This is a genomic window from Caenispirillum bisanense (assembly GCF_900230255.1).
GTDB classification, from domain to species: Bacteria; Pseudomonadota; Alphaproteobacteria; order Rhodospirillales; family Rhodospirillaceae; genus Caenispirillum; species Caenispirillum bisanense_A.
In genome coordinates this window covers 56,905-143,577 of sequence record NZ_OCNJ01000011.1, presented here as the reverse complement: position 1 = coordinate 143,577, position 86,673 = coordinate 56,905, and the positions used below count along the sequence as shown (strand labels likewise).

Annotated in this window: 85 protein-coding genes (1 of these 85 only partly in view); 41 read left to right on the top strand and 44 right to left on the bottom strand. The window is 70.8% G+C overall.

The genetic code is table 11. The annotated features are described in order from the left end of the window. From CRP50_RS26210 to CRP50_RS20765, 6 genes are all read left to right on the top strand, one after another. The coding region (locus CRP50_RS26210) for a flagellin (RefSeq protein ID WP_281257958.1) at nt 1–668 on the top strand (668 nt) is incomplete at its 5' end. Nucleotides 669–900: 232 nt separating this feature from the next. Next, nucleotides 901–2,700 (top strand): flagellar hook-length control protein FliK, encoded by a 1,800-nt coding sequence (locus CRP50_RS26390; protein WP_141415214.1) that lies wholly within the window; start codon nt 901–903, stop codon nt 2,698–2,700. 10 nt (nt 2,701–2,710) lie between these two features. Further along, nucleotides 2,711–3,439 carry a flagellar hook assembly protein FlgD gene (locus tag CRP50_RS20780; protein WP_097281113.1) on the top strand — a complete coding sequence of 243 codons (729 nt, stop codon included), beginning with the start codon at nt 2,711–2,713 and terminating at the stop codon, nt 3,437–3,439. 281 nt (nt 3,440–3,720) lie between these two features. Then, nucleotides 3,721–5,664 carry a flagellar hook protein FlgE gene (locus CRP50_RS20775; protein WP_176525286.1) on the top strand — a complete coding sequence of 648 codons (1,944 nt, stop codon included), beginning with the start codon at nt 3,721–3,723 and terminating at the stop codon, nt 5,662–5,664. 49 nt (nt 5,665–5,713) lie between these two features. Continuing rightward, the gene (flgK, locus tag CRP50_RS20770; protein ID WP_097281111.1) at nt 5,714–7,642 is read left to right on the top strand and encodes a flagellar hook-associated protein FlgK; all 1,929 of its coding nucleotides are present in this window, start codon (nt 5,714–5,716) and stop codon (nt 7,640–7,642) included. Nucleotides 7,643–7,662: 20 nt separating this feature from the next. Further along, nucleotides 7,663–9,795, top strand: a complete 2,133-nt coding sequence (locus CRP50_RS20765) for a flagellin (protein WP_097281110.1) — start codon at nt 7,663–7,665, stop codon at nt 9,793–9,795. A gap of 121 nt (nt 9,796–9,916) precedes the next feature. Here the strand turns inward: CRP50_RS20765 and CRP50_RS20760 are convergent, their stop codons facing one another. Then, on the bottom strand, nt 9,917–12,049 hold the full coding sequence (locus tag CRP50_RS20760) for a tetratricopeptide repeat protein (RefSeq protein WP_176525285.1): 2,133 nt from the start codon (nt 12,047–12,049) through the stop codon (nt 9,917–9,919). Between the two features lie 111 nt (nt 12,050–12,160). Here CRP50_RS20760 and CRP50_RS20755 point away from each other — a divergent pair, with 111 nt between their 5' ends. Then, a complete protein-coding gene (locus tag CRP50_RS20755; protein ID WP_097281108.1) occupies nt 12,161–14,710 on the top strand; it encodes a tetratricopeptide repeat protein in 2,550 nt (849 codons plus the stop codon). A 43-nt stretch (nt 14,711–14,753) separates the two neighbouring features. Here the strand turns inward: CRP50_RS20755 and CRP50_RS20750 are convergent, their stop codons facing one another. From CRP50_RS20750 to CRP50_RS20695, 12 genes are all read right to left on the bottom strand, one after another. Then, entirely contained in the window at nt 14,754–15,506 is a 753-nt protein-coding gene (locus CRP50_RS20750; protein WP_097281107.1) for a cephalosporin hydroxylase family protein, read from the bottom strand. A 5-nt stretch (nt 15,507–15,511) separates the two neighbouring features. Continuing rightward, nucleotides 15,512–16,228 (bottom strand): NeuD/PglB/VioB family sugar acetyltransferase, encoded by a 717-nt coding sequence (locus tag CRP50_RS20745; protein ID WP_097281106.1) that lies wholly within the window; start codon nt 16,226–16,228, stop codon nt 15,512–15,514. Further along, complete coding sequence (rfbC, locus tag CRP50_RS20740; RefSeq protein WP_097281105.1) at nt 16,225–16,776, bottom strand: dTDP-4-dehydrorhamnose 3,5-epimerase; 552 nt, start codon at nt 16,774–16,776, stop codon at nt 16,225–16,227. The genes CRP50_RS20745 and rfbC overlap by 4 nt, the downstream gene beginning before the upstream one ends. After that, the gene (gene rfbG, locus CRP50_RS20735) at nt 16,773–17,858 is read right to left on the bottom strand and encodes a CDP-glucose 4,6-dehydratase (protein ID WP_097281104.1); all 1,086 of its coding nucleotides are present in this window, start codon (nt 17,856–17,858) and stop codon (nt 16,773–16,775) included. Before rfbG ends, rfbC begins: the two co-directional genes overlap by 4 nt. Before the next feature lie 37 nt (nt 17,859–17,895). Then, nucleotides 17,896–18,669 carry a glucose-1-phosphate cytidylyltransferase gene (gene rfbF, locus CRP50_RS20730; RefSeq protein ID WP_097281103.1) on the bottom strand — a complete coding sequence of 258 codons (774 nt, stop codon included), beginning with the start codon at nt 18,667–18,669 and terminating at the stop codon, nt 17,896–17,898. Between the two features lie 26 nt (nt 18,670–18,695). Then, on the bottom strand, nt 18,696–19,859 hold the full coding sequence (locus CRP50_RS20725; RefSeq protein WP_097281102.1) for a DegT/DnrJ/EryC1/StrS family aminotransferase: 1,164 nt from the start codon (nt 19,857–19,859) through the stop codon (nt 18,696–18,698). A gap of 98 nt (nt 19,860–19,957) precedes the next feature. After that, nucleotides 19,958–20,764 (bottom strand): DUF1217 domain-containing protein, encoded by an 807-nt coding sequence (locus tag CRP50_RS20720; RefSeq protein ID WP_097281101.1) that lies wholly within the window; start codon nt 20,762–20,764, stop codon nt 19,958–19,960. Nucleotides 20,765–20,794: 30 nt separating this feature from the next. Further along, nucleotides 20,795–21,250 carry a flagellar biosynthesis repressor FlbT gene (gene flbT, locus CRP50_RS20715; RefSeq protein WP_176525284.1) on the bottom strand — a complete coding sequence of 152 codons (456 nt, stop codon included), beginning with the start codon at nt 21,248–21,250 and terminating at the stop codon, nt 20,795–20,797. Further along, a complete protein-coding gene (gene flaF / locus CRP50_RS20710) occupies nt 21,234–21,659 on the bottom strand; it encodes a flagellar biosynthesis regulator FlaF (protein WP_097281100.1) in 426 nt (141 codons plus the stop codon). Before flaF ends, flbT begins: the two co-directional genes overlap by 17 nt. A gap of 351 nt (nt 21,660–22,010) precedes the next feature. Further along, nucleotides 22,011–22,787 (bottom strand): hypothetical protein, encoded by a 777-nt coding sequence (locus CRP50_RS20705; protein WP_097281099.1) that lies wholly within the window; start codon nt 22,785–22,787, stop codon nt 22,011–22,013. A 392-nt stretch (nt 22,788–23,179) separates the two neighbouring features. Then, on the bottom strand, nt 23,180–23,506 hold the full coding sequence (locus tag CRP50_RS20700) for a rod-binding protein (RefSeq protein WP_097281098.1): 327 nt from the start codon (nt 23,504–23,506) through the stop codon (nt 23,180–23,182). Further along, complete coding sequence (locus tag CRP50_RS20695; protein WP_416045217.1) at nt 23,506–24,639, bottom strand: flagellar basal body P-ring protein FlgI; 1,134 nt, start codon at nt 24,637–24,639, stop codon at nt 23,506–23,508. The genes CRP50_RS20700 and CRP50_RS20695 overlap by 1 nt, the downstream gene beginning before the upstream one ends. A 245-nt stretch (nt 24,640–24,884) precedes the next feature. On the opposite strand from CRP50_RS20695, the gene CRP50_RS20690 reads away from it, so the two are divergent. After that, nucleotides 24,885–25,334, top strand: a complete 450-nt coding sequence (locus CRP50_RS20690) for a flagellar assembly protein FliX (RefSeq protein WP_097281096.1) — start codon at nt 24,885–24,887, stop codon at nt 25,332–25,334. 137 nt (nt 25,335–25,471) lie between these two features. After that, a complete protein-coding gene (gene dksA, locus CRP50_RS20685; RefSeq protein WP_097281095.1) occupies nt 25,472–25,888 on the top strand; it encodes an RNA polymerase-binding protein DksA in 417 nt (138 codons plus the stop codon). 90 nt (nt 25,889–25,978) lie between these two features. On the opposite strand, the gene CRP50_RS20680 is transcribed toward dksA, so the two are convergent. After that, nucleotides 25,979–26,863 (bottom strand): LysR family transcriptional regulator ArgP, encoded by an 885-nt coding sequence (locus CRP50_RS20680; RefSeq protein WP_097281094.1) that lies wholly within the window; start codon nt 26,861–26,863, stop codon nt 25,979–25,981. Nucleotides 26,864–26,966: 103 nt separating this feature from the next. Between CRP50_RS20680 and CRP50_RS20675 the strand changes: the two genes are divergently transcribed. After that, nucleotides 26,967–27,572 carry a LysE/ArgO family amino acid transporter gene (locus CRP50_RS20675; protein ID WP_097281093.1) on the top strand — a complete coding sequence of 202 codons (606 nt, stop codon included), beginning with the start codon at nt 26,967–26,969 and terminating at the stop codon, nt 27,570–27,572. Between the two features lie 61 nt (nt 27,573–27,633). On the opposite strand, the gene flgH is transcribed toward CRP50_RS20675, so the two are convergent. From flgH to flgF, 4 genes are all read right to left on the bottom strand, one after another. Continuing rightward, nucleotides 27,634–28,434, bottom strand: coding sequence for a flagellar basal body L-ring protein FlgH (flgH, locus tag CRP50_RS20670; RefSeq protein ID WP_097281092.1), 801 nt, complete (start codon nt 28,432–28,434; stop codon nt 27,634–27,636). Between the two features lie 37 nt (nt 28,435–28,471). Further along, complete coding sequence (gene flgA, locus CRP50_RS20665; protein WP_097281091.1) at nt 28,472–29,542, bottom strand: flagellar basal body P-ring formation chaperone FlgA; 1,071 nt, start codon at nt 29,540–29,542, stop codon at nt 28,472–28,474. Nucleotides 29,543–29,634: 92 nt separating this feature from the next. Further along, entirely contained in the window at nt 29,635–30,420 is a 786-nt protein-coding gene (gene flgG / locus CRP50_RS20660; RefSeq protein WP_097281090.1) for a flagellar basal-body rod protein FlgG, read from the bottom strand. A gap of 45 nt (nt 30,421–30,465) precedes the next feature. Then, on the bottom strand, nt 30,466–31,200 hold the full coding sequence (gene flgF / locus CRP50_RS20655; protein WP_097281089.1) for a flagellar basal-body rod protein FlgF: 735 nt from the start codon (nt 31,198–31,200) through the stop codon (nt 30,466–30,468). Between the two features lie 363 nt (nt 31,201–31,563). On the opposite strand from flgF, the gene CRP50_RS20650 reads away from it, so the two are divergent. The 9 genes from CRP50_RS20650 (at nt 31,564) to CRP50_RS20610 (ending at nt 41,170) form a co-directional block, all read left to right on the top strand. Continuing rightward, the gene (locus CRP50_RS20650; protein ID WP_097281088.1) at nt 31,564–32,124 is read left to right on the top strand and encodes a flagellar basal body-associated FliL family protein; all 561 of its coding nucleotides are present in this window, start codon (nt 31,564–31,566) and stop codon (nt 32,122–32,124) included. A gap of 49 nt (nt 32,125–32,173) precedes the next feature. Then, nucleotides 32,174–33,385, top strand: a complete 1,212-nt coding sequence (gene fliM / locus CRP50_RS20645) for a flagellar motor switch protein FliM (RefSeq protein ID WP_097281087.1) — start codon at nt 32,174–32,176, stop codon at nt 33,383–33,385. 15 nt (nt 33,386–33,400) lie between these two features. After that, entirely contained in the window at nt 33,401–34,177 is a 777-nt protein-coding gene (locus tag CRP50_RS25670) for a DUF6468 domain-containing protein (protein WP_097281086.1), read from the top strand. Nucleotides 34,178–34,238: 61 nt separating this feature from the next. Then, nucleotides 34,239–34,976: a MotE family protein gene (locus CRP50_RS20635; protein ID WP_097281085.1), complete on the top strand. Its 738-nt coding sequence runs from the start codon at nt 34,239–34,241 to the stop codon at nt 34,974–34,976. A 105-nt stretch (nt 34,977–35,081) separates the two neighbouring features. Next, on the top strand, nt 35,082–35,471 hold the full coding sequence (locus CRP50_RS20630) for a response regulator (protein ID WP_097281084.1): 390 nt from the start codon (nt 35,082–35,084) through the stop codon (nt 35,469–35,471). A 71-nt stretch (nt 35,472–35,542) separates the two neighbouring features. Beyond that, on the top strand, nt 35,543–36,235 hold the full coding sequence (locus CRP50_RS20625; protein WP_097281083.1) for a protein phosphatase CheZ: 693 nt from the start codon (nt 35,543–35,545) through the stop codon (nt 36,233–36,235). An 18-nt stretch (nt 36,236–36,253) separates the two neighbouring features. Next, nucleotides 36,254–36,985: a hypothetical protein gene (locus CRP50_RS20620; RefSeq protein ID WP_097281082.1), complete on the top strand. Its 732-nt coding sequence runs from the start codon at nt 36,254–36,256 to the stop codon at nt 36,983–36,985. Nucleotides 36,986–36,995: 10 nt separating this feature from the next. Next, a complete protein-coding gene (locus CRP50_RS20615; protein ID WP_097281081.1) occupies nt 36,996–37,703 on the top strand; it encodes a flagellar motor protein MotB in 708 nt (235 codons plus the stop codon). Beyond that, entirely contained in the window at nt 37,700–41,170 is a 3,471-nt protein-coding gene (locus tag CRP50_RS20610; RefSeq protein WP_245913584.1) for a tetratricopeptide repeat protein, read from the top strand. The genes CRP50_RS20615 and CRP50_RS20610 overlap by 4 nt, the downstream gene beginning before the upstream one ends. 228 nt (nt 41,171–41,398) lie before the next feature. Here the strand turns inward: CRP50_RS20610 and CRP50_RS20605 are convergent, their stop codons facing one another. After that, nucleotides 41,399–41,944: a cytochrome b gene (locus CRP50_RS20605; RefSeq protein ID WP_176525283.1), complete on the bottom strand. Its 546-nt coding sequence runs from the start codon at nt 41,942–41,944 to the stop codon at nt 41,399–41,401. 308 nt (nt 41,945–42,252) lie between these two features. Here CRP50_RS20605 and CRP50_RS20600 point away from each other — a divergent pair, with 308 nt between their 5' ends. The 3 genes from CRP50_RS20600 (at nt 42,253) to CRP50_RS20590 (ending at nt 45,850) form a co-directional block, all read left to right on the top strand. Beyond that, complete coding sequence (locus tag CRP50_RS20600; RefSeq protein WP_245913582.1) at nt 42,253–43,740, top strand: DegQ family serine endoprotease; 1,488 nt, start codon at nt 42,253–42,255, stop codon at nt 43,738–43,740. 90 nt (nt 43,741–43,830) lie between these two features. After that, entirely contained in the window at nt 43,831–44,508 is a 678-nt protein-coding gene (locus CRP50_RS20595) for a winged helix-turn-helix domain-containing protein (protein WP_097281078.1), read from the top strand. Next, on the top strand, nt 44,495–45,850 hold the full coding sequence (locus tag CRP50_RS20590) for a sensor histidine kinase (RefSeq protein ID WP_097281077.1): 1,356 nt from the start codon (nt 44,495–44,497) through the stop codon (nt 45,848–45,850). The genes CRP50_RS20595 and CRP50_RS20590 overlap by 14 nt, the downstream gene beginning before the upstream one ends. A gap of 3 nt (nt 45,851–45,853) precedes the next feature. On the opposite strand, the gene CRP50_RS20585 is transcribed toward CRP50_RS20590, so the two are convergent. The 3 genes from CRP50_RS20585 to CRP50_RS25665 form a co-directional block, all read right to left on the bottom strand. Next, complete coding sequence (locus CRP50_RS20585; RefSeq protein WP_097281119.1) at nt 45,854–46,495, bottom strand: NYN domain-containing protein; 642 nt, start codon at nt 46,493–46,495, stop codon at nt 45,854–45,856. A 266-nt stretch (nt 46,496–46,761) separates the two neighbouring features. Further along, nucleotides 46,762–47,010: a hypothetical protein gene (locus tag CRP50_RS20580; protein ID WP_097281076.1), complete on the bottom strand. Its 249-nt coding sequence runs from the start codon at nt 47,008–47,010 to the stop codon at nt 46,762–46,764. Then, nucleotides 47,007–47,147: a hypothetical protein gene (locus CRP50_RS25665; RefSeq protein WP_176525282.1), complete on the bottom strand. Its 141-nt coding sequence runs from the start codon at nt 47,145–47,147 to the stop codon at nt 47,007–47,009. The genes CRP50_RS20580 and CRP50_RS25665 overlap by 4 nt, the downstream gene beginning before the upstream one ends. Before the next feature lie 188 nt (nt 47,148–47,335). Between CRP50_RS25665 and CRP50_RS20575 the strand changes: the two genes are divergently transcribed. From CRP50_RS20575 to CRP50_RS20555, 5 genes are all read left to right on the top strand, one after another. Continuing rightward, a complete protein-coding gene (locus CRP50_RS20575) occupies nt 47,336–48,358 on the top strand; it encodes a DctP family TRAP transporter solute-binding subunit (protein WP_097281075.1) in 1,023 nt (340 codons plus the stop codon). A gap of 81 nt (nt 48,359–48,439) precedes the next feature. Then, entirely contained in the window at nt 48,440–48,802 is a 363-nt protein-coding gene (locus tag CRP50_RS20570) for a tautomerase family protein (RefSeq protein ID WP_097281074.1), read from the top strand. Beyond that, complete coding sequence (locus tag CRP50_RS20565) at nt 48,799–49,338, top strand: TRAP transporter small permease (protein WP_245913580.1); 540 nt, start codon at nt 48,799–48,801, stop codon at nt 49,336–49,338. The genes CRP50_RS20570 and CRP50_RS20565 overlap by 4 nt, the downstream gene beginning before the upstream one ends. Continuing rightward, nucleotides 49,335–50,630, top strand: coding sequence for a TRAP transporter large permease (locus tag CRP50_RS20560; RefSeq protein WP_097281073.1), 1,296 nt, complete (start codon nt 49,335–49,337; stop codon nt 50,628–50,630). Before CRP50_RS20565 ends, CRP50_RS20560 begins: the two co-directional genes overlap by 4 nt. Before the next feature lie 116 nt (nt 50,631–50,746). Then, nucleotides 50,747–51,031, top strand: coding sequence for a hypothetical protein (locus tag CRP50_RS20555; protein ID WP_097281072.1), 285 nt, complete (start codon nt 50,747–50,749; stop codon nt 51,029–51,031). 14 nt (nt 51,032–51,045) lie between these two features. Here CRP50_RS20555 and rbsK read toward each other — a convergent pair whose 3' ends face one another. From rbsK to CRP50_RS20510, 9 genes are all read right to left on the bottom strand, one after another. Then, complete coding sequence (rbsK, locus tag CRP50_RS20550; protein ID WP_097281071.1) at nt 51,046–51,966, bottom strand: ribokinase; 921 nt, start codon at nt 51,964–51,966, stop codon at nt 51,046–51,048. After that, nucleotides 51,963–52,982, bottom strand: coding sequence for a LacI family DNA-binding transcriptional regulator (locus CRP50_RS20545; protein WP_097281070.1), 1,020 nt, complete (start codon nt 52,980–52,982; stop codon nt 51,963–51,965). The genes rbsK and CRP50_RS20545 overlap by 4 nt, the downstream gene beginning before the upstream one ends. A gap of 79 nt (nt 52,983–53,061) precedes the next feature. Continuing rightward, the gene (gene rbsB / locus CRP50_RS20540; protein ID WP_097281069.1) at nt 53,062–53,943 is read right to left on the bottom strand and encodes a ribose ABC transporter substrate-binding protein RbsB; all 882 of its coding nucleotides are present in this window, start codon (nt 53,941–53,943) and stop codon (nt 53,062–53,064) included. 153 nt (nt 53,944–54,096) lie between these two features. Next, on the bottom strand, nt 54,097–55,104 hold the full coding sequence (gene rbsC, locus CRP50_RS20535) for a ribose ABC transporter permease (protein WP_097281068.1): 1,008 nt from the start codon (nt 55,102–55,104) through the stop codon (nt 54,097–54,099). A gap of 14 nt (nt 55,105–55,118) precedes the next feature. Continuing rightward, nucleotides 55,119–56,615 carry a sugar ABC transporter ATP-binding protein gene (locus CRP50_RS20530; protein WP_097281067.1) on the bottom strand — a complete coding sequence of 499 codons (1,497 nt, stop codon included), beginning with the start codon at nt 56,613–56,615 and terminating at the stop codon, nt 55,119–55,121. A gap of 33 nt (nt 56,616–56,648) precedes the next feature. Beyond that, entirely contained in the window at nt 56,649–57,068 is a 420-nt protein-coding gene (gene rbsD, locus CRP50_RS20525; protein WP_097281066.1) for a D-ribose pyranase, read from the bottom strand. Nucleotides 57,069–57,203: 135 nt separating this feature from the next. Then, nucleotides 57,204–60,368, bottom strand: coding sequence for an efflux RND transporter permease subunit (locus CRP50_RS20520; RefSeq protein WP_097281065.1), 3,165 nt, complete (start codon nt 60,366–60,368; stop codon nt 57,204–57,206). Next, a complete protein-coding gene (locus CRP50_RS20515; RefSeq protein WP_097281064.1) occupies nt 60,365–61,693 on the bottom strand; it encodes an efflux RND transporter periplasmic adaptor subunit in 1,329 nt (442 codons plus the stop codon). The genes CRP50_RS20520 and CRP50_RS20515 overlap by 4 nt, the downstream gene beginning before the upstream one ends. After that, nucleotides 61,686–62,393 carry a CerR family C-terminal domain-containing protein gene (locus tag CRP50_RS20510; protein WP_176525281.1) on the bottom strand — a complete coding sequence of 236 codons (708 nt, stop codon included), beginning with the start codon at nt 62,391–62,393 and terminating at the stop codon, nt 61,686–61,688. The genes CRP50_RS20515 and CRP50_RS20510 overlap by 8 nt, the downstream gene beginning before the upstream one ends. Before the next feature lie 419 nt (nt 62,394–62,812). Here CRP50_RS20510 and CRP50_RS20505 point away from each other — a divergent pair, with 419 nt between their 5' ends. After that, nucleotides 62,813–63,361, top strand: a complete 549-nt coding sequence (locus tag CRP50_RS20505; protein ID WP_097281062.1) for a hypothetical protein — start codon at nt 62,813–62,815, stop codon at nt 63,359–63,361. A gap of 6 nt (nt 63,362–63,367) precedes the next feature. Here the strand turns inward: CRP50_RS20505 and ppc are convergent, their stop codons facing one another. Continuing rightward, a complete protein-coding gene (gene ppc / locus CRP50_RS20500) occupies nt 63,368–66,157 on the bottom strand; it encodes a phosphoenolpyruvate carboxylase (protein WP_097281061.1) in 2,790 nt (929 codons plus the stop codon). A 181-nt stretch (nt 66,158–66,338) separates the two neighbouring features. Here ppc and CRP50_RS20495 point away from each other — a divergent pair, with 181 nt between their 5' ends. Further along, nucleotides 66,339–66,710: a DUF6152 family protein gene (locus tag CRP50_RS20495; protein ID WP_097281060.1), complete on the top strand. Its 372-nt coding sequence runs from the start codon at nt 66,339–66,341 to the stop codon at nt 66,708–66,710. A 4-nt stretch (nt 66,711–66,714) separates the two neighbouring features. Continuing rightward, the gene (locus tag CRP50_RS20490; RefSeq protein WP_097281059.1) at nt 66,715–67,182 is read left to right on the top strand and encodes a hypothetical protein; all 468 of its coding nucleotides are present in this window, start codon (nt 66,715–66,717) and stop codon (nt 67,180–67,182) included. A gap of 3 nt (nt 67,183–67,185) precedes the next feature. Here the strand turns inward: CRP50_RS20490 and pspF are convergent, their stop codons facing one another. Beyond that, nucleotides 67,186–68,196: a phage shock protein operon transcriptional activator gene (pspF, locus tag CRP50_RS20485; protein ID WP_097281058.1), complete on the bottom strand. Its 1,011-nt coding sequence runs from the start codon at nt 68,194–68,196 to the stop codon at nt 67,186–67,188. Nucleotides 68,197–68,325: 129 nt separating this feature from the next. Here pspF and pspA point away from each other — a divergent pair, with 129 nt between their 5' ends. The 3 genes from pspA to CRP50_RS20470 are packed head-to-tail and all read left to right on the top strand — an operon-like array spanning nt 68,326 to nt 69,618. Next, complete coding sequence (pspA, locus tag CRP50_RS20480) at nt 68,326–69,009, top strand: phage shock protein PspA (RefSeq protein ID WP_097281057.1); 684 nt, start codon at nt 68,326–68,328, stop codon at nt 69,007–69,009. Nucleotide 69,010: 1 nt separating this feature from the next. Continuing rightward, on the top strand, nt 69,011–69,238 hold the full coding sequence (gene pspB, locus CRP50_RS20475) for an envelope stress response membrane protein PspB (protein ID WP_097281056.1): 228 nt from the start codon (nt 69,011–69,013) through the stop codon (nt 69,236–69,238). After that, the gene (locus CRP50_RS20470; RefSeq protein WP_097281055.1) at nt 69,235–69,618 is read left to right on the top strand and encodes a PspC domain-containing protein; all 384 of its coding nucleotides are present in this window, start codon (nt 69,235–69,237) and stop codon (nt 69,616–69,618) included. The genes pspB and CRP50_RS20470 overlap by 4 nt, the downstream gene beginning before the upstream one ends. Before the next feature lie 122 nt (nt 69,619–69,740). Here CRP50_RS20470 and CRP50_RS20465 read toward each other — a convergent pair whose 3' ends face one another. The 3 genes from CRP50_RS20465 to CRP50_RS20455 are packed head-to-tail and all read right to left on the bottom strand — an operon-like array spanning nt 69,741 to nt 71,316. Continuing rightward, nucleotides 69,741–70,025: a hypothetical protein gene (locus CRP50_RS20465; protein WP_141415212.1), complete on the bottom strand. Its 285-nt coding sequence runs from the start codon at nt 70,023–70,025 to the stop codon at nt 69,741–69,743. Between the two features lie 44 nt (nt 70,026–70,069). Further along, nucleotides 70,070–70,639 (bottom strand): DUF2064 domain-containing protein, encoded by a 570-nt coding sequence (locus tag CRP50_RS20460; RefSeq protein ID WP_097281053.1) that lies wholly within the window; start codon nt 70,637–70,639, stop codon nt 70,070–70,072. Continuing rightward, on the bottom strand, nt 70,636–71,316 hold the full coding sequence (locus tag CRP50_RS20455) for a TIGR04283 family arsenosugar biosynthesis glycosyltransferase (RefSeq protein WP_097281052.1): 681 nt from the start codon (nt 71,314–71,316) through the stop codon (nt 70,636–70,638). Before CRP50_RS20455 ends, CRP50_RS20460 begins: the two co-directional genes overlap by 4 nt. Nucleotides 71,317–71,463: 147 nt before the next feature. Here CRP50_RS20455 and CRP50_RS20450 point away from each other — a divergent pair, with 147 nt between their 5' ends. Continuing rightward, the gene (locus tag CRP50_RS20450) at nt 71,464–72,078 is read left to right on the top strand and encodes an FMN-binding negative transcriptional regulator (protein ID WP_097281051.1); all 615 of its coding nucleotides are present in this window, start codon (nt 71,464–71,466) and stop codon (nt 72,076–72,078) included. On the opposite strand, the gene CRP50_RS20445 is transcribed toward CRP50_RS20450, so the two are convergent. Beyond that, complete coding sequence (locus tag CRP50_RS20445; RefSeq protein WP_097281050.1) at nt 72,065–72,826, bottom strand: hypothetical protein; 762 nt, start codon at nt 72,824–72,826, stop codon at nt 72,065–72,067. The two genes, CRP50_RS20450 and CRP50_RS20445, sit on opposite strands and share 14 nt — an antisense overlap. A 155-nt stretch (nt 72,827–72,981) precedes the next feature. Here CRP50_RS20445 and CRP50_RS20440 point away from each other — a divergent pair, with 155 nt between their 5' ends. Next, nucleotides 72,982–74,085, top strand: a complete 1,104-nt coding sequence (locus CRP50_RS20440; protein WP_097281049.1) for a PA0069 family radical SAM protein — start codon at nt 72,982–72,984, stop codon at nt 74,083–74,085. A gap of 7 nt (nt 74,086–74,092) precedes the next feature. Here the strand turns inward: CRP50_RS20440 and CRP50_RS26385 are convergent, their stop codons facing one another. Then, nucleotides 74,093–74,704: a hypothetical protein gene (locus CRP50_RS26385; RefSeq protein ID WP_097281048.1), complete on the bottom strand. Its 612-nt coding sequence runs from the start codon at nt 74,702–74,704 to the stop codon at nt 74,093–74,095. A gap of 120 nt (nt 74,705–74,824) precedes the next feature. Between CRP50_RS26385 and CRP50_RS20430 the strand changes: the two genes are divergently transcribed. The 3 genes from CRP50_RS20430 (at nt 74,825) to CRP50_RS20420 (ending at nt 78,220) form a co-directional block, all read left to right on the top strand. After that, the gene (locus tag CRP50_RS20430) at nt 74,825–76,303 is read left to right on the top strand and encodes a cation:proton antiporter (RefSeq protein ID WP_097281047.1); all 1,479 of its coding nucleotides are present in this window, start codon (nt 74,825–74,827) and stop codon (nt 76,301–76,303) included. Further along, nucleotides 76,296–76,940 (top strand): ribonuclease HII, encoded by a 645-nt coding sequence (locus CRP50_RS20425; RefSeq protein WP_097281046.1) that lies wholly within the window; start codon nt 76,296–76,298, stop codon nt 76,938–76,940. The genes CRP50_RS20430 and CRP50_RS20425 overlap by 8 nt, the downstream gene beginning before the upstream one ends. Nucleotides 76,941–77,125: 185 nt before the next feature. Continuing rightward, on the top strand, nt 77,126–78,220 hold the full coding sequence (locus tag CRP50_RS20420) for a site-specific DNA-methyltransferase (RefSeq protein ID WP_097281045.1): 1,095 nt from the start codon (nt 77,126–77,128) through the stop codon (nt 78,218–78,220). Nucleotides 78,221–78,254: 34 nt separating this feature from the next. Here CRP50_RS20420 and CRP50_RS20415 read toward each other — a convergent pair whose 3' ends face one another. Together CRP50_RS20415 and CRP50_RS20410 are read right to left on the bottom strand one after the other, a co-directional pair. Beyond that, nucleotides 78,255–79,274, bottom strand: coding sequence for a lysylphosphatidylglycerol synthase domain-containing protein (locus CRP50_RS20415; protein ID WP_097281044.1), 1,020 nt, complete (start codon nt 79,272–79,274; stop codon nt 78,255–78,257). Nucleotides 79,275–79,385: 111 nt separating this feature from the next. After that, the gene (locus CRP50_RS20410) at nt 79,386–79,856 is read right to left on the bottom strand and encodes a hypothetical protein (protein ID WP_097281043.1); all 471 of its coding nucleotides are present in this window, start codon (nt 79,854–79,856) and stop codon (nt 79,386–79,388) included. A 262-nt stretch (nt 79,857–80,118) separates the two neighbouring features. Here CRP50_RS20410 and CRP50_RS20405 point away from each other — a divergent pair, with 262 nt between their 5' ends. The 3 genes from CRP50_RS20405 (at nt 80,119) to CRP50_RS20395 (ending at nt 82,284) form a co-directional block, all read left to right on the top strand. Further along, on the top strand, nt 80,119–80,724 hold the full coding sequence (locus CRP50_RS20405) for an SAM-dependent methyltransferase (protein WP_097281042.1): 606 nt from the start codon (nt 80,119–80,121) through the stop codon (nt 80,722–80,724). Nucleotides 80,725–80,741: 17 nt separating this feature from the next. Then, nucleotides 80,742–81,149, top strand: coding sequence for an HIT family protein (locus CRP50_RS20400; RefSeq protein ID WP_097281041.1), 408 nt, complete (start codon nt 80,742–80,744; stop codon nt 81,147–81,149). Nucleotides 81,150–81,273: 124 nt separating this feature from the next. Continuing rightward, nucleotides 81,274–82,284, top strand: a complete 1,011-nt coding sequence (locus CRP50_RS20395; protein WP_097281040.1) for an NAD(P)/FAD-dependent oxidoreductase — start codon at nt 81,274–81,276, stop codon at nt 82,282–82,284. 171 nt (nt 82,285–82,455) lie between these two features. Here the strand turns inward: CRP50_RS20395 and CRP50_RS20390 are convergent, their stop codons facing one another. The 4 genes from CRP50_RS20390 to CRP50_RS20375 form a co-directional block, all read right to left on the bottom strand. Next, nucleotides 82,456–83,271 carry an amino acid ABC transporter ATP-binding protein gene (locus tag CRP50_RS20390; RefSeq protein WP_097281039.1) on the bottom strand — a complete coding sequence of 272 codons (816 nt, stop codon included), beginning with the start codon at nt 83,269–83,271 and terminating at the stop codon, nt 82,456–82,458. After that, nucleotides 83,268–84,410, bottom strand: coding sequence for an amino acid ABC transporter permease (locus tag CRP50_RS20385; RefSeq protein WP_097281038.1), 1,143 nt, complete (start codon nt 84,408–84,410; stop codon nt 83,268–83,270). The genes CRP50_RS20390 and CRP50_RS20385 overlap by 4 nt, the downstream gene beginning before the upstream one ends. After that, the gene (locus tag CRP50_RS20380; RefSeq protein WP_097281037.1) at nt 84,410–85,618 is read right to left on the bottom strand and encodes an amino acid ABC transporter permease; all 1,209 of its coding nucleotides are present in this window, start codon (nt 85,616–85,618) and stop codon (nt 84,410–84,412) included. Before CRP50_RS20380 ends, CRP50_RS20385 begins: the two co-directional genes overlap by 1 nt. An 81-nt stretch (nt 85,619–85,699) precedes the next feature. Continuing rightward, nucleotides 85,700–86,673: the 3' portion of an amino acid ABC transporter substrate-binding protein gene (locus tag CRP50_RS20375; protein WP_097281036.1), read on the bottom strand. The gene runs 52 nt beyond the window's last position; the window shows 974 of its 1,026 coding nt (coding positions 53–1,026); its start codon lies off the right edge, out of view — the gene reads right to left on this strand; it ends in the stop codon at nt 85,700–85,702.

The window sequence follows — 86,673 nt, the reverse complement described above, 5'->3', positions numbered from 1 at the left end:
TCCTGGACTTCCAGGATGCGCCGCTGCGCCTCGGCGAGGAGATCGGCTTCAACTACACGCTCAACGGCGTGCAGAAGGAAGTCGTGTTCCGCGTCACCGCCAACGACACCGCCACCGGTACTCGCCTCGACGACCAGTCCAACCCGAACCGCATCGTGCTGGCGCTCGATGCGCGTGAGCTGACCCACAGCAGCACCACCGGCGAAAAGATCGCCTCGGAGATCGAAACCGCGCTCGGCGATCTGCCGGCTGGCGGCGGCTTCGGTCTGTCCAGCAGCGCCGCTGCCATGGGCACCAACATCAACTTCGACGTCGACGGCAGCAAGATCACGCTGACCGCCTACGCCGGCGGGTTCGACAAGTTCGGGACGGCCACCACCCCGGCCACCGACTACGACGCTCTGCTCGACACCATCGAGTCGGCGCTGCAGTCGGCGACCAGCGCGGCGTCCCAGCTCGGTTCGGCCCAGGGTCGTATCGACATTCAGAAGGACTTCATCAGCGCCCTGACCGACTCCCTCGATGTCGGCATCGGCACCCTGGTGGACGCCAACATGAACGAAGAGTCGGCCCGTCTGCAGGCCCTGCAGGTCCAGCAGCAGCTGGGCATCCAGGCTCTGTCGATCGCCAACCAGGCTCCGCAGACCCTGCTGTCGCTGTTCCGCTAAGGATCACGCAGCGGACTCGGACCGGGTCCCTTCGGAGGCCGCACCGCAAGGTGCGGCCTCTTTCTTTTTGCGCCGGCCGCGCCCGGCCCGCCTTTGCCGGGCAAAACCTGCCGCGTCGGGCAAAAGCTGCCGGTTCGCGGTGGGGCGCCGGCGCGTCGGGCAGCCCGCGCTGCGGCTCCGGTTCTGGCACCGTCCTTGCATTGGTTCCGGCAGTTTCACCAGGGGGCCGACCATGGACGTGGCACGGGTGGGCTGGCAGCAGAACCAGCCGACGACGACGGATCAGAAGAAGGACGCTCAGTCGACCGACTGGGGTGCCCTGTTCGCCGCGGCCGTCGCCAATGCCGCGGCCGCCGCCCAGCCCAACCTGACGGTGGAGGCTGCGCCGCCGCCGCCGCCGCGCCAGCCGCTCACCGCCGACCGGCCGGAGCCGGTGGATGCGCCGGCGGAGGCCGATCGTGCCGCCGCCGCCGCCGACACGTCCGACGACGCGCCCGCCGCGGCGCGGACGCCCCGCGAGCCGGCCACCGGCCGGGCCGAGACCGCGCCGCAGGACCCCCGCCAGCCGGCCGCCGCCGACCCCGCTGCCGACGCTTCCGTCGAACGGGCCGCCGCCCCGGCCGCCGACCAGTCCGCCACGCGCACCGCCGCCACCGCTCCCGACGCCGAACGCCCGGCCCAGCCGGCCCAGCCGGCCCAGCAGCAGGCGGCCGCGTCGCAGCCGCGCGCCGAGGGTGCCGACCGCGCCGCCACCCAGACCGCGGCCGCCCCCACCGGCAAGGCCGCCGAGCAGGTGCAGGAATTGACCCAGCTGGTGAAGGATGCCGGCGGGGACGGGGCTCGCGTCACCATCACCCAGGATAAGCAGGCTGCCGCCGCGCCGCGCCCGACCGTGGCGCTGCAGACGCAAGCTGCCGCAGCGACCCAGCCCCAGGGCCAAGCCGCCCCGGCCCCCGCGACGGCGCCCGTCGTCGCCGAAGGCGCCGCCGCACCGCAGCCGGGCGCGCAGGCGCAGACCGGCGCCCAGGCTGCGAGCCAGCCGCAGGCGACCACGCCCACTGCCGCCGCCCAGCCGCAGCCGGCGACGCAGCCGACCCCCGGCGCCACCGTCGCCGCGCAGGCAGGCTCCGCCGCCGATGCCCAGGCGCAGGCCCGTCAGGCCCAGGTCGCCGCCGACGCCGAGGCGACCCAGCAGTCCACCGTCGCCAACGGCGGCAAGGGTGCGTCCGGCCTGGTCGCAGGGGCGGCCGCCGGTGCGGCGACCGCCGCCGCCGGCGGCGCCACGACCAATACCGCCGCCGGCAAGGGGGATCCCCGCGCCGCCGGTCAGAATGCCGCCGGCACCGGGCAGAACGCCGTGGCCGCCGCCCGTGCCGCCGGTCCTGCCGGCGCGTCTGGCGGGGCCGCCGGCAACTTCGGGGGCACCGCCTTCGGCGATGCCGGCACCGGCCAGAACGGCCAGTCCGCCTCTGCCGAAGGCGGCGCCACCGGGTCCACGTTCACCGGCGCGCTCGGCCGGGCCGAGGGTGGCGCCGGCCGTACCGGCTTCGCCCAGGCGCTCGCCCGTCCGCAGGCCGATGCCCATGCCCGCCTGCGCGACCTGCCGGACCAGCTGCGCCAGCAGCTGCACACCGCGGCGGCGCTGCGCAAGGGCACCATCACCCTGCAGGTGCGGCCCGAGAAGCTCGGCCAGGTCGACGTCAAGCTCGACTTCGGCAACGACAGCGCGGTCCGGGTCAGCGTCACCGCCGACAGCCCCGAGGCGCTCGAAGTCCTGAAAGCCGAGGCGCGCGGGTTGGAACGCGCCTTGCAAGAGGCAGGGCTGCGCACCGACGACTCCTCCCTCAGCTTCCATCTGCGGGGCGAGGGGCAGCAGGCGCAGCAGCAGGCGGCCCAGGACGGCCGTGGTCGCAACGGACAGGGCGGTTCCGCCGCCGGGTCCGGCGAGGCCGAAGCATCGCAATCCCCCGACGCCGAAGCGCTGGCAGCCGCCCGCGCAGCCGCCCGCGGCGGCGTCGACGTGAAGGTCTGAGGAGCCGACCATGGCCACCACCACCGGCGTTACGCAGCAGCAGACGAACCCTTACGCGCAGCTGGCCGCCAACAGCGCCAAGAAGACGACCGAAGCGGCGTCCGGCGCCATCGATACCGGCGCCGCCAAGAGCAAGATCGCCGGCGACCTCGATGCGTTCCTGATGATGCTGACCACCCAGCTGCAGAACCAGGATCCGCTGTCGCCCATGGAATCCAACGAGTTCACGCAGCAGCTCGTCGGCTTCGCCCAGGTCGAGCAGCAGATCGGCATGAACGAGAACCTGCAGAGCCAGATGGCCCTGCAGCGCAGCAGCATCAACTCGCTGGCGCTCGGCTACATCGGCAAGTACGCCGAGGTGAACGACAACGTCGTCCACTTCGAGGGCGACAAGGTGAAGTTCGCCTACGGCCTGGCGTCCAATGCCAACGGCGCCACCATCAAGGTCTACGACAAGAACAACGTGCTCGTCCGCAGCCTCACCGGTCCGGCCACCCAGGGCACCCACGTGCTCACCTGGGACGGCAAGAACGACAGCCTGCAGACCGTGCCGGAAGGCGACTACAAGCTGAAGGTCGAGGCCAAGGACCAGGAAGGCGCCACCGTCGAGACCTGGACCACCATTCAGGCCCGCATCACCGGCGCCTCCACCGACGGCACCGAGCCCTACCTCACCATCAACGGCGCGGCGTTCCCGCTCAGCCAGATCCGCGCCGTGGTGGAGCAGCCGACCACCTGAGGACGCGGCCGCCACCGCTTCGTCCCTCCGTCAGACCGCCGCGCGCCGCCCCCGGCCGGGGCGGTCTTCTTTTGCCGGGGCGGCAAAACCTGCCGAGCGGTCGGTGGTGCCGCGGCAGAAACTGCCCCGGCCGCCGCCAGGCCTCTCCAACCCCGGCCGCGAGCGGCGGAAGCCGCGGGGTTCCGCGCCTTCCGGGTGATGGCATGGAGGTTGCATCCACGGGTGCAGGAGAGTCCGCCCCGGCGGCAAGCGCTCCGCCGATTTGTGAAGCGAGGTCAGACATGAGCGTCTATGGTGCGATGAATGCGGCGGTCTCGGGCATGCGTGCCCAGTCCAAGTCGCTGGGCAACATTTCCGACAACATCGCCAACAGCCAGACGACCGGCTACAAGCGCGTCGACACGAGCTTCGCCGAACTGGTGACCCTGTCGAACCGCTCGGCCCATGCTCCCGGCGGCGTCATCGCCACGCCGCGCTACCGCCACAGCACCCAGGGCGACGTCAGCCAGACCCAGATCACCACCAACATGGCGATCTCGGGCAACGGCTTCTTCGTCGTGTCCAAGGCGAACAGCATCACCCCGGCCAGCGTGTCCTTCGACAACGAGGACATCTACAGCCGCCGCGGCGACTTCCAGCTCGACAAGTTCGGCTACCTGCGCAACGGCGCCGGCTACTTCCTCAACGGCCGCCGCGTGCTGAGCGAGGAAACGCTGGCCACCAGCGACATCAATGCCCCCATCCGCATCGAAACCGACGTGATGGAGGCCAACCAGACCAGCCGCATCAACTACAACGCCAACCTGCCGGCCAATGCGGGCGCCTTCCCGTCGTCGGCCGTCGCCTCCACCGGCACGCTCGACCCGCAGGACCTGACCGTCGACTTCACCACCGCCGCCGGCGCCGCGTGGCTCGCCGCGTCGACCGCCAGCATCACCATCAACGGCACCGCCTACACCTCGGTCGCCCCGGCGACCAGCCTGAACGCGGCGCTCGACAACCTGGCGCAGCAGATCCGCTCCGACTATCCGAACCTGGTGGTGCGCACGCCCAACAACGGCGGCCCGGCCAACTCCTTCGTCATCGAAGGCACTCAGGCGAGCCCGTCGTTCACCTACACCGCCGCCAGCGCCACCACCACCGTCGGCGCCGCGGACGGCGAGACGAACAACGCCGCGACCCAGACCGTCACCTTCGCCGGCACCGTCAACCAGGGCGACGTCCTCAGCATGACGATCGGCGGCGTCACCCAGACGCTGACCTACGACGTGGCCACGCACACCAACCTCGACGGCTTCATCGACGCCTTCGCCGACCTGTTCGATCCGGCCGGCACCACCACGCTCGGCCCGACGGACGTCGGCGGCGCGGCCGGCCAGCTGATCCTGATCGGCGGCCAGAGCATCAACCGTCCGGCCGTGGTGGCCGGCGGCCGCCAGTACGCGCTGAACCTCGCCAACAGCGACGAGACCTCGCTGTACTCGGCCAACGGCAGCTACTCGGGCGGTGCCGTCACCGTCTACAACGACCTCGGCGTGCCCACCGACATCCAGATGCGCTGGGTGAACACCGGCGCCCAGAACTCGTGGACGCTGCTGGCCCGCGACCCCAACGGCGGTGACACCCCCTGGGTCGACCTCGGCGAGTTCGCCTTCCAGGACGGCCGTCCCATCTCGGTGGACGGCAACGCCTTCATCGGCACGCTGGACATCACCGCCGGCACCATCGCGGGCATCGACGACGTGGTGACGCTGGACTTCACCGGCATCGACAACGACCCGAACGACGGCCAGCCCAACATCCTGCTGACCCAGTTCTATGCCGACGACATCGCCGTCTACCGCCTCGACCAGGACGGCTACCAGCCGGGCATCCTGACCGACGTGTTCATCAACGACTTCGGCTACGTGGTCGCCAACTACGACAACGGCCGCTCGCGCACCCTGTTCCAGGTGCCGATCGCGACCTTCGCGTCGCCGAACGACCTCGCCCGCATGGACGGCGGCGCCTTCAAGCGTACGCCGGAATCCGGTGACCCGCTGGTCGCCGAGGCCGGCCAGGCCGGTGCCGGCGACATCGTGGCCTCGGCCATCGAGCAGTCGAACGTCGACATCGCCGACGAGTTCACCAAGATGATCGTGACCCAGCGGGCCTACTCGGCCAACTCCAAGACGGTCCGCACCGCCGATGAGATGCTCGAAGAAGTCGTCAACCTGAAGCGCTGACGATGACGCCGGTGTCCCGCATCCAGTCCGAGGGTAAGAGGGTAGAAAAATGAGCTTGTTCGGAGCGCTCAACACGTCACTGTCCGGACTGCGCGCGAACCAGGTCGCCCTCGACGTCGTGTCGCGCAACGTCGCGAACGCCGGTACCCCGGGCTATACCAAGAAGATTTCCCCGCGCGAGAACGCGCTTGTGGCCGGTCAGGGCCAAGGTGTCCGCATCCTGGCCGTGACCCGGCAGGTCGACGCGCGCCTGCAGGAGAACCTGCGTGGCGAAGAAAGCCGGTCCGCGCGTCTCTCGACCGTCGCCGATTTCCTGAAGCGCATCGACGAGATGTTCGGTCGCCCGGACATGCAGACGTCGCTGTCCTACACCATGAACGAGTTCGCCAACAGCATGAGCGAACTGGCCGACAACCCCGAGAATTCGGGCGTGCGCAAGGCCGTGGTGGCGCAGGCGGACATGCTGGCGCGCCAGCTCAACCAGCTGTCGGCCTCCATCCAGGACATGCGCAGCGAAGCCGAGAACGGCCTCGCGCTGGGCGTCGAAGAGGTGAACAACGCCCTGAAGGGCATCGAGTCGCTCAACCGCGAGATCGCCAACCGCCAGGCCGCCGGCCTGACCACGGCCGACCTTGAGGACCGCCGCGACATGCACCTCGCGACCGTGTCGGCCAACATGGACATCCGCACCATCGAACGCGGCGACGGCATCGTCACCGTGTTCACCTCGTCGGGCCACGTGCTGGTCAACGAGCGGGCGGCGCAGATCTCGTTCGACAGCCGCCAGGTGCTGACGCCCGAGAACGCTTACAGCGACGACGACTACGAGCGCAATGTCGGCACCCTGACGCTGACCAGCCCGGGCGGCAACCAGGTCGACCTGCTGAAGGACGGCCCGCCGCGCCAGGGCAAGCTGGCCGCCTACCTCGAGCTGCGCGACGAGCGCCTGCCCGAGGCCCAGGCCCAGCTCGACGAGATCGCCCATACGCTGGCCATGGCGCTGTCGACCCGCGAGACCGCGGCGACCCCCAACGCCACCGGCTCGACGCTGAGCTTCGACTTCGCCGCTGCGCCGCTGCAGCAGACGGCGGCGGGCGATACCCTGGCCGACGGCCAGAGCATGAATATCAGCTACCGCGTCAGCGGCCAGGAACGGAACCTGACGGTCTACTTCGTCGAGGACCCGTACAACACCTCGCTGCTCGAGCGCGTGCCCGACCCCGACAACAGCGTCTTCGTGGCCGTGCCGACCGCCTTCCCGGCGACGCCCAGCATGGCACAGCGCATCTACGACGCGGTGTCGGGGCTCGTGAACGTGCCGTCGACCCTGTTCACCGACCCGGCCGGCGGCGAAGTGCTGACCGCCAACAGCAGCGGCAGCGTCGTGGTGAACAGCTTCACCATGAACCAGGCCTGGACCGACACGGCCGACGGCCCGCAGCTCAACCTGTTCCGCGACGGCAACAGCGACCGCATCGTGCAGCAGGACTACACGGGCCGCCTGAGCGACGACAAGTGGGCGAAGGTCGGCCTCGCCGGCCGCATCGGCGTCAACACCGCCCTGCTGGAAGACGACAGCCTGCTGGTGCGCTACACCCGCGCCGACGGCGTCGAGGTGCCGGACGGCGACAACTCCCGCCCCGCGATGCTGCTCGACCGGCTGACCGAGTACCGCTACCAGTACAGCGCCGACACCGGTCTCGGCGACGCCTCGCGCCCCTACCGCGGTACGGTGCTCGATCTCGGTCGCGCCACCGTGACCTACCAGGGCATGGAGGCGACGACCACCATCAGCCTGGCGGAAGACCAGGCCGCCCGCACCGACCTGCTGAACGAGCGCCATGCCTCGCTCAGCGGCGTGAACATCGACGACGAGATGGCCCAGCTCATCCTGCTGCAATCCGCGTACTCGGCTTCGGCGAAGGTCATGCAGACCGTCGACGCCCTGTTCGACGACCTGCTCAGCCTGCGCCGCTGAAGACCTGAAGGACGACTGCCATGAGCTCGATCATGCACACCCCCTCCGTCCTGATGCGGAGCACCACGCTGGGTCAGAACCTGAAGCTGCGCGAGAGCGTCGGCGACCTGCAGGCGCGCATCGCCAAGCTGACCGAACAGCAGACCTCCGGCTTCTGGGCCTCGTCGCACGGCGAACTGCGGTCGCAGTCGACGCTGGTGCAGGGCCTGCGCCAGAAGATGTCGACGCTGGACAGCTACCTGCGCACCATCGGTCAGGTGCAGACCCGCATCGAGGCCCAGCAGGGTGCCGCCGACGTTCTCCAGAAGGCGGCCGACGGCCTCGGCATCTACGCCATGTCGGCGCTGAACAGCGACGCCGAGGTGCAGCTGCGCCAGGTGCCGCGCGAGGCCTTCGGCGCGCTGGAGCGCATCATCACCTCGCTCAACACCAACATCGAGGGCCGCTACCTGTTCTCGGGCGCCGACACGCAGACCCGACCGGTGCAGGACCTCTACACCATCCTGAACGGCAAGTCGGGCAAGATGGGCCTGAAGGACGCGGCGGCCAACCGTCTGCTCGCCGACCTCGGCGGTCCCATCGACGATGCGACCAACCCGCCGGACGGCCGCGTCACGGTGTCGCGCACCGGCACCCGCGTCAGCGTGGTGCACGACGGCGGCGCCTTCGGCCTGAAGCTGAAGTCGGCGTCGTTCAGCAGCGGCAGCATCCAGCCGACCGCGCCGTCGACCGGCGTCGAGCGCACCTCCACCGGCAGTCGCCTCGACGTCGACTTCGGCACCGTCGTCAACGGCGACCAGATGATGCTGACGTTCCAGCTGCCGACGGGCGAGACCATGGACGTCACCATGCGCGCCGTCACGTCGCGCAGCGCCGTTCCGCCCGAGGGCGTGGTGGAGTTCGAGGTCGACGACGACATGTCGATCACCAGCGCCAACTTCGTCAACGCCCTGCGCGACCGCGTCACGGAAATCGCCCGCAGCGACCTCGCCGGCGCCTCCGGCGTCGCCGCCGCCAACGATTTCTTCGACTTCTATCCGCCGCGGATCGTCGCCGGCACCGACCCCGCCAATGCCACGTCGCACGAGATTTCCGGCGCCAAGGCCATCGAGTGGTACGACGGCCCGCGTGGTCCGCGCCCCACCGGCAGCCTGGTGATGGGCGACTTCGGCGGCATGGCCCAGGGCGACGGCGTCACGCTGCCGACGCCGCCGGCCATCGGCCAGCGCTACTTCGTCGACCCGGCCACCGAAGCCTCGGCCGGCGCCGGCGCCTGGGCGGGCCACCCCAACGAATACGCCGTGTGGGACGGGGCGGCCTGGAGCTTCTCCGCCCCCGCCATCGGCGAGCGCATGGTCTCCGGCGACAACTTCGGTACCCCGGGTCAGCTGGTCCAGTGGGACGGTGCCACCTGGAACACCGTCGTCGGTCCGGCCGTGCAGGACGGTGATCGCGTCGTGGTGGGCGCCGGTGCGCGCGCCGCCGACGAGGGCAAGGTGCTGGAGTTCGACGCCGGCACCAACACCTGGGGCATCGCCACCGACCAGCCGACCACCGTTCTCGACACCACCGGCAACCGCGTCGGCCACTTCAACGGCATCGACTGGGACTGGACGGCGGCCGAAGACGGTTACGAGATGGTCGTCGGCAGCGGCACCAGTGCGGTGCTCTACAAGGTGGACAGCGGCTTCTGGACGCCGCGCGGCACGCCGATCGAAGATCCGGCCGATCCGCGCGACACCATGAAGGCCAAGATCGACGACTCCACCTGGGTCTCCTACGGCGCCCGCGCCAACGAGGACGCCCTGCGGGAAGCCCTGAAGAACACCGCCATCCTGGCTGCCGTAGACTTCGACCCCGACATGGTCGAGCACTACCACGCCCTGACCTCGCGCGCCGCGCCGGACCTGAAGGGTTCCGCCGCCAGCGTGGTGGACGTGCGCACCGCCATCGGCGTGTCGCAGAACCGCCTGCAGGTCACCCTCGACCGCCACGAGGACGTCCGCTCGCTGACCGAGCAGCAGACCCTGCGCATCGAGAAGATCGACGAGTACAAGGTGGCCGTGGAGCTCAACCAGCTGATGACCCAGCTGCAGGGCACCTACTCGATCACCGCCAAGGTCCAGCAGCTGTCGCTGGTCAACTTCCTCTGACCGAACGCCCGCAGGCGGGGGCCGAGAACGGCCCGCGCCGTGGGCGCGTCAGACGCAAAGACGAACGGCCCCGCCAGAAGGCGGGGCCGGCGTCGTTTCTGCGGGAGGGCAGGCGGCCGGGTCAGCGCGGCTCGGCGACGGAGAAGGAGGCGGGCGGCAGGCCGTTCTGCCAGCGGTCGAACATGGTGCCGTAGGCGGCCTCCAGGGTCCGCACGAAGCGCCGGGCGTCCATGATCGGCGAGGCGGCGATGGCCGGGCGCAGGGACTGGCGCAGCGCGTCGAGCGCCGCGACGTCGCCGGCGAGGCGGGCGGCCACCTCGACGTACTCCCGCTCGCTGTAGGCGATCAGCTCGGGGTGGCCGACGGTATTGGCGACGGCGGCGCCGAGGCGGCCGGCCGGCGGGCGGTCGGTCACGGTCACCACCGGCACGCCCATCCAGAAGGCCTCGAAGGTCGTGGTGCCCGAGTTGTGGGGGAAGCAGTCGAGCAGGATGTCGATGCGGTTGTAGAGGTCCCACGCCCCGCGCGTGAAGCCGATGTCCAGACGCTCGGGCGCGATGCCGAGGCTGCCGAACTTCGCGACCGTCAGGCGGGCGAGGAACGGGTCGCCGAAGTGGCGGCTGTTGAGGACCAGGCGGCTGTCGGGCACGCGGTGGAGGATCTGCGCCCAGGCCCCCAGGACGCGGTCGTTCACCCGGATGGCGCGGGACAGGCAGCCGAAGGTGACGTGCCCGGCGGCCAGGGCCGGCGTCGGCACGGGCTCCGGCGTGCCCGGCGGCGGCGTGTAGCAGCCGAGCACGAAGGGCAGGCGGACCACTTTCTCGGCGAACAGATGGTCGCTGCCGGCCGGTGCCGAGACGGCGTCGCCGATGTAGTAGTCGATGGCTTCGAGGCCGGTGGTGAAGCAGTAGCCGATCCAGGTGGCCTGCACCGGGGCCGGCCGGCGGCGCATGGCCTGCAGCCGGTTGCGGGTGGTGTGGCCGGCGAGGTCGACCAGGATGTCGATGCCGTCGTCGCGGACCTGGCGGCAGAAGGCCTCGTCCGACACGCCGACGGTCGGCCGCCAGGCGGCGAAGTGCGGCCGGATGCGCTCGGTCACCTCGTCGGGCTGGCTCAATTCGGCATAGGCGACCACTTCCACCGCCGCCGGATCGTGGGCGGCGACCACCGGCTCGATGAACTGGGCACAGGAATGCCCGCGGAAGTCCGGCGAGACATAGCCGACCCGCAGCGGCCGGCCGTCGGCGCGGCGACGGTCGGCGGGGTCGATGGCGGGCAGGGCCGGCACCCGCGTGCGGTCCTCGTACCGGCGGTAGATCTCGCGGATCTCGTCGGCCGTGAGGTCGGGGTGGTAGTTGGCGCAGAACAGCAGGCTGTCGCTGCGCCGCTCCTGGCGGGTGGCGGGCAGGGCGGCGGCGCGCTCCATCAGGGTCATGGCGTCGTCGAAGGCGCGGAAGACGGCCAGCACCGACCCCAGTTCGCCGAAGGCCGGCGCGTGGACCTGGGCGTCGGGCAGTCCGGCGACGGCGGCGCGGCAGGCCGGCGTCAGGCGGCCGTCGGCGCCGAGTCCGTCGCGGACGGCAGCGGCCGCGTCGGCGGCCTCCACCCGGCTGGCCATGGCGCGCAGGTAGCAGCGCACGCTCTCCTCCAGGCGGCCGCGGTGGCGATAGACGACGCCGGCCACGTAGGCGACGTCGGCGTCTTCCAGCACGGCCGGCGGCAGGGCGTCGAGGATTTCGAGCGCCCGCCCGAAGCCGCGCAGCTCGACCAGGCTGTTGAGCAGGTTGACCACCATGCCGGCGTCGCCGGGGGCGGCCTGCCAGGCCCGTTCGAAGGCGGCGGCGGCGTCGGTGATGCGTCCGCTGCCGATCGCCAGCAGACCCGTCTGGCGCCAGCCTTCGGCGGCGGCGCCGGCGGCGATGGCGCGTTGCGCCGCCGCTTCGGCCTTCTCCGCCAGGCCGCGCTGGCGCCATTCGCCGGCCAGCGCCGCCCAGGCGTCGCCGTCGGTCGGCGCCAGGGCGCAGACGTTCTCCAGCGCCGTCACCAGATCCTGGCCGCGGCCCAGCTGCCGGAGCGGGGCGACCAGGGCGCGCCAGGCGTCGACGATGCGGTTGTCGCGCTGCAGGACGCCGACGGCGACCGAGGCGGCGTCCTCCGCCCGGCCGGCGGCCAGCAGGGCGGCCGACTGCCGCAGGGCGGCGGTGGCGGCGGCGTCGGGCGCGACGGCGGCGGCGGTCGTCTGGGTGCGGCTCATGGTGTGTCCGATGGATGGCGCGAAACGGAAGCCGGGCATGGTATCCCGGCAAGTGTTAACCGCGAATTTACGGGGGGCGCCTACCATCCCCGCGAGCAACCGGAGACAGCCATGACCCCGCCCCCCCGTGCCGCCGCGGCGCCCGATCCCCAGGCCATGCAGCGCGTCAACGACGCCATGCGGGCCGGCCGCCTGCCCGAGGCCCGCACCCTGCTGGAAGCCCTGGCGACGGCGGGCGCCCATCCCGGGGTGTTCCATCTGCTCGGCGAGGTGCTGTTCGTCCTCGGCGACCATGCGGAGGCGGAGCGCCGCCTGATGCAGGCGGTGGCGGCGGCGCCCGGCTTCGTCGCGGCCCAGTTCGCGCTGGGCCTGCTGCGGGTGAAGCAGGACCGGTTCGCGGAAGCGCGCGAGCCCCTGACCGCCTGCCTGGAAGCCGACCCGCGCCACGAGGGAGCGGCCTTCAACCTCGGCCGCTGCCTCGAACACATCGGCCTCGGGCCGGAGGCGCTGCAGTGCTACCGCCTGACCATCGAGCTCAACCCCGGCAACGGCCGCGCCTACAACAACATCGGCACCATCCTGGAAGCCAACGGCCGCGGCGAGGATGCCTTCGAGTACTTCGTCAAGGCGACCCAGGTGGAGCCCACCCTGCACGCCGCCTGGAACAACGCCGGCCGCACCGCCGAAAAGGCCGAGCGGCTCGACGTTGCCGACGTTTTCTTCCGCAAGGCGGCGGAACTGGACGCCGACCCGGTCGGCGGCATCGTCCGCTACGCCGACTTCCTCATCCGCCACACCCGCGCCGGCGAGGCGGAGCGCGTGCTGCGCGCCATGATCGAGCAGCACCCCGACGAAGCCCGCCTCTGCGCCGCCGTCTCGCTGTCGCTGACCGAGCGCGGCCAGTACACCCAGGCGGCGGAGGAGGCGGAAAAGGCCATCGCCCTGGCGCCGGAATTGGACGAGGGCTACCGCATGCTCGGCCGCGCTCTCAACCAGAGCGGCCAGTTCACGAAGGCGGCGGAGGTCTTCCTCACCGGCCTCGACTACGCCGGGAACCGCCGCAGCTTCGCCTACGAAGCCGGCGCCAACCTGCGCGGTGCCAAGCAGGTCGGCCGGGCGCTGGAAATGTTCCTGCTGGCGGTGTTCGGCGACGAGGGGTTGAAGCAGTCGGCCGAGGAGGTCGCCGCCCACGTGCTGGCCACCGGCACGGTGCCCGACTGGGTCATCGACGACCTCGCCGACGTGGACCAGAAGGGCGTGATGGTGCCCATGGTCAGCCTCGCCGCCCTGTTCGGCGGCATCGGCGACCATCGCACCATGCGCCGCATCTACGACCAGTTCATCGACGTCTGCCGCGGCCACCTCAACCCGTGGTCCACCTACGCCTTCACCGCCAACTACGACCCGGACATCACGGCGCTGGACCTGTTCCGCCACTACCAGGGCTACAAGACGGTCAGTGACCTCAGCGCCCTGCAGGCGCCCCTGCGGCCGAGCCGCGGCGGCAAGCGGGACCGGCTGCGCATCGGCTACCTGTCGCCCGACTTCCGCAGCCACGCCATGATCAACTTCATCAAGCCGATCCTGGAGAACCACGACCGTGACGCCGTGGAGATCTACGCCTACGGCGAGCTGAAGGTGGGCGACGGCGAGACCCGCTGGGTCCAGGACCGGGTGGACGGCTGGCGCCTGACCACCAAGGTGCGCGACGAGGACGTGGTCCGCATGATCCGCGAGGACGAGGTCGACATCCTGGTCGACCTCGCCGGCCATACGGGCGGTCATCGCCTCGGCATCTTTCCCCATCGCCCGGCGCCGGTGACGGCGACGTGGCTCGGCTACCTCTACACCACCGCCGTGCCGGGCGTGGACTACTTCATCGGCGACGCCGTCTCGACGCCGCCCGGCTGCGACCACCTGTTCACCGAGAAGATCGTGCGCCTGCCGCACTACCTCGCGTGCTACACGCCGTCGGCCAAGGCACCGGAAGAGATCGCGCCGCTGCCCGCCGACGCCGCCGGCCACATCACCTTCGGCAACTGCTCGCGCCTCGTGCGGGTGAACCCGCAGGTGCTGCGGGCCTGGGCGGAGATCCTCAACCGGGTGCCGACGGCGCGCCTCGTGCTCGATCACCACGACTACGGCGATGCCTGGTGCAACGCCTACATGACCAACCGCCTGCGCGAGGCGGGGGCGCCCATGGACCGGGTGACCCTGTACCACAGCGGCGACTACTGGGGGTTCTACGCCCGCACCGACGTGGTGCTGGACACCTTCCCGCACAATTCCGGCACCACCACCTGCGAGGCGCTGTGGATGGGCGTGCCGGTGCTGACCATCGCCGACCGTCCGCCGGTGGGGCGCCTCGGCCCCTCCATGCTCGACACCGTCGGCCATCCCGAGCTGACCGGCTGGAGCGTCGCCGAATACGTCCGCAAGGCGATGCTGCTGGCCGCCGACGTCGATCGGCTGCGGGTCCTGCGCGGCAGCCTGCGCGACGACCTGCGCCGCTCGCCCATCATGGACGGCCGCCGCTTCATGCGGAACATGGAGACCGCCTACCGGGCCATGTGGCAGAACGCCGTCGACGGCGTGGTGGCGGCCATCGACGTGTTCGAGGACGCCGCGGTCATCGTGGAAAAGCAGACGGCGGCGGAGTGATCTCCGCCGCCGTGCAGCCCCTGGGTCCGTCGCGGCCGGTGCCTCAGCGCACGCGCTTCAGCCAGCCGTCCGGGGCGACGGTGATCTGGATCTTGTCCTCGATGGCGCGGTCGATCTCGAAGCGGTCGTCTTCCTTCAGGTAGGCGTGGACGGCCGTCTTCGGGTTGTCGCCGGGGCCCCAGGGGCGGGAGGCGGAGAACTCGGCCGGCAGGTCCTCGACGATGGTGTCGTAGACGACGCAGTAGCAGCCCGGCGTCACCAGCGGCGCATAGAGGCGCAGCTCTTCCAGCACGTGGTCGTGGGTGTGGTTGCTGTCGAGCAGCACCATGACGCGGCTGCCCTCGGGGATGCGGCTCTTCACGTCGGCGAGGGTGCTCTGCTCGATGGAACTGGCTTCGATCATGTCGATCATGCCGGCCAGCGGGTGCGCTTCCATGGCGGCCCGGTTGTGCGGCCGGATGTCGATGTCGATGCCGATGACGCGGCGGTGCTCGCCGCCCAGCATGCGCAGCAGCGACGCGCTGTAGACCAGCGATCCGCCGTGCGCGATGCCCGTCTCGACGACGATGTCGGGGCGGGTGTCCCACACGATCTCCTGCAGGGCGACCATGTCCTGCGGGTACTGGATGATCGGGCGGCCCATCCAGCGGAAGTTGTAGCTGTAGCGATGGTCGGTGGAGCGGCGGAACCACTGGCCCGTCAGGTCCTTCATGACGGCGTCGCGGCCGAGGCCGGCGACGTTCTCCTCGACCTCGCGGGCGAAGGCCTGTTCGGCTTCGGTGGGCGGCTTCGACATCTCGATCAGGCTCCTTGGGCAGAGGGCGGCGCGGCGGCGGCGGACGGGGCCGGCAGCGGGCGGGCCGGCACGCCGACGGCGGTGGTGCCGGGCGGCAGGTCGTGGGTGACGACGGCTCCGGCGCCGACCATGCAGCCGGCGCCGATGGTCACGCGCGGCAGGATGGTGGCGTTGGAGCCGATGGTGGCATGGTCGCCGACGGTGACACAACCGGCCAGCGTCGCGCCCGGCATGACGTGGACACCCTCGCCGAGGCGGCATTCGTGGTCGACCGAGGCATTGGTGTTGACGATGCACTGGCGGCCGAGCACGGCTTCCTCGCCGACGGCGGCCATGGGCAGGATCTGGCAGCCCGGCGCGAGCGCGGCGGTGTCGGCCACCCAGGCGCGGTCGTGCACCAGAGTGAGCGGCTGCAGGCCCAGCCCGACGAGCAGATCCTCCAGCCGGCAGCGCTCGGCGCCGTTGTGGCCGCCGATGGCCAGGGTGAAGGCGACGCCGGCGGCAGCGGCCCCGGTGTCCGCCACCCAGGCCCGCACGGCGGCCTCGTCGGCCAGCCAGCGCGCACCGGGGAAGGGCAGGGCGGCGGCGCGGGAGGCGTCGCGTTCCACCACCGCCGCCACCGGACGGCCGAGGCGGGCGAGCGTCGGGCGCAGCATCTTGGCGTGGCCGGCGCCTCCCCACACGAGCACGGCGCCGGCGGGCAGCGGCGGCGCGGCGGTCATGACGGCAGGTGCCAGGCCGGGTCGAAGTCCCGCTGCCCGGCGTCCTTGTCGGAGAGGACGGTCGGCGCCTCCGGCCAGCCGATGGCGAAGCGCGGATCGTTCCAGCGGACGCCGCGCTCGCGCTCCGGATCGTAGAAGGCGGTGACGAAGTAGAGCATCTCCGTCTCGTCGGCCAGCGTCAGGAAGCCGTGGGCGAAGCCCTGCGGGATGACGAGCATGCGGCGGTTCTCCGCCGTCAGCTCGACGCCGTGCCAGCGGCCGAAGGTGGCGCTGTCGGGCCGCAGGTCGAGCGCCACGTCCCAGATGGCGCCGCGGATGCAGCGCACGATCTTGGTCTCGGCGCTCGGCGGCAGCTGGTAGTGCATGCCGCGCAGCGTGCCGCGGCGGGCCGAGTAGCTGTCGTTCACCTGCACGACGCGGGTGTCGGCGACGCCGGCCGCGGACAGTTCCCGCTCGCACAGGGCGCGGCCGAAGAAGCCGCGGTCGTCCCGGCGGGGCTCCAGCTCGGCGACGAGCAGTCCGGCGAGGGGCGTGGTCTCGAACTTCATGCCGATACCGGGTCGTTGACGCCGAAGTGGGCGGCGATCTGGTCGCGGGTGAAGGCGGCCATGTCCGCCCCGGCGTAGAACGCGCCGTACCAGTCCACCGTCGCGGCGACGGCGGCGTCGAGGCCGAAGCGCGGGCGCCAGCCGAGGTCGGTGCGGGCACGGGTGTTGTCGAGCCGCAGCAGGCCGGCCTCGTGCTTGCCGGCGGTGGGCTCCACGTCGATCCGGCCGCGTCCGGCGCGGGCGAGGCAGCGGTCGAGCAGGGCACCGACGGGCACGCAGTCTTCGGCGGCGGGGCCGAAGTTCCAGGCGCGGGCGGCGCCGCCGCGGTCGCCGGCGAGGAGTCGGGCACCCACCATGAGGTAGCCGACCAGCGGGTCGAGCACGTGCTGCCAGGGCCGCACGGCATGCGGATTGCGCACCTTCAGCGCCTCGCCGCGGCCGAACACGGCGCGGGCGAAGTCGGGCACGATGCGGTCGGCGGCCCAGTCGCCGCCGCCGATGATGTTGCCGGCCCGCACGCTGGCGACGGCGGGGGCGTCCGGCGTGTGGAAGAAGGCGTCGCGGTAGCTGGCGATCACCAGTTCGGCGCAGGCCTTGCTGGCGCTGTAGGGATCATGGCCGCCGAGCACGTCGTCCTCGGTGAAGGCCGCGCCCGTCTCGGGGTTGCGGTAGACCTTGTCGGTGGTGATGAGGACGCCGGCGGCGGTGCCGGTGCGGCGCATGGCCTCCAGCACGTGGACCGTGCCCATGACGTTGGCGGCATAGGTGCCGACCGGGTCGTCGTAGGACGCCCGCACGATGGGCTGTGCCGCCAGGTGGAACACCGCGTCGGGCCGCGCCTGCGCGAAGGCCTCGCGCACCACCGCCTCGTCGCGGATGTCGCCGATGACGGCCGGCATGCGGTCGGCCAGGCCCAGCACGTCGTGCAGGGCGGGCTCGGTCGGCGGCGGCAGGGAGAGACCGAAGGGCTCGGCGCCGAGGCCGAGGAGCACCTCCGCCAGCCAGGCACCCTTGAAGCCGGTGTGGCCGGTCACGAGGACGCGGCGGCCGGCGTAGGAGTCGCGAAGGGTCTCGGTAATCATGACTATCGTCCTTGCGCCGGGGCGCCCGCCGGGCCGGTCAGCGCCACACCATCCACGGTGCGTCGCCGCGGTCGTAGAGCGACTGCAGGTAATCCTTCTCGCGCAGCGTATCCATGGGCTGCCAGAAGCCCTCGTGTTGGAAGGCGGCGAGCTGGTCGTCGGCGGCGATGCGCGGCAGGCTGCCGAATTCCCACGAGGTGCGGTCGTCGTCGACGTAGTCGAGCGCCTCGGGCGCGACCACGAAGAAGCCTCCGTTGATGAGGCCTTCCTCGGCCTGCGGCTTCTCAATGAAGCGCATGACGCGGCCGCCTTCCACCGCCGCCGAGCCGAAGCGGGCGGGCGGGCGCACGACGGTCATGGTGGCCAAGAGGCCCATGCGGCGGTGATGGGCGATGGAGGCCGCGACGTCCACGTCGGCGAGGCCGTCGCCGTAGGTCATCAGGAAGGCCTCGTCACCCTCCACATAGGGGCGGATGCGCTTCAGGCGCCCGCCGGTGGCGGTGTCGAGCCCGGTGTCGACCAGGGTCACCTTCCACGGCTCGGCGCGGCGGCTGTGGAAGTTCACGGCGTTCTCGCCCAGGTCGACGGTCAGGTCCGACGTCTGGTAGGCATAGTCCAGGAAGAACTGCTTGATCATCTGGCCCTTGTAGCCGAGGCAGATGACGAAGTCGTTGATGCCGTGATGCGAGTAGATCTTCAGGATGTGCCACAGGATCGGCATGTCGCCGATTTCCACCAGCGGCTTCGGCCGCGCCACGGTTTCTTCCGAGATGCGCGTGCCGCGGCCACCGGCCAGGATGACAGCCTTCATGATCGTATCCCCCTCCTGCCGGTCGCTCAGGACACCTGGGGCGCGACCGCCGCCTCGGCCCGACGCAGCGCGTCGACCACATAGTCCACCTGCTCGTCCGTCATGTCGGGGAACAGGGGCAGGGTGATCATCTCCTCCCACACGCTCTCGGCGACCGGCGTGGCGCCGGCGTGGGCCTTGAACAGCGGGTGCAGGGTGAGCGGCAGGTAATGGACGCTGGTCGCCACGTCGCTGCGCTTCAGCATGCGGATCACGTCGTCGCGCACCGCCGCCGGCACGCGCACGCCGAAGATCCAGTAGGCGTGCTCGCCGTCGGTCCGGTAGGGCATCAGCGGCCGCACCAGGCCCGAGTCGCGCAGGCCGTCCAGGTAGCGGGCGATGATCGCGGTGCGGCGGGCGTTCATGGCGTCGAGCTTCTTCAGCTGCACCAGACCGATGGCCGCCGCCAGATCGTTCATGTTGTACTTGTAGCCGACTTCCGCCACCTCGTAGTGCCAGTGGCGGGCATCGTCGGGGCCTTCGGCGGTGTAGCCGGCCTGGCGCTTCCAGGTGTCCTTGTCGATGCCGAGCCAGCGGTTGGCGCGCACGCGCTCCACCAGGTCGGGGTCGTTGGCGACCAGCATGCCGCCGTCGCCGGTGGTCATGCACTTCTTCTCCTCGAAGGAGAAGCAGCCGAGGTCGCCCCAGGTGCCCAGCTTGCGGCCGCCGATGGAGCCGCCGGCGCAGTGGGCGCAATCCTCGATCACCTTCAGGTCATGGCGGCGGGCGATCTCCAGCAGGCGCGGCATGTCGACGGGGTAGCCGCCGAAGTGCACCGCGACCACGGCGCGGGTTTCCGGCGTGATGCGGCGTTCCAGGTCGTCGAGGTCCATCTGCAGGGTGTCGCGATCGCAGTCCACGAACACCACGTCGAGGCCGTTGTAGAGGGCGCAGAGCGCGCTCGCTACGAAGGTCATGGACGGCACCAGGACCTTGCTGCCGGGCGGCAGGCGGAGCGCCGTCACCGCCATGTGCAGGGCCGCCGTCGCCGAGTTGAGGCCGAGCGCCGCCGGGCTGTCGACATAGCGCGCCCAGGCCTCCTCGAACTCCCGCACCTTGGGACCGAGGCCGAGCCAGGCGCGATCGAACACCTCGGCGATGGCCTCGAGTTCCTCGCGGCCGACGCTGGGCTTGAACAGGCGAACATGCATGACGGGGAGGCTCCGGCCGCTGTGCTGCGGTCTGCGCGTGACGGACCGGCGGTGCCGGGCCTGCGCCCGCACCGACCGGCCGCCGCCGCGCAGGCGGCTCACATCTTGAGGAAGAGGGTGGGGTCGATGGTGACGATGGGCCCGAAGCCGGTGTTCACCGCCGGCTGCATCAACTGCACCACCGGGCTGCTGGCGGCCGTGCTGTTCTCGGCATCGGCGCGCGCCAAGAAGGACTGCAGCAGCTTGTCCAGCTTCTCCGGATTCTTCAGGTCCTTCAGCGGCAGCTTCTGCTTGAAGTAATCCGCCTGCTTGTCGATGTCGACCTGGGCGTATTCCTTGGGCAGGCCGGCCATCTTCAAGGCCACCTGATACATCGCCTTGTCGCCGAGCACTTCGTACATGCTCGTGACCGACTTGATCTTGCGTTCGAAGTACATGGCGAGGCGCAGGTTCTCGTTGCTCTCGCCGATCGCCTTCTCGAACATCTGGGTCTCGTAGCGGTCCACGAGATCGGCGATCTTCTTCTCGCTCTGCAGGCCCACCATGCCGAGGACGTCGTAGTTGAAGAACTTCGCCATGTCCTTGTAGCGGGTGTCGACCATGCGGTTGGCCATGGCACCTTTGTCGGTGACGCCTTCCTTGACGACCTTCTTCAGCAGCGCCTTGGCGTAGGCCTGGTCGTCCAGCCCGAAGGCCGAGGTGACGGCCTGCCACGCCCGGTAGTCGTCGGCGAGAGCGTCGAGCGACTCGAACTGCGGCAGCTTTTCCTTCAGGTAGTCGGTCTCACGCTTGATCGCCGGATCTTCGCGGAAGATCTTCTTGTAGCGGTCGAGGTCGCGGTTCAGAACCGTGTGCGCGACGAGAGAGGAGCTACCCAGCCCCCCGACGATGCTGCTGATGATCATCTCGCGATCCTCCAGCCCTTCTGGGCTTCCCTACCGGTCTTCCTTGGTACGCGGGTTCTCTTCCACTTCCATCAGCGGCGGCAACGGGCGTGCCTCGATGGCCTGGAGGAGGACCTCCTCGTACTTTATCACCTTTCGGAGCACGGCGAGAATTTTGTAATGGTCGCCGTCGGCATGATGTTGCAGTGCCTGCTCCAGAAGGCCGAGGATTTCCACGTTGGTGAAGGCGCCGAGCAGGTCCTTCATCCGGCGGCGGAACGGCTCTTCGTAGTCGGTCCGGTGCTCCGGGTCGAGCAGCATGAGCTGCGCGGCGAAGTAAGCCCGCTTCGTCGGCGTGTCGGCGTCCTCTTCCTGCATGACGTCGGTTTCACGCAGGATGTTGGCGAAGTTCTTCACCGCGAGGGAGGCCTTGCGGTCGCCGTTGACGATGACCGCGCCGTTGATGACGATCTTCTCGCCCGGCTTCAGGTTAAGCTTTAATGCCACCGACGGCCTCCAGCACCTCGGATTGCGCCTCCTGCTGCAGGGCCAGGCCACCGATGATCATGCGGTTCACGTCGATGAGCGGCTGCACATGGGCTTCGCCGCGCAGAACCTCGGAGCTGTGGCGATTCACCCAGATGCCGAGGGAGATGAGCTGCGCCTTCAACGCCTTGGGAAGCTGGTTGCCGTCGCCGCTCAGGTCTTCCATGAGGGCGTTCCACAGGCGGCGGTTGTCGTGCAGGGCCAGGCCGACCGTGCCGTTCACTTCGTCTTCCTCGGCGGCGCGCTCGAGCTGAGCGGTCACCTGGATGAACAGACGGTACTCGCGGGACCGCGGGTCTTCGGCCGCAGTCTGCATCGACTGGTAGGCACCCTGAGCAGCGTAGGCTGATTTATACGCACCAGCAGTCATCGTCGTCACTCCTTGTCCCGTGGTGGACGTTTCCACGGATACCAGCAAAGAGCCTAGTCCTTCCGGCTTAACATTCGATTACCGCGTGTAAGCCTCGGCTCCGCACCGGATGGAGCAAACACCATGCCAGGAAACGACGGCCGCCCGCACCATGAAAGTGGCCGTAATGGTGCCGCTTCGGGGCGGTGGTGGTGCCGGGGCGGGAGGCCGCTGCCGATTCCGCCGGGCAGGTTTGACCACCCGGCAGAAATTACCGTGCCACCGCCCCGCGCCGATCGGCAAACGAAAAGGGCGCGGCGGGCCTGTCGGCCGCCGCGCCCTTCCGTCCCCCTGACGCGCCCCTCGGCGGCGTCAGATCTCGCTGTTCATGGAGATGGCCTTGCGGCTGCGCTCCACGGTGTTGTCGCGCATGACGCCGGTGTCGCCGTAGGTGGACAGAAGGTCCGAGTTCATCTGTTTGGCCACCTCGACCACCGTGTCGATCACCGCCGACACGGCGCTGATGTTGGCCTGCAGGACCTTCATGTTCTCCTCGGCCGCCTCGCGCAGCATCTTGCCGCCGGCCAGCACCGCCTCGCGCTCCTCGGGCGTCAGCTTCTTCTTCAGGTCCTCGCGCTTGTTCAGGTTGGCGAGGCTGTCCTCGTAGAGTCGCGTCAGGCCGGCCTTGCGCAGGGCGTACTTGCTGACGGCGTCGAAGTCGCGCGCCTGGATGCTCGCCGTCTCCCGCTTCAGCAGGTCGTAGAGCTCGTGCATCAGGTCGAACAGCTCGGCGAAGATCGGATAGGTGGCGTTGGGCGAGGTCGCCGGCAGCGGCAGGGTCGGCCAGTCGGGGATAATGACCGGCCGCTCCTTCTTCTTGGCGGCGGGCGCCTCGGCGGCGGGCGCGGCCGGCTCGGCCTTGGCCGCGACCGGAGTCGCCTGGGCCGCCGGTTGTGCGGCGGCGCCCGGCTTGGCGGCGGCGGGGCCGGCGGCACCGGGAGCGGCGGGCCGGGCCGGACCACCGGCGACCGGCGCCGCACCGGGCGCGGCCGGGCGGGCGGGGCCGGCAGGGCCGGCGGCGGGGGCCGGCGCAGGCGCGGCGGTCGCCGGAGTCGCGGCGGCCGGAGCCGGCGCGGCGTTCGGGGTCACGGACGCAGGGGCCGCGCCGGGCGTGGCGGGGCGCGCCGGACCGCCGGGCGCCGCAGGGCCGGGACGGCCGGGGGCAGCGGGTCCGCCGGGGCCGGGGCGGCCCGGGCCGGCAGGGCCGGCAGGGCCGGCGGCGGGAGCCGGAGTCGCGGCCGCGGCGGGAGTCGCAGCGGTGGTGGCGGCCGGCGTCGCCGGGCCGCCGGGACGCGGCGGGCTCGCCGGAGCACCGGGACCGGCCGGACCGGCGGCCGGTCCGGGACGGCCGGGACCACCGGGCGCCGCAGGGGCGCCGGGACCGCCCGGGGCGGCGGGACGGCCGGGAGCAGCAGGGCCGCCGGGCGCGGCGGGGCCGGCGCCGGGCGGGCGCGGCGGGCCGGGCGGACGCGCGGGACCGCTCATTTCTCGACCTCCTGGTTCTGCAGCAGCTGCCGCATGACGGCCTCGGCGATGCCGACACCGCCGTTCTTGGCGAGTTCCTTGCCGTACTGCTCGACCATCATGGACCGCCACATGTCCTCGCCGGCGCCGCCGCCGAACTCGGGGTCGGTCTCGATGCCGGCGAACATGTGCTGCAGCATCTGGCCGAGGAACATGGCCTCGAATTCCTCGCCCGTCTTGCGGGCCTGCTCGACCGTCTTGGCGGAGCCGGGGCGCGCCTTGGAAAGCGTGCTCTGGCTGAGCAGGTCGTAGGGGTTCTGTCCGAGCGGTCCGGTCGTGGTCATCACATCACCTCGATTTCGGCCTGCAGGGCGCCGGCGGCCTTGACGGCCTGGAGAATGCTTATCATGTCGCGCGGCCCGATGCCGAGGGCGTTCAGCCCGTTGACCAGTTCCTGCAGGCTGACGCCGCCTTCCAGCACGCTCAGCTTGGCCTCGGTATCCTCGTCGACCTGGATGTCGGTGCGCGGCACCACCACCGTCTGGCCGCCTTCCGAGAAGGGGGCCGGCTGGCTGACCTGCGGCGTCTCGGTGACGCGGATGGTCAGGCTGCCCTGGGCGATGGCGACGCGGGAGACGCGCACGTTGTCGCCGATGACGATGGTGCCGGTGGTTTCGTCGATCACCACGCGGGCCAGCTGGTCGGGCTCGACGCGCAGCTGTTCCACGTCGGTCAGCAGGCTCACCACGTCCATGCCCGGCGGCACCACCACCTGCACGGTGGCGGGGTCCGTCGGCTGCGCCGCCGGCGTGCCGAGGAAGGCGTTGATGGCCTGGGCGATGCGCCGCGCCGTGGTGAAGTCCGGGTTGCGCAGGGCGATCTTGACCTGGTTCAGCTCGCGCATGTCGAAGGGGATCTCGCGTTCCACCAGCGCGCCGCTGGGGATGCGGGCGGAGGTGGGCACACCCTTGGTCACCGTCGCCGCCTGGCCCTGCGCCTTGAAGCCGCCCACCTGCACCTGGCCCTGGCCGACCGCGTAGACCTCGCCGTCGGCGCCCAGCAGCGGGGTGACGAGCAGGGTGCCGCCGAGCAGGCTGTCGGCGTCGCCGAGGGCACTGACGGTCACGTCGATGCGGCTGCCCTGGCGGGAGAACGGCGGCAGCTCGCCGGTCACCATGACGGCGGCCACGTTCTTGGGCTCGAGCAGGGCGTCGCGGGTGTTGACGCCGAGCCGCTCCAGCATGCTGATGAGGGACTCGCGGGTGAACGGCATCTTCTTGATGTCGTCGCCGGTGCCGTCCAGGCCGACCACCAGGCCGTAGCCGACCAGGAGGTTGTTGCGCACCCCCTCGAAGTCGGCGATGTCCTTGATGCGCGAGGCGGCGGCGGCGGCCGGTTCGGCCAGCCACAGGCAGGCCAGCGCCACGGCGGCGAGGCGGGCCACGGTGCGGCGCAGGCGGGGCAGGGCGCAGCGGATGCGGGTCACTCTTCGATCCTCTCGTCGTCGCGGCACCGTCCGGACAGGTGCCGCAGCGTTCGGCTCATGCGAAAGCCATGCCAGCTTCCGCGGTGGAAAGCCGGGCCTCCGCCGTCGATCCGGGTCGTGCCGCGCCGCCCGCACTGGGCAAACATTGCCGACCGGATGCACCGGATTCCCTCTTTCGTCCCGCGATGGGCCGCCCTAGAATCTAAGCGTGTGACATTAACGTACGGTTGACGCGGATGAAGATTTCCGGCGTGGGTCCCGGCGGCTCGCCCCAGGGCCGCCGCACCGAAAAGACCGGCAAGGAAAAGAGCGCCGAGTTCGCCCGCGCGCTGCGCCGCTTCACGGACGAAGCGCGGGCAGACGATCCGCGTCCGGTCGAGAGCGCGCCGAGCCTCGGCGGCCTCGACAGCCTGCTCGCCCTGCAGATGGTCGACGCCGCGCCCGACGCCACCGACCGGCCGGCCAAGCGGCGCGCCATGGTCCAGCGCGGCGAGGACATCCTCGATCGGCTGGAGGAACTGCGCGTCGGCCTGCTCATGGGCTCGGTCCCCAAGGAGCGCCTGTCAGCCCTCGCCCAGATGGTGCGCGACCGGCGGGAGGAGGCGGAGGATCCGCAGCTCGGCGCCCTGCTCGACGAGATCGAGCTGCGCGCCGAAGTGGAACTCGCCAAGCTGTCCCGCCCGTAGCAGCCGCCGGCCCGCGGCGCGCCGTACCGGCGCGACCGGCGGTGGCAATACCGCCCCGTCAAATGGGTGCTTGCTCCCTGCATCGCGTGTCGATATACATCCCCCACTTCCTATATAACGAACAGGGTAGAACAGGCATGACCGTCACGCTTCCGCCCGACTACCGACCGTCGGACGACGAGCCGTTCATGAATGAGCGCCAGCGGGAGTACTTCCGGCAGAAGCTGCTCAAGTGGCGGCAGGAACTGCTTCGCGAAGCGGAAGAAACCCTGGAGCACCTGCAGGAAGGCGGCCTCCAGGAACCGGATCTGGCCGACCGCGCCTCGGCCGAGATGGACCGCGCGCTGGAGTTGCGCACCCGCGACCGCGCCCGCAAGCTGATCGCCAAGATCGACGCCGCCCTCGGCCGCATCGAGGACGGCAGCTACGGCTACTGCGAGGAAACGCACGAGCCGATCAGCCTGAAGCGCCTGGAAGCCCGCCCCATCGCCACCCTGTCCATCGAGGCGCAAGAGCGTCACGAGCGCATGGAACGCACCCACCGCACCGACTGACGTCGGCCGCCGGGTCACCGGGCGCGACCGATACACGAAAAACGCCGGCCCCTCCGCAGGGAGGGGCCGGCGTTTTTCGTGCCGAGTCCCTCAGTCCTGCCGCAGGGTCGCACGGGCCCGGGCGACGACGGCGCGGGTGACGGCGGCCAGCGTGCTGCTGGCCATGCGGCTGCGCTGCCAGTGGAGCGGCACGTCGAGCGGCAGGTCGGGCGCGAGGGCCACCAGCCGGCCGCTGCGCAGGTGGTCGGCCACCAGCATCTCCGGGTTCATTCCCCAGCCGAGCCCGGCCAGGGCGGCATCGACGAAGGCCTGCGACGACGGCAGCCAGTGGGTCGGGGCCGTCACGTCGCTGCCGATCGCCTGCCGGGTCCACAACGCCTGCAGGCGGTCCTTGCTGTTGAAGGTGAGGCGCGGCGCGCGGGCGAGGGCGGCTTCGTCGAGGCCCGCCGGGAACCAGCGCGCGACGAAGGCCGGGCTGGCGGTGGCGACGTAGCGCAGCGCCCCGAGCGGCACGCTGTCGCAGCCCTGCACCGCCTTGGCGCTGCCGGTTACCGCCGCCAGCACGTCGCCGCGGCGCAGCCAGTCGGCGCTGTGGTCCTGGTCGTCGAGAACGAGGTCGAACAGGCAGTCGCCCGCCTCGGCCATGGCGCCGATCAACCAGGTCGCGAGGCTGTCGGCATTGGCGGCGATGCGCAGCGTCACCGGCGGCGCGCTCTCGGGCGTGCCCGGCAGGTCGGCTTGCAACTCGCGTTCGAGCAGCGCCACGCGCTCCACGTGCTGGCACAGGCGACGCCCCGCCGCCGTGCCGGTGCAGGGCGCGCCGCGCACCACCAGGATGGTCCCCAGGCGCTCCTCCAGCAGCTTCACCCGCTGCGACACCGCGGACGGCGTCACGTGCAGCTGCTGCGCCGCCCGCTCGAAGCTGCCGGTGCGCACGACGGCCGCCAGCGCGGCGAGCAGGGCGTAGTCGAGCACGGTTCAGTTTTCCTTAATCGACTGAAGATCGTTTAAGGATGCTAATGCAGCGGGCCGTGCTAGGGAAGGCGCCTCCGTCCCCCGCACGAGGAGACCCGCCATCATGGCCTCCGCCTTCCTGCCTGGCTTCCTGCTGGGCCTCAGCCTGATCGTCGCCATCGGCGCGCAGAACGCCTTCGTGCTGCGGCAGGGCCTGCGGCGCGAACACGTGCTCGCCGTCTGCCTGACCTGCGCGGTGTCCGACGCCGTGCTCATCACCGCCGGCGTGGCCGGCTTCGGCCAAGCCGCGCAATGGCTGCCGTGGCTGGAGCCGGTGATGCGCCATGCCGGTGCGGCCTTTCTGGTGGTCTACGGCCTGCGCAGCCTGCGGGCGGCCGTCCGCTCCGGCGGCGGTGCGCTGACGCCGACGGCGGATGCGGCGTCGGTCGGGCTCGGCGCGACGGTGGGGACGTGTCTGGCGCTGACGTGGCTCAACCCGCACGTCTACCTGGACACGGTGGTGCTGCTGGGCTCCATCGCCGCGCCCTTCGGGGCGGAGAAGGGGGCTTTCGGGCTGGGCGCCGCGACCGCGTCCTTCGTGTTCTTCTTCGCCCTCGGCTTCGGGGCCCGCCTGCTGCGGCCGGTGTTCGCCCGGCCCGCCGCCTGGCGCGTGCTCGACGCCGGCATCGGCGTCGTCATGTGCGGCATCGCCGCGACGCTGGTCGCCTGAACGCAAAAAGGGCCGGAGGCGGCGTGCGCCTCCGGCCCTGTCGGCCCGCCGCGGGGGCGGCTCAGAACGGGAAGATGATGTCGAAGATCTGCTGGCCGTAGCGCGGCTGCTGCACGTCGGAGATGGTGCCGCGGCCGCCGTAGGAGATGCGGGCCTCGGCGATCTTGTCGACGGTGATGGTATTGGCCGAGCTGATGTCCTGCGGGCGCACGACGCCGGTGACGGCCAGTTCGCGCAGTTCGTTGTTGACCCGCACCTCCTGCCGGCCGGCCACCACCAGGTTGCCGTTGGGCAGTTTCTGCAGCACGACGGCGGCCAGCTTCACGTCCACCGTCTCGCTGCGGCGGATGGTGCCGGTGCCGGTGGAGCCGGACTCGCTCTCGGCGCCGATCAGGTTGGCCGGGTCCACTTCGTCGGGCAGGATGGCGCCGAGCCGGCTCTCGAAGCCGAGCAGGCCGGGCAGGCCGGCGCTCTCGTTGGCGTCGCGCGAGCGCGAGGTGGCGTTGGACAGGTTCGCCCGCTCGTTCTGGATGTTCACCACCACGGTCAGGATGTCGCCCACCTCGTCGGCCCGCTGGTCCTCGAAGAAGGCGCGGGCGCCGGGGCGCCACAGGCTGTTGACGCTGGGCTCGGCGCGCTGCGGCGTCGGCATGGGCATGCTGACGGGGCGGTAGCTGGCGCTTTCCACCGGGTTTTCGATGGTCGACATCTTGGGCGGCTCGCCCACCTCCGACAGCCGCTGCATGGCGTTGCAGCCGGTGAGGGTGGCCGCGACGACGCCGAGCGCCACCAGGCGCAGGGCGGGGCGGGCGAGAGCCGGGCGGCGGCGGGAGGCGAGCGGGGCGGCGGAACGCTGGGTCATGGGGTCTGCTCTCCGATGGTCCTTCGGGGCCGCGGGGTCACCGCAGCGGCCCGGAGGGGCCGATCTGCACCGTCACCAGGTTCTGGTCGGCGACGATGCCCGTGACGGTCTGGTTGCTCTGCAGGTTCTGGATGCGCACCTGATCCCCCTTGGAGCCGTGTTCGAGGGCTCGGCCCTGGGCGGTGAGCTGCATGTAGGGCGTGTAGTAGATCATGGTCACCATGGCCCCCTTGCTGACGAGGCGCGGACGGTCGACTTCGAAGCTCTGCACCGGCGCCCCGGCCTGCACCAGACGGCGCGGCGTGCGGCCGATGAGCTGCTCGGGGTCGGTGATGGTGTCGCGCTTCAACTGGTCGACGCGCACCGTCACCCAGTCGATGTCGCGGGGGCCGATGGTCTCGCCCTGGCGCATGCTGGTGACCAGCACCGGCACGGCGGTGGTCAGGTGAACCCGCCCCGACAGGCTCAGGCGCATGGCGTTGGGCGTGCCGGCGGGGATCTCGATCACCGCGTTGAAGCGCTGCGTGACGGCGTCGTAGGTGGTGTCCAGCACGCCGACCGCATTGACCGCGCCGGCCGGGATGGAGACCGAATTGTCCCGCGCCGTCAGCACGATGTCGGCCTGCGGCGGCATGCCCTGGTCGGCCAGATGCGGGCGCAGGGCGGCGATGATCTCGCTGCGGCCGACCACCTGGCTGTCGCGCACGACGGTCGCCTGCTCGAACCGGCTGGCCGGCTTCCACTCCAGGCCGTGGCGGCGGGCGGTGGCCTCCAGCCAGTCGACCGTATAGACGGACTGTTCGCCGGCCCGCGGGGCGGGGGCGACCACGGTGTCGATCTTCGCGGGCACGCCGTCGAACAGGTCGGACAGCCGCACGTAGGGGCCGTCGACCACGGCGGTCGACCGCAGGGTCGGCACGCGCGGGGTGGAGGCGGCAAGTTTTGCCGCCTCGGCGGCGGCCTGGGCGTCGAAGGCGGCAGCCGCCGCTGCATCGGGATCGAGCGCCACCGGAGACGTCAGGGCCGGCTCGTCGGCAGCCTGCACCGCCGCCGGCGCCGCGAGGGCGACGGCGAGCGCGAGGCTCGACAGTAGGGCGAGGCGCGGCATGACCCGGTCTCCGTGTGACCACGTTTCCGGGGCGTTATAACCCGGCAAATCTTACCGAACGCTTTATCGCGGCGCGGCCGCCGCGGCGCCCGTCACTTCAGCTGGTTGACCGTGCCCATCATCTCGTCGGAGGTCTTGATGACCTTGGAGTTCATCTCGTAGGCGCGCTGCGCCGAGATCAGGTCGGTGATTTCCGACACGACGTTGACGTTCGAGTTCTCGACGAAGCCCTGCATGATCGAACCGTAGCCCGGCGAGCCGGCGACGGCCACGTTGGGCGCGCCCGAACCCGGGGTCTCGATGAACAGGTTCTTGCCGATGGCTTCGAGGCCGGCTTCGTTGGCGAAGGTCGCCAGCGTGATCTGGCCGACGTTCTGCGGGTCGGGCTGGCCGTCCAGCTTCACCAGCACCTCGCCCGAGGCGTTGATGGTGACGCCGATGGCCTCCACCGGGATGTTGATGCCGGGAACGACCGTGTAGCCCTCGTGGGTGACCAGGGTGCCGTTGGGATCGAGCTGGAACGAGCCGTCGCGGGTGTAGGAGGTCTCGCCGTTGGGCAGCTGGACCTGGAAGTAGCCCTTGCCGTTGATGGCGACGTCGAAGGTGTTCTCGGTGTGGTTCAGGCTGCCTTGCTCGCTGATGCGGTAGACGGCGGCGGTGCGCACACCGAGGCCGAGCTGCACGCCGGCCGGGATGATGGTGCCCTGGTCCGACGAGGCCGAGCCGGCGCGGATCATGTTCTGGTACAGCAGATCGTTGAACTCCGCCCGCCGACGCGCGAAGGCGGTGGTGTTCATGTTGGCGATGTTGTTGGAGATGACCTCGACGTTGGTCTGCTGGGCCAGCATGCCGGTGGCGGCGATGTTCAGCGAGCGCATGATCCTGGTCCTCTTCTCGTGTTCTCGTTATTGGCGGGAGGCCGGTCAGACCTGACCGCGGAAGGCTTCCATGGCGCGGCGCTGCCGCTCGTTCTCGTTCTCGATCATCTTCTGGGCATTGGTGTAGGAGCGGTTGATCTCGATCATCTGCGTCATCTCGACCACCGCATTGACGTTGGAGCCCTCGAGCACGCCCTGGTGCAGCTTGGGCGTCTCCACCGGCTGCGGGTCCTGGTCGGTGTAGAACAGGCTGCCGGCTTCCTTGCGGAGGTTCTGCTCGTCCTCGAAGGACACCACCTGCAGGCGGCCGAGCACGGCGTTCTCGGTGGAGACGGTGCCGTCTTCGCTGATGTTGATCTGGCTCTCGTTGGGCGCGACGAAGAACGGCTGGTTGGTGGTCGACAGCACCGGGTTGCCGTTGGCGCCGACGATCTGGCCGTCCTGGTTCAGCTTGAAGTGGCCGTTGCGCGTGTACATGCGGCCGGCGGCGGTCTCGACCACGAAGAAGCCCTCGCCGCCGATGGCGACGTCGAGCGGGTTGTCGGTGCTCTGCCAGGCGCCTTCGCTCATGTCGCGGGCGATGCCGATGTCACGCGGGAAGACGATGCGGTCCTTGAAGGCGCTGTCGGTGTTCAGGCTGCGGGTCAGGTACTCGGTGAACATCAGCTCTTCGCCCTTGTAGCCGGGCGTGTTCATGTTGGCGATGTTGTTCGCCACCACGTCCATGCGGCGCCACAGGGCGTTCTGATGTGCGAGAGCGATATATGCCGAATTTTCCATGACGCTTACTCTTGTACCTGATCGGGACGAACCGTCGCCGCCGAGGAATGCATCTGCCGTGCCAGACGGTCGCAGTCCCGGAAACCCTGCCTTCTCCGCCGCCGAGGCCGGGTCCGCCCCGCCGGGTGGCAACCCTTGCCGGGCAACTTCTGCCGCCCGCCGCCCGAAGGGGGTGGAGGGTCAACCTATTGTTAACTTCGCGGCGCTAGGGTATGCCGCAGTCAAACGGCCGTTCGGCCGCCGGTCGGGGTGCCCTTGCGAGGGGATCGGGCCGCGGTCGGCGGCCCTGTCTTGTCGCATTCGCGTGTCGCGGGGGCCAGAAGGGGCTTCGCCCTGGTGGCGGTCCGGCCCGAAGGGAGAGCCATGGCCGAGGATCTCGAGGAAGATTTCGAGGAAGACGCCGACGAAGGTGGTGGCGGAGGCGGCCGCAAGAAGGGGAAGAAGAAGCTCCTTCTGATGATCGTGCTGCCGCTGCTGCTGGTGGTGGGCGCGCTGGCCGGGGCGTATTTCGCCGGTCTGGCCGATCCGCTGCTCGGCATGATGGCGTCGGATCCGGCCGCCGAGGCGCCGGTGGCGCAGGAAGGCGAAGCCGGGGCGGCGGGCGTGCCCGTCAGTGCCGCGGTGTTCTACGACCTGCCGGAAATGCTGGTGGACATCAACTCCACCGACAGCCGGCGGCGCACCTTCCTGAAGCTGCGCGTGGCGCTGGAGCTGGGAAGCTCGGGCGACACGCCGCAGGTCGATGCCCTGCTGCCGCGCGTCGTCGACCAGTTCCAGGTCTATCTGCGCGAACTGCGCGTCGAGGACCTGCAGGGTGCCGAGGGCATGTACCGCCTGCGCGAGGAACTGCTGGCGCGCGTCAATGCCGCCGTGCGCCCCGCCAAGGTCAACGACGTGCTGTTCAAGGAAATGCTGATCCAGTAAGGCGCGCCCCGGCGCGCCGCCCTGGCTGTCCGGCGAAAGGCTTCGGTTCATGGTTCCTGCCGACAACGATCCCCAGCGCGAGGTCTCGCAAGACGACGAAGAAGCCCTCATGCGGGAATGGGAAGCCATGGCCGGCATGGGCGGTGGCGACAATGCCGGTGGGGGCGGCGGTGGCGGCGGTGAGGGCGACGGCGACGGTGACGATGCCGACGCCATGGCCGCCGAATGGGAAGCCATGCTCGGCGCCTCCGACGGCGGCGGCGGGGCCGACATCGGCGGCGGCGGCGGCCGCGAGAGCACCCGCGTCCTCAACCAGGACGAAATCGACAGCCTGCTCGGCTTCGACGAGACCGACGACGAGCGGCAGGAAAAGTCGGGCATCCAGGCCATCCTCAACTCGGCGCTGGTGTCCTACGAACGTCTGCCCATGCTCGAGGTCGTGTTCGACCGCCTCGTGCGCATGATGTCGACGTCCCTGCGCAACTTCACGTCCGACAACGTCGAAGTCTCGCTCGACAACATCCTGAGCTTGCGCTTCGGCGACTATCTTAACTCCATCCCGCTGCCGGCCATGCTGACCGTGTTCAAGGCCGAGGAATGGGACAACTACGGCCTGATGACCGTCGACAGCGCCATGATCTACTCGATCGTGGACGTGCTGCTGGGCGGCCGGCGCGGCACCGCGGCCATGCGCGTCGAGGGCCGCCCCTACACGACCATCGAGCGCAATCTGGTCGAGCGCATGATCCATGTGGTGCTGGCCGACCTGTCGGCGGCCTTCGACCCGCTGTCGCCGGTGACCTTCCGGTTCGACCGCCTGGAGACCAACCCGCGCTTCGCCACCATCTCGCGCCCGTCCAACGCCGCCATCGTCGCCAAGCTGCGCATCGACATGGAAGACCGCGGCGGCCGCCTGGAACTGCTGCTGCCCTACGCCACCCTCGAGCCCGTGCGCGAGCTGCTGCTGCAGATGTTCATGGGCGAGAAGTTCGGCCGCGACTCCATCTGGGAAACCCACCTCGCCGAAGAGATGTGGTTCACCGAGGTGGACCTCGAGGCGGTGCTCGACGAACAGTGGATGAGCCTGCGCGACATACTGAATCTTAAGGTCGGCAGCCGTATCATGCTGAACGCGACGCCGGACAGCCCGATCATGATGCGGTGCGGCGACGTGCCAATGTTTTCCGGCCGCATGGGCCGCAAAGGCGGCAACATCGCCATCCGTCTCGACAAGAAGGTCAAGCGGCAGACGATGGGCTGAGGGAGAGTTTCCGAGATGGACCTCAAGCTGATCCTCGACATCGTCGTCGTGCTGCTGTTGATCCCGACGATCGTGTTCGCGGTGATCCTCAACAACCGGCTCGGTGTCCTTCGCAAGAACCGCGACGAACTCGCGCGTCTGATCGCCCACTTCAACGAGGCGACGGTGCGTGCCGAAAGCGGCATCCCGCGCCTGCGCAAGGCGGCGGAAGACGCCGGCAAGGGCCTGCAGGACCGCGTCGAGCGCGCCAACGCCCTGCGCGACGACTTGGCCTTCCTGTGCGAGCGCGCCGACGAGACGGCGCTGAAGCTGGAACAGACCCTGCGCGCCGCGCGCAACGAGATCAAGGCGGTGCCGGGCGCCGCCGCGGTGCAGGCGCCGGCCGCGCCCGCCGGTCCGCCGCCGGGCCCGGTGCCGGCCGCCCAGGCCGTGGGCGCCGCCCGTCCGGCCGCCGCCCCGCCGCCGCCGGCGGCTGCCGCGGCGCCGGTCGCCAGTGCCGCACCGGCGCCGCGCCCGCAGCCGCAGCCGCAGCCGCAGCCGGTGGCGCCGACGCTCGCCGTGTCGGCCGCCGATCGTCCCGGGCTTGCGCCGAAGCGGGCGCCGGGCCGGCCGCTGGCGCCGCCCGCCTCCAACCTGCGCGGTGGCACCGACGACCTGACGGCGGCCCTGCGCGGCCTCGCCGAGGCGGCGGCGCGGTCGGAAGCCGACGAAGACGAAACGCTGTTCTCGCCCGAGCCGGAACGCTCGGAAGCGGAACGGGAACTGTTGCGCGCCCTGCGGTCCGTGCGCTGATGCGCCGGCGTGAGGGTGGGCCGAGGGGTATCGAGGGGTTCGAGGGGAAGAGCTGGGTGCCATGAAGAAGTTCGCGATCCCGCGGCCACGGCTTCTGCCGGTGACCATCTTCGTCGCCGTGCTGATGCTGACGGTGCGCCTCGGCGGCCTCTACGAGGACTTCAACCGCCTGAACCTCGCCGACGTGTCGGTCGGCCAGTCGACGGCCCTGGCGCAGGACGCCGGCGCGCCGCCGGTGGCGCCCGCTCCGGCGCCCGCACCGGCGGCGGCCGAGGGCCTGCCGCCCGTGTCGGCGTCGCAGGTCGGCGGCCAGGCGCCCAAGCCCGACAAGGCCTTCGACCCGGCGCAGGACCCGGCGACCTTCACCCAGTCGGAAATCGACCTGCTGCAGAAGCTGGCCGAGCGCCGCGAACAGATCGAGGCGCGCGAGAAGGAACTCGCCATGCGCGAGGGCCTGCTGCAGGCCGCCGAGACGCGAATCGACCGCAAGGTCGCCGAATTGAAGACGCTGCAGGAGACGATCACCGGTCTTCTGGCGCAGTACGACCAGAAAGAGGCGGAAAAGGTCGCCCAATTGGTCAAGATCTATGCCACCATGAAGCCCAAGGATGCCGCGCGCATCTTCAACGACCTGGACATGCCCATCCTGATCCAGGTCATGGTGAACATGAAGGAAAGCAAATCCGCCCCGATCCTGGCATCCATGGATCCGGTGAAGGCGCGGGCGCTGACGGAGGAGATGTCGCGCATGCGGCGTCTGCCCAACCCGGACGAAACGACCGGCGACGGCACCGGTTGATCAACCAAAAGGGTTGCCTCGCACGGTCGGGTATTTTATGAGAAGCGGTAGTGTTTTTCGGGTCGTAGCCTGGTTGCCGGCCGGCTGTCGCAAACGGAGTCCAGAATGGCTGTCGATTTGAATATGCGTGTCCTGATTGTCGATGATTACAAGACGATGCTGCGCATCATCCGTAATCTCCTCAGGCAGTTGGGCTTTACGAACATCGACGAGGCGACGGACGGCAGTGCCGCGCTGCAGCTGCTGCGCGCCAACGGCAACTACGGCCTGGTCATTTCCGACTGGAACATGGAGCCGATGACCGGCCTTCAGCTGCTGCGCGAAGTGCGCGCCGACGCCAAGCTGAAGATGCTGCCCTTCATCATGGTGACCGCCGAATCCAAGTCGGAAAACGTCATCGCGGCCAAGGAAGCCGGCGTTTCGAACTACATCGTGAAGCCGTTCAACGCCGAGACCCTGAAGAGCAAGCTGGTCAGCGTGCTCGGCGACTTCTGAGTCGACGGGCGCAACCTGGGTCGTTTCGGTTCTGACTGGCGTCGGTACATGGCCGGCGGGAGGGGTTTGCCATGGCTGGTGCGGTTGTGGACGAGGCCCTGCAGGCCCGTCTGGCGGAGATCCGGCAGGAACGCGGCGATACCGTCGCCGTCGCCGACGTGGCGACGGTGGTGGAGGCTCTGCTCGCCACCATGACCGGCGACGTGACCGCCGAGGACGTCCAGCTCTACAAGGAGCTGGAAGGCTTGGCGCGTTACATCCACGCCGCCCGGTCGGAAATCGCCGCCATCAATCCCGGCGAGATCCAGTCGCAGTTCCTGCCGAGCGCCTCCGACGAACTGGATGCCATCGTCGAGGCGACGGAAAAGGCGACCAACCAGATCATGGACGCCGCCGAGGTGCTGGAGGACCTGCAAGGGGACTTGCCGGCCGAGGCGGCGGAGCGGCTGGCGGCGGCCACCACGGCCATCTACGAGGCCTGCACCTTCCAGGACATCACCGGCCAGCGCATCACCAAGGTCGTGCGCACCCTCAAGATCATCGAGGACCGGGTGGACGGGCTGGTGCGCGCCTTCGACCCGTCCTTCGACAAGACCCGCGCCGCGCCCGACGCGACGGCGGCGGACAAGCCGGCCGACCCGGCCGCCGCGGCGCCCGAGGGCCCGCGCAAGCCCACCGACGAGGAGCTGCTCAACGGCCCTCAGGCGGTGGAAAGCGCCATGCGGCAGGACGACATCGACGCCCTGCTGGCGAGCTTCGATTGACGAAAGACCCGGTTCCGCATGGAACACATCGAGGATCTGGCGCGTGGCGACGACAAGCGGCAGCACGCGTCGCTGTCGCTGTTCCTCGCCCTCTACCTGATGCTGCTGGCCTTCTTCATCACCCTGCTGTCGCTGTCGACCTTCGAGGAGGAGCGGGCGGCGCGGGCGGTGGACAGCGTCAACGCCACCTTCAGCCGCTCGGAAACCACGGCGCTCGGCGGCTTCACCGGCGATGCCGGCGTCGCGGTGCAGGAGGCGCGCGCCTGGCAGGATGCGCTGCAAGGCGCGTTCGAGGCAGCCATCCCGGCGGTCACGGTCACGCGCCGGTCGCGCGGCCGGATCATGGAGCTGGAGTTCCCCGTCGAGGCCCTGTTCGTGCCCGGCGAGGCGCGCCTGCGCGAGGTGCACCTGCCGCTGCTCGACCGCATCGTGGCGGGGCTGTCGTCTGCGCCACCGGGATACCGCTACGTAATGGAATTCGTAACCGGTTCGGATTACCCTACGGGCGACATGATGCCGCTCGGGGTGACACCGGCGGTGGAACGTGCTGCCGTGCTGGCACGCACTATGGTGGAGAGGGGGGCGGCGCCGGGGGGCGTGGTGACGGGAGTGTCGGCGACCGAGGCCGGACGGGCCCGCATGACCTTCACGGTGGTCGAGGAGGTCGGCGACGCCGACTGGCTCGGCCGCCCGCTGGCGGGTGCGCCGCCGCGCGAGGATACGACCACGACCGCCCCGGCGGTGGAGTGACGGAACGGTGATGGACGAACGGACGGATCTGCATGAAAGCGGCACGGCGGCGTGGATGATCACGTTCGCCGACCTCGTCGTTCTGATGCTGACCTTCTTCGTCCTGCTGTTCTCCATGACCACCATGAAGACCGACACCTGGCAGGCGGTCAGCCGCGCCTTGTCGCGCACGGTGCAGACCGACGCGACGCAGCCGGTCAACGACCGCTCGATGGAGCATTCCATCGTCGCGCGGGACGTTCCCTTCGCCATGAACCTGACCTATCTGGCGGCCGTGCTGGAAGAGACGCTGGCCGCCGACCCGGTGCTCGGGCGCGCCCGCATCGCCGTGGACGGCGACCGCCTGCTGCTGGCCCTGCCGGGCGACGCCCTGTTCGGCCAGGGCGCCGCCTTCAGCCCGGCCGGCCAGGCGTCGCTGGCGTCGCTGGCCGGCAAGTTGACCACCCTCACCAACGCCGTCGCCGTCGCCGGCCATGCCGCGCCGGGCGAGGCCAAGGGCGGCGCCGGCGGGTTCGCCTCGCCGTGGGAGTTGTCGCTGGCGCGCGCCGCCGCCGTCGCCAACGGGCTCGTCCAGGGCGGCTACGGCGGCCCCATCACCGTCCTCGGACACGGCGACAGCCGGTCCGCCGATCTTCCCGCCACCCTGTCGCCGGCGGAGCGCGCGTCGCTCGCCCGGCGGGTCGACGTGGTGATTTACGAAGGGGCCCGCAGCCGATGACCGGCCTGCACGCCGAGACGCCGATCCGCTCCCTCGCCCGCCGTTTCGGCGGGCGGTTGCGTGCCGCCGCCGTGGCCGCCGCCCTGGCCGTCGCCGCCCTGGCCGTCGCCGCCCTGGCGCCGCTGCCGGCCGACGCCGCCACGGCCGTGCGCGCCGCCGCCCACGAAGGCTACGGCCGCATCGTGTTCGACTGGGACAGCCCGGTGCGCTACGACGTCGAGCAGGCGGCAGGCCAGATCATCATCCGCTTCGACCAACCCGTCGGCCCCGGCGCCGAGCGCGTGCCGGCGGCCCTGCGCGATTACGTCGCCGCCGCCCGCGTGTCGCCCGACGGCCGCACCGTCACCCTGCCGCTGAAGGGCGGGTTCGAGCCGCGCACCTTCACCATCGGCACGTCGGTGGTGCTCGACCTCATGGGCGGGCCGCAGAAGCCGGCTCCCGCCGCCGCGCCGACGCCGGCCCCGGCGCCCGCCGCCGCTCCCGCGCAGCCGGCCGCCGCGGCGAGCGCCGGCAAGCTGCCGGTCCGCACCGGCGAGCATCCCGGCTTCTTCCGCGTGGTGTTCGACTGGAACCGCCCCGTCGGCTATCGCGTGCTGAGCAACGGCGACCGCGCCGTGGTCGAGTTCCAGCGCAACGCCACCGTCGACCTGCCGGCCTTCCGCGCCGCCATGCCGCAGGACCTGCGCCAGGTGGCGGCGGAGCCGCGCGGCGAAGGCCTCGCCGTCACCGTACCCCTGCCGCCGGGCGGCCGGGTGCGCCACTTCACCAGCGGCAGCAAGGTGGTGCTCGACCTGCTGCCGGCCGCCGGCCAGCAGCCGCCCGCCCGCACGCCCGAGGAACAGCAACAGGCGCCGGGCGAGACCACGGCCGCCGCCGCCGTCCCCGTTCCCGTGCCGCCGCCTGCCAAGCCCGACGGCACCGCGCCTGCGGCGCCGGCCGTGACGCCGCCGCAGGCCGCCGGCAGCGGCCCGTCGCCGGGAACGGCGCTCGCCCAGGCCATCCGCAAGGCGCAGGGGAAAGAGGACGAGAAGGCGACCCAGGCCGCCGACCTCGCCAAGGCTGCCCAGGAACTCACCCCGCCCGGCGAGGGCGAGGAAGACCTGCCGCCGCTGCAGCCGGGCCAGAAGGCGCGCGTCGCCAGCCTCAGCTTCTCGTGGAACGAGCCGACGGCCGCCGCCGTGTTCCGTCGCGGCGGCTACCTGTGGGTGGTGTTCGACCGCCACCAGGACGTCGACATCAACCTGCTGCGCCGCCTCGGCGCCGGCATCGTCACCCACATCGACCAGCAGCAGAGCCGCGCCTCCACCATCGTGCGCATGATCGTCGAGCCGGGCTACAACCCGAGCGTCCGGCGCGAAGGCCTGCTGTGGATCGTCGACCTCATGCGCCAGCCGCTCAAGCCGGCGACGGCCATCGAGGTGCAGCCGCAACCGCAGAGCCCGGTCGGGCCGCGTCTCTACCTGCCGGTGGCCGAAGGCGGCCGCACCATCACCGTGCGCGACCCGGAAATCGGCGACAGCATCATCGTGGTGCCGGTCATCCCGCTCGGTCATGGCGTCTATCCGTCGCGCAGCCTGCCCGACCTCGACATGCCGGTGACGGCCCAGGGCGTGGTGGCGATCCCGAAGACCGAGCGGGTCTCGGCCACCTCCACCCGCAACGGCGTCGACATCACCGCCATCGGCGGCCTGCGCCTGTCGGGCGATACGGCGCGCCTGGAAGCCATGAACCGGGTCGGCGACGAGTCCGTGCTCAGCCACGTCTACGACATCCGCGGCTGGATGCGCGGCCCGGCCGAGGACTACATCAAGAACCGCCAGGACCTGCTCATGGCGGTGGCCGATGCCACCGGCGAGCGCAAGCAGCGCGCCCGCCTGGAAATGGCCCGCTTCTACTTCGCCCACGGCTTCGCCGCCGAGGCCATGGGCGTGCTGCGCACGCTGGAGGACGAGGCGCCGGAGATGATCAACTCCGCGCCCTTCCGCGCCCTGCGCGGCGGTGCCGAGTACCTCATGGGCCGCTATGCCGAGGCGGTGGACGACCTCAGCCACCCGAGCCTCGCCGGCGTCGACGAGGCCGACTTCTGGCGCGCCGCCGCCCAGGCCGCCCTCGGCGATCCGGCCCTGCAGGCCCGCACCCTGCGCCAGACCGGCGGCGTGCTCGGCGCCTATCCCGACCGCGTCAAGATCCCGCTCGCCCTGCAGGCGGCGGAGGCCTCGGTGGACGCGGCCGACGATCTGGCCGCCCACAACTTCCTCGAAGCCGCCCGCACCGACGTCAACACGCCGGGCGAACTGGCCGCCATCACCTACCTGGAAGGCCGCCTGGACGAAGCCACCGGCGCCTACGAGTCGGCGGCGGAGAAGTGGGAGGAGGTCGAGGCCGGCCCGAGCCGCTACTACCGCGCCAAGGCCGCCCGCGACCGCCTGGAACTGCTGGCGAAGATGGAGCGCCTGGACCGGCCGGAACTCATCAAGGGCCTGGAAGACCTGCGCTTCGCGTGGCGCGGCGGCCCGTTCGAGTTCTCGCTGCTCATGCGCCTCGGCGGCCTCTACGTCGAGGAGCAGAAGTGGCCGGAAGCGCTGCGCACCTACAAGATCGCCGCCAGCTACTTCCCGCAGCTGCCGGGGTCGGAGCGCGCGGCGGAAGCCATGCGCCAGATCTTCGACAAGCTCTACCTGGAAGGCGCGGCCGACGGCATGTCGCCGATCACCGCCATCGCCCTGTTCGACGACTTCCGCGAACTGACGCCGACCGGCGCCAAGGGCGACGAGATGATCCGCCGCCTCGCCGACCGGCTGGTGAGCATGGATCTGCTCGATCAGGCGGCGGCGCTGCTCGACCGTCAGGTCAAGTTCCGCCTCCAAGGCGTGGAGCGCGCCCGCATCGGCGGCCGCCTCGGCCTCGTGCACCTGCTCAACCACGATCCGGAATCGGCGCTCAAGGCGCTGCTCATGACCCGCGCGCCGGAGACGCCGGCGCCGCTGGAGCGCCAGCGCAACCAGCTCATGGCCCGCGCGCTCGCCGACCTCGACCAGATCGACGAGGCCATCGAGCTGCTGTCCGGCGACGACAGCGAGAACGCCAAGCTGCTGCGGGCGGAAATCCTGTGGCGCAAGCAGGATTGGAAGGGGGCCGCCAAGGCGCTCGCCGATCTGGTGCCGGCGCCGGCGCGCGACGCCACCCTCGACACCACCCAGGCCCGCCGCGTGCTCGACTGGGCGACGGCCCTGACGCTCGCCAACGACGATGCCGGCGTCGCCACCCTGCGCTCGCGCTACCTCGGCGCCATGCAGAAGACGTCCTACCGCGACGCCTTCGACCTCATCACGGCGGCCCCGGCCGACGGCGTCATCGATTACCGCACGGTCGCCGACCGCATCAAGCAGGCGGAGAACTTCCAGAGCTTCCTGTCCGCCTACCGCGACCGCCTGCGCGAGGGCGGCGCCCTCTCCGCCATCAACTGATGTTTGGTTGCAGTGATCGGGCACGATCACTGCAACGCCCTCAGGCGCCGGGCGCGTGCGGTGCGCGCTTGGCTTCCGCGGCAGGAGCCGCGCGGCGCGGTCGCGCCGTCCGGTCGTCGACGTGCGGCGCTCGCCGACGACCGGCATGAGGCGCCTGCCGCCGCAAACGCACGAAAGGCCGGGTCGCAGGACCCGGCCTTCTTCTTTGGCGGAGATGAGCCGGCGGGATCAGCCGCGACGCATCTGCGGCAGCATGCGGGTGAGGGTGGCGTCCTTGAGGACCCGGTGGTGCCAGATGGCGGCGGCGGCGTGCAGGCCGACGACGATCATCAGCACGTTGGACAGGATCTCGTGGACCTCCTTCAGGTCGCGCGCCCAATCGTTCTTGGCCATCAGCGTCGGCAGCTCGACCAGCCCGAAGACGGACACCGGGCGGCCCGCCGACCACGACATGACGATGCCGCTGACGGGAATGGCGACGATCAGGGCATAGAGCAGCCAATGGGCGGCCGTCGCCGCATGGTGCTGCCACGCCGGACCGTCCAGGGCCGTCGGCTGCGGCGTGGCGAGGCGCCAGACGAGGCGCAGGACGGTCAGGCCGAGCAGCAGCACCCCGAAGGACTTGTGCAGCGGGATGGCGGCGCGCTCGAAGTCCTCGCCGAAGGACTCCAGGGACAGGCCGAGGCCGTACAGGCCGATGACCAGGGCGGCGACGGCCCAGTGGAAGGCGATGGAGACGCTGCTGTAGCGATCGGAGGCGGGCAGGGCGGACATGGGAAAGACCCCTCTTCGTTCAAGGCTGTTCGCCATGGTGGTCCCGTCCGCCTGAACCCTGCCTGAACGAGGGCTCGCGGCGGGGTTACCAACGTTTAATCCGCCGGAAATGCCGTCGTCAGGGGACATGCCCCATGTTGGGGATCAGCCGTGGGCGGGAGCGGCGCGAGCCCTGACGGCAGGTGCCCCCTCCCTCCCTCCCGACGGTCCGGTGCCGGCGTCACCCCCCGCCGCGGCCCTGGATGTGCCGGCCCTCCCGCCCACGGCAAAGACTTCCCCCTCTCGTGTTACGTGGAGACTTCCTCCCCATGCTCGCTCTGCGGAAGACCGCGCCCATCGGGCGCACCACGGGCCGCTCCGTCGCCCGTTTCGCCGCCGCCGCCGGTGTCGGGCTCATCGCCTGGACCCAGGTGGCCGTCGCCGCCCCCATGCCGGAAAGCCTGTCCGGGCTGGTCGACGAGGTCTCGCCCGCGGTGGTGACCATCACCGCCGAGAAGACCGTCACCCTTGCCGAGGCCGGCGCCGGCGAAGGCCCCGGCATGCCGTTCCCGCCGGGCAGCCCGCTCGAGAAGTTCTTCCGCCAGTTCGGCGGCCCCGGCATGGGTCCCGGCGTGCCGGAAGGCCGCGGCGGCCATGCGGTCGGCCTCGGGTCGGGCTTCCTTATCGGCGCCGACGGCTACGTGGTGACCAACAACCACGTGATCGACGGGGCGGAAGACGTTCACATCGCGCTCACCGACGGCACCACGCTGGATGCCGAGATCGTCGGCACCGACCCGAAGACCGACCTCGCCCTGCTGAAGGTCACGAGCGACAAGGACCTGCCGTACGTCGAGTTCGGCGACAGCGACACCCTGAAGGTGGGCGACTGGGTCATGGCCGTCGGCAACCCCTTCGGCCTCGGCGGCACGGTGACGGCGGGCATCGTCTCGGCGCGCGGTCGTGCCATCGGCAACAGCCCGCTCGACGACTTCATCCAGACCGACGCCTCCATCAACAAGGGCAACTCCGGCGGCCCCATGTTCGACATGAGCGGCAAGGTGGTCGGCGTCAACAGCGCCATCTACTCGCCCAACGGCGGTTCGGTCGGCATCGGCTTCGCGGTGCCGGCGGCGGTCGCCAAGCCGGTCATCGCCCAGCTGAAGGAAAACGGCCACGTCACCCGCGGCTGGCTCGGCGTGCAGATCCAGCCGGTGACGCCGGAGATCGCCGAGGCCATGGGCATCGACGCCACCAAGGGCGCGCTGGTCTCCAGCGTCGGCGGCGACACCCCGGCCGGCAAGGCGGGCGTCGAGACCGGCGACGTCATCACCGCCGTCAACGGCGAGAAGATCGCCCAGCTGCGCGACCTGCCGCGCATCATCGCCGCCCACAAGCCGGGCGACGAGGTGACCCTCGGCATCCTGCGCGGCGGCGACACCCAGACGGTCGCCGTCGACCTCGGCACCATGCCCGACGAGCCGCAGGTGGCCGCCGCCGAGCCCGGGATCGCGGGCAAGGGCGAACTCGGCCTCGCGCTGGCGCCGCTGGACGAGGCGCTGCGCAACCAGCTCGGCCTCGACGGTTCGGTGAAGGGCGCCGTGGTCGCCAACGTCGACCCGACGGGCCCCGCCGCCGAGCGCGGCGTGCGCCAGGGCGACGTCATCACCCGCGTCGGCAGCACCAGCGTCGAAAGCCCGAAGGACGTCATCGCCGCCGTCGGCGAGGCCAAGAAGCAGGACAAGAAGTCCGTCCTGCTGCTGGTCCAGCGCGACAGCCAGACCATCTTCGTGCCGGTCCCCCTGCGCAGCGCCTGACGCTGGGGTGGAAAGCGACTACAGTATGACGGTGACCGGATGCGGGCGCGCGAGCGTCCGCATCCGCGTATCGGGACGGAAGGAGCAGCCATGCGCGTGCTGGTCGTCGAGGACGACGAGAAGACCGGAAGCTACATCGAGAAGGGCCTCGCCGAGGCGGGCTGCGTCGTCGACCGCGTGACCGACGGCCGCGCCGGCCTGTTCCACGCCACCGACGGCACCTACGACGTGCTGGTGGTCGACCGCATGCTTCCCGGCCTCGACGGCCTCGCCCTGGTGCAGGCCCTGCGGGCGGCGGAGGTGCGCACGCCGGTGCTGTTCCTGTCCGCCCTCGGCCACGTCGACGACCGCGTGAAGGGCCTGAAGGCCGGCGGCGACGACTACCTCACCAAGCCCTTCGCCTTTTCCGAACTGCTGGCCCGCGTCGAGGCCCTGGCCCGCCGCCGCAGCGAGCCGGCGGTGCAGACGCGCCTCGCCGTCGCCGACCTGGAGATGGACCTCATCGAGCGCCGGGTGAAGCGCGCCGGCCGCGTCATCGACCTGCAGCCACGCGAGTTCAAGCTGCTGGAATACCTCCTGCGCCATGCCGGCCAGGTGGTGACCCGCACCATGCTGCTGGAGGGCGTGTGGGACTACCACTTCGACCCGCAGACCAACGTCATCGACGTCCACATCAGCCGCCTGCGCCAGAAGGTGGACAAGGACTTCGACCAGCCGCTGCTGCACACCGTGCGCGGCGCGGGGTATACCCTCCGTGCGGCTTCGTAGGTTCCTGCGCACCAGCGCCTTCCGCCTGACCCTGGCCTATACGGCCGTGTTCGGCCTGTCGGTGCTGCTCCTGCTCGGCGCCATCTACTGGGCGACGGCGCAGAACATCGGGCGCGCCATCGACGACACCATCGCCTCGGAAATCGACGCCCTGGCGCAGCACTACCGCACGGCGGGGCTCGCCGGGCTGGTGCGCGCCATCGAAGGCCGCACCGGGCCGCACAACGTCAACGGCGGGCTGTATCTGCTGACCGACCCGGGCTTCCGCCGCATCGCCGGCAACGTCACCGCCTGGCCGGCCAATGCCGACGAGGTCGGCAGCTGGGTGGTCTTCCCGCTGGCCGGCGACGGCACCGAGGCGGCCTATGGCCGCGCCCGCGCCTTCAAGCTGCAAGGCGGCTTCAACCTGCTGGTCGGGCGCGACACCCGCGCGCTGGACCGCTTCCAGAACCTGATGGCCGAGGCCATGACCTGGGCGCTGGCCGGCACGCTGGTGCTCGGCCTGGGGGGCGGGCTGCTGGTCAGCCGGCGGGTGCTGGCGCGCATCGACGGGCTCAACCGCGGCGCCGAGACCATCATGCGCGGCGACGTCACCCACCGCATGCAGACCAATGGCTCGGGCGACGAGTTCGACCGCCTGGCCCATACCCTGAACCAGATGCTCGACCAGATCGAGCGGCTGATGACCGGCATCCGCACGGTCACCAACAACGTCGCCCACGACCTGCGCAGCCCGCTCACCCGCATCCGCAGCCAGCTGGAGCAGGCCGTCGCCCGCGGCGGCTCGGCCGAGGATCTGCGCGAGGCCGCCGCCCAGGCCATGGCGGAGGCCGACGGCCTGCTGGCGACCTTCAACGCGCTCCTGTCCATCGCCGAGGCGGAAGCCGGCGTCGCCGTCGCCGACCCGGTGACGGTGGACCTGGGGGCGCTGGTGGAGGACGTCGCCGACCTCTACGGGCCGGTGGCGGAGGAGAAGGGCCTCGTGATGACGGCGGCGGCGGTGCAGCCGGGCCTGACGGTGCAGGGCAGCCGGGAGCTTCTGTTCCAGGCACTCGGCAACCTGGTCGACAACGCCATCAAGTACACCCCGGCGGGCGGGACCATCCACGTGGAGGCGGCGCCCGGCCCGGCGCTGGTGGTGCGCGACTGCGGCCCCGGCATCCCGGAGGCCGACCGCGCCCGCGTGACCGACCGCTTCGTCCGCCTCGACGCCAGCCGCACGACGCCCGGCAACGGGCTAGGCCTGTCGCTGGTGGCCGCGATCGTCCGCATGCACCGCGCCCGGCTCGACTTCGCCGACGCCGCGCCGGGCCTGCGGGCGAGCATCGTGTTCGAGGGCTGACGCTTACGCCTTCGGCGGGCGGCGGAAGCTGTCGCGCAGGGCCGGGATGTCTATGGCGCCCCAACTCTTCTGCGACAGCATGGCGCCGGACGGCGGAAAGGCGCCATGGATGACTTTGATGCCTTTCTTCATCAGGTACTCCGCCACGGGTACGAAGTCCCGGTCGGCGGATACCAGAACGGCGACATCGTAGACCCCCTCCCAGGCCAGCGAGATCATGTCGACGGCGATGGCCGTATCGACACCCTTTTCCTCGGTGCCGCGCATGTCGCCGCCGCAGTGCTGGCAGGTCGCCGCGATCTCGTAGCACTGCGGACAGCGGGGGCCGGTGCGCTTTCGCTGCCGTGGCACGAAGTTGCACGTCACGCCGGGGAAGGTGTCGAGCTTGGTGGTCGCCCAATTGCGAAGCTTGGCGTCGCCGTCCTCGGCAAAGGACCCGTAGACCCTCATGCTATGGTAGTGAGCCGCTGCACCAGGGTCGATCAACTGAACTGCCGCCCCGATAATCACGTGTGGGAGCACCCGCCAGTCTGTCGGGAAGCCTTCCTCGATACTCTGCATTGAAAGTGAGTAGTTCCAGAAGTCCACGAACACGATGGTGCGATAGGATGCACGGCCGGCGGTCTGACTCTCTGCGGTGCTCATGATTCCCTCTGGCAAAGTGGCCAGAGGAAGATACATTTCCGTTCCTTCGGAAACAATGCCGGGGATCGCCCATACGGCGGTGCCCGAAAACGAATGCAGGGGCGCACATGCGTGCGCCCCTGGGGTCGTCTTGCCCGCCCGGCTGATGATCCCTCTGCGGGCGCCGTGCGGTGGGTCTCAATGTCCTTCAGATATGGCACCGCGGGCGCCGTCGTCAATGCAAATTTGCATCACGACATCGCGCCGGGTCGTGGCCGGTGCTGCGGTCAGCCCCCGCCCTTGCGTCCGAGCAGGCGGAAGACCATCAGGCCGTAGATCGGCAGCACGCCGTAGCGCAGCATCTTGGCCAGGTCACCGTGGACGCCGAAGGCGAGCAGCACCTCTTCCGCCCCCCACAGCACCAGGCCGACTCCGGCGATGGGCAGCAGGAAGCGCAGCAGCAGGTCGCGCAAGCCGACGAGGACGGCGCGCACCGCCTGGGCCCCGGCGGAGGAAGAGGCGGCAGGCCCGGTCATGGCGTGTCCGTCGTCGACTGGAACAGCGACACCAGGAACACCGACAGCAGGGTGCCGAACAGGATCAGCCCGGTCGCGGGCGTGTGCCACAGGGCCGCCAGGGCGCCCGCTGCGATCACCGGAACCACCTTCCACATGGGGAAACTCCGTTGGAAACCTCTGCCGACAGTCGCGCCACCGCCGGCGGCAGACAAATGAACATGCATTAAATCGCGGTAAGGCCCCGCACATACCGCAGGGCAGGTTTCCATCCATTGCGCGAAATGGCGGGGAAGGGATAATCTCCCATCCCGCAGATCGACAAATACGCAACGAGGAAACCGACATGCAGTGGATGAAGGGCCTTCTGGGCGCCGCGGTCGCAGCCATGATCGCGCTGCCGGCCCATGCCGCCGACTACAAGGACGAATACAAGGTCTCCACCGTGCTCGGCACGCCCTTCCCCTGGGGCATCGCCGCCGAGGAATGGGTGAAGCTGGTCGACGAGCGCACCAACGGGCGCATCAAGATGAAGGTCTACCCCGGCACCCAGCTGGTGCAGGGCGATCAGACCAAGGAATTCACCGCCATGCGCCAGGGCATCATCGACATGGCGGTGGGCTCGACCATCAACTGGTCGCCGCAGGTGAAGGAGCTGAACCTCTTCTCGCTGCCGTTCCTCGCCACCGACTTCGCCGCCACCGACGCCATCACCGGCGGCCCGGCGGGCGAAGCCGTGTTCGCCGCCATCGAGAAGCAGGGCGTGGTGCCGCTCGGCTGGGCCGAGAACGGCTTCCGCGAGGTCACCAACTCCAAGCATCCGATCCGCACGCCCGACGACATGAAGGGCCTGAAGATGCGCGTGGTCGGCTCGCCGCTGTTCAACGACACCTTCACCGCGCTCGGCGCCAACCCGACGCAGATGAGCTGGGCCGACGCCAAGCCGGCGCTCACCACCGGCGCCGTCGACGGCCAGGAAAACCCGTTGTCGGTCTATTCCGTCGCCAAGATGGACACGGTCGGCCAGAAGCACATCACCCTCTGGCACTACATGAACGACCCGCTGATCTTCGCCGTCGGCAAGCGCGTGTGGGAAGGCTTCACGCCGGAAGACCAGGAGATCCTGCGCCAGGCCGCCGTCGACGCCGGCAAGGTGGGCATCGCCGCCGCCCGCAAGGGCATCACCGCGGAAGACCCGTCGCTGATCGAGGAGATCAAGGCGACCGGCGCCGAGATCGTCGAGCTGACGCCCGAGCAGCAGAAGGCCTTCGTCGACGCCACCCGCGGCGTCTACGACCAGTGGGCGGAGAAGATCGGCCCGGATCTGGTGAAGCAGGCCGAGGAGTCGGTCGCGCAGAGCCGCAAGTAAGCGGCGCTTAATACCGAGGGGGCGGCCCGGCGGTCCGGGACCCGCCCCCTTGCGTCGTTCCACCCACGAAAGCCCCTCGCCATGCCCCAGATCCGCATCGAACACTCCACCGACCTCGCCGCGCGGCTCGACACCCGGTCGCTCGCCCTCGGCATCCACCGCCTGACGGTGGAGCACGTCAACGCCAGCGTCGCCGCCTGCAAGACCCGCGTGCTCGACGTCGGCGCGCCCATCATCGGCGACGGCGCCGCCGGGCGGTCGCTGCTGCACATCGAGATCGGCCTGCTGCCCGGCCGCACGCCCGAGGCCAAGAAGGCCCTGTCGGAGGCCGTGCTGGCCGCCGCCGCGGCCGCCGTCGGCGAACGCGCGCCGGCCGAGACCCACATCAGCGTCGAGATCCGCGACATGGACGGCGGCAGCTACCAGAAGACGGTCCTGTCGTGAGCGACCTGTCCGACCAGAGGCACTACGGCCCCCAGGGCGAGCCGGCGGAGCCGCCGCCGCCGCCCAAGGTGCCGCTGAAGATCGAGGAGGCCGGCGCGGCCCTCGCCATGGCGCTCATCTGCGCCATCAGCCTCGCCAACGTGGTCGTGCGCTACATGACCAACGCCTCCTTCGCCTTCACCGAGGAGTTCTCGGTGTTCCTGCTGGTGGTGATGACGCTGCTCGGCGCCGCCGTCGCCTTCGCGCGGCACGAGCACATCAAGATCACCTTCTTCCTGGAGCGCATGCCGAAGGCGGTGCGCCTCGCCGCCGAACTGGTGACCCTGGCGGTGACGACGGCGCTGTTTTCCATGGTGCTCTACTACGGCGCCCTGTTCGCGCTGGACGAATGGGAGTTCGAGACGGTGTCGGCGGGCCTCGGCTATCCAAACTGGATCTACACGCTGTGGCTGCCGCTGTTGTCGGCGGTGATCCTGTTCCGCATCCTGGAGCGCGCCTGGCTCGCCCTGCGCCGCCCGACGGAGGACGTGGAATGACCGCCAGTGTGGCCCTTCTCGGGGTCTTCGCCCTGCTGCTCGTCATCGGCACGCCCATCGCGGTGGCGCTCGGCTTCGCCGGTGTCGTCGGCATCTGGATGGGGCTCGACGTCTACGCCCTGGCGACGGTCGGTACGAACACGTACAACGGCATCGCCAAGTACCCGCTCATCGCCATACCGCTGTTCATCCTGACCGGCATGATCTTCGAGCGGTCGGGCGTGGCGAAAAGCCTGGTGACCTTCGCCAGCGCCCTGGTCGGCCCGCGCCGCGGCGGGCTCGCGGTGGTCGCCGTGCTGGTGTGCCTGATGATGGGCGGCATGTCGGGCTCCGGCCCGGCGGATGCCGCCGCCGTCGCCATGGTCATGGTGCCGAGCATGTTCAAGGCGGGCTACCCGAAGCCCTTCACCGCCAGCGTCATCGCCGCCGGGGCCTCGACGGCCATCCTCATTCCGCCGTCCATCGCGCTCATCGTCTATTCGATCCTGATGCCCGGCGCCGACCTGCGGGCGCTGTTCGCCGGCGGCGTCATCCCGGGCCTGCTGGCCGGGCTCGCCATCATCCTGCCGGTGCTGTGGCTGTCGCGCCGCCACGACTTCGGCGCCATGGAGGACATGCAGCGCCCGCCGCTGCTGAAGAGCTTCCTCGGTGCCGTGCCGGGGCTCATGGCGCCGGTCATCATCCTGGGCGGCCTGCGCTCGGGCCTGTTCACGCCGACGGAAGCGGCGGTGGTGGCGGTGGCCTACGGCCTGCTGGTGGGGGTGGCGGTCTACCGCAATCTCACCTGGCGTGGCGTCTACCAGCTGTTCGTCGACAGCGCGGTGACGTCGGCCATCATCATGCTCATCATCTCGCTGGCCGGCATCTTCGCCTGGGCCGGCGCGACGCTCGGCACCTTCGACGCGACGGCGCAGGCGCTGCTCGCCCTGTCGGACAACCAGTGGGTCATCATGGCGCTGGTCATGGCCTTCCTGCTGGCCGCCGGCATGGTGCTGGACGGGGTGAGCATCTACCTCATCATGCTGCCGCTGCTCATGCCCATCATCGCCGCCTTCGAGTGGAACGTGACGTGGTTCGGCGTGGTCATGGCCATGAACATCGCCATCGGCCAGTTCACGCCGCCCGTCGCCGTCAACCTGATGGTCACCACCACCGTCGCCGGCATCCCCATGGAGAGCACCTTCAAGTGGATCCTGTGGCTGGTGGCCTCCATGACGCTCGCCATGGTCGCCGTCATCGTGTGGCCGGAACTGGTGCTGTGGCTGCCGCGGCTGCTCGGCTACCGGGTGTGACCGGGGCTGCGGCCCCTGCCGGGCGGCGGGGGCGCAGCGGCGCGGGGTCGCGCTAGAGGAAGACGGCGGGTCGGCATCGGCCCGCCGTTTCTTCATCGCAAACCGGAGTGTCATCCATGACCAAGACCCGCATCGCCGCCGCCGCCCTGGCGGCCCTTCTGCTCGCGCCCGCCGCCGCCGGCGCCGCCGAGGACGTGCCCGCGCCCGTCCCGCCGGTCGAGCGCCTCGTCCAGCTGGCGGTGGTCGACAAGATCACCGACCGCACCATGGGCCACTGCTACACCGACCGGAAGTGCGAGAACATCTACCGCAATTCCGAAATGTCCTACGGCAGTTGCTCCCAGGAGAAGGGCAAGGGCTTCATCCCGCGCGACAGCCGGGACTGCATTGCCGTGCGCTGAGGCGCGGACGGCGATCAGCCCTGCCTGAGCAGGGCCTCGACCTCGTCGAGGGCGGGCGCGGCGTCGGAGGCGCCGCGCTTCGTCGTCGCCAGGGCACCGCAGGCCGAGGCGAAGCGGATGGCGTCGGGCAGGGCGTCGCCGCGGGCGAGGGCGAAGGCGAGGCCGCCGTTGAAGCAGTCTCCGGCCGCCACGGTGTCGATGGCGGTGACCTTGAAGGCCGGGATATGCCCTTCGCCCTCGGCACTGCGCCAGTAGACGCCGTGGGCGCCCATCTTCACCAGCGCGACGGGCAGGCCGCGCTCGGTGAGGGCGGCGGCGGCACGGGCGGCGGAGGGGATGTCGACGGGGCGGATGCCGACCAGGGCCTCGGTCTCCGTCTCGTTGGGGGTCATGACGTCGACGTTGCGCCAGACCTCGTCCGGCAGCGGCTCGGCGGGCGCCGGGGCGGGGTCGAGCACGACGCGCCCGCCCACCGCCCGCACCGCCTTGGCGGCGGCCAGCGCCGGAGCCAGCGGCACTTCCAGTTGCAGCAGCAGCACGCGGGCCTGCGCCAGCACGGGCGCGAGGCGGTCGGCGTCGCTGGCATCGACGGCCATGTTGGCGCCGCCGACCACGGTGATGCAGTTCTCCGCCCGCGCATCGACGCCGATGACGGCGATGCCCGTCGCCGCCGCCGGGTCGGGCAGCAGATGGCTGGTGCCGACGCCGAAGTGGTGCAGCCGCTCGCGCGCCAGCGTGCCGAAGGCGTCGACGCCGGTGCGTCCGGCCAGTTCGACGGCGCCGCCGAGGCGCGCCACGGCGACCGCCTGGTTGGCGCCCTTGCCGCCGAGGCCGATGGAATAGCCGCTGCCGTGCACCGTCTCGCCGGGCCGCGGCAGGCGGTCCGAATAGGCGACGACGTCGACGTTGGTGCTGCCGAAGACGACGATGGTCATGGGGTCCTCCCGCGCGGCCGGCCGACGGAGCGGCGCTCCACCAGCCGCGGCTCGAGCTTGACGACGCGCGGCAGGGGGGCGCCGGCGTCCAGGTGGTCGATGAGCAGGCCGGCGGCGCGGGCGCCCAGCTCCGGCACCGGCTGGTGAATGGTGGTGAGCGGCGGCGCCATGTAGGCGGCCAGCTCCACGTCGTCGTAGCCCATGACGGAGACGTCGTCGGGCACGGTGAGGCCGCGCTCGTGGGCGGCGCAGAGGGCGCCCATGGCCATCATGTCGTTGAAGCAGAACACGGCGTCGGGCCGCTCGCCCTCCGGCCGGTCGAGCAGGTGCGCCATGGCGGCGCTGCCGCCGGCGACGGTGAGGTCGGCGACGACGTGCAGGGCCGGGTCGAGGTCGAGCCCGGCGGCGTCGAGCCCCGCCAGCAGCCCGGCCATGCGCTCGGCCGAGCGCGGATGACGCTCCGGCCCGCTGATGCAGGCGATGCGGCGGAAGCCGGCTTCGGCCAGGTAGCGGGCGGCGAGGCCGCCGCCGGCGTAGCTGTCGTCGGCGACGGCGGTGGCGGGGGCGGCGTCCTCGGTATCCAGCACCACCGTCGGCACGCCGGCGGCGGCGGCCAGCTCGGCCGGCAGCCCCGGTTCCTGGTTGGCGGTCAGCACCACCAGGGCGTCGATGCGCTTGGTGCGCAGCGTGGCGAGGTAGGCGTAGAACTTGTCGCCGTCGTCCTCGGAATTGCACAGGATCAGGCTGTAGCCGCGGGCGAAACAGGCGGCCTCGACGCTGTGGATGAGGGCGGCGAAGAAGGGATTGGTGGAGGACGTGACCACCATCCCGATGCTCTGGGTGCGGTTGCCCTTCAGCGCCCGGGCGACGCCGCTCGGCGCATAGCCCAGGCGCTCCACGGCGGAACGCACCCGCTCGGCCGTCTCGGGCGCCACGTAGCGGGTGCCGTTGACGACGTGGGACACGGTGCTGACGGAGACGTCAGCCTCCCGCGCGACGTCCTTGATGGTGGCCATGGCCTGGGTTCCGGGCGGTGGGACAGAGGAGGCGGGTGGGGCGCCGCCGGAAGCCGCGCCCCACCCACGTGGGCAGGTTTTACTTCTGAATCACCTGCAGGGGAACCGGCGTGTACTCGGGCACGCTCTCGCCCTTGGCGACCTTGGCGGCGGTCTCGACGCCCATCTCGCCGATCTTGCCGGCCTGCTGGGCGACGGTGGCGGCCATGGTGCCAGCCTTCACGGCGGCGACGCCGTCGTCGGTGCCGTCGAAGCCGACCACCTTGATGTCGCGGCCGGAAGCCTGGATGGCCTTCAGGGCGCCCAGCGCCATCTCGTCGTTGTGGGCGAAGACGGCGTCGATCTCGCTTTGCGCCTGGAGGATGTTCTCCATGACGTTCAGGCCCTTGGTGCGGTCGAAGTCGGCCGGCTGGCTGGCGACCACCTGGATGCCCTCGACCTTGTCGACGACGTTGTGGAAGCCCTGGCCGCGGTCGCGGGCGGCCGAGGTGCCGGGCACGCCCTGCAGTTCCACCACCTTGCCCTTGCCGCCGAGCAGGTCGACGATGAGCTGGCCGGCCATCTCGCCGCCCGCCACGTTGTCGGAGGCGATGTGCCCGGCCACCTTGCCGCCGTTGGCGGCGCGGTCGAGGGTCACCACCGGCACGTCGGCGCGGTTGGCGGCGCGCACGGCCGAGCGCACGGCGTCGGAATCGGTCGGGTTGATGAGCAGGACCTTGATGTCCTTGTTCACCACGTCCTCGACGTTGGCCAGTTCCTTGGCCGGATCGTTCTGGCTGTCGAGCACCAGCAGATCGTAGCCGAGCGCCTTGGCCTTGGCCTCGGCGCCGTCCTTCAGGGTGACGAAGAACGGGTTGTTCAGGGTGGAGACCACGAGGGCCATCTTGTCGGCGGCTTCCGCCGCCATGGTCGAGCCGAGCAGCGCCACGGCCGCAACGGCCATCGTCAGGGTCTTACGCATGATGACACCTACCTTTCCCGGTTCAGTTTCATTCTTGGACGAACATCCGGCGTGACCGCCTTGGGCCAACATCCGGCGCGACCGCGCCGGCGCCACGCGAGCGGCGGGAGGCAAGGGCGCGAGGAGCGCCCGCCCGCCGCCCGAGGGCAATAATCAACTCGAACTCTTGCCGCGGCTGTCCACCAGGACGGCCAGCAGGATGACGGCGCCCTTGGCGATCATCTGGTAGTAGGACGAGACCTCCATCAGATTGAGCGCATTGTTGAGGACACCGATGATGAGGGCGCCCACCAGGGTGCCGAAGATGTGCCCGCGCCCGCCCATGAGGCTGGTGCCGCCGAGCACGACGGCGGCGATGGCGTCCAGCTCGTAGGCGGTGCCGGCGGTCGGCTGGGCGCTTTCCAGGCGGGCGGTCAGGATGACGCCGGCCAGCGCCGCGAGCAGGCCCGAGACGGCATAGACGGCGATCTTCACGGCGGTGATGTCGATGCCGGCGAGGCGCGTCACCTGCTCGTTGCCGCCGACGGCGTAGACGTAGCGGCCGAAGCGCACGCGCGACAGCACGAACCAGCACACGATGAAGACGACGGCGGAAATCAGCACCGGCACCGGCACGCCGAAGACGTACTCGCCGCCGATGGCCCAGAAGGCGTCGGCGCCCTGGCCGTCGATGGTGCCGATGGGGCGGCCGTCGGTATAGACCAGCGTCGCGCCGCGCAGCACGGTCATGCTGACCAGCGTCGCGATGAAGGGCTGCACGCCGCCGAGCGCGATCACCGCGCCGTTGGCGGCCCCCAGCGCCGCGCCCAGCGCGAGCGTCGCCGGCAGGGCGATCCACAGGCTGGTGTCGCCGCCGACCAGGCTGGCGCAGACCGCGCCGGTGAAGGCCAGCACCGAGCCGACCGACAGGTCGATGCCGGCGGTGAGGATGACGAAGGTCATGCCGCAGGCGATGATCGCGTTGATCGACGTCTGCCGCAGGATGTTCATCTGGTTGTCGAAGGTCAGGAAGTTCGGGCTGACGGCCGACACGATGGCCATCAGCAGGATCAGTCCGACCAGCGACTTGTTGGCGGCGAGGAAGCGCAGCGCCGGGTTGCCCTGGGATTTCGGGGGGACGGTGCGGCGCTCGTCGGTGCGCTGGGGCGTGGCGGTGGTCATGGCACGGTCCTTCCTCAGGGAACGGCGACGGCGCGTTCCATGATGCTCTCCTGCGTCGCCTCGCCGTGGGCGAAGGTGCCCGTGACGCGGCCGTGGGACAGCACCAGGATGCGGTCCGACAGGCCCAGCAGCTCCGGCATGTCCGACGACATGAGAAGCACGCACAGGCCCTGGGCCTTCAACTGGTTGACGAGCTGGTAGATTTCCCGCCGCGCCCCGACGTCGACGCCGCGCGTCGGCTCGTCGAGGATGACGACGCGGGGCTGCGCCAGCAGCGACTTGGCGAGCGACACCTTCTGCTGGTTGCCGCCCGACAGGGTCTGCACGGCTGCGTCCATGTCGGGCGCCTTGACGGCGAAGACGCGCATGTATTCGGCGACGGCGGAGCGTTCGCGGTCGCGGTCCACCACCCCGCCGGCGCGGCACAGGCGGCCGAGGCTGCCGAGCGCCATGTTGAAGCGGATGGAGTGGGGCTGGATCAGGCCGTCGGCCTTGCGGTCCTCGGTGACATAGGCGATGCCGGCGCGCACGCCGTCGCGCGGGCTCTTCAGCCGCACCGGCGCGCCGTCGAGCAGGACGGTGCCGGTCCAGATGCGGTTGGCGCCGTAGATGGCGCGCGCCAGTTCGGTGCGGCCGGCGCCCATGAGGCCGGCGAAGCCCACCACCTCGCCGGCCCGCGCCTCGAAGGAGACGCCGGCGACTCCCTCGGCCGTCAGGTCGGTGACGGCGAGCCGCACCGGGCCGGCCTCGGCGGGCACGTAGGGGTACTGGTCGGTGATGTCACGGCCGACCATGTGGTGGATCAGCTGCGCCTCGGTCAACTCCGCGACCGGGCCGGTGTGGACCATGCCGCCGTCGCGCAGCACGGCGACGTCGTCGCACTGGGAGAAGATCTCGCCCAGGCGGTGGCTGATGTAGATGATGGCCTTGCCGTCGGCCTTCAGGCCGCGGATCGCCTCGAACAGGATCTGCGTCTCGACGTCGGTCAGGGCGTCGGTCGGCTCGTCCATGATGATGACTTCGGCGTCGAGCGACAGGGCGCGCGCGATCTCCACCATCTGCTGGGCGCCGACGCCGAGGCGCCCGACCGGCCACGCCGGGTCGATGTGGTCCTGCTTCAGGCGGTGCAGCAGCGCGCGCGCCCGCTCGCGCATGGTGCGCCAGTCGATCAGGCCGAAGGGGCCGCGCGGCTCGCGGCCGAGGAACATGTTTTCCGCCACCGAGAGGCCGGGCAGCAGGTTCAGTTCCTGGTGGATGATGGCGATGCCGGCGTCCATGGCCTGGCGCGGGTTGGTGAAGCGCACCGGCTGGCCCTCGAAGCGGATCTCGCCGCCCTCGTCGGGATGATAGATGCCGGTGACGATCTTCATGAGCGTCGACTTGCCGGCGCCGTTCTCGCCCACCAGCGCCAGCACGCGGCCGGGCAGGGCGGTCAGGTCGACGCGGTCGAGCACGCGGACGGGCCCGAAGGTCTTGGAAATGCCGTGCAGGTCGAGGAGCGGCGTCGTCATGGCCGGCCTCCGAAGTGGGCAGGACGCGTCACGTCAAAAGGTGACGCCGGAAAAGAGGATCAGATTCGCATAGGGCGTGCACTCGCCCGTGCGAATGATGGCACGCGCCGACGCGGTGCGCAGCTTGAAGTCCTCGTGGCTGACGCGCTCGACGGGGATTTCGCGCCCTTGCGCCTCGCCGATGGTGCGCAGCAGCTCCATGACGTCCGGATAGAGGCCGCGGCCGCCGTGCTCGAACTCGCCGGCGATGATGGCGCGTTCGATCTGCAGCTCGCCGCCCACCGCCTCCAGCACCTGGAGGAAGGAGGGGACGCCGGGAGAAACCGCCACGTCGATACGCTCCGGGCCCTCGGGGATGGGCAGCCCGGCATCGCAAACGACCAGTCCGTCAGTATGGCCCATGGACGCGATCACATGGGACATAGCGGGGTTGAGAAGGCCGGTCTTCTTCATGGCTCAGGTTCCTCCCGGCGCGCCTACCAGGGTTCACCATGCCACCGGGAAAACGTTTGCGCAAACGTTTTCGTCGCTGCGCTGCGGAACGGCCGGAGGGCCGCGGAGTCGCCGCCGCGCCCGACCGGCCGCCGCCTATTCCGCCGCCCGGCCGCCCGCTTCCGCCGGCGCCGACTCGCCGTGCAGGACGGCGGTTTCCGGGTCCGGCTCCACCGCCGCCGGGTCGAGGCGGAAGTCGTCGAGGATGGTGTAGAGCGCCGGCACCAGGAACAGCGCCAGCACCGTCGCCGAGGCCAGCCCGAAGGCGAGCGAAGTCGCCAGCGGGATCAGCACCTGCGCCTGCAGGCTCTTTTCCAGCAGCAGGGGCAAAAGGCCCGCCACGGTGGTGAGCGAGGTCAGCAGGATCGCCCGGAACCGCGCCCGCGCCGCCATGCGGGCGGCTTCCGCCGTCGGCAGGCCGGCGGCGCGGTGTTCCTTGATGAACATGACGATGAGGATGGTGTCGTTGACCACCACGCCCGCCAGCGCCGCCATGCCGACCATGCTCGGCATGGACATCTCCAGCCCCTGGATCAGGTGGCCGAACACGGCGCCGACCAGGGCCAGCGGAATGGCCGCCATCACCACCACCGGCTCCAGATAGCTGCGGAACTGCAGCGCCAGCAGCATGTAGATGCCGATGAGGCCGACGACGAAGTTGCGCAACACCGACTTGCCGGTGGTCGAGCCTTCCTTGGCCTGGCCCTCGAAGTCGACGGTGACGTCGGGGTAGCGTTCGGCGAGCGTCGGCAGGAAGCGGGCGCGGGTGTCGGCGACGATCTCGGCGGCATTGGCGACGGCGCTGTCGACCTCGCCCTGTACCGTGACGGTGCGGCGGCCGTCGACACGGTGGATGCGGGCGTAGCCGCGATCGACCACCACGTCGGCGACGCTCGCCAGTGGCACCTGCGTGCCATCGGGCAGCATGACGGCGAAGGTGTCGAGGTCGGCCAGGCTGTCGCGGTCGGCCTCGGCAAGCATTACCTGGATCTCCCAGGTTTCGCCGCCCTGCTGCACCTCTGTCACCTGGGTACCCTGGAAGGCGCCGCGCAGCTGGGCGGCGATGGTGCGGCCGGTGACGCCGAGCGGCACCGCGCCCTCCTGCAGGGTCAGGCGCATTTCCGGCTTGCCGGGCCGCAGGTCGTCGGACAAGTCGAGCACGCCGGCATAGCCGCCGAGCCAGTGGCGCAGGTCGAGGGCGGCGGCCTTCAGTTCGTCCAGGTCTTCGCCCTTCAGGCGGATGTCGATGGCCCGCCCGCCGGGGCCGAGCTGACGTTCGGCGAACTTGAGGCCGATCACGTCGGGCAGGCTGCCCACCTGCTCGCGCCAGCGGTTGATGACCTCGGCCATGGGGGCGTCGCGCACCTGCGACGACAGCAGGTCGAGCGTCACCGTGGCGACGTGCGGTCCGGTCTCGTAGGCGTCGGTGTTGGTGTTGTACTGCACCGTCACCTGCCGGATCAGGCTCTGCCCCTCCGGCTGGCGGGGCGCGAAGTCGGCCTCCATGCGGCGGCCGGCGGCGATGATCTGCTCCACCACCTGCTCGGTACGCGCCAGCGGCGTGCCCTGCGGCAGCAGGATGCGCGCCTGCACCAGGTCGCCCTCGATGGCCGGGAAAGCGCGGAATTTCACCGCGCCGCCGGCGATGAGGGCGCCGGTGCCGACCAGCAGGGCGATCATGATACCGATGGTGAGGTAGCGCCACGTCACCGCCCGGTCCACCAGGGCGCCGAGGCGGTTCTGGCGGAAGTCCTCGAAGGCCGCCTCGAACCACACGCGGAAGCGCGACGGCGTCTTCGCCGCCATATGGCCGAGGGAATGGGCCAGGTGGTGCGGCAGGATGAGGAAGGCCTCGATGAGGCTGACGGCGAGGGTCATGACGAGGACGATGGGCATGACCTTCATCACCTGCCCGATGCGCCCTTCCATGAAGGCGAGCGCCCCGAACACGCAGACCGTGGTGAGGAACGACGATACCACCCCCGGCAGCACCTGCCTCGTGCCCTCCACCGCGGCGGCGAAAGGTTTCTTGCCGCGGGCGAGGTGGGCGGCGACGTTCTCGGCGATGACGATGGCGTCGTCCATGAGCAGGCCGGTCGCGATCAGCAGGCCTACCATGGTGATCATGTCGATGGACAGGCCGAACAGCGTCATCAGCGCGAAGGTGCCGAAGAAGCTGACCGGCAGCCCCATGCTGACCCAGAAACTGTAGCGGAAGCTGAAGAACAGCCACAGGCTGAGAAACACCAGCGCGAGGCCCATGGCGCCGTTCTCCAGCAGCATGGTCAGGCGGTCTTCCACGATGGAGGCAGCGTCCAGCGTCACGGTCAGGTCGACGCCGGCGGGCGCGCGGGCGCGTTCGGCATCGAGGAAGCGGTTCAGCGCCGCCATGACCTCCAGGCTGTCCTGGTCGCGGGTCTTGGCGATTTCCAGCAGGGCGGCGCGGCGGCCCTCGAAGATCACCTGGTTCTCGGCGGCCTCGAAGGCGTCGGTGATGGTGGCGATGTCGGCCAGCCGCACCTGCCCGCCGGCCGCGCCGCCGACGATCACCAGATCGCCGAGCCGCTGCGGCGTCACCCGTTCGTCGTCGAACCGCACCAGCACGTCGGCGGCGCCCGTCTCCACCACGCCGCCGGGCAGGTTGAGGCTCTGGCGGCCGACCACGTCGGCGACGTCGGTGATGGACAGGCCGTGGCGGCGCAGGGCGTCCGCCGAAACCTCGATGCGGTACTGGCGGTCGGAGAAGCCGCGGATGGTCACCTGCGACAGCTCCGGCACGCGCAAGGCCCGCGCCTTCACCGCTTCGGCATAGGACCGCAGGTCGGAGGCGCCCATGGGGCCGGTGAGGGCGACCGAGGCGACGAAATCGATGCGGCCGAGCTGCTTGATGGTCGGCCGCTCGACGTCGGGCGGGAAGCCGTCGATGGCGTCCACGGCGGTGCGCACGTCGTCGGTGAAACGGTCGAGGTCGGTGCCCTCGATCATCTTGGCGACGGCGACGGCGACGCCCTCGCGCGCCTCGCAGCGGGTTTCGTCCAGTCCCTCGACGCCTTCCACCGCGTCTTCCACCCGCTGGCAGACGGCGTCCTCCACGTCCTCGGCCGAGGCGCCGCGGTAGACGGCCTGGATCTGCACCTCGTCGGGGTCGATGTCGGGGAAGGTCTCGCGCTTCAGCGACGGCAGGGTGAACAGGCCGACGACGAAGAAGGCGAGCATCAAAAGGTTGGCGGCGACCGGGTGGGCGGCGAACCAGCGGATCATGGCGCCGCTCCCGCCGCGGCCGTCACCGCCGCCAGGGCGTCGGGATCGGGGGTGACCGCCAGCTTCAGGCCGGCGATGGCGGGGATGACGTCGCTCACCACCACCCGCTCGCCGGGTGCGACGCCGCCGGCCAGCACGGCGATGTCGCCCTGCTGCCAGGCGACGGTGACGGGGCGGATCTCCAGGCGGTCGTCGGCCGTGGCGACGTAGACCGCCGGACCCTGGTGCAGGGCGTGGCGCGGCACCACGATCTTGCCTTCGTGCGGTGCCCCCGACAGCGCCACCTCGACGAACATGCCGCGCGTCAGCGGTGGGCGGACGCCCGGCTGGGCGGTGCGGTAGGGGTCGGCGACGCTGACGATGACGCCGACGGTGCGGGTCTTCGGGTCGACTTCCTCGGCGATGCGCGAGACTTCCGCCGGCCATTCCACCACCCGCTCGCCGGCCCGCAGCCGCACCACCGGGCGCAGGCCGCTGACCTCGGCCATGCGGGTCGAGACGGTGGCGACATCGGCGCCGAGCGGCTGGTCGGCACGGCGGATGAGCGGAAACAGATGCGCCAGCGGCACCTGCGCCGCCACTTCGGCCGTCGCGATGCCGTCGCCGGACGCCAGCGTGGTGCCGCGCTGGGCATATTGCCCCTCCTGCACGTTCACCGTCGTCACCCGCATGTCGAAGGGCGCGCGCACCACCGTGCGGGCGAGGTCGAGGCTCGCGGTATCGGCCTGCGCCTGCAACGCCTTGCGCTGGGCCGGCAGCAGGGCGAGCGTGGTGCGCAGCGACTGCACCTGCTGCTCGCCGGCCAGCAGGGCACGTTCCGCCGTATCCACCGCCGTGGCGGCGGCAGCGCCCGAGGTGCGCAGGTCGCGCTTGCGGGCGAGGTCGCGGCGCAGCACCGCCACCGACCGCTCCTCGATGGCGAGGCTGTCGCGGGTGCTCTGCTCGCGGGCGTCGAGTTCCGCCAGCTGGGCGTCCAGGCGGGCCAGCGCCAGCTCGTAGTCGGCCGGGTCGAAGCGGATCAGTTCCGTCCCTGCCGCCAGCACCTGGCCGCGCTCCAGCTCCGGGTGCAGGGCGACGACGCGGCCCGACACCTCGGCCACCGCCTGCCACACGCGGGCCGGCTCCACCGTGCCGAAGCCGGTCGCCTTGGGCACCACGTCGAGGGCGGGGGCGGCGATGACGCGCACGGCGCGCACCATCTCGGTCTCGGCGGCGCGCGTCGGCGGCTGGCGGGTCTGCACGGCCAGGACCAGGGCCCCGGCGGCGATCAGGACGGGCGGCAGGACCAGCGCCTTGCGCCAGTGGGTGCGCAGGAACTCACGCATGGGGCGGCACTCCGGGCGAGGCGGGAACGGGCAGGCCGAGGCTGCCGCAGGCGGCGGCGACGGCGACGCCGAGGGTTTCCTCCAGCGCCGCCCCTTCCAGGATCTCGCGGCCGAGGCGGCGCTCCACCACGGCCCGGCCGGCGATGAAGGGCATGACAGCGCCGAACACCAGATGGCCGCGCAGCACGGCGGCGGCGGAGTCGGGCGGCACGCCGTGGGCGGCGGCGGCGATCAGGCTCATGGCCCGGTTCATGGGCTCGAAGAAGCCGTCGTAGAGGATGTCGAAGGCATCGGACGGCGTCAGCAGTTCGCGCACCAGAAACCCGGCCCGGCCGTCCTCGCGCGCTGTCACCATGCCGCGCAGGAAGCCGGTCGTCACGCGGGCGAGCAGGGCGCCGAGGCGGACCCGGTCGCCGTCCGCCGCCGCCACCTCCGCCGCCACCCGCTCGACCATCGGCGCCACGGCGGCGCCGTTGCGCTCGGCGACATGGCGGGCGACGGCGAGATAGAGCCCCCGCTTGCCGCCGAAGTGATAGGCGACCGCGGCCACATTGGCCTCCGCCGCCTCGGCGATGCGACGGATGGAAACCCCGTCGTAGCCGTCGCGGGCGAACTCGGGCAACGCCGCCTCCACCAGCCGTCGGCGGGTGTCCTCGCCGCGGTCGGGTGTGGGGTCGGGGGCCGTGGTGTCGGGAGGCATGGGGGGACTCGCGCGGTGGTGATCAAACATATGATTAAAACAGGCGTTTGAAGAGCGCAAGGTGCGTTTGCGATGTGTCGTTCTGGTTGCATCTTTGCCGCGATGCCGCGAGTCGACCGGGGATGGCTTGCGCATTGACAATTTAGCGAGGGGGCTTACCTTGAAGCGCAGCAGGCTTCCGAAGAAGGACGTCGAAAAGGCTCTGCAGCAGCTGGAAGCCTTGGGCTGGGTGGTCGTCGAGCGCTCCGGCCGCGGTCATGCCTAGGGCCTCGTCCGCTGCCCGACGCCGGACGAGGCCTGCCGCGGCGGCACCTTCTGCCAGATGACCGTCAACTCGACGCCGGAGAACCCGCAGAACCATGCGGCCAAGCTCCTCGACAAGGCGGCCGGCTGCACGGCGAGGAAAGGAGGCAGGCACGATGCCTGAACGATTCGAATTCGAGGTGATCTTCGCCCTGCCGGAGGGCGAGCACGACGCCTTCGCCCTGTCCGACACCGTGTTCGAAGCTGGATACCCCGACGCCGTCGTCGGCACCGGCAACGCTCGGCTTCTGGCGGTCGCGCTCGAGGACGACGGCGACGACGCGGCGACGGTGATCCTGCGGGCGGCGCGCGCCATCATCGCGCACCTGCCGCCCGGGGCCGAGCTGCGCGAGGTGCGGCCGGATCTCGTCAGCCTGGCAGAGGTCGCCGAGAAGCTGAAGGTGAAGCGGCAGGCCTTGCAGCAGCGGGAGATGCCGCCGCCGGTCGGCGTCGGTCTCTACCGCATCGACGAGATGCGCGAGGCCCTGCTGGCGGCGGTTCAGCCCAAGCCGGGGCGCCGCCGCGCGCGGTTCGACCTCCCGGCCGCCGACAAGTGGTTCAAGGCGGGCATCGCCGCCCGCCGGCTGAACGCGGAGCTTACACTTCGCCGCCTCGACCCGGTGACGATCCAGGCGGTAGCGCCCGCCGCCGACCCGGACCGCTGACGGGCCTCACCCGCTGTTGCGCAGGCCGGCGGCGATGCCGTTGATGGACAGGTGGATGCCGTCGCGGATGGCCGCGTCGGTGTCGCCCTGGCGGTGGCGGCGCAGCAGTTCCACCTGGATGTGGTTCAGTGGGTCCAGGTAGGGGAAGCGGTTGCGGATGGAGCGGGCGAGCAGCGGGTTGCCCTCCAGCAGCGACTCCTGGTCCGTGATGGCGAGCAGCACCTCGATGGTGCTTTCCCACTCGGTGCGGATGCGGCCGAACACCGCTTCCCGCAGGGCCTCGTCCTCCACCAGCGCGGCATAGCGCGAGGCGATGGCGATGTCGCTTTTCGCCAGCACCATGTCCATGTTGGACAGCAGCATGCGGAAGAACGGCCAGTCGCGGTACATGGCGCGCAGGGTGTCGAGCCCGTCGTGCGGCCGCTCGCGCAGGAAGTCGGCGACCGCCGAGCCGAAGCCGTACCAGCCCGGCAGCATGAGCCGGCACTGCGCCCAGCTGAACACCCACGGGATGGCGCGCAGGTCGGCGATGGCCGTCGATTTCTTGCGGGAGGCGGGGCGGCTGCCGATGTTCAGGTTGGCGATCTCGCCGATCACCGTGGCGCTCCAGAAATAGCGCTCGAAGCCCTCCGTCTCGTAGACCAGCCCGCGATAGGCGCGGAAGGCGTGTGCCGACAGGCTTTCCATGACGTCGAGCCAGGCCGGGTCGGGCGCCGGCCCTTCGGGCGCCAGCAGCGTCGCCTCCAGGGTGGCGGAGGCGAGGATCTCCAGGTTGCGGCGGCCGGCTTCGGGATTGCCGTACTTGGCGGCGATGACCTCGCCCTGCTCGGTGATGCGGATCTTGCCCTGCACGGCGCCCGGCGGCTGCGACAGGATGGCCTGGTAGCTCGGTCCGCCGCCGCGACCGACCGAGCCGCCGCGGCCGTGGAACAGGCGCAGCGCCACGCCGTGGCGGGCGAAGACCTCCACCAGCGCGGTCTGGGCCTTGAACAGCTCCCACCCCGAGGTCAGGAAGCCGCCGTCCTTGTTGCTGTCGGAATAGCCGAGCATCACTTCCTGCACGCCGCCCAGGCTGTCCACCAGGGCGCGGTAGAGCGGCAGGCTCAGCAGCCTGTCCATCACCACCGGGCAGTTGCGCAGGTCCTGGATGGTCTCGAACAGCGGCACGATGGTGAGGTCGAGCTGCCGCTCGCGCGGGCGCATGAGGCCGGCTTCCTTCAGCAGCACCGCCACTTCCAGGATGTCGGAGATGCTCTCGGCCTTGGAGATGATGGTGTTGCGCACCGCCTGGTCGCCATAGCGGCGGCGCGCCTCGGCGGCGGTGTGCAGGATCTTCAGCTCGCCGGCCGTTTCCTCGGAATAGTCGGCGAAAGGCGAGGCGAGGGGGCGGGCGGTCGACAGTTCCGCCAGCAGCAGGGCGACGCGCGCCTCCTCGTCCAGCTCGGCGTAGGGCGTCGCCGGCGCATCGGCGGGCGCGGCGGCGGCCAGCAGTTCGCCCACCACCCGCTCGTGCACGTCGGAGTTCTGCCGCAGGTCCACCGTCGCCAGATGGAAGCCGAACACCTGCACCGCCCGCCGCAGCGACCGCAGCCGGCCGTCGGCCAGCCGTCGCCCGCCGTGCGCCCGCAGGCTGGCGTCGAGCACGTCGAGGTCGGCCAGCAGCGCCGCGGCGTCGGTATAGGGCTCGCTCACCAGGTCGCTGCGCCCCGGCACCGGCACGTCGGGCTGGCCGAAGGCGTGGGCGGTGGCGTGCAGGCGGGCATAGAGGCCCGACAGCGCCAGGCGGTACGGTTCCTCCCGCCGGTGCGGCGAGGTGTCGGGCGAGGCCGCCACCAGGGCCTCCAGCTCGGGCGAGATGCCGACGTGGCGGGCGTCCATGGTCAGCTCCGCCCGCAGGGTGTTCAGTTCCTGCAGGTAGAAGGCGATGGCGCGGGTGCTCTGCATGTGCAGGGCCTGGGCGAGCACCTCGGCGGTGACGAAGGGGTTGCCGTCGCGGTCGCCGCCGATCCAGCTGCCGGTGCGCAGGAAGGGCGGCAGGCTGCCCGTCCACTCCGGGTACTCGCGGCGCAGGCAGGCGTCCAGGGTGGCGTAGAGCCGCGGCAGCTCCGCCAGGAAGGTCTGGTCGTAGTAGGAAATGCCGTTGGCGACCTCGTCGATCACCTTCAGGCGGGTGCGGCGGAGCATGCTGGTCTGCCACAGGGCGTCCACCGTGCGGGCGAGCGCCTCTTCGGCCTCGGCTTCCTCGTCGGGCGTCTGGTGTTCGCGGTCGCGGACCCGCAGCAGGCGGGCGAGTTCCATCTCGCGGTTGAGGATGCTCTTGCGCTGCACCTCGGTCGGATGGGCGGTCAGCACCGGCACCACGGTGGCGGCGGCGAAGAACTGCGCCAGTTGATCCGCCGTCACGCCCGCCGCCCGGGCGCGGGCGACGGCGTAGGCGACGGTGCCCTCGCGCGGGGCCGAACCGCCGACCACGTGGGCGCGGTTGCGGCGGATGTGGTGCTGGTCCTCGGCGATGTTGGCGAAGTGGGAGAAATAGCTGAAGGCGCGCACGATGCGCCGCGTCTGCTCCGGCGTGATGCCGGCCAGCATGGCTTCCAGCTCGTGGCGGGCGGCGACGTCCTCCAGGCGGTGGAAGCGGACGGAGGTCTGGCGGATGCGCTCCACCAGCCCGAAGATCGCCGGTCCTTCCTGGTCGCGCACGGTGTCGCCGAGCACCCGGCCGAGCAGGCGGATGTCGTCCCGCAGCGGCAGGTCCTTGTCGTCGTCGTCGGGCGCATCGGTGATGTTCGCGGCCATGCCGGTCTCCCCTCGTCGTCGTGGTCGCTACTGCACCGCGTCAGGATGGCGGCATGCACGCCGCTTGTCGAGGGGTCCGGCCGGATCGCCCTGACGGACCCTTCGGCGCGGTGGCGGTTGAGCGCGGGCGGCGTCGGCCTCACATGAGGGGATCGGCAATCGCCCTGGGAGGCCCGACCCCATGTCCATCCTCCGCACGCTCCTCGCCGCCGCCGTCCTCGCCGTCGCGCTGCCGGCCGCCGTCGCGCAGGCGCACCACGGCTGGCGCTGGACGGAAGGCATCAACACGGAAATGACCGGTACCGTCGTGGCGACGCGCCTCGGCAATCCGCACGGCGAGGTGACGCTCGACGTGAACGGCGAGCGCTGGACGGTCGAGGTCGGCCAGCCGTGGCGCAACGAGCGCGCCGGCCTGACGCCGGAGAAGCTGGCCGAAGGCGCCGTCATCACCGTCATCGGCGAGAAGTCCGCCGATCCGGCCGAGAAGGTGGTGAAGGCCGAGCGGGTCGTCATCGACGGCGCCGACCACGTCCTCTACCCAGAGCGCGACTGACCCGGTGGGCGCCGAGGAGCTTTGGGCGGCGCTGGAGGCGACGGCGCTGGCGACTCACCTGCGCGGCTCGCGCTGGACCTATCCGCTGGTCAACGCCGGCCACATCCTCGGCATCGCCCTGCTGGTGGGCAGCGTGGTGCCGCTCGACCTGCGCCTGCTCGGTCTGTGGCGCAGCATCCCGCGCGCGGCGGTGGAGCGCCTGCTGGTGCCGGTGGCGGCGGCGGGGCTGGTCGTGGCGGTGACGACGGGGGTGCTGTTGTTCCTGGTGCAGGCGCGCGACTACGCCGCCCTCGGGCTGTTCCAGGCCAAGCTGGCGCTGATCGCCGTCGCCACCCTCAACGCGCTGGCCGCCGTCGCCCTGCGCCGACGTGGCGGCGGAAGCGACTGGCTCATGGCGGGCCTCGCCGCCGTCTCCCTGCTGTGCTGGCCGGCGGCCCTGGTGGCGGGGCGGATGCTCGGCTACGTGCTGTGAGCCTCAGCCGACGCCGTGCTTCTTCAGCAGGCGGCGGAAGCGATGATAGTCGAGGCCGAGGCGGGCAGCGGCGTCCTTCTGGTTGAAGCGCGCCGCCTCCAGCGCCTCGGCCAGCAGAGCGCCGGCGTGGGCATCCACCGCGGCGTCGAAGTCGTCGGGCAGCGGTGGCGCCGGGGCAGGGGAGGCGGAGGCCGGCGGCGACGGAGCGTCGGCCGGCAGGCGGCCGAAGGGGTCGATCTGCAGGGCCTCGACCGGCGCCTCGGGGTCTTCGGCCAGGGCGACGGCCCGTTCCACCGCGTTCTTCAGCTCGCGCACGTTGCCCGGCCAGGGGTGGGCCAGAAGCTGCGCCAGCGCGGCCTCGCCGAAGCCGGCGAAGAACGGGCGGCCGAGTTCCCGCGTCATGCCGCGGGCGAAGGTCTCGGCCAGCAGGGGGATGTCCTCCCGCCGCTCGCGCAGGGGCGGCAGGGGGACGACGGCGAAGGCGAGGCGGTCGAGCAGGTCGGCGCGGAAGGTTCCCGCCGCCGCCATGGCCGGCAGGTCGGCGTTGGTGGCGCCGATGACGCGCACGTCGACGCGCTGGGTGGTGCTGGAGCCGAGGCGCTGGAACTCGCCGTATTCCACGACGCGCAGCACCTTCTCCTGCACCTCCTGCGGCATGGTGCCGATCTCGTCGAGGAACAAGGTGCCGCCGTCGGCCGCCTCGAACCGCCCGAGCCGCCGCCGGGTGGCGCCGGTGAAGGCGCCGGCCTCGTGGCCGAACAGCTCGGCATCCAGCAGCGTCCCGCCGAGGGCGGCGCAGTTCACCGTGACGAAGGGCCTGTCCCAGCGCGGCGACAGGTAGTGCAGGCGGGCGGCGACCAACTCCTTGCCGGTGCCGCGCTCGCCCATCACCAGCACCGGCCGCGGCACCGGCGCGAGCGCCGACACCGTCGCCAGCATGGCGAGGAACGTGGGGGCCTCGCCCAGGAGCGGCGGCGGGTCGGGAATGACGGTTTTCGCTATATCATCGTCCATACCGCCATCATGTGGCGGAAATCGCCATGGCGCAAGGGGGCGGTGCCCTGGATTTCCGCGGTCTCGCGGTTTGGCACGCCGGCTGCAAACCCTGTCGTCGACACCGAGTTTCAGTCCCTGGAGACATCCATGAGCATCTTTTCGCGCCTGTCCGACATCATCAACAGCAACATCAACTCCATGCTGGAGCGGGCGAAGGACCCCGAGAAGATCATTCGCCTGATCATCCAGGAGATGGAGGACACGCTGGTGGAGGTCCGCTCCACCGCCGTGCGCCTCATCGCCGACAAGAAGGAGCTGGAGCGCAAGATCGGCCGCCTGGAGGCCGAGCGCGACGAATGGCAGCGCAAGGCCGAACTGGCCCTCGAAAAAGACCGCGAGGATCTCGCCCGCGGCGCCCTGGCCGCCAAGGCCCGCGCCGTCGAGACCCTGAAGATCCTGCACGAGGAAATCGCCGCCCTCGACGAGGCGCTCGCCAAGCAGAACGAGGATCTCGCACAGCTGCAGGCCAAGCTGGCCGACGCCAAGGCGCGCGAGAAGGCACTGGCGACCCGCCACACCGTCGCCTCGTCCCGCCTGAAGATGCGCGGCCACATCCACGACGAGCGCATCACCAACGCCTTCGCCCGCTTCGAGGAAGTGGAACGCAGCCTCGACGAGATCGAGGGCAAGGTGGAGTCCTACGACCTCGGCCGGCGCCGCTCGCTGAGCGAGGAATTCGCCGAACTGGAAACCGACTCGGCGGTCGAGGACGAACTGGCGCAGCTGAAGGCCCGCGTGAAGGGGTCGGCGGGCGGAACGACGGGGGCCTGACATGGAGTTCGTCGTGTTCGTCCTGGGCTTCCTGGCGCTCGCGGTGGTCGCGCCCATCGCCATCATCGGCCACACCATCGTGCGCTGGCGGGCCATCCGGACGCTCTCGGCCGAGGAGGAACGCACCATGGCGGACCTTCTCGGCACCGCCGACCGCCTGCGTGAGCGGGTGATCAACCTCGAACGCATCCTCGACGCCGAGGTGCCTGGCTGGAGGACCGAGCCGTGAGCAGCCGCGACGACCGCTACCGCCTCTACCGCAATCCCGACCGCGGCTGGATCGCCGGTGTCGCCGCCGGCATGGCCGACTACTTCGGCGCCGATGTCCGCCTGGTGCGGCTGGGCTGGGTGCTCGGCCTGATCTTCTTCACGCCGCCGGTGCTCATCGCCTATGTTGTGATGATCCTGGTGATCCCCCGCCGGCCGGACGCTTTGTTCGGCTCGGAGGAGGAGATGGGCCTGCGCCGCGCCGTCCACCTCGGCCCCCACGCCGCCCTGCGCGAGGCCAAGGCCAAGCTGCGCGACGCCGAGGACCGGCTGAACCGCCTGGAGGCCGCCGTGCTGTCGGAGGAGTTCCAGCTGCGCCGCAAGTTCCGCGACATCGGCTGACCGCCGCCGCCGTCCACGATCCTCTCTCTCTGTCCGTCGACCATGCCCGGGCCGCCGCCCGGGCATGGTTTTTCATGTCCGGCCCGCCGACCGGCCGAGCCGGGCGGCTTGGGCGTGACGCCTCACGGCCGCTCCGCCAGCGGGTCGTCGGGCAGGTCGGCGCTGCAGGCGCAGCCGGGGCCTCTCCTGCAGTCCCTGTCGCGCGCGATGCAACTGTCGCAGCACGGCTTGCCCTTGCTGCAGTGCTTGCAGCAGGACGACGCCACTTCGGCGGACGAGGCTTCCGGGGCTTCCGCCGCCGTCGTGGTGGCTTCGGGCCAGGGCGTCATGGGTGCCGGCTCGGGCGCCGCCGCGAGGGCAGGGACCGCCAGCAGAACCATCAGCACGAACACGAGAAACGGGCGCATCCTGTCCTCCCCCACCATGACGGACAACGGGACACCGATTCTCTCTATGCGGTCAAGTTCAGATTATACTCTTTATGGTCGCGCGCATCATCGACATCGCGCAGCACGGGGCCCAGGGCGGCACCCGGCAGCAGGGCCAGGGTGTCGGCGAGGGCATGCGGCGTCGACCAGCGCACGGGCGCAAGCGGCGGCACCGGGCGGCGGGCGCCGATGAGCCAATAGCCGCCGTCCGTCGCCGGGCCGAGCACCCACGGCGCCCGGCGCAGGGCCGCGAAGGCAGCGGCGATGTGCGCCGGTCGCACGGCGGGGATGTCGGCGCCGATCAGCACCGCCGGTCCCGGCAGGTGGGCGTTCAGGCAGCGCCGCATGCGGGCGCCGAGGTCGCCGCGGCCTTGGGTCATGCGCTCCACCCCTGTCGGCCGCCAGCGGTCGGGCGCCGCCGCCACCACCAGTCGCCAGCGCCGGTCGGCGCCTAGAACCCGCAGCGTGCGGGCCAGGGTGGTGCGGTAGAAGGCGGTGGCGCGCACCGGGCCGATGCCGGCCGCGAGGCGCGTCTTCACCCGCCCGAGCACCGGCTGCTTGGCGAGGACGATCAGCGTCGGCCGCCGCCTCATGCCGCCTTCCCGCCGCCGTAGAAGGCCAGCAGCCGCGCCGCCGGGACGCCCAGCCACCACAAGCCGAGGCAGGTCAGGTTGCGCAGCGGCCGCCGCAGCCAGCCGTCGCGGCGGTAGCGCTCGGCGGAGGTGACGGCGGCGGTGCGCAGCAGCCGCAGCCGGCGGCGCCCGAGGCGGCGCACCAGGTCCACGTCCTCCATGAGCGGCAGCGGCCGGTAGCCGCCGATCGCGTCGTAGAGCCGGCGCGGGATCAGCAGGCCCTGGTCGCCGTAGGGCAGCCCGAGCGCCCGCGCCCGCCAGTGCGCCAGCCGCTCCACCCGGCGGGCGCGCGGGTCGGCGTCGTCGAAGCGCAGGGCGAAGGCCGCCGCCGTGTCGGGGTGGGCCGCCATGTGCGCCTGCGCCTCGCTCCACCAGCCGGGGGCGAGGCGGGTGTCGGCGTGCAGGAACAGCAGCCACTCCGCCGTCGCCGCCGCCGCACCCGCCGCCAGTTGCGGACCCCGGCCGCGCGGCGCGGTCACCAGGCGGGGCGCCAGGGTCGGCGTGGCGTCGGTGGAGCCGCCGTCGGCGACGATCACTTCCGCCGCCGCGCCGGCCTCGGCCAGCGCCGCCAGGGTGGCGGGCAGGCCGGCGGCGGCGTTCAGGGTCGGGATGACAATGGACAGGCGGGGCGGCGGCATGGGCGGGTCCGCGGGGGAAGGGCTGCCGCCAAGGTAAGGGCCGCCGCGCCCGTGATCCAGAGGCTGGCGGCACCGCGGCTGAATGGCTCTTTCGTCATCCAGCTTTTACGCCACTCTGGGGGAGCCATTTCGTCATCGGAGCCCGCCATGTACGCCCCCGCCGCCTTCCGGATCAGCGATCCCGCCGACTGCCTCGCGCTGGTGGAGCGCCTGCGCTTCGCCAGTCTGGTGGTGACGGCGGACGGGCGGCCCCTGGCGGCGCACGTGCCGCTGCTGGTGGAGCGTGGCGAGGCGGGCGCGGTCCGCCTGATCGGCCATCTGGCGCGGGCCAATCCGGTGGCGCGGGCGCTCGCGGCGGCAGGTGCGCCGCTGCCGGCGCTGGCGCTGTTCGTCGAATCGGGCGCCTACGTCTCGCCGAGCCTCTATGCCGCCAAGGCCGAGCACGGCAAGGTCGTGCCGACGTGGAACTACGTCGCCGCCCAGGCCGCCGGCACCGTGACCGCCTGCGATCGTGACCGTACCCTCGCCATCGTCGCCGCCCTGACCGATGCCGAGGAGGCCGGGCGCGACCACCCCTGGGCGGTGAGCGACGCCCCGGCCGACTACATCGACGGCATGCTGAAGGCCATCGTCGGCATCGAGGTGGCCGTGGAGAGCCTGGAGGCGACGGCCAAGCTCAGCCAGAACCGCCCGGCCGAGGACCGCGCGGCGGTGACCGCCGCCCTGGCCGCCGGCCCGCTCGGCCCCTTCATGGCCGGCTGACGCGGGCACCGCCGCAGTATTCCGCGGTGGTATAGGCGGCGGCGATGCGCACGGTCGCGGCCGGCAGCACCACGAACTCGCTCGCCCCGCCCATGCCGTCACGCCCCCAGTCGTAGGTATAGCCGAGCCGTGTCCACGGCCGGCCGGCCAGGTGATAGGCGTCGCGGTAGAGGTCGGCCCACCAGCCGGGCTCGGCGGTGCGGCCGGCGGCGGGCGGGCCGCTGTCGACCTCGCAGGCGTGGTCGTGGATCTCGTCGTCGGGGCAGGGGCGGCGCAGGTCCGCCGGGCTCACCCACAGCTCGACGAAGACGTCGAAGGGCTGCGCCGGCGACAGGCCGAGGTACTGCTTGAGGCGCGGCGTCGGGTCCGGCGTCTCCAGGGCGTGGCAGAAATCGCGCACCTCGGGCGCCGCCGTAAGCCACAGGGTGGGCTTGCCGGCCGGCGTGGTGACGCGGGTGCGGCCGGCGAAGCGGTGGGCATAGGTTTCCTCCGACAGCCAGGCGAGCATCTTCACCCGCCCGTCGCGCCATTCGAGTCCCGGCGTGTCGGCGGCGATGGCGATCAGGTCGGTGCGCCGCTTGGCCGGCGTCGGCACCGCCGCGTCCTCCAGCGCCGCCTGCCACGGGTCCGGCGGCGGCGCCTCGGCCGCCAGCGCCTTGTTCAGCAGGGCCGACAGCCACAGTCCGGCGAGCAGCGCGAGCAGCGCCATGACGGCAAGCAGGGCATTCTTCAGGTTGTCGTCGTTCATCGCATCCTCCAGCGAAAAGGGCCTCCGCCGGAATAGGCGCAAGGCCGCCGCCGCGCCCCTGCCGCTTGCCATGGGGGTGTGTGATGATCTTGTTTTGTTCTCATTCTTCGGCCATGATGCGGCGGTGATCCCCCGAGGCTCCGCGAGCGAGGCCCATGACCACCGCCCCCGACACCCCGACGCCCAAGCGCGGCGCCGTCAGCAACGCCGTCGGCCGCTACGAGCGCTTCACCCGCGAGCGCGAGCCCGACGGCTGGGAACAGGCCCCCGTCGAGCCGGCGCCGGAGGAGGACTGGGACGCCCTGCCGCCGCTGCGCACCCACGTGCAGCGCGACGCCAGCCGCTCGATCCTCGCCCGCAACACCTCGCCGGACATCCCCTTCGACCGCTCCATCAACCCCTATCGCGGCTGCGAGCACGGCTGCGTCTACTGCTTCGCCCGGCCGACGCATGCCTACCTCGGCCTGTCGCCGGGGCTCGACTTCGAGAGCCGGCTGTTCGAGAAGCCCGACGCGCCGGCCCTGCTGGAGGCGGAACTGCGCCGCAAGTCCTACCGCTGCGCGCCCATCGCCATCGGCACCAACACCGACCCCTACCAACCCATCGAGCGCGACCGCCGCATCATGCGCGGCGTGCTGGAGGTGCTGCGCGACTACCATCACCCGGTGACCATCGTCACCAAGTCGGCGCTGGTGACGCGCGACATCGACATCCTGGCGCCCATGGCGGAACAGCGCCTGGTGCGGGTGGCGCTGTCGCTCACCACGCTCGACCGCGGCCTGCAGCGGGTGCTGGAGCCGCGGGCGGCGACGCCGGGCGCCCGGCTGGCGGCCATCAAGGCGCTGGTGGACGCCGGCATTCCGGCGGCGGTGATGGTGGCGCCGGTGATCCCGGCGCTCACCGACCACGAGATCGAGCGCATCCTGGAAAAGGCCGCCGAGGCCGGTGCCGACGCGGCGGGGTGGATCTTCCTCCGCCTGCCGCTCGAGATCCGCGACCTGTTCGAGGAATGGCTGCGCACCCATAAGCCCGACCGGGCGGAGCGGGTGCTGTCGCTCATCCGCCAGTCGCGCGACGGCACCTATTACCAATCGGCCTGGGGCAAGCGCATGACGGGGGAGGGGCCGATCGCGCAGATGATCGGCAACCGCTTCCGCATCGCCGCCCGCCGCTTCGGCATGGAGCCGCGCGACCTGGCGCTCGACACCTCCCTGTTCCGCCCGCCGCCCCGCAAGGGCGACCAGCTGGCACTGCTGTAGGCCCCGCTCAGCGCGGCGCCAGGCCGCGCAGGAAGGCGAGCGCCTCCTCCTTCACGTCGCCCGGCGCCGAGCTGCCGTCGGGCTGGCCGCACAGCAGCAGGCGGGCGGCGTGCTGCTTGCCGTTGGGCGTGTCCGGCCCGAAGGAGCCCTGGGCGAACAGGCAGGGCACGGCCCCCTGGTAGAGCGCCCAGTTGATGCCGTCGGCATAGCCGTCGCTGGCGCGCTGCAGGGTGCCGTCGCTGTTGCGCGCCACCACGGCGTCGGCGGCGGGCAGGAAGGCGTCGTGGGGGAAGGGCTTGAAGGCGGCCTCGCCGGGCAGGCTCTCGATGACCATGAAGCCGCGGCCGAGGTCCACCTGTTCCACCGTGCGGCCGTCGGGCAGGGCGGTGGCCTCCAGGCGGGCGACGCGCAGGGTTTCCGTCTCCGGCAGGACGTAGTGGCTGGTCTGCGCCGCCGCCGACAGCTCCGCCGGCGCCGGCGCCGGCGCCGTGTCGAGCGCCACCGGGGTCGCCGGGGCGGCCGCCGGCGCGGCCTCGCCGCCACCGTCGCCGCCGAGCCCGAGGGTGGTGCAGGCGGCCAGGGCGCCGGTGGCCAGGAGCAGCGGTAGCAGTCGCATCATCGTCGGGGTTCCCTCTCGATCCGAGGGCATTGTAACCGGCGGCGGCGGCGACACAAGACGGGCGCGCGCGGACCCGCAACCCCGTTCCCAGGCGCATCCACATCCGCTAAGGTGCCGGCCATGGAAGCCGCGCACGCCCATACCGACGTCACCGCCATCGCCGTCACCGCGCTCATCGCCATGGGCTGCGGCCTGATCCTGCATCGCCTGAAGCAGCCGGCCATCGTCGGCTACATCGTGGCGGGCGTGATCCTCGGCCCGTCCGTCCTCGGCCTCGTGCAGGACCGTGACAGCATCAGCCTGCTCGCCGAGCTGGGCGTGCTGATGCTGCTGTTCATCATCGGCCTCGAACTGTCGGTGCGGAAGTTCATGGCGGTGTGGAAGCAGGCGCTGGTCACCACCCTGATCCAGGTGGGCGGCAGCGTCGGCGTCATGCTGGTGATGCACGAGGTGGCGGGCTGGAGCCTCGGCATGTCGGTGCTGCTCGGCTTCGCGGTGGCTCTGTCGTCCACCGCCGTGGTCATCAAGCTGCTGCAGCAGACCGGCGAGATGGAAACCCCCGCCGGCCGCCTGACCGTCGGCATCCTCATCGCCCAGGACATGGCGGTGGTGCCCATGATGCTCGCCATCGCCATGCTGCACCGGCCCGACGAGGTGACCTACATGGACGGCGCGCGCATCGCCGCCGCCGTGCTGATCCTGGTCGGGCTCATCTGGTTGCTCCTGCGGCGCGAGGTGAAGCTGCCCTTCGCCGCCACCGTCGCCGAGCACACCGACCTCGCGCCGCTGGCCGCCTTCGCCCTGTGCTTCGGCGGCGCGGCGGCCTCGGGCCTCATCGGCCTGTCGGCGGGCTACGGCGCCTTCCTGGCCGGCCTGCTGCTCGGCAATTCGTCCATCGCCCGGCGCATGGAGCACGCGGCGCAGCCCATCCAGGCGCTGCTGCTCATGGTGTTCTTCCTGTCGGTCGGGCTGCTGCTCGACGTCGGTTTCGTGTGGGAGAACCTGGGCGCCGTGCTGGTGGTGCTGCTGTGGGTGACGGTGTTCAAGACGGCGCTCAACCTGGGCGCCCTGCGCCTGCTGCGCACGCCCTGGCCGCAGGCCTTCCTGGCCGGCGTGGCGCTGGCGCAGATCGGAGAGTTCTCGTTCCTGCTGTCGAGCCAGGGCCGGTCGCTCGGCCTGCTGGGCGCGCGGGAGGAACAGTTCGTCGTCGCCGTCACCGTGCTCAGCCTGATGTTCTCGCCGCTGTGGCTCGCCAGCATGCGCCGCCTGGGCACGGTGGGGCGGCGGCGCTTCAGCGGCCTCGGCGACCTGCTCGTCACCGTCTATGGGCACGAGGCGCGGCAGGTGCGCTGGGCGTCGCACTTCGCCCTCAGCCGTATCCGCGGCGAGGCGCCGCCCCTGCCGCCGCCGCCGCGTCCCGAGCCGCCGGAGCCGGAGCCGGAGCCTGACCCGCCGGCTCTCGAACCGGACCCGGAGCCCGACCCGCAGCTGGCCGCCCCGGCCGAAGGAGCGTCCGAGGTGGCGCCTGACGCCGGACCCGAACCGGAAAGCCCGGCGGACCCGACGCCGCCGGAGCCGGAGCCGCGCCGCGATGCCTGACTTCATGCTGGAATGGGCCGAGACGGGCACCGTCTGCGGCATCGACGAGGCCGGGCGCGGCCCGCTCGCCGGGCCGGTGGTGGCGGCCGCCGTCATCCTCGACCGCGACGCCCTGCCGAAGTCGCTGGTGGCCGGCCTCAACGACAGCAAGCAACTGACCGAGAAGCGCCGCGAGGCCCTGTTCGCCGAGCTGCACGCCTGCGGTGCCGCCCGCATCGGCGTCGGCGAGGCCTCGGTCGCCGAGATCGACACCCACAACATCCTGCGCGCCACCTACATGGCCATGGACCGCGCCTGCCATGCGCTCGGCTGCGCCGTCGACGTGGCGCTGGTGGACGGCAACCGGGCGCCACCGCTCAGCCTGGGCTGCGCCGTGCGCACGGTGGTCGGCGGCGACGGCCTCAGCCTGTCCATCGCCGCCGCCTCCATCGTCGCCAAGGTCACCCGCGACCGCGCCATGACGGCCCTCGCGGCGGCCTTTCCGGGCTATGGGTGGGAGCGCAACGCGGGCTACGGCACCGCCGAGCATCGTGCCGCCATGCGCGAGTTCGGGGTGACCATTCACCACCGCAGGTCGTTCGCGCCGGTGCGCGAGCTGCTGCCGGAGTGCGAATTCCCCACACTGTGGCAAAACTGACACATTCCCAATATCGTGGAGTCGTGCGACTCCATCGGTCACAAGATGCTGTGCCTTGGGTGCTGCCGAGTCGCGCTTCAGACGTCACTTCCGGTCATTCCCATAAGTGGCTGAGTCAAGCCGATTCTTGACCGGAGTCGCGGCATCGGCGAACCATCGTGTCACCCCGAAGGACACGAGACGCCATGACCAGCACCCTGAAGACCAACCGCATCTACGAAGGCGACTGCATCGCCATCCTCGAAAGCCTGCCGGAAAAGTCGGTGGACATGATCTTCGCCGACCCGCCGTACAACCTGCAGCTCGGCGGGGACCTGACGCGGCCGGACAACTCGCGGGTCGACGGGGTGGACGACGCCTGGGACAAGTTCGCCAGCTTCGAGGCCTATGACGCCTTCAGCCGCCGCTGGCTGACCGCCGCGCGCCGGGTGCTGAAGGACGACGGCACGCTGTGGGTCATCGGCAGCTACCACAACATCTACCGCGTCGGCGCCATGCTCCAGGACATGGGCTTCTGGATGCTGAACGACGTGGTGTGGCGCAAGACCAACCCCATGCCCAACTTCCGCGGCCGGCGCTTCACCAACGCGCACGAGACGCTGCTCTGGGTCTCCAAGCACGAAGACAGCAAGTACACCTTCAACTACGAAGCCCTGAAGGAACTGAACGAGGGCATCCAGATGCGCTCCGACTGGACCCTGCCGCTGTGCACCGGCTCGGAGCGCCTGAAGGACGCCGACGGCCACAAGGTCCACCCGACCCAGAAGCCGGAAGCGCTGCTCTATCGCGTGCTACTGTCGTCGACCAAGCCGGGCGACGTGGTGCTCGACCCGTTCTTCGGCACCGGCACCACCGGCGCCGTCGCCAAGAAGCTCGGCCGCAAGTGGATCGGCATCGAGCGCGACAAGGCCTACATCGAGGCCGCCCGCGCCCGCATCGCGGCGGTGGAGGAGGTGAAGGACCTGTCGCTGCTGGCGACGCCGTCCAAGCGCAGCGAACCGCGCGTGCCCTTCGGCACCGTCATCGAGCGCGGCCTGCTGAAGGCGGGCGACGTGCTCTACGATCCGCGCGGCCGGGCGGTGGCGCGCGTAAAGGCCGACGGCACCATCATCGCCGAGGAACACAAGGGCTCCATCCACAAGGTGGGCGCCGCCATCCAGAACGCGCCGTCGTGCAACGGCTGGACCTTCTGGCACTTCAAGGCGGGCGACCAGATGGTGTCCATCGACGTGCTGCGCCAGAAGCTGCGCGGCGAAATGGCCGGCGCCGGCCTCAACTGACGCAGGCGACCCTGGCGGCCGCCCCGGGGGGAGGTCAGGCCGCCAGTTCCTCCGCCGCCTCGTTCGGCAAACCGGGGGTCGGTGCCGGCGAGGCGGCGGGGGCTTTGCGATGGGTCAGCTCGAACAGGCCCATCATCAGCCCCGCCAGCAGCAGCGGCACCAGATTGTAGGTCAGGCGGTAGAGCAGGGCGGCGCCGATCACCTGCTCGGGCGGCATGCCCGGCAACATGACCAGGATGGCGCCCTCGAACACGCCCAGGCCGCCGGGCACGTGGCTGGCGATGCCGGCCATGAGGGCGGTGGTGTAGAGCCCGAGGTAGAGGATCACGTTGAGGTCGGCGTGCTCGGGCAGGAAGGTGTAGAGCACGAGCCCGGCGCAGGCGACGTCACCCATGGCGAGCAGGCCCTGCAACGGCAGCATCCAGCGCCGCGGCGGATCGAGCCGTAGGCCCGGCAGGGGCAGCGGCCGGCGCACCAGGAAGGTCCACACGGCGGCGACCGCCACCACGGCGATGCCGGCCAGCGCCAGCAGGTGCATCATCTCGACGGGCAGGGTGGTGATGGCGGCGGCCTGGCGGGGGCTCCACAGCAGGGCGACGATCATCCACAGCACGGCGCCGAGGCCGAAGCTGCCGCCGGTGAACACCATGATGCGGGCGATGGCGCCGGGGCTCACCCGCGCGCCCGGCCGATTGTGGGAATACATACGGTAGCGAATGGCGCCGCCGGTCACTGCGCCGAAGCCGACGTTGTGGCTGACGGCCTGGCTGACGAAGCTGGCGGCGAAGACCTTGTACCACGGCTGCCGGGCGCCGACCCAGCGCATGGCCATCATGTCGACCAGGCAGAGGCAGGTGTGGCTGAGGATGGAGAAGCCGAGGCCGAGCCAGACCGCCGTCGCCGGTACCCGGCCGGCGGCGGCCAGGATCTCGCTCAGGGTCACTTGCGACAGGGCGCGGTGGACGACGAAGACGGCGGCGGCGAGGATGCCGATCGCGAAGGCGACGCCGGCCCAGTGCAGGGCCTGCCGCAAAAACCGATTTCGATCATGCATGACGGTGCCCGCGTCCCCCAACGCCGCCCGCAGGCGGCTCGCGGGGCTCTTCCGGCCGCCGCGAGTCGGGACTATAGCGCCGCCGGGCTGCGGCGGCACCTTAAACTTCGGTCAGGCGGGGCAGGGCCGGGCGGCCGGCGCGGGCGTGCCGCCCACCACGTCGCGCGCCAGGTTGTCGGCCAAGCGGGTGAGCAGGTAGAGGGCGGCCTGCCGCGCCATGGGGTCGAGGCCGTTGGTCGCCACCGTGTCGATGCGGTCGAGCGCCGCCGTCAGCGCCGGGCGCAGCGGTTCGGCCTCGGCGGTGGCGGAGAGGTGGCCGTTGGCGGAGACGCTCACCAGGCCTTCCGCCGCCAGTTGGCCGATGGCGGCGTCGCGGGCATCGGCGGGGAGGCACCCGGCCGGGGCCGGCAGGGCGTCGGCCCGCAGGCTGGCGTGGTCGAGGACGGCGCTGAGGATCATGGCCTGCTCGCCGGTCAGGCCGAGGCGACCCACCCGCCGCTCGAACGCCTGGGCGGCGAGCCGGGCGACGGTGAAGACCTGACTGGCATGCGACGTGGTCAAGGCGGACAGAATGCCGGACATCGGACGAATTCCACTTGTGGATCGTGCCCGCGACCGCCGCCCCCGCTGCGTCCGCCGGCCGGATCCTGTGCCGAAGCTCGTCGGATCCGCCGCACCCCGTACCCTTTCGGGAACTCGGCACTCTTAACGATTTGGCAATGAACTATCAACCCACGATTTCGCTGCAATGCAAACCATGGCGGAGATTCCCACGGGGTGTTGCACGCCTGCCACGCGAGCGTCCATGGTAGCAGCGCCCATTGCTCACCGCCGCGAGGATCCGATGTCCGCTTCGTTCTGGGACGACAAGTTCGCCGGCCGAGACTACGTCTACGGCACCGAGCCCAACGCCTTCCTGGTGTCACAGCGCCACCGGCTGGAGCGCGGCATGGAGGTGCTGGCCGTCGCCGACGGCGAGGGGCGCAACGGCGTCTGGCTGGCCGGGGAGGGCCTGCGGGTGACGTCGGTGGACGGCTCGCCCGTGGCCGTGCAGAAGGCGCTCAAGCTGGCGCTCGACCGCCGGGTGAACATCCGCGCCCAGGTGGCCGACCTGACGGACTGGGTGTGGCCGGTCGGCACCTTCGACGCCGTCGCCGCCATCTACATCCACTTCGGCCCCGATCTGCGCCGCACCATGCACCATTCCATGTACGCCGCCCTCAAGCCTGGCGGCCTGCTGCTCATGGAGGTCTTCCACCCCGACCAGCTGGGCCGCGGCTCGGGCGGGCCGCCGGTGCGCGAGATGCTCTACGACGCCGCGACGCTGGAAGAGGATTTCCGCGGCATGGAGTTCCTGCTGCTCGAGGAGGTGGAGACCGAGCTGGCCGAGGGCCTGCTGCACCGCGGCCCCGCCTCCGTCACCCGCCTCGTCGCCCGCCGCCCCGCCTGAAGGAGCCTGCCGCCGCCATGACCCGCACCATCTTCACCCGCCTCATCGAGGGCGAGCTGCCCTGCGCCAAGGTCTACGAGGACGACCTGACCTTCGCCTTCATGGACGCCGGCCAGGTGAACCCCGGCCACGTGCTGGTCGCCCTCAAGCGCCCGGCCGAGACCCTGCTCGACATGACCGAGGACGAGGCCGCCGCCCTGTTCCGCACCGTCCACAAGGTGGCGAAGGCGGTGCAGGCGGCTTTCGCGCCGGAGGGGGTGACGGTGCTGCAGGCCAACCGGGCGGCCGGCTGGCAGACGGTGCCGCACGTCCACGTCCACGTGCTCCCGCGCCGCGCCGGCGACGGGGTGGAGCTGGGCTGGCCGCGCAAGGACCCGCCCATGGAGGATCTGCTGGCGCTGGCGGCGAAACTGCAGGTTCACTGATCGGTCATCGGATTGTGCATTGCACAATGACCGCCGCACCCCCAGTGTGAGGAGAGAGGAAACCACTCGTGCCGCAACGACCGTAAAGGCTGCGCACATTCGCACCTCGACCAGGAGCCGCCGCATGAGTCCCTCTTCCGCCCCCATCGCCGTGATCGGCGCCGGCATGGCCGGTCTCGCCTGCGCCCGGGCGCTGGCCGACGAAGGCCTGTCGGTGGTGATCTTCGACAAGGGCCGCGGCATCGGCGGTCGTCTCGCCACCCGCCGCCGCGACGGCGGGCTCGCCTTCGACCACGGCGCCCAGTACGCCACGGCGCGCGATCCCGCCTTCCGCGCCATGCTTGAAGCCGCCGCCGGCCACGGCACCGCCGCCGACTGGCCGGCGGCCTGGGCCATGCTGGGGGAGGAAGGCGTCACCCGCACCGGCGCCGCCGAACCCCGCTGGGTCGGCGTGCCGGGCATGAGCGGCCTCGTGCGGGAATTGGCGGAGGGGCTCGCCGTCCACTGCGGCACCCGCATCGAGCGTCTCACCCGCGACGACCGCGGCGCCTGGACCCTGCGCGCCGCCGACGGCACCGCCTACGGTCCGTTCCGCCGCGTCGTGCTGGCGGTGCCGGCGCCCCAGGCGGCGGAGCTGCTGGGCAATCTGGCGGCGGGCTTTCCCGCACTGGCCGCGGCGCGCTACGCCCCCTGCTGGGCCGTCCTGGCCGCGTGGGAGGATGCGCTCGCCCTGCCGTTCGATGCCGCCCGGCTGGAGGCCGACCCCGTGCTCGGCATGGCCGCCCGCACCGGCACCAAGCCGGGCCGGCCGGAGGGGCCCGACTGCTGGGTGCTGCACGCGACGCCCGAGTGGTCGCGCAGCCACCTGGAGGCGGCGGCGTCCGACGTGGCGGCGGCCCTGCTCGACCGCTTCCTGGCGCTGACGGGCGTGGCGGAGCATGTCGTCCACCTGGAGGCGCATCGCTGGCGCTATGCCCTGGTGGAGCGGCCGGCGGGGGCGGCGTTCCTGCACGATGCGGCGCTCGGCCTCGCCCTGTGCGGCGACTGGTGCCTCGGCCCGCGCATCGAGCTGGCGTTCCTCAGCGGCTACCATCTGGCGGCCGCGCTGCTGGAGGATCTGGTGGCGGTCGGGTGAGCGGATAAGCGAAAGGGCCGCTCCCTGGCGGAAGCGGCCCTTCGTCGATACTTCACCGGCGCGACCGCGCCGCGCGGCCCCTGCCGCGGGAGCCAAGCGCGCAACGCGCGCGCCCGGCGCCTGAGGGCCCTGGAGTGACCGACTTCGATCACTCCAGAAACACCTCCACCATCAGTGATGCTGGATGATCTGGCTGAGGAACTGCTTGGTCCGCTCTTCCTTGGGATTGGCGAACAGTTCCTTCGGCGTGTTCATCTCGACGATCTGGCCGTCGGCCATGAACACCACCGTGTCGGCCACCGAGCGGGCGAAGCCCATTTCGTGGGTGACGCAGACCATGGTCATGCCTTCCTGCGCCAGCTCGGTCATGACGTCGAGCACTTCCTTGATCATCTCGGGGTCGAGCGCCGAGGTCGGCTCGTCGAACAGCATGATCGAGGGCTTCATGCACAAGGACCGGGCGATGGCGACGCGCTGCTGCTGGCCGCCGGACAGCTGGCCCGGGTACTTGTTCGCCTGCTCGGGGATCTTGACGCGGCCGAGGTAGTACATGGCCGTTTCGATCGCTTCCTTGCGCGGCGTCTTCTTCACCCAGATGGGGCCGAGGATCAGGTTCTCCAGCACCGTCAGGTGGGGGAACAGGTTGAAGCTCTGGAACACCATGCCGACGTCCTTGCGGATCGCCTCGATGGCCTTGACGTCGTTGGTCAGGGTCACGTCGTTGACGACGATGTCGCCCTTCTGGTGCTCTTCCAGGCGGTTGATGCAGCGGATCATGGTCGACTTGCCCGACCCCGAGGGGCCGCAGACCACGACGCGCTCGCCCTTGCGGACGTTCAGGTTGATGTCGCGCAGCACGTGGAACTGGCCGTACCACTTGTTCACGCCCTGCAACTTGATCACCACCTCCTCGCCGGGCGCCGGGGTATTCGGCGCGTCGTCGGAGGGTTCCACGGTGGTGCGGGTGGGTTCGGTACCGTTGGTCATCGGCGGGTTCCCGTGTTCAGGCGGCGCTCCAGATACTGGCTGTAGCGCGACATGAAGAAGGCGAAGCAGAAGTAGAGGGCGGCGGCGAAGATGTAGCTCTCCGCATAGAACTGGCGCCACTCCGGATCGGCGAGCGCGGTCTTGGCGGTGGTCAGCAGGTCGTAGAGACCGATGATGATGACCAGCGACGTGTCCTTGAAGGTCGAGATGAACTGGTTGACCAGCGGCGGGATCACGATGCGCAGCGCCTGCGGCAGGATGATGAGCCGCGTCTTCTGCCAGTAGTTCAGTCCCAGGCTGTCGGCCGCCTCGTACTGCCCCTGCGGCAGCGACTGCAGGCCGCCGCGGATCGCCTCGGCGAGATAGGCCGAGGTGAACAGCGTGATGCCGGCGACGGCGCGCAGCAGCTTGTCGACGGTCACCCCTTCCGGCATGAACAGCGGGAACATGATGGAGGCCATGAACAGCACCGAGATGAGCGGCACGCCGCGGATCAGCTCGATGAAGGTCACGCAGACCGTCTTGATGGCCGGCAGGTCCGACCGCCGCCCCAGCGCCAGCAGCACCGCCAGCGGCATGGCCGCCACGATGCCGACGACGGACAGGATCAGCGTCAGCGGCACGCCGCCCCACTGGCTGTTCTCCACGTAGGTCAGGCCGAAGACGCCGCCCCACATGAGGATACCGCAGACCGTCAGGCCGACGGCCCAGGCCGCCAGCAGGCCCTTGTTCCAGAACCCCGGCCAGCAGCTGCCGGCGATGAGGCCGATGAACAGCACCACGGCGACCATGGGGCGCCACTGCTCGCCGAAGGGATAGAGGCCGAACAGGATGAAGCGGTGCTTCTGCTCCACGAAGGCCCAGCAGGCGCCGGCGCCTTCCACCTTGCAGGCGTCGGCGGTGTCCGACGACCACACGGCGCTGAGCAGCGCCCAGTCCACCACGGGCGGGATCGCCAGCCACAGCAGGTAGAGGCAGAGCAGCGTCAGGATGGTGTTGGGGATGGAGCTGAACAGGTGCTTGCGCGTCCAGCCCAGCAGGTCCCACGTGCGGGTGGGCGGATGGCCGGCGGTCGGCTCGTCCGGTTCCTCCGTGTGGGTGTAGGCGGGGTTGCGGAGTTCGCGTTCGTCGGTGCGCATCACTTGCGTCCCCCGCGCAGGGCGATATGGCCGTTGTACCAGTTCATGAAGGCGGAAATAGACAGGCTGACCGTCAGGTACACGGCCATGATGATGGCCACGCCCTCGACCGCCTGGCCGGTCTGGTTGATGCTCGTGTTGGCGGTCGCCACCAGGTCGGGATAGCCGATGGCGATGGCGAGCGAGCTGTTCTTGGTCAGGTTCAGGTACTGGCTGGTCAGCGGCGGAATGATGACGCGCAGCGCCTGCGGCAGCAGCACGAGGCGCATGACCAGCCCGCGCCGCAGGCCGATGGCGACGGCCGCCTCGGTCTGGCCGTAGGGCACCGCCAGGATGCCGCCGCGCACGATCTCGGCGATGAAGGCCGCGGTATAGAGCGTCAGGCCGACCAGCAGGGCCGCGAACTCGGGCGTCACCCGGGCGCCGCCGCGGAAGTTGAAGCCCGTCAGCTCCGGCACGTCGATGGCGGTCGGCGCCCCGGCGACGGCCCACAGGGCCAGCGGCAGGCCGATGAACAGCGCCACGGCGGGGCCGATCACGTTCGGCCGGCGGCCCGTCTCGCCCTGGATGCGGCCGGCGCGCCGGTTCAGCCACCAGGTGGCGACGGCGGCGAGCGCCAGGCCGACCAGGGCCAGCGTCCAGCCCGTCTCCCACACCGGATAGGGGAAGCGGAAGCCGCGGTTGGACAGGAAGAAGCCTTCCAGCGGCTGCAGCGCGTCGCGCGGGTGCGGCAGGGCCGTCTGGATCAGCGCGTACCAGAAGAACAGCTGCAGCAGCAGCGGAATGTTGCGCAGGCCTTCGACGTAGACCGACGCGAACTTCGCCACCAGCCAGTTGTTCGACAGCCGCGCGATGCCGACGATGGTGCCGAGCAGCGTCGCCAGCACGATGCCGATGACGCTGACCTTCAGCGTGTTCATCAGGCCCGCCAGCAGCACGCGGCCGTAGGTATCGGCGGGCGTGTAGCCGATGACGGACTCCGAGATGTCGAAGCCCGCCTCGCGTTCGAGGAACCCGAAGCCGGTGGCGATGTCGCGCGCCGCCAGGTTGGTGAGGGTGTTGTTCACCAGATAGGCGGCGATCGCGACGACCGCGCCGATGGTGAGGATCTGGTAGAGCACGGCACGGACGCGCGTGTCGTTGAGGAACGACCCGCTGCGGCCGCCCGCGGTGCTGCCCGTCCCGCGGGATGAGTTCTGTTCAGCCATGAACCTTCACGACCCGTAAAAAGGCCGATCGCCGGCGCCCTTTCCCACAAGGGCGCCGGCGACCGTGCGACGACTACTCGATCAGCGGGCCGGCGGGGCGTACATCAGGCCGCCGTCGGTCCACAGGGCGTTCAGGCCGCGCTCGAGCTTCAGCGGGCTGTCCTTGCCGACGTTGCGCTCGAAGGACTCGCCGTAGTTGCCGACCTGCTTGACGATGTTGTAGGCCCACTCTTCCGGCAGGCCGAGGGCGGCGCCCATGCCCGGCGTCACGCCCAGCAGGCGCTTGGTGTTCGGGTTGTCGGACCCCTTCTTCTCGTCGACGTTGGCCGAGGTGATGCCCTGCTCTTCGGCGTCGATCATGGCGTAGATCGACCACTTCACGACGTCGAACCACTGGTCGTCACCGTGACGCACGGCCGGGGTCAGCGGCTCCTTGGAGATCAGCTCCGGCAGGATGACGTGATCGTCGGGGTTCGGCAGGTCGTTGGCGCGGATGGCGGCCAGCTGGGAGGCGTCGGAGGTGATGGCGTCGCAGCGGCCGGAGGCGTAGGCGGCGTTGACCTCTTCGAAGGCCTCGATGGTCAGCGGGTTGAGCTTCATGTTGTTGGCGCGGAAGTAGTCGGCCATGTTCAGCTCGGTGGTGGTGCCGGTCTGCACGCAGACGGTGGCGCCGTCCAGTTCCTTCGCCGAATTCACGCCGAGCGACTTCGGCACCATGAAGCCCTGACCGTCGTAGTAGTTCACGGCGGTGAAGTTCAGGCCGTTGGAGGTGTCGCGGGTCAGCGTCCAGGTGGTGTTGCGCGACAGGATGTCGACTTCACCGGCCTGCAGGGCGGCGAGGCGCTGCTGGGCGGACAGCGGGACGTACTTCACCTTCTTGGCGTCGCCGAACACGGCGGCGGCCACGGCGCGGCAGACGTCGATGTCGAGGCCCGACCAGTTGCCCTGGGCGTCCGGCGCACCGAAGCCGGCGAGGCCGGTGTGCACGCCGCAGACCACTTCGCCGCGCTGCTTGACGGCGTCGAAGGTCGTGCCGGCCTGGGCGGAACCGGCGG

What these genes read in the sequence shown, in the direction of transcription:
- CRP50_RS25665 (WP_176525282.1), bottom strand. Translation starts at nt 47,147, where the DNA reads ATGTGGAAGGTGGTTCCGGTGATCGCAGCGGGCGCCCTGGCGGCCCTG.
- CRP50_RS20450 (WP_097281051.1), top strand. Translation starts at nt 71,464, where the DNA reads ATGTACGCCCCCGCCGCCTTCCGGATCAGCGATCCCGCCGACTGCCTC.
- dksA (WP_097281095.1), top strand. Translation starts at nt 25,472, where the DNA reads ATGACCGTCACGCTTCCGCCCGACTACCGACCGTCGGACGACGAGCCG.
- rfbG (WP_097281104.1), bottom strand. Translation starts at nt 17,858, where the DNA reads ATGATTACCGAGACCCTTCGCGACTCCTACGCCGGCCGCCGCGTCCTC.
- CRP50_RS20515 (WP_097281064.1), bottom strand. Translation starts at nt 61,693, where the DNA reads ATGCGTGAGTTCCTGCGCACCCACTGGCGCAAGGCGCTGGTCCTGCCG.
- CRP50_RS20745 (WP_097281106.1), bottom strand. Translation starts at nt 16,228, where the DNA reads ATGACCGCCGCGCCGCCGCTGCCCGCCGGCGCCGTGCTCGTGTGGGGA.
- CRP50_RS20400 (WP_097281041.1), top strand. Translation starts at nt 80,742, where the DNA reads ATGACCCGCACCATCTTCACCCGCCTCATCGAGGGCGAGCTGCCCTGC.
- pspF (WP_097281058.1), bottom strand. Translation starts at nt 68,196, where the DNA reads ATGGACGATGATATAGCGAAAACCGTCATTCCCGACCCGCCGCCGCTC.
- CRP50_RS20405 (WP_097281042.1), top strand. Translation starts at nt 80,119, where the DNA reads ATGTCCGCTTCGTTCTGGGACGACAAGTTCGCCGGCCGAGACTACGTC.
- CRP50_RS20555 (WP_097281072.1), top strand. Translation starts at nt 50,747, where the DNA reads ATGACCAAGACCCGCATCGCCGCCGCCGCCCTGGCGGCCCTTCTGCTC.
- CRP50_RS20650 (WP_097281088.1), top strand. Translation starts at nt 31,564, where the DNA reads ATGGCCGAGGATCTCGAGGAAGATTTCGAGGAAGACGCCGACGAAGGT.
- CRP50_RS20620 (WP_097281082.1), top strand. Translation starts at nt 36,254, where the DNA reads ATGGAACACATCGAGGATCTGGCGCGTGGCGACGACAAGCGGCAGCAC.
- CRP50_RS26390 (WP_141415214.1), top strand. Translation starts at nt 901, where the DNA reads ATGGACGTGGCACGGGTGGGCTGGCAGCAGAACCAGCCGACGACGACG.
- CRP50_RS20760 (WP_176525285.1), bottom strand. Translation starts at nt 12,049, where the DNA reads ATGAGCCGCACCCAGACGACCGCCGCCGCCGTCGCGCCCGACGCCGCC.
- CRP50_RS20625 (WP_097281083.1), top strand. Translation starts at nt 35,543, where the DNA reads ATGGCTGGTGCGGTTGTGGACGAGGCCCTGCAGGCCCGTCTGGCGGAG.
- CRP50_RS20780 (WP_097281113.1), top strand. Translation starts at nt 2,711, where the DNA reads ATGGCCACCACCACCGGCGTTACGCAGCAGCAGACGAACCCTTACGCG.
- CRP50_RS20750 (WP_097281107.1), bottom strand. Translation starts at nt 15,506, where the DNA reads ATGTCGAAGCCGCCCACCGAAGCCGAACAGGCCTTCGCCCGCGAGGTC.
- CRP50_RS20385 (WP_097281038.1), bottom strand. Translation starts at nt 84,410, where the DNA reads ATGCGCACCGACGAACGCGAACTCCGCAACCCCGCCTACACCCACACG.
- CRP50_RS20420 (WP_097281045.1), top strand. Translation starts at nt 77,126, where the DNA reads ATGACCAGCACCCTGAAGACCAACCGCATCTACGAAGGCGACTGCATC.
- CRP50_RS20755 (WP_097281108.1), top strand. Translation starts at nt 12,161, where the DNA reads ATGACCCCGCCCCCCCGTGCCGCCGCGGCGCCCGATCCCCAGGCCATG.
- rbsD (WP_097281066.1), bottom strand. Translation starts at nt 57,068, where the DNA reads ATGAAGAAGACCGGCCTTCTCAACCCCGCTATGTCCCATGTGATCGCG.
- CRP50_RS20415 (WP_097281044.1), bottom strand. Translation starts at nt 79,274, where the DNA reads ATGCATGATCGAAATCGGTTTTTGCGGCAGGCCCTGCACTGGGCCGGC.
- CRP50_RS20560 (WP_097281073.1), top strand. Translation starts at nt 49,335, where the DNA reads ATGACCGCCAGTGTGGCCCTTCTCGGGGTCTTCGCCCTGCTGCTCGTC.
- flaF (WP_097281100.1), bottom strand. Translation starts at nt 21,659, where the DNA reads ATGACTGCTGGTGCGTATAAATCAGCCTACGCTGCTCAGGGTGCCTAC.
- CRP50_RS20635 (WP_097281085.1), top strand. Translation starts at nt 34,239, where the DNA reads ATGAAGAAGTTCGCGATCCCGCGGCCACGGCTTCTGCCGGTGACCATC.
- flgG (WP_097281090.1), bottom strand. Translation starts at nt 30,420, where the DNA reads ATGCGCTCGCTGAACATCGCCGCCACCGGCATGCTGGCCCAGCAGACC.
- CRP50_RS20595 (WP_097281078.1), top strand. Translation starts at nt 43,831, where the DNA reads ATGCGCGTGCTGGTCGTCGAGGACGACGAGAAGACCGGAAGCTACATC.
- CRP50_RS20455 (WP_097281052.1), bottom strand. Translation starts at nt 71,316, where the DNA reads ATGCCGCCGCCCCGCCTGTCCATTGTCATCCCGACCCTGAACGCCGCC.
- CRP50_RS20545 (WP_097281070.1), bottom strand. Translation starts at nt 52,982, where the DNA reads ATGGCCACCATCAAGGACGTCGCGCGGGAGGCTGACGTCTCCGTCAGC.
- CRP50_RS20430 (WP_097281047.1), top strand. Translation starts at nt 74,825, where the DNA reads ATGGAAGCCGCGCACGCCCATACCGACGTCACCGCCATCGCCGTCACC.
- CRP50_RS20585 (WP_097281119.1), bottom strand. Translation starts at nt 46,495, where the DNA reads ATGAGCACCGCAGAGAGTCAGACCGCCGGCCGTGCATCCTATCGCACC.
- CRP50_RS20600 (WP_245913582.1), top strand. Translation starts at nt 42,253, where the DNA reads ATGCTCGCTCTGCGGAAGACCGCGCCCATCGGGCGCACCACGGGCCGC.
- CRP50_RS20460 (WP_097281053.1), bottom strand. Translation starts at nt 70,639, where the DNA reads ATGAGGCGGCGGCCGACGCTGATCGTCCTCGCCAAGCAGCCGGTGCTC.
- rfbF (WP_097281103.1), bottom strand. Translation starts at nt 18,669, where the DNA reads ATGAAGGCTGTCATCCTGGCCGGTGGCCGCGGCACGCGCATCTCGGAA.
- CRP50_RS20395 (WP_097281040.1), top strand. Translation starts at nt 81,274, where the DNA reads ATGAGTCCCTCTTCCGCCCCCATCGCCGTGATCGGCGCCGGCATGGCC.
- pspA (WP_097281057.1), top strand. Translation starts at nt 68,326, where the DNA reads ATGAGCATCTTTTCGCGCCTGTCCGACATCATCAACAGCAACATCAAC.
- flgF (WP_097281089.1), bottom strand. Translation starts at nt 31,200, where the DNA reads ATGGAAAATTCGGCATATATCGCTCTCGCACATCAGAACGCCCTGTGG.
- CRP50_RS20580 (WP_097281076.1), bottom strand. Translation starts at nt 47,010, where the DNA reads ATGACCGGGCCTGCCGCCTCTTCCTCCGCCGGGGCCCAGGCGGTGCGC.
- CRP50_RS20630 (WP_097281084.1), top strand. Translation starts at nt 35,082, where the DNA reads ATGGCTGTCGATTTGAATATGCGTGTCCTGATTGTCGATGATTACAAG.
- CRP50_RS20610 (WP_245913584.1), top strand. Translation starts at nt 37,700, where the DNA reads ATGACCGGCCTGCACGCCGAGACGCCGATCCGCTCCCTCGCCCGCCGT.
- CRP50_RS20390 (WP_097281039.1), bottom strand. Translation starts at nt 83,271, where the DNA reads ATGACCAACGGTACCGAACCCACCCGCACCACCGTGGAACCCTCCGAC.
- CRP50_RS20520 (WP_097281065.1), bottom strand. Translation starts at nt 60,368, where the DNA reads ATGATCCGCTGGTTCGCCGCCCACCCGGTCGCCGCCAACCTTTTGATG.
- CRP50_RS20725 (WP_097281102.1), bottom strand. Translation starts at nt 19,859, where the DNA reads ATGCATGTTCGCCTGTTCAAGCCCAGCGTCGGCCGCGAGGAACTCGAG.
- CRP50_RS20605 (WP_176525283.1), bottom strand. Translation starts at nt 41,944, where the DNA reads ATGTCCGCCCTGCCCGCCTCCGATCGCTACAGCAGCGTCTCCATCGCC.
- CRP50_RS20615 (WP_097281081.1), top strand. Translation starts at nt 36,996, where the DNA reads ATGGACGAACGGACGGATCTGCATGAAAGCGGCACGGCGGCGTGGATG.
- CRP50_RS20570 (WP_097281074.1), top strand. Translation starts at nt 48,440, where the DNA reads ATGCCCCAGATCCGCATCGAACACTCCACCGACCTCGCCGCGCGGCTC.
- CRP50_RS20440 (WP_097281049.1), top strand. Translation starts at nt 72,982, where the DNA reads ATGACCACCGCCCCCGACACCCCGACGCCCAAGCGCGGCGCCGTCAGC.
- CRP50_RS20675 (WP_097281093.1), top strand. Translation starts at nt 26,967, where the DNA reads ATGGCCTCCGCCTTCCTGCCTGGCTTCCTGCTGGGCCTCAGCCTGATC.
- flgK (WP_097281111.1), top strand. Translation starts at nt 5,714, where the DNA reads ATGAGCTTGTTCGGAGCGCTCAACACGTCACTGTCCGGACTGCGCGCG.
- pspB (WP_097281056.1), top strand. Translation starts at nt 69,011, where the DNA reads ATGGAGTTCGTCGTGTTCGTCCTGGGCTTCCTGGCGCTCGCGGTGGTC.
- flgH (WP_097281092.1), bottom strand. Translation starts at nt 28,434, where the DNA reads ATGACCCAGCGTTCCGCCGCCCCGCTCGCCTCCCGCCGCCGCCCGGCT.
- CRP50_RS20425 (WP_097281046.1), top strand. Translation starts at nt 76,296, where the DNA reads ATGCCTGACTTCATGCTGGAATGGGCCGAGACGGGCACCGTCTGCGGC.
- CRP50_RS20765 (WP_097281110.1), top strand. Translation starts at nt 7,663, where the DNA reads ATGAGCTCGATCATGCACACCCCCTCCGTCCTGATGCGGAGCACCACG.
- CRP50_RS20505 (WP_097281062.1), top strand. Translation starts at nt 62,813, where the DNA reads ATGCCTGAACGATTCGAATTCGAGGTGATCTTCGCCCTGCCGGAGGGC.
- rfbC (WP_097281105.1), bottom strand. Translation starts at nt 16,776, where the DNA reads ATGAAGTTCGAGACCACGCCCCTCGCCGGACTGCTCGTCGCCGAGCTG.
- rbsC (WP_097281068.1), bottom strand. Translation starts at nt 55,104, where the DNA reads ATGACCACCGCCACGCCCCAGCGCACCGACGAGCGCCGCACCGTCCCC.
- CRP50_RS20465 (WP_141415212.1), bottom strand. Translation starts at nt 70,025, where the DNA reads ATGCGCCCGTTTCTCGTGTTCGTGCTGATGGTTCTGCTGGCGGTCCCT.
- rbsB (WP_097281069.1), bottom strand. Translation starts at nt 53,943, where the DNA reads ATGCGTAAGACCCTGACGATGGCCGTTGCGGCCGTGGCGCTGCTCGGC.
- CRP50_RS20690 (WP_097281096.1), top strand. Translation starts at nt 24,885, where the DNA reads ATGAAGATTTCCGGCGTGGGTCCCGGCGGCTCGCCCCAGGGCCGCCGC.
- CRP50_RS20720 (WP_097281101.1), bottom strand. Translation starts at nt 20,764, where the DNA reads ATGATCATCAGCAGCATCGTCGGGGGGCTGGGTAGCTCCTCTCTCGTC.
- CRP50_RS20495 (WP_097281060.1), top strand. Translation starts at nt 66,339, where the DNA reads ATGTCCATCCTCCGCACGCTCCTCGCCGCCGCCGTCCTCGCCGTCGCG.
- fliM (WP_097281087.1), top strand. Translation starts at nt 32,174, where the DNA reads ATGGTTCCTGCCGACAACGATCCCCAGCGCGAGGTCTCGCAAGACGAC.
- CRP50_RS25670 (WP_097281086.1), top strand. Translation starts at nt 33,401, where the DNA reads ATGGACCTCAAGCTGATCCTCGACATCGTCGTCGTGCTGCTGTTGATC.
- CRP50_RS20775 (WP_176525286.1), top strand. Translation starts at nt 3,721, where the DNA reads ATGAGCGTCTATGGTGCGATGAATGCGGCGGTCTCGGGCATGCGTGCC.
- CRP50_RS20530 (WP_097281067.1), bottom strand. Translation starts at nt 56,615, where the DNA reads ATGACGACGCCGCTCCTCGACCTGCACGGCATTTCCAAGACCTTCGGG.
- CRP50_RS20510 (WP_176525281.1), bottom strand. Translation starts at nt 62,393, where the DNA reads ATGCCTCCCGACACCACGGCCCCCGACCCCACACCCGACCGCGGCGAG.
- CRP50_RS20410 (WP_097281043.1), bottom strand. Translation starts at nt 79,856, where the DNA reads ATGTCCGGCATTCTGTCCGCCTTGACCACGTCGCATGCCAGTCAGGTC.
- CRP50_RS20700 (WP_097281098.1), bottom strand. Translation starts at nt 23,506, where the DNA reads ATGACCACGACCGGACCGCTCGGACAGAACCCCTACGACCTGCTCAGC.
- CRP50_RS20380 (WP_097281037.1), bottom strand. Translation starts at nt 85,618, where the DNA reads ATGGCTGAACAGAACTCATCCCGCGGGACGGGCAGCACCGCGGGCGGC.
- flgA (WP_097281091.1), bottom strand. Translation starts at nt 29,542, where the DNA reads ATGCCGCGCCTCGCCCTACTGTCGAGCCTCGCGCTCGCCGTCGCCCTC.
- rbsK (WP_097281071.1), bottom strand. Translation starts at nt 51,966, where the DNA reads ATGACCATCGTCGTCTTCGGCAGCACCAACGTCGACGTCGTCGCCTAT.
- ppc (WP_097281061.1), bottom strand. Translation starts at nt 66,157, where the DNA reads ATGGCCGCGAACATCACCGATGCGCCCGACGACGACGACAAGGACCTG.
- CRP50_RS26385 (WP_097281048.1), bottom strand. Translation starts at nt 74,704, where the DNA reads ATGATGCGACTGCTACCGCTGCTCCTGGCCACCGGCGCCCTGGCCGCC.
- CRP50_RS20445 (WP_097281050.1), bottom strand. Translation starts at nt 72,826, where the DNA reads ATGAACGACGACAACCTGAAGAATGCCCTGCTTGCCGTCATGGCGCTG.
- CRP50_RS20575 (WP_097281075.1), top strand. Translation starts at nt 47,336, where the DNA reads ATGCAGTGGATGAAGGGCCTTCTGGGCGCCGCGGTCGCAGCCATGATC.